Here is a 115,343-nt window from a genome sequence, read left to right as displayed (position 1 = left end):
CAGACCACCCTGCCCCGCCACCGGGTGGAGGCCGGCGCGGGCGGCGGCTGCGGCTCGGTCTGCGGCTCCTCCTCCGCCCCCGCCGAGGCCCACGGCTGCGGCGACGCCTGCGGCGGCTGCGGCGGCCACGAGGAGCTCGCCGCGGCAGCGGCCGCCGTCGACGAGGAGGACGGCGACGAGGCCCGCACCGACCTGGTGAAGGTCCGCCGCCGCGGCGCCGGCACCGAGCTGGCCCCGAACGCCTGATGGACCCGCGCCACCTCCTCGACCTCGACCGGGCCCACGTCTGGCACCCGTACGCGCCGATGCCGGGCACGGTCGACCCGTACGTCGTCGAGTCCGCCTCCGGAGTCCGGCTGCGCCTCGCGCAGCCGGTCGCCGGCCGGGACGAACTCGTCGACGGCATGTCCTCCTGGTGGGCCGCCATCCACGGCTACGGCCACCCGGTCCTGGACGAGGCGGTCCGCTCGCAGCTCGGCCGGATGAGCCACGTGATGTTCGGCGGGCTCACCCACGAGCCCGCCGTCCGGCTCGCCGCCCGGCTGGTCGAGATCACCCCCGAACCCCTGCAGCACGTCTTCCTCGGCGACTCCGGCTCGGTCGCGGTCGAGGTCGCGATGAAGATGTGCCTCCAGTACTGGGTGTCCGTCGGCCGGCCCGCCAAGCGCCGCCTGCTCACCTGGCGCGGCGGCTACCACGGCGACACCTTCCACCCGATGTCCGTCTGCGACCCCGAGGGCGGCATGCATGCCCTGTGGGGCGGTGTCCTCCCGCACCAGGTCTTCGCCGAGGAGCCGCCCGGCGGGTACGACGCCCCGCTCGACGACGCGTACGTCGCGCACCTCACCGAGCTGATCGAACGTCACGCCGACGAGCTCGCCGCCGTGATCGTCGAACCGGTCGTCCAGGGCGCGGGCGGGATGCGCTTCCACTCCCCCGCGTACCTGCGGCTGCTGCGCGAACTCTGCGACCGGCACGACGTCCTGCTGGTCTTCGACGAGATCGCCACCGGCTTCGGCCGCACCGGCGAACTCTTCGCCGCCGACCACGCCCGGGTCTCCCCCGACGTGATGTGCCTCGGCAAGGCGCTGACCGGCGGCTACCTCACCATGGCCGCCACCCTGTGCACCTCGCGGATCGCCGACGGCATCAGCCGCGGCGAGGTCCCCGTGCTCGCGCACGGCCCGACGTTCATGGGCAACCCGCTGGCCGCCGCGGTCGCAGGCGCCTCCATCGACCTGCTGCTCGGCCAGGACTGGCAGGTGGAGGTCAAGCGGATCGAGACCGGCCTGCGCGCCGGGCTCGCCGACGCGGCGTCCGTACCCGGCGTCCGCGACGTCCGGGTGCTCGGCGCGATCGGCGTCGTCCAGCTCGACCACCCGGTCGACATGCGGGCCGCGACCGCCGCGGCAGCGGCCGAGGGCGTGTGGCTGCGGCCGTTCCGCGACCTGATCTACACCATGCCGCCGTACGTCACGGACGACACCGACCTGGCCCGGATCACGGCTGCGGTGCGTTCGGCTGCTGCCAGCGGTTGAGTCGTCAGGGGCTCGGGGAACGGCGAGGCCGGCCCCGTGGTCGGGCAACAGCGCGTGTTCGGCCAACCCCGTGGTCGGCGTCGCCGTTCCCCGAGCCCCCGAATAAACCCGCCGTTCGAAAGGAACCCCCTGTGTCCGTCCTCTTCATCACCGGGACCGGGACCGAGGTCGGGAAGACCGTGGTGACCGCGGCGGTCGCCGCGCTGGCCGGGCCGTCGGTGGCCGTGCTGAAGCCGGGGCAGACCGGCGTCGCGGTCGGCGAGCCGGGCGATGCCGCCGAGGTGGTCCGGCTGGCCGGCCCGCACGTGGCGACCGCCGAACTCGCCCGCTACCCCGAGCCGCTGGCCCCCGACACGGCCGCCCGCCGTTCCGGCCTGCCGACGCTCGGGCCGGACGCGGTCGCGAAGACGGTCGCCGACCTCGCCGCCGAGCACGCGACCGTCCTGGTGGAGGGCGCCGGCGGCCTGCTGGTCCGCTACGACGAACAGGGCCGGGGCATGGCCGAGATGGCGGCGGCGACCGTCGCGCTCGGCGTGGACGTCGAGTTCCTGGTGGTGGTCACCGCGGGCCTCGGCACCCTGAACACGACCGCGCTGACCCTGGAGGCGCTGCGCGCCCGCGGCCTGCGCACCCGCGGCGTGGTGATCGGCAGCTGGCCCGAGGACGCCGATCTGGCGGCCCGCTGCAACCTGGCCGACCTGCCGTCGGTGGCGGGGGTGCCGCTGCTCGGGGCGCTGCCGGCCGGTTCGGCGGCCGAGGGCGGGGCGCCGTTCCACGCGGTGGCCCGGGCCTCGCTCGCGCCCGCGCTCGGCGGCGTATGGGACGCGGCGGCGTTCGCCGCCCGGCACACCCCGGGTGCTACCCCGGTCGGGTGAGTCTGCGGCGGGGCCCGCGTGTGCACCGGCCGTGCCGGCCCGGCGCGGCGGATCCTGGCGGGATGAACTCCCGTCCTCCCGCGGCCCCCTCGACCGCCGGCGCTCCTCCCGCTGCCGCTTCGACGTCCGCCGCCTCGACCGCTGCCGGGCCGACCCGGCGCGGTGTCCTGTTCGGCGCCGGCGGCGCCTTCGCGGCCGCCGTGCTCGCCGCCTGCTCCAGCAGCGAGTCGAACGCTCCGTCCCCGTCGGCCACCCCGGCGACGTCCGCGGCCGGCTCGGCCACACCGACCGCGTCGGGGTCGCCCTCCCCGTCCGGGTCACCGTCCCCGTCGGGGAGCGCCGGCACGGTCGCGATCACCATCAAGGACTTCGCCTTCAGCCCCACCCCGCTGAGCGTCGCCCCAGGCACCAAGATCGTCGTGACCAACCAGGACTCGGCCTCCCACACCCTCACCGCGACCGTCTCCGGGGGCGGCGGCTTCGACACCGGGATCCTGGCCACCGGCAAGTCCGCGGAGATCACCGCGCCGACCCAGCCGGGCACCTACCCGTACACGTGCAGCATCCACCCGACGATGCTGGGCACCCTGACCGTCGCCTGAGCCGGGCCGGGCCGAGCCGAGCCGCCGTCACCGCCGCCCGTCCGGCAGGGCCGTTGACACCCCGCCACCGGCTCTCTAGCGTGGGCCTCCACCCATTACCGGCCAGTAGGGATCGGCATGCCCGCGCAGCGCCCGTACGACCTCGTCCTGTTCGGCGCGACCGGCTTCACCGGCGGGCTGACCGCCGAGTACCTGGCGCGGCACGCGCCGGCCGGCTGTCGCTGGGCGCTGGCGGGCCGCAACCCGGCCAAGCTGGCGGCGGTGCGCGAGCGGCTGACGGCGATCGACCCGGCGTGCGCCGCTCTGCCGCTGCTGACGGCGGACGCGTCCGATCCGGCGTCGCTGCGCGAGGTCGCCGGGCAGGCCCGGGTGGTGATCTCCACGGTCGGCCCGTACATCCGGTACGGCGAGCCGCTGGTCGCCGCGTGCGCGGAGGCCGGCACCGACTACGTGGACCTCACCGGCGAGCCGGAGTTCGTCGACCTGATGTACGTGAAGCACCACGCGCGGGCGGTGGAGTCCGGCGCCCGGCTGGTGCACGCGTGCGGCTTCGACTCGGTGCCGCACGACCTGGGCGCGCTGTTCACCGTCGGGCACCTGCCGAAGGGTTCGCCGATCTCGCTCCAGGGCTTCGTGCGCGCCGGCGGCTCGCCGTCCGGCGGGACGCTCGCCTCGGCCCTGGCCGCGATGTCCCGGCCGCGCGGCATGCTGGAGGCCGCGCGGCGCCGGCGCGCGGTCGAACCGCAGCCGCTGGAGCGCCGGGTGCGGATCGAGTACGGGCTGCCGCGCCGCTCCCGCGACGCCCGGGCGTGGATCGTGCCGATGCCCGCGATCGATCCGCAGGTCGTGGCCCGTTCCGCGGCCGCGCTGCCCGCGTACGGCCCGGACTTCCGCTACGGGCACTTCGCCGCCGTCAAGCACCTGCCGGTCGCGGCGGCCGGCGCCCTCGGTGTGGTCCTGCTCGCCCTGGCCGCCCAACTCCCGGCCCTGCGGCGGGCGGTGAGCGCGCTGCACCGGCCGGGCCAGGGCCCGGACGAGCGGCGGCGGGCCCGTTCCTGGTTCACCGTCCGGTTCGTCGGCGAGAGCGACGGGCAGCGGGTGTGGACCGAGGTGTCCGGCGGCGACCCGGGCTACGGCGAGACGGCGAAGATGCTCGCCGAGTCCGCGCTCTGCCTCGCCTTCGACGAACTCCCGCCCACCGTCGGGCAGGTGACCACCGCCACCGCGATGGGTCCGGCGCTGATCGACCGGCTCACCGCGGCCGGGCTGCGCTTCACCGTGCTCCCCGCCCCGCCGACCCGCGCCCCCGGCCGCTGAGCGCCTCCCCGGGCCCGGTCGGGCCCGGCGGTCAGCGGAAGGACTTCACCCAGCGCCGCCAGCGGGTCTCGCGGACGTAGCCGGCCGAGGTCCAGGCGTGCTGCGCGCGCTCGTTCGACTCCAGCACCATCGCGTCGGCGCGGCGCCCGCCCACCGCCGCGAAGCGGTCCTCCGCCGCCCGCAGCAGCGCGCCCGCGAGGCCCTGCCGCCGGTGCGCGGGCAGGACGGCCAGCCGGTAGAGCGAGCAGCGCCAGCCGTCGTACCCGGCGATCACCGAGCCCACCAGCCGGCCGTCGAGCTCGGCGAGGATCAGCGCCTGCGGGTCGCGCTCGATCAGCCGGGTCACGCCGTCCACGTCGTCGGTGATGGACGTGCCCTCGGCCGCCTCCTTCCAGAAGGCGAGGACGGGGTGCACGTCGTCGAGGGTGGCGGTCCTGATCCGCGGTTCGCTCATGACCGGCAGCCAAGCAGCCGGCCGGCCGGGCCCGCCCGCAATTCCGCTCCGCGAGACACCCGGCCCACGGCCCGCCTACTCGACGGGCTCGACGGGCTGGCGCAGCACGGTCCGCAGCTTCTCGGGCGCGGTGCGGCGGGGGTCGCCGAGGTAGATCTCGTGGTGCCGGCCGCCCGGCCGCAGGCCGTTGGCGGCGAGGTAGCGGTGGTGGAGTTCGTGCAGCACCGGCGCCTCGTCGTCGTACGAGCCGGTGTGCAGCACCTGGGCGCTGGGGCCCTCGTGCAGGGTGAGGTGCCGGACCAGGGCGATCGCGGGGTTCTTCTTCTTGGCCTGCGCGGCCTGCCGGGCGTCCTCGATCATCGGCCCGGTGATCCAGGGCGGCATGGAGATGAGCATGGTCCAGTTCCAGCTGTCCTTGGCGCCGGTGGTGAACGCCTCGTACCGCTCCGCCCACCACAGGCCCTCCAGCGGGGGGACCACGAAGTCGCCGCCCTCGGTGCGCTTCGCCGCGAACTTCACGGTGTACGCGACCGCGTAGAGCGCCTCGACCGCCGCGGTGTACGCGGGTGCGGTGTTCGGGTTGCCGGTGCCGTCGACCGCGAGGAACTGCTGCTCGGGTACGTCGACCACGGCCCAGGCGGTGTTCCTGGGCGCGTAGAGCTCCTTCTGCTCGCGCTTGACGTCGTACGGCGCCATCGGGCGGGACCTCCTCGTGGTCAGCCGGCGAGGCGCCAGACGGTGGTCGTCTTGCGGGCGGTGTCCTCCAGGTCGGCGACCACCGGGACGTCGTAGGCGGCGAGGGCGGTGAAGCGCTCGCGCGGAAGGTAGCGGCGGCCCGGATCGCCGACGACGACCTCGGCGCCGCGGGCGCGGGCCCGCTCCAGGAAGGGCAGGAAGCGGGCGGCCATCGCCCGCTCGTAGAAGACGTCCCCGGCGAGCACCACCTCGGCCGGCCCGCCGTCACCGTCCAGCAGGTCCTCCACGGCGGCCGAGATCCGGACGCCGTTCAACTCCGCGTTGATGCCGATCGCGGTCACCGCGTACGCGTCGATCTCGGCGGCCCGCACCGAGCGCGCCCCGCGCAGCGCCGCCGCGACGCCCACCAGGCCGGAGCCCGCCGCCAGGTCCAGGACCGTACGGCCGGCGACCAGTTCGGGATGGTCCAGCACGTACCGGGCGACCCCGACCCCGCCCGCCCAGGCGAACGCCCAGAACGGCGGCGGCAGGCCGATCTCGCCCCGCGCGGTCTCGGTGGTCTCCCACAGCGCGATGGCGTCCTCGGCCATGTGCAGGCGGACCTCCGGCACGAACGGCACCGGCTGGACCTGGGTGTGGGCCCGGACGAACGCCGCATCCGCGGCGGTGTCGGACGGCTGACGGACCCTCGTCGCGTTCGGCATGCCCGCAGCATAGAGGTAGCGGACACCGCCCGGCGGCCACGACGTCGCGCCTCGCAGCTCACGGTCACGGATCACGTACCGTTTCGATACCGAAGCCGTTATGAGCTGCGGAAATGCTCGCGGCCACGCAGACGCGCGAGTAGCATCCGCCAGGTGTCCCCCCGGCTGCGGCGCGCCACTGCGCCGTGCCGTCGGGCGGCTCACCATTCCCGGGCGGCCGGCGGCGGCGATCCGCCGTACCGGTGGCCCGCGTACTCGGCACCGCGCGCCAGGGCAGTCGCGCGAACGCGGAAGGGCAGCGACTTGGCGGATCGGCTCACCGGAGGGGACTCCTCGCTGCTGCGGCGGATCAACGCGGCGGTCACCCTGCGGGCGCTGCGCGACGGGCAGTCGCTCACCCTCACCCAGCTGGTCGGCGACACCGGGCTGTCCCGCCCCACGGTCGAGGGTGTGATCGAGGGCCTGGTGCAGTCCGGTCTGGTCGCCGAGGTGGACCAGGTGCAGGAGTCGGGCCGTCAGCGCGGACGGCCGGCCCGCTGGTTCCGTTTCCGGGCCGAGGCCGGGCACGTGCTCGGCATCGAAATAGGGGTCCACGACATCCGGGTCATCCTCGCCGACCTGACCGGCGACCTGCTCGGCAGCCACGCCAAGCAGGTCGACGAGACCCTCGACGCCGAGGAGCGGCTCGGCCTGGTCCGCACCACCGTCGCCGAGGTGCTGCGCAAGGCCGGCGTCTCGCGCGACAACCTCTGGTCGGTCGCCGTCGGCACCCCCGGCATCGTCGACCGGGACGGCACCGTCAAGCTCGGCACCGCGATCCCCGGCTGGACCGGCCTGGACCTCGGCGCCCGGCTGCGCCGCTCCTTCCGCTGCCCCGTGGTGATCGAGAACGACGCCAACCTCGCCGCCATCGCCGAACAGTGGAAGGGCGCGGCGGTCGGCAAGGACGACATCGTCTTCGTCATGGCCGGGCTCAGCCCCGGCGCCGGTTCGCTGATCGGCGGCCGGCTGCACCGTGGCTTCGGCGGCGCGGCCGGCGAGATCGGCGCACTGCACCTGCTCGGCCAGGAGGCCACCCCGGAGCGGCTGCTCTCCACCACCGGCAAGCCCCTCGACCCGCTGGACGAGGCCGCCGTCGCCCGGGTGCTGCGGCTCGCCCGCGAGGGCGACGAGGTCGCCCAGGTCGCCACCGACCGCTTCCTGCGCCGCCTGGTGCACGACGTGACCGCGCTGGTCCTCGCCCTCGACCCCGAACTGGTCGTCGTCGGCGGCTGGGCCGCCGGCCTCGACGGCGTCCTCGAACCGCTGCGCGAACAGCTCTCCCTCTACACCCTGCGCGCCCCCGAGGTCGCCCTCGCCGCCCTCGGCTCCGAGGTCGTCGCCATGGGCGCCCTGCGCATCGCCCTCGACCACGTCGAGGAACAGCTCTTCGCCGTCGACCCCCCGCCCGCGCGGTAATTCGGGTGCCCCGGCCGGGAGGCCGGGCCTAGACTCCGGCCCGCGAAGATCGTTCCGAGTGCCGGAGGTTGCGTGCGGGTCACCGAACACCTGGGCTGGGACCGGGGCCTGCCGCTCCGGTACCTGCTGGTCACCGAGGTCGAGGACGAGGACGACTACGAGAGCGTCGACCTGCTGGCCAAGTGCGCCGACGCGGAGGGCCTGTACCTGCCGCCGGTGTCGCCGGACCGGACGACGCTCACCCTGCGGGGCTGCCCGCTCGACAGCGAGCTCGCCGCCCTGGCCACCCGACCCGCCGCCGCGGACCGCCTGCTCGGCGACCTGGTCGCGGTCGCCGTGGATCCCGCTGACCGCGAGCCGCCGGAGGACCTCGACCTGGTCGACGTGTCCGTGGTGACCCACCGCCCGACCCCCGGCCACCCGGACCGGATCGACCTGGTGGTGGGCGCGGGCCTCCGCTTCGACACCCGGTACGGCAGGAAGCCCCACCCGCCGAGCTCCCCGGTCGTCGAGATCTGGTCCGCCGACCCCACACGGACCGAACCGCTCGGCACCTGCCTGACCGTCGGCGGCCTGACCGGCCTGCGCCGCTCCCGCCCCGACCCGATCGACCTGATCGGGTGCGAGCCCACCGAGCGGCTGCTCCACACCATGCGCAACCCCCGTCCGTGGCAGAACGCGTGGGCCAAGCTGGTCGCCCTCGACCGGGACGGGCGCATCCTCACCCACCACGAGGTGGTCCTCGACATCACCTCGGCCCGCCCCTCGGTCCTCGGCGGCACCCTGCTGGACCTCACCCTCGCCGACGGCACCTCCGACCGCCCGGTCCCCGAGACCAGGGCAGTCCACGAACGCTGGTACGACGGTCCGCCGACCGAGCCCAACCTATGGGCGGCGCTCCCCACCCCGGCCCGCTCCGAGTGGCTGTGGATCAGCACGGTCGGCCCCTACGGGAACGACATCGGACGCAGCGGGGGCGAGTACCACCTGGACGGCCGCTTCGCCACCGACCGACCCGGGCTGCTGCTGGCCATCGCCGAAGCCGTCCTCGGGCCAGGCCGCGAGATCGGCCGGAACCTCTTCTGGCTGCGCGACCGCCTCGGCGGCGGGCCCGAGGTGGTGCCGCCCTTCAGCCTGGTCTGGCACGACTCCGAGGTGGCGCTGCGCGCCTTCGCGACCGACTTCCTCGGCCCGGGCCGCACCTACCTGGACGAGGTGCTGGAGATCCTCCGCGAACGCGGGGTCGCCGTCGTCCTCGACTGACCACTGGCCCCGGACCGGGAACGCCGCAGGGCCCGTACGCACCGGGTGCGTACGGGCCCTGCGCTCTGTCTGTCGTCCTTCGACCGCGCTCAGGAGGCGGAGCGGACCGGGACGTCGGACTGGACCGGGGTGACCTCGACCAGGCCGGTCTCACCGAAGGTGAGCTTGCAGGTGTCGGCGCGGTAGGTGGAGACGGCCAGCGCGGCGAGCCTGCCACTCGCGGCGTACTGGGTGGTGACCACCAGCACCGGGGTGCCCGGGGGGCGCTCCAGCAGCGCGGCCGAGTCGGCCTCGGCGACGCCCAGCTCGACCGAGCGGGACTCGCCGTCGATGCCGAGCCGCTCCAGCTGGCGCAGCATCGCGCGGGCCCGGTCGCTCTCGGCGGCGAACTCGGCGAGGTGCGGCAGCGCGGCGGCCGGCACGTGCAGCGACTCGGTGGCCATCGTGACGCCCTGGACCAGGCGCAGCCGGCGCAGGGTGTGGACCTGCGCGCCCTCGGCCACGCCGAGCGCGCGGGCGAGCTGCGCGGAGGCGGGGGAAGTCACGCAGTCGACGATCCGCCAGGACTGGCTGCGCGCCGAGCCCGGCCAGCTCACCTCCCGGCCGTTGACCGGGACGCCGACCCGCGGGGCGGCGATCAGCGTGCCGATGCCGCGGCGGCGGACCAGGCGGCCCTCCAGCTCCAGCTGGTCGAGCGCCTGCCGCAGGGTGGCCCGGGCCACGCCGAAGCGCGCGGAGAGCTCGCGCTCGTTCGGCAGGACCTGACCGGTGGAGAACTCGGAGTCGATGGTGCGCACCAGCACCGTACGCAGGTGCCAGTACTTCGGCTCCGGTACTGCCGTGAGCTGTCCTTGCCCCACCGTGTCCTCCACCCTGAAAGGCGTCCGCCCGGCTCCCCTGTTTCGGCAGGTGGGGAGGGCGGGCTTTATCCGTCCTTCTTTATTAAAGGTCTTTGCAGTAAGTGACCCTAGGGGGTGGCGACGGAGATGGTCAAGACCAATGACGTCAAGACCAATGACCGGGACCGCTGCGCACGCCGGGTACCCTCGCTGGGTGACCAGGGTTACCAGCGTGAACGTGAACGGCATCCGGGCGGCCGCCAAGAAGGGCTTCCTCGAGTGGCTCGCCGCCACCAAGTCCGAGGTGGTGTGCCTCCAGGAGGTGCGCGCGGAGGTCGAGCAGTTCGCCGAGGTGCTGGCCGAGATGGACGGCTGGCACGCGGTCTGGGCGCCCGCCGCCGCGAAGGGGCGGGCCGGCGTGGCCGTGCTCTCCCGGCGCGAGCCGGAGCGCACGCAGATCGGCTTCGGGTCCGCCGAATTCGACAATTCGGGCAGATATGCCGAAATCGACCTTCCCGGCCTGACGGTGGCCAGCCTGTACCTCCCCTCCGGCGAGGTCGGCACCGAGCGCCAGGACGAGAAGGAACGCTTCATGGCGGAGTTCCTCGTCCACCTCACCGAGCTGCACACCCGGTCCGCCGAGGAGGGCCGCGAGGTCGTGGTCTGCGGCGACTGGAACATCGCCCACCGCGAGGCCGACCTCAAGAACTGGAAGGCCAACCAGAAGAAGGCCGGCTTCCTCCCCGAGGAGCGCGCCTGGTTCGGCCGCGTCCTCGACGAGGCCGGCTACGTCGACGTGGTCCGACAGCTCAACCCCGACCAGGAGGGCCCCTACTCCTGGTGGTCCTACCGCGGCCGCGCCTTCGACAACGACGCCGGCTGGCGCATCGACTACCAGCTCGCCACCCCGGGCCTCGCCGCCACCTGCATCGAGGCCTACGTCGAACGCGCCGCCACCCACGACGAGCGCTGGTCCGACCACGCGCCCGTCACCGCCGTATTCGATCGCTGACAACTCCGTTAATGCCGACGGAACTTGAAGCGACCCGGCGAGGGCCCCGGAGGTCGCGCCGTTCGGGCTGGAGAGGCCGGACGCCGGCCCGGGAAACGACTCGATTTGTCAAAGTCGCAGGCACGTCGAGGGCGAGTGCCACACCAAGGCCGTCATCGCACTGGCCCGCCAATGGTGGCATCTGCAGTGGGCCCTGGCCCGTGACGGACAGTCCTGCCACGGCGACCCGCCCGGCCGAATCTGACCGGAGGCACCGGCTATCCAAGAACACGGTCTCCAGGTGGGCCGGTCCGGCACTGGTCAGGGCTGTGGTGGCGGGTTCGGTGGCAACGGTGCGCCGGGAGGGTCTGGCCTTGGCTGCCAGCTCCTCCCCCGCGGCTCGGACAGGACGAACTCGGCTGGCCCCTTGCCGGTGCCGGCCTCCACACCCGGGCAGAGGTCGACGGGGTCACCGGGAAGTCAGAGAGCAGCAGGCAACTGAGATCCAGGCCCTGGCAGGAGCTCAGGGCCTCCGGGCGCGTACCGAAGCGGCCTCCCAGCGGCTGATCGGTCCAGCCGAGACGCTCGGCACCACGGGCCTGAAGCACGTGGTCGCCGTCGGCTCCGGTCAGGCGGGGCGGACGTTCCTGTTGTGGTGAAAGGCGTTGTCGGGATCGTACTTGGCCTTGATCTCGGCCAGTCGCCGGTAGGTGTGCTCGCCGTAGGCTTCTCGAATACGGCCGGTTTCGTCGTCGGAGTCGAGGAAGTTGACGTAGACGCTGCCGGCGCGGTGCGGTTGGAGGGCGTGGAGGAACCGCCGCGCCCACGTGGTCTCGTCGGCGGCGTGCTCGCCGGACTCGTCGGGCAGCCACACGCCGTCGATAACGATGTTGTGGGCCACGTCGCGGCCGGCGTAGGCGGTGGCGTCGCTGGGGACCCGGGCGACGGCGCCTCCCAGGTGGAACATCGCCGCGTACGACCGGGGCGAGCCTGCGCGGTAGGCGTGATCGGCGATGACGGCGATGGCGCCGTCGGAGAGGCCGGCGAGGTCCGTGGCCTTCCAGTAGTAATGCCACCCATGGGGGACGGTGTCGTCGAGTCCGCACTGGAAAGCCGCGTACGGAGTGGGTGCGATCAGGTCCGCGAGCGGCGTCCCGAACCGGCGCAGGGCCCGTACGGCCCGCTCGCCCTCCTCGACGGCGCCGGCGTGGCAGCAGATGATCGCGATGGCCGGCCGCCAGTGCAAGTGCTCGGGGATGACCGGCAGCGGGGGGACGGTGCCGAGCCTGACGACGGTGCCGAGCCCGTCGGGTGCTTCGACGGCGAAGTCGCGGTAGAAGCGCAGCACGTCGGTGGTGTAGTCGGCGGCCCAGAAAACGGGTCCGGCAGTCACGGTCGGGCCGATGGGGTGCAGCGCGAACCGGAACGTGGTGACGACGCCGAAGTTGCCGCCGCCGCCTCGCAGCGCCCAGAACAACTCGGGGTGGTCGTCGGCGGACGCCCGCAGGACGGTGCCCTCGGCGGTGACCACCTCGGCGGCCAGCAGGTTGTCGACGGCGAGCCCGTAGGTGCGCATGAGGAAGCCGATGCCGCCGCCGAGGGTGAGCCCGGCGACACCGGTGTGGCCGACGATGCCGCCGGTGGTGGCCAGACCGTGCACTTGCGTCTCGCGGTCGACGTCGCCCCACAGGGCACCGCCCTGCACCCGGGCGGTGCGGTCGGCGGGGTCGACCGATACGGCCCGCATCGCCGAGAGGTCGATGACGATCCCGTCGTCGCACACCGCGGTGCCGGCCACGTTGTGGCCCCCGCCCCGAACGGCGATCTCCAGGTCGTGGTCGCGGGCGTAGCGCACGGCTGCGGCCGCGTCGGCGGTCCCGCTGCATCGGGCGATCAGCCGGGGGCGCCGGTCGACGGCGCCGTTCCACACGGCACGGGCGGTGTCGTAGTCGGCGTGGTCAACGGTGATCAGCCGGCCCCGGAACCCGTCGATCTCCATGGTGATGGCCTCCTCTCTCAGGTATGGGCGATGTGCCCGGTGGTCGGTGTCGTCACCTACTCGTGTCCCGTACGTCCATCGCACCACTCGGTGTCGCGGCCGTGAAGTCAGGAATCTGGACCTCGCGGCCGGAGGCGGGCGGTGGGACACTGGCCTCGTGCGGACCTACAGGCAGTACTGCCCCATCGCCCGCGGCGCCGAGGTCTTCGCCGAGCGCTGGACGCCGCTGATCATCCGCAACCTGCACCTCGGATGCGGTAGCTTCAGCGAGATCCTGGAAGGCGCCCCGGGGCTCTCCCGCACGCTGCTCTCGCAGCGGCTCAGGCAACTCGAACGGCTGGGCATCGTCGAGTCGGCGGCCAAGCCCGGTGGACGGGGGCGCCACTACGGGCTCACGCCTGCGGGTCACGACCTGTTCGCGGTCTGTGTGTCGCTCGGCGAGTGGGGTGCCCGCTGGCTCGACATCGCCCCCGAGCACCTCGATCCCTTCGTGGCGCTGTGGTCGATGTGCAACATGCTCCGCCGGGAGCGGCTCCCGGACCGGCGCGTCGTCATCCGCTTCGACTTCACCGGCCGCCGGCCCCACGAGCGGTTCTGGCTGCTGATCGAGCACGCGGACACCGAGATCTGCAAGACGTACCCGGGCCTCGACGAGGACCTCTACATCACCGCGGAAGCCGAAGCCTTCGTCAAGTGGCACGCCGGCCAGCTCAGCTGGGCCGAGGCCACCGGCGACCGCCGCATCCAACTCCACGGCCCCTCCTGGCTCATACGAGCCTTCCCCACGTGGAACGCCCGCAGCGCCTTCGCCCACATCAAGCCCGTCTCACGGGCCGCGGCGAGCTCGGCGGCCTCTCCTGCCGGTACAGCCGGTCCCCGCACCGGTCGCAGTGCACCACCCCCAGCCACGGCGCAGCCCCGTTCGAGCGCTCTCTGGTCACCGACCGCTCGTCCATCGCCGCCTGGATCGCCGCCCACTCCTCCTCCGAGAACAGCGGCTTGGCCATCCGAATCGGCAGGCCCTTCGCGTCACGGGCCAACTTTCGGGCCTTGACCAAGCGGCCGACCAGCTTGAACCCCATCGTCGCCGGCGAGCGCAGGATCTTGCCGACGCTGGAGGCATTCCAGTGGTTCGACGGCGCCGTCTTGCGCTTGCTCGAATACGTCTCCCATGGTTCTTCCGCACATGGGTCGCGGGCGTGTCGAAGCCGGCCCCCTCCAGGGCCGTGGCAATCATCCACTGACTCTGCCCCTCCAAAAGCAGCTTGCCCATGTACCGGCCACCCGGGCCTTGATCCGCTTGAGCTCCATCTCCGCGAAGATCGACGCCAGCATCAGGAACACCTTCGCCAGCTCATTCCCGAACGACGACTCACGGCCCTTGCGGTAATCCAGCGTGATCCCGTCGTCGGTGAAGACCAGGACCTTGTGGTTCTCCTCCGCCCAGTGCGCCACATCCGCGCAGTCCTTCGCCGACCGGAACGCCCGGTCCACCTTCGCCCACACCAACGCGTCCCACTCACCCTGCCGATCGGTCAGCCACGGCCCCAGATCCGGCCGCTTCCACGGCGTGACCTCAGCAGAGACGTCCAGGTCCTCGAACGACCCGACGATCTCCCACTCCTTCGACAACGCATGCCGCACAGCCGACTCCGCCTGCACCAGGTGCGACACCTTCCCGTCCTGCCCGTGCGTGTCGGAAACACGCGAACCAACCACCGCCCGAACCGGCACCACAGTCGTCATACCGCCCACGGACAGCACCCTCCCCCCAGGCCGGCAGACGCATCCGAACCACCCCACTCGAACGGGTGGACCCTTCTGGAAAACGGGTCGTTCCGCTGGCGCATCGACTACCAGCTCGCCACCCCGGGCCTCGCCGCCCGCGCCACCGAGGCCTTCGTCGAACGCGCCGCCACCCACGCCGAACGCTGGTCCGACCACGCCCCGGTGACCGTCCACTACGACGACAAGATCTGACTCGGCCCGGACCCACCGGCGCACGCCTGGCCCACCTGCTCGTGTCCCCCGGCAGTACCTGCTTCGACAGCGGAGGCCGGTCGTACGCGCCCCGCTGGGCAGGTCAGCTGCCGTCCGGCGCCGGCCAGGTCAGGCGGTCGAGGTCGCCCAGCCGAAGGTCGTCCGCCGCATACTGATCGCCGCTGAGGATGTCGTGCGGTGCACCGGCGATGGCGTCCAGGACGCTGGCCAGCCGATCAGCGACCGACCTCGCATCGTGGGAGTACTCAGGTTCAGGGAACCAGGCTGTCATGGCGTTCATGGTGCTCCGGATGAGCCCGTGATGCCCGGTGGAGCGGAGCACGGGGGCCGTTCGGGTGATGGTCCCCGGGCCTTCTCGGCGCCGGTGGTGCGGTGGGATTCGGCGGCCCCTGGGCCGTCACCGCGGCGCCGCTTCATGCCCGTCACCCTCCTGGTAACTCCGGCGCGCACGACAGCCCGTCCTCCCCGAGGCTGGCATGGAACGTGACCCCTCGAGAGGCGGAGCCCGATGCGGCTGTCGGTCGATCTCAACCGCTGCCAGGGATACGCGCAGTGCGCGTTCCTGGCCCCGGACGTCTTCACCATGCACGGCGACGAGGCTCTTCTCTACAGCCCGTACGCCGACCCGGAGCAGAGGGAGAGGGTGGAGCGCGCCGCTGCGGCGTGTCCCGTCCAGGCGATCCGCATGGACGACCGGGACGACGCGGCTCCCGCCGGGGCCCGGGAGGGTGAGTCCGGTGCACGGTGACGGATACCTCGACCGGCTCAGGCGCGAGGGCCGGATCGTGATCGTCGGCGCGTCCCTGGCCGGGCTGCGCGGGGCGGAGACCCTGCGGGAGAAGGGCTTCACCGGCTCCCTCACGCTGATCGGCGACGAGCCCCACGAGTCGTACGACCGGCCGCCGCTGTCCAAGCAGGTGCTGCTCGGCAAGGCGGCCGCCGAGGAGACCGAGCTGCCCCGCCGCCGGGATCTGAACGCCGACTGGCGGCTCGGCTGCGCGGCCACCGGCCTGGACATGGCCGGCCGGCGGGTGAAGCTCGCCGACGGCGACGAGGTCGAGTTCGACCGGCTGCTGATCGCGACCGGCGTGCGGGCCCGTCGGTGGCCGCACGAGACCGAGGCCGCGCTCGACGGCGTGTTCGTCCTGCATACCCGTGACGACGCGGCACGACTGCACCGTCGGCTGGAGGCGGGTCCCCGCCGGGTGCTCGTGATCGGCGCCGGCTTCACGGGCTCGGAGATCGCCTCCGCCTGCCGCGAGCGGGGCATCCCCGTGACCGTCGCCGAACGCGGCGCCGCCCCCTTGGTGGGTGCTCTCGGCGGGGTGATCGGCGAGGTGGCCGCGCAGATGCATCGCGACCACGGGGTGGACCTGCGCTGCGGCGTCATGGTGACGGCCCTGGAGGGCGATGCGGCCGGCCGGGTGCGGGCCGCCCACCTGTCCGACGGCGCCGAGATCGAGGCCGACGTGGTGGTCGTCTCGCTCGGCGCCGTCCGCAACACGGAGTGGCTGGCCGGCTCGGGGCTCGGCGCGGGGCCCCGCGGTATCGCCTGCGACGCCGGCTGCCGGGCGTTCGACATCCGCGGCATCGTCACCGACGACGTGTTCGTGGCCGGGGACGTGGCCCGGTCCCCGCACGCGCTGTTCGGCTATCAGTTCCTGTCCCTGGAACACTGGGGCAACGCCGTCGCCCAGGCCGAGGTCGCCGCGCACAACATGATCAGCGCCGGTCCGGACCGCATCCCGCACCTGTGGGTTCCGGCCTTCTGGTCCTCCCAGTTCGGAGTGAACATCAAGTCCGTGGGCGTGCCGTCCATGGGCACGGAGCTCCTCGTGGCCCAGGGGTCGCTCGCCGACCGCCGGTTCAGCGCCGTCTACGGGTACCAGGGGCGGGTCATCGGCGCGGTCACCTTCGACCACGCCCGCTGGCTCGAGTTCTACCAGCGGCTGATCGAGTCGACCGCGCCGTTCCCGCCGGAGTTCCCCACCATGGACCGGCGCCCCGAGGGGCGCAGCCCCGTTCCGGCCGAGTTCCCGGACCCGTCCGTGCCCACACACGGCCCGACGGTCACTGTCAGCGGCTACTCGCCTGCCGACCAGCGGCTCACGTTCACCCCCGCCCGGCCGTGACGAATCGGCGCCCGCGCATCCAAGGACCCGTCATGACACACGCCTCGCTGATGCAGCAGATCACCGACTACGCCAACCGCGCCGACCCGTATCCCCTCTACGCGGAACTGCGCAGGAATCCGGTCCACCGGGACGAGACGGGCACCTACGTGGTCAGCACGTACCACGACATCGTGAACCTCCTCCACGACCCGCGGATCAGCTCCGACCCCCACAACCGGACGGTGCCGGACCCCGGACTGTCCCAGGAGGAGGGCGACGGGGTCCTGCCGCCGACCTTCCTGAAGCTCGACCCGCCCGAGCACGACCGGCTCCGGGCGATCACCAACCGCCCCTTCGGACCTCCCCACACCCCCCGGCGCATCGACGGTATGCAGGGCGAGCTGCGGACCATCGTCACGGACCTCATCAACGGCCTGGACGGCGACAGCATCGACCTGGTGGACCGGTTCTCCTACCCCTTCCCGGTCACCGTGATCTGCCGTCTCCTCGGCATTCCGCGTGAGGACGAGGCCAAGTTCCACGGTTGGGCCGACACCGTCGTCAGCAGTCTCGACCCGCAGCACGGCCAGGACACCACCGAGCGGGACCGCGCGGCCCAGGACGCCCGGATGCAGCTCGGCATGTACCTGAACGGTCTGATCGAGGACCGCCGCAAGTCGCCCGGCGACGACATGCTCTCCCAACTCATCGCCGGCCACGGCACCGAGAACGCCATGACCAGCATGGAGGTGCTCAGCACCGCCGCCCTGCTGCTCGTCGCCGGCCACGAGACGACGGTCAACCTCATCAGCAACGGCATGCTCACCCTGCTGCGCCACCCGGACGTCCTCGATCGGCTCCGCGACGACCCTCGCCTGGCCGTGCCGATCGTCGAGGAACTCCTGCGGTACGAGCCTCCCGTGCAGATGCTGCCGAACCGCACCCCCATCGCCGACATCGAGGTCCACGGCGTTGCCATCCCCAAGGGCGCCACGCTCTGCCTGGCCCTGGCGGCCGGCAACCGCGACCCCCAGCGCTTCGAGGAGCCGGAGCGGTTCGACCCGGACCGCAAGGACGTCCAACACCTCGGGCTCGGCAGCGGAATCCACAGCTGCTTCGGCGCGCCGCTCGCCCGGCTGGAGGCCCAGATCGCCCTCGCCGAACTCGCCCGCCGACTGGAGCGGCCACGGCTCGTGGAGGACCCCCCGCCCTACCGCCAGAACGCCGTACTGCGCGGGCCCCGCCATCTGGCCATCGCGATCGACGGGGTCCGGCCCTGACCCACCACGGATCGGCCGGCTTCCCCCGAGCAGCCGTCAGGCCGCCCCGCGCCGGCCTCCCCGCCCGCGTCACCGGGGCCTTCGTCGAACGCGCCGCCACCTACGCCGAACGCTGGTCCGAGCACGCCCCGGTCACCGCGGTGTACGACAGCAAGTCCTGACCCGACGGCGAGCGGCCCGGCCGCACGGTCACGGCGCTGCCTCCGGGCACGTCGTGGACCGCGCTCATGACGCGGACGCCCCGGTCGGTGGCTCGGGGCCGAACCTGGATCACCCTGGTATACACCGGGTATGCCCAATCCACGGCCTTCGCCGTCCGCCACGCCTTCCGGACCTCGGCGGCTGTCGACGACGGGCGTCGCGCAGGTGCTGTCCCCGCGGGGCGCTCTCGTACTGACCCCGGTGGACGGCGCGCTGGGGTTCGCCGTCCGGGCGGCACTGGCGATGGCCCTGCCTGCCCTGCCGATCGCGCTGGCCGGGCATCCGAAGCTGGCCGTCTACGCCATGCTGGGGGCTTTCACGACGACGTTCGGGCGCAATCTGCCCTACCGGCGGCGCGTGTGGGTGCTGGCCCTGGTGGCCGTGGCCATGACGGCGGCGGTCGGTTGCGGGTCGGCCCTCGCCGTCTGGGCCGCTCCCCGGTCCGGCGGCTGGGGCGCCGTCGTGGTCGTCGCCGCCACGGCGGTCGTCGCGGGGACGGCGAAGTTCGTCTGTGACGCCGCGCGGCTGAGCGGTCTGGGCGCCGTGCTGCTCCTGTTCTCGTTCGCGGTCGCCGCGAACGGCGCCCCCACCGGCACGGACGTCCCCCTGCAGACCGCGGTCGCCGCTGCGGGTGCGGCCTCGGCGTGGGCGCTGTCCCTCACCGGTTGGCTGTGGCACCCCGAGCGGCCGCAGCGCCTGGTGGTCGCCGCCGCCCTGCGCGCGCTCGCCGAGCTGATGGAGACCGGTCCGGGCGCCCCGGCCCACGCCCACGCACGCGCACGACACGGGGCGACTGCCGCGGTACTGCGCGCGTACGGCGCGCTGGGGGTGCACCCGCCGACGGCCGGGGAGCGGGGTGCGCGCGGCGGGGTGTGCCTGCGTCTGACGGACCTGTCCTGGTCGCTGCTGATCCGCTCGGCGCGCCGGCCGCCGGGCGACCCGGCGGCGCTGTCCCGGCGTCTGCGATCGCAGGTCCGTCTGCTGGTCGACGGGCGCCGCAGGTCGCCGGTGCTCCTGGCCGAGCTGTCGGTGGCCTCGACGACGGCCTCGGCGACAGCCGCGACGGGCGGGGCCGGCCGCGGCGTGCGGGTTCCCCCGTCCCCCTTCGAGAGCACCAGCCGTCGCGCGGCGGAACTCCTGGGCGGTCGGGGGTCCGAGCGCACCCGTCGCCTGGCCGTCTTCGCCGTCCCGGCACTGCGGATGACGCTCGGCACCGGTGCGGCCGGCGCGCTGGCCCTGGCACTGGGCCTCGGCCACGGCTACTGGGCGGCGATCTCGGCGGCCGCCGTGCTCCACTCCGTCAGCGTCCGCACCACCACCCAGCGGGCCGTGCAGCGGACGGTGGGCACGCTCGCCGGTCTGCTGATCGCCGTCGCGGTGCTGGCGGCGGGGCCGGGACCGACGGTCCTCGCGGTGGTGATCGTGGTGTTGGAGTTCCTGCTGGAGTACTTCGTCGTGCGCAACTACGCGCTGGGGGTCGTCTTCGTGACGCCGCTGGCGCTGCTGATGAGCGAGCTGACTGCGCCGGTCTCCACCGGGGAACTGGTCCTGGACCGCGCGCTGGGCAGTCTGCTGGGCATCGGCGTCGGTCTGTTGTGCGCGCTGCTGGTGGTCCACGACCGGGCCGCCGTACGAGTGGACCGGGCGCTCGCCGCCTGCACCGGGGCAGCCGACGCGACCGAACGGGTACTGGGGGAACGGGCCGGCCCCGGCCCTGCCCTACAGAACGTCCAAGTACGGCTGGCGGCCGCCGTGGTGGAGCTGCGCGAGGCCGACGACGCGGCGGCGGGCGAGCTGTGGGAGGCGGGCGTCGACCCGGCCGTGCTGGCCGCCGAGGAGGAGCGCGCCTACCTGCTGCTGGACCGTCTCCTCCACGGCGGCTGAGCCGACGCCTTCCCCGCGCAACCGTCCGTCACGCCGACCGGGCGGGCTCCGCACGGTCCGGCAGCACGGAGATCGCCCCGGAGCGGACCACGGTCACCTTGAGGTGCTTCATGATCGGCTGGTCGCTCTGCGTGCTGTAGTCGCCGATCGCGCAGAGCACGTTCATCTCCGGCATGTAGCCCGCCGCGCAGCCGCGCGGGATGTCGTAGGGCACCGCGAGGTAGCCGTGGACGGAGCGGGTGGAGCCGTCGCGGGCGGTGGCGGTGATGTCGACGGGGTCGAACTCGGTGATGCCGCGCTCACGCAGGTCGTCGGGGTTCATGAAGACCAGGGTGCGCAGGTTCTTGATGCCGCGGTAGCGGTCGTTGTCGGAGTAGATCGTGGTGTTCCACTGGTCGTGGCTGCGCATCGTGCCGAGCGCGAGCGTGCCGGGGGCGGGGACGATGTCGGGCAGCGGCGCGGCGGAGAACTCGGCGCGCCCGGACGGGGTGAGGAAGACCAGTTCGCGGGCGGGCTGCTTGATGCGGAAGCCCAGCGGCAGCCGGACCCGCCGGTTGAAGTCCTCGAAGCCGTCGAGCACTTGGGCCATGGTGTCGCGGATCCGGTCGTAGTCCTCCACGTACCACTCCCACGGTGTGTCGCTGTCCGGCAGCGCGGCGCGCGCCAGGCCCGCGATGACGGCCGGCTCGGAGAGCAGGTGCGGGGAGGCGGGCCGCTTCATGCCGCGGGACAGGTGCACCATGCTCATCGAGTCCTCGACCGAGGTGCTCTGCTCGCCCGCGCGCTGCACGTCCTTCTCGGTGCGGCCGAGGCAGGGCAGGATCAGCGCCCGGCGGCCGTGCACGAGGTGACTGCGGTTCAGCTTGGTGCTGACGTGCACGGTCAGCTCGCAGTTGCGCAGACCCGCGTAGGTGTAGGGGGTGTCGGGCGCGGCGAGGGCGAAGTTCCCGCCCATGCCGACGAAGACCTTGATCTCGCCGCGGTGCATGGCCTCGATCGTCGCGACGGTGTCCTTGCCGTGCGCACGCGGCGAGTCGATCCCGCAAGCCTCGTCGAGCCGCGCCAGGAACGCCTCGGTGGGCCGGTGGTCGATGCCGCAGGTGCGGTTGCCCTGGACGTTGCTGTGCCCGCGCACCGGTGAGGGTCCGGCCCCCTCGCGGCCCAGGTTGCCGCGCAGGAGCAGCAGGTTGACGATCTCGCGGACGGTGTCGACGCCGTGCTCGTGCTGGGTGACGCCCAGGCACCAGCTGACGATGCTGCGGTCCGCGTCCCGGTAGACCTGGGCGGCCTTCAGGATCTGTGCGCGGTCCACACCGGACTGGTGCTCGATCTCCTCCCACGGCGTCGCCTCGCACACCGCCCGGTACTCGTCGAAGCCGCTGGTGTACCGGTCGACGAAGAGCTGGTCCAGCGCCTTGGGGTCGTGCCGGGACTGCTCCAGGATCGCCTTGGCCATGCCGCGCAGCAGGGCCATGTCGCCGCCGATCCGTGGCTGGATGTTCAGCGTGCTGGTCCGCGTCGACTTGTTCAGCGCCATGTCGAGGAAGTCGTGCGGGATGATGGTGCGCCGGGCGGCGGCCTCGACCAGCGGGTTGATGTGGACGATCTGTGCGCCGCGCTTGTGGGCCTCGGCGAGCGCGGTGAGCATCCGGGGCGCGTTGGAGGCGGCGTTGACGCCGAGGATGAACAGTGCGTCCGTGGTCTCCCAGTCCTTGAGGTCCACGGTGCCCTTGCCGGTGCCGAGCGAGGCCTGCAGGGCGCGGCCGCTGGCCTCGTGGCACATGTTGGAGCAGTCGGGCAGGTTGTTGGTGCCGAGCTCGCGGGCCATGAGCTGGTAGAGGAAGGTGGCCTCGTTGCCCAGGCGGCCGGAGGTGTAGAAGGCGGCCTGGTTCGGGTCGTCCAGCTCCCGGAGGCTCCGGCCCACGAGCTCGAAGGCGTCCTTCCAGCTGATCGGGACGTAGTGGTCGCTCGCCGGGTCGTAGACCATGGGCTCGGTCAGCCGGCCCTGGTCCTCCAGCGCGAATTCGCTCCACCCGTCCAGCTGCGTCACCGAGTGGGCGGCGAAGAACGCGCGGTCCACGCGTTTGCGGGTCATCTCCCAGGTGACGTGCTTGATGCCGTTCTCGCAGAGGTCGAGCTTGAGCCCCTTGATGTCGTCCGGCCAGGCGCACCCGGGACAGTCGAAGCCGCCGTTCTCGTGGTTCATCTTCATGATCGCGCGCGGCCCGTCGACGTACTCGCCCTCGCGCATCAGGAACCTCGTGACGCTCTTCGCCGCGCCCCAGCCGGCAGCCGGGTGGTGGTAGGCGTGGAACTCCGGTCGCTCCGCGGGAACGGCCCCCACGCTCGGCTCCGGCTCCTGACCGGCGCCGGCACGTGCGGGCTGGGCCTTCGGATTCTCGGAACTGTTCACGACCATCACCTTCCGCCGTTCAGGGCCGGTGCCGGCCCCCGCAGACTGCGTCGTCCTGGCTGCCAGGCTATTCCCGTCGATCACCGGCAGCCACGCGGCGCCGACGGGTCCGGACCCGGCCGGTCAGGCCGGTACCGCCCTGCTGAAGTGGGCGTAGACGACCACGCTTCCCTGGTAGCCGGTGCCCTTGGTGTAGGTGCCGCCGCAGGTGATCAGGCGCAGTTGGGGCCGGTCCGCGTCGCCGTACACCTGGTCGCCGGGCACGGCGTCCTTCGGGTAGACCTCGACGGCGTCGACGGTGAACTCGGCGGTGCTCCGGTCGGCCCGGACGATGGCGACGGTGTCGCCCCGGTGCAGGACGCCCAGGCCGTAGAAGACGGCCGGGCCTCCGGCCGTGTCCACGTGGCCGTCGATGACCGCGTTTCCGACGGTGCCCGGGGCCGCGCTCTGCCGGTACCAGCCGGCGAGGTTCCGGTCGTCCGCCGACGGTGCCGGCAGGTTCCCGGCCGCGTCCACTTCGACCTCGGTGACCGGCGCGTCGACGCCGATGCTCGGGATGCGGATGCGGACGGGCTTCGAGAACCCCATCCCGACCGCGGCGGGTGCCGTCGCGGCCGGCTCCCGGGACGTGCCGGCCGACGCGCTCGGCCAGGCGTCCGCCGCGGCCGGCCGCGGCGGAGCCGAGGTCCGGGTACCGGCGCGGATCAGCCCGGCCCCGCTGCCGACGACGGCGACCGCCACGACGAGCGCGACGTGCGTCCCGAGCCGCCCGCGCCCGGTCCGACCGGCCGACGGCGCTCCCCCGAGCAGCGCACGCCGGCCGGACCGTTGCCCGATCCTTCGCGTCACGCCCTGCTGCCGGCCGAACGGCGGCGCAGCACGACGACGCCGCCCGCCAGTCCGACCGCGACCAGCGCGCCACCGGCCGCGGTGGCCGCGGTGTTCACCCCCGTCACCGAACCGCCGGTGCCGGCCAGCGAGGACTTCGGCACGAAGGCGGTGGTGGTGGGAACCTCGTCCGCGGGGCAGCTGACCACCGCGTGGGCTCCCTGGAAACTCACCTTCACCGACTCGTCGGCCAGGGTCTCGAACTGGGCGCCGGCCGGCGTGGTGAACTTCGTGCCGGGGCCGTCGGTGCTGAGGATCTTGCCGCCCTCGGTGATGGCCACCACGACCTTGCCGACGCCTTCGCAGGCGACGATGTCCCCGCTCTTGACCACGAGACTGCCGCCCTCGGTGCGGCCCGAGAAGGGGGAGGACGAGCCGTCGGCGTACGCGGGGCCCGCGAGCGTGGCCGTCGCGCCGAGCATCCCGGTCGCGATCGCCGCGGCCGCGCAGGCCGCCCTACTGATCCGAGCTGACATTGGTGCTCCTCGTACATGGCAGGACCGGCGGAACCTCCGCCGTCCAGTGCACGACGGTCCCCCAATCCATCGGCTGGTAAGACCGCCAAACGGGCGCTCCCGAGGATGCACCAGGTCAGCGGACCGACCGGTCACCCGACCTGCTCAACCCCACCGGGGCGCGGGCGGCGTCGGCCGCGCCTCGCGGGCGGGCGGGCCGCCGCGGGGTAGCGTGCCGGAAAGCGTCCGCGCGGAAGTGAGTGCCCCGCATGTCGAACCTGCTCGGCCGCCACCGTGCGGTCATGCCGTCGTGGCTGTCGCTCTACTACGAGCAGCCGATCGAGATCGTGAGCGGGCGGGGCCGCCGCGTCACGGACTCCGAGGGCCGCACGTACCTCGACTTCTTCGCCGGGATCCTCACCAGCATGCTCGGCTACGACGTGCCCGAGGTCCGCGAGGCCGTGGAGCGGCAGCTGCGCACCGGGGTGGCGCACACCTCCACGCTGTACCTGATCCGCTCCCAGGTGGAGTTGGCCGAGCGGATCGCCGGGCTGTCGGGCATCGCGGACGCCAAGGTGTTCTTCACCAACTCCGGGACGGAGGCCAACGAGACCGCGCTGCTGCTGGCCACCAACGCGCGCCGCTCCGACCAGGTGCTCGCCCTGCGCAACAGCTACCACGGGCGCTCGTACGGGGCGATGGCCGTCACCGGCAACCGGGGCTGGAAGAACTCCTCGCTGTCGCCCGTCAACGTGCACTACCTGCACGGCACCGACCGCGACCGCTTCCCGCACCTGTCGGACGAGGAGTTCCTGGCCTTCTGCGCGGACGACCTGCGGCAGGTCCTCGCCACGGCCACCGCCACCGACGTGGCGTGTCTGATCGCGGAGCCGGTCCAGGGGGTGGGCGGCTTCACCGCCGCGCCCGACGGGCTCCTCGCGCGGTACCGGGAGATCCTCGACGAGCACGGGATCCTGCTGGTCTCCGACGAGGTGCAGACCGGTTGGGGCCGTACCGGCGAGCACTTCTGGGGCTTCCAGGCGCACGGCGTGACCCCCGACGTCCTCACCTTCGCGAAGGGCCTCGGGAACGGCTTCGCGATCGGCGGCGTCGTCGCGGACGGCGCGCTGATGGACGCCCTCCCGGCCAACGGCATCTCCACCTTCGGCGGCAACCCGATCGCGACGGCCGCCGCGAGGGCGACCCTCGACTACCTGCTCGCGCACGACCTGCAGGCCAACGCGCGCCGGCTCGGCCGCCTGCTGATCGACGGCCTGCGGACCGCCGTCGAGGGGCTCCCGGTGGTGGGCGAGGTCCGCGGCAGGGGGCTGATGTTCGCCGTCGACCTGGTGGACCCGGACGGCGGGGCGCCGAGCCCGGCGCTGGCCGCCCGGGTACTGGAGGAGGCGCGGCAACGCGGCCTGCTCATCGGCAAGGGCGGGCTGCACGGCAACACCCTGCGGATGGCTCCCCCGCTGACCCTCACCGAGGACGAGGCGACGGAGGGGCTCGGCATCCTCGTCGACTCCCTCACGGCCGTCGGCTGAGACTCCCCCGCCGTCTCCCCGGACGCTACGCCCGGCCCACCGTGCCCGGACGGGCCTGGGCAGGGAGCTTGCCCGCCCTGGCCAGCGCCCACTGGAGCAGCACGACGGCCAGGGCCACCCCGACCGCCGCAGCGTTGCCCAGGGCGCCCGCCGACCCGCTGCGCAGCGCCGCCGAGAACGGCACGGCCAGCACCAGCACCGCGACCGCCGGGCCGGCCGCGTACCAGGCGGCGAACACCAGCGGCCCGGTGCTCCCGCCGGCCCCCTGCGAGCGGTACAGCAGGTCGCGGCGGGCCGCCCCGCGGCAGGCGTTCACCAACCCGGCCGCGACCAGGGCCGGCACGGCGAGGGGCGCGACCCAGGCCGCCGCCCCTCCCCCGGACGCGAGCACCACCACCGACCCCGCCGCCGCCAGGACCAGGCCGAGCACGGTGGGCACCACCGCGTGACGCAGCATCAGACCGGCGAACGGGTACGGGGACCAGGACGCGCGGCGCACGTCGTCGGTCTCGATCCGGGCGGGCTCCAGCAGCTGGGCGACGGCCAGATAGCCGAAGATCAGGGCGATCGCCGTGACACCCCAGGAGACCGGGCCCCGGGTGCCGTGCGCCAGCACCGCGCAGAGCACGGCCGGGACGGTCAGCAGCACCGCGCGCCCGAGCCGCGCCGGTGCGCGGAGCAGCGAGAGGGCGTCCCGCCAGTACACGACCAGCCAGGCCTGCCGGGGCACCGGCAGCCGGACCCGCAGTCGGCGGCCGCTGCCGGACGCGCCGGCCACGGCCAGCCGAGCGGCCCGCAGTTCGACCGTCCGCAGCGCGGCCAGCACCCCCGCCGCCGTCCGGGCCCGCTCCCGCAGCAGGGGCAGCGACACCCCGGCGACCGACCGGTCCGCGAACACCAGGCAGACCACCGTCGGCACCACCAGCAGGACGGCCGCAAAAGCACCGCCCGGAACGGCCGCGGGCGTCGGGGCCAGCGCGGCGATCCCCGCCCAACCCCACGGGCCCGACCACAGCTCCACCCGCTCCAGCCAGCGGACCGGGTGCCCCGCGACCGCCAGCGCGCACTGCACCGCGAGCAGCAGGACCAGCACCGTCACGTACGGGGTGACCCTGCGCACCCAGCGGGCAGCCGCCCGGCTGCGCTGCACCAGCAGCCCCGCGCAGACACCCAGCAGCGGCAGGCACGCCCCGCCGGCCAGGCACCAGCCGAGCGCCGCCGGCAGGCCGACCCGCACGGTCAGGCCCAGCGCCACCATGCCGCCGACCGCGATCAGCAGCCCGGGAAAGAGGGCCAGCCCGCAGGACAGCCAGAACCACGGCCGCAGCACCGGGCGGGGCCGGACCGGATGCGCCAGCAGCCAGTCGGTGGTGGCCCGCGGCGGCACCACCGGCCCCCGCCACAGCCCGTCGCGGACGGCCAGCAGCACGGTCGCCAGCCCGACCGCGGCGATGCCGCTGGGCAGGGCGGCCAGCAGCTCCGGGCCGTGCCCGGTGTAGTCGGCGCCCATCGACGCCTGCAGGAACAGGCCGAAACTCGGGATGCCGCCCCAGATCACCAGGATGAGCACGGTGCAGTAGAGCGCGAACGCGACCTGCTTGAACCGGTTGCGCCGGTGCGGTGCGCGCAGGGCGCGCAGCAGCGCGAGAGCCTCGTCGGTCCAGTCGTCGTCCGCCGTCCAGTCGTCCGCGTCCTCGGACACCGCTTCGGCCACCACCTCGACCCGGCTCACCGGGCACCCGCCGACGCGGCGTCGGCGAGGACCTCGGCGGGCGCACCCTGCCTGACGATCCGCCCCTCCTCCAGCACCACCACCCGGTCGGCGACCTCCAGGGCGAGGTCGGTGTGGTGGGTGACCAGCAGCACCGCCACCCCGTCGGCGAGCTCCGCCGTCAGCAACTCGGCGAGCCGCCGGCGCGCCTCCGGGTCGAGCCGCTGCTCGGGCTCGTCCAGCAGCAGCAGATCGCGCGGCCGGACCAGCGCGCACGCCAGCAGCAGGGCCTGCATCTGGCCCGACGAGAGCGCCGACGGCAGCGCGTCGGCCCGCTCGGTGAGCGCCCGCATCTCCAGCACCTGCGCGACCCAGTCCGCGGCATCCGCGACCCCGTGCGCGACGGCCACCAGCAGCAGGTGCTCACGCACCGTCAGGTCCGGGTAGCAGGCGACCGTGTCGCCGACCACCGCGACCCGGGCCCGGATCCGGGGGTCGTTCTCGTTCATCGCCAGACCGTCGAACCGCACCGTCCCCGTGGTCGGCAGGTCGCGGCCCGCCGCGACCCGCAGCAGGGTCGACTTCCCGGAGCCGTTGTGCCCGAGCAGCGCCACGCACTCACCCGCTGCCAGGTCGAGGTCGACGGGGTGCAGCACCTCCCGGTCGCCGTACGAGCGGCTCACCCCGGTCAGCTGCAGCAGGGCCCCGCGGACACGGGCGACGGGTGGAGTGGAGTTCCTGGCCATGCGGACAACGCCTCTCGACAAACACCTCGGCCAAGTCCGGCCCCGGGCGCTACAGTCTGCGCGACCGATCCGCGTTCGATCAAACCCTGCGAGGAACACACGTGAACGTCCGTCTGGCAGTGCACCTGATCGCGTCGATAGCGCTGGCACTGGCACTGGTCTTCACCGGGCTGGCGCTCGGCGGCCCCGGCCTGGGCCTGCTGGGCTTCGTCCTCTGGTTCCTGCTGGAGGCACTGATCAAGGCGCTGCTTCCGCAGTCCTTCCACCCCGGCGTCGAGGGCGCCCAGCCGACCTCGGCCGTGTACCGGGGCTGGGCGGCCAAGCTCGTCGCCGGCACCGCCCTGGGCCGGACCCGAACCGCGGAGGGCGACGCCGCCCGCCTCGCGGCCGGCACCCGGCTGTGCATGCTGTCCTTCGGCGTGCGCAACGGCAGCCAGACCCTCGGCTACCTGCTGCTCCAGCGCACCCCCGACGGCACGACGGCCCTCGCCTGGCGCGGCCGCGGCAAGGACACGGGCATCCACCCGATCGTCCCGCCCACCCCGACCTTCCACGCGGGCCAGAACCAGCAGAACGCCACCCAGGCCCGCCTCGGCTACCGCACGGCCCTGCGGTTCGGCCCGGACACCTACTGGCTCCGCGACCACGACGCCGCCCTCCTGAAGACCGTCCTCACCCCCTCGGCCGAGGCAACGACCTCGACCACCGCCTGAGCAACACCCGCGCGGGCCCCGGCGTCAGGGAGCGTGCTCCGAGTCCCGGCCCTCGGGGCTGTCCCTCGGAGGCCCGATCGCGGGCCGTGGCGGTTCCAGGCGGAGCGGCGTCCAGTCGATTGCGGTGACCTCGGCCACCGCGGCCTCGACCTTGGCCGGGAGCCGTCGAGCGACGAGCGGGCTCCGGACGCGGTGCCACCACCGGAAGTCCGCCACCTGGCGGATCGCGGCCCTGGCCCGCTCGATCAGCGGGTCGAGGGTTTCGGCTTGGCGGGCGATGTCCTCCGCCAGTTCCGCCCGGTACGGCTCGAGCGTGGGATCGTCGACCAGGGCCATCCGCCACAGTCTCAGGGCCGAGAACTGGACCCAGGACCGGGACGACTCCTCGAGCGCTGCCCGGGCGGCGACGATCGCGTCGACCGCGCCGGTCAGACTCCGTTCACGATCACGCAGGGTCTGGTCGCGGGCGACTTCCTCAAGCGCCGAGATGGCGTCCCGGAGTTGTTCGACGTCGTGGAGCCGGTGCTTCCGGAGCAAGATCCCACTCGACTCGATCTGCCGCCAGTTCATGCCTGTGAGGGTTCCGGCGCTCCTCGCCGTCCGGTAGACCTCGGCGAGCTGGAGCTGGGCGGCGCGCGCCTCGGAATGCCACTCGCGGACCTGCTTCCGCTGGACGCTTCCGATCTGCTCGGAGACGGTCGTGAGCTGCTTCTCGATCCGATCGAGCTGAGCTTGGAGCGCCATCGCGGAGAGGGCGTTCGTCATGGCCGCCGCCGAGGCGAGGCTTCCGACCTCTCTGAGCCGCGTGACATGCTCGAACCGACCCTTGCCGTTCCGCACGACGGCGAGCACCTCGCCGGCACGGTCCTTGGCCATGCGGCCCGCGCGGACGGCAGCCGCCGTCTCCGGGTCGACCAGCATGAGGCGCCCAACCATCTGCTGGTACGTCTGCACCCCGTCCACGGCGGCCTTGGCGCGAGTGGCCCATGAGCCGAGCTGCGCCGGCGTCTCGACCACCGTGGTGCCGAACGCATCCAGGTGCTCGGGCGCACCGAACACGTACATCTCGTCGTCGCTGAAGCCCGGCACGACCAGGACCTGCGGGTCGGCAACGGGAGCAAGGGACGTCCGACGGCTCTCGTCGCCGAATGCCTTGACGAGGCCGCGCGGTCGCCGACGGAAGATCAGCAGGGTCGCCACCACGGCGCAGCCCGCGGCCGCCAGCGCGACCAGGGCCAGAGCAACAGCATCCGGCATGGGCAAGTCCTCGAACTCAGTACGGGGTCAGTAGCGGATCTCGACGGCACGCCCGTCGGAGTCCAGCTGGGGGACGACGGGAACGCTATCGCTTGCTCCCGTCGCAATGCGATGAGCGGACCAGGCAGCGGCTGCAGCGTCGAGGACGTCGTCGACCGGAACCGTGTCGGCCTCGCCGAGCGCGCCGGGGAGGTCGATGCCCGCATCGGCGAGCAGGCTCCGGCGGAGCATCTGGCCACGCCAGGTCTTCTTCGGGAAGAGCAGCGGCGTCCTGCCCGCCAGGGCGAGGAACGACACCTCGGGATGGACCTCGAAGACCCTCGCGGGATCGGCGGTCCAGCAGGCGCGGGCCTCCAGCAGCTTGTCCCGCAGGGCCCATGCCTGAGCGCTGAGCCCACTTCCGGTGAGCTGCCGACAGACCTCGGACGCGTCGGCGTGGGTGGCCTCCTTCCACGCGGCCTCCGGCGCCACCATGAACACACTGCTGCGGCGAGCACCGAGCAGGGCCTTCGCACCGTGGTCCGCATCCCGCCACTTCTCGCCCATGAGTCCCAGCGGCATGTCCACCGCGACGACCCGGGCCTGCGGGGTCCGGGCGATCAGGGTTTCCAGCCTGACGTCCACGACACTGCCCGCGTAGCGGCCGTCCACCAGCCGGATGCCCACCCAGCCCAGCTTGCCGCAGGCATCGACGCCGACGATCTCCATCAGGACTCCTCTCGTCAGTACGGCCGGCCGGTGATCACGTCCCGTGCCGGTTGACCGCTCCGTCCACCGTCACCTCGTAGACGGTGATGCCCAGCCTGGCACGGACGGGTTCCGGAACGCGAAGTGCGGCTCGGACAGCGGACGTTGGGACGACGATGGCGTACCGCACGCCCGCATCCGGTGCCGTCATCCGGCGCAGCAGTTGCCCGTAGGCGATGTCGGCGCCGATGCCGGGGTCGCTCGTGTGCCCTTTGGCTTCGGCGATGACGCGTTCGCCGTTGCGTACGGCTTCGAGGTCGGCGTGCGGGTCGGTGGGCGGCACGATCGTCCAGCCGGCTCCGGTGAGCCAGGTGCGGAACACGTCGACCACCCGGTCCTCGTCGCTGTGCCAGACCTGGAGCACGGGCGCGAGAAGCGCGCCGATCGCCGCCAGGTCCGCCGGCCGGTTCCGGCGGTGCAGGCGGCCCCAGTCGTCGGCGTCGAGGTCGTCGGGGCGGATGACCGCCAGCCGGAGCTTGTGGGCCCGGACGGCCGGCTCGTCGTGCTGGCGCTCGCGGTACTCCACCACCAGCTTGTGCTGCCGCCAGTACCCGTCGACCGGCAGGCGGGCCCGGCGTCCGTCGGGGCCCGGGTCGCCGCGCAGCCAGTCGAAGCGGTGTTGCCGCAGCGCGGCTTCACCGAGGTGCTCGTCGCAGAGGTCGAGGACGTACGCCTCGTCGCTGTCGGTTCTCCCGCCCATGGCACGGCATCCTCGCACGCCTCGCTGACTCCGCGTCAGGGGCCGACGCCCCCGGGTCAGGCGGGGTAGCGGATGGAGCCGAGGGGTGGGCAGGGGACGAGGGTGGTGTCGGCGCCGGGGCGGGGGACGTAGGCGCGGGCCTGGGCGGCCTGCCAGTTGCGGGTGTCGAGGTCGTCGGCGTGCCAGGCGTCGTAGCGGGCGCGGGGGTGGTCCCAGCCGCCGTCGATGAGGTGGAGGCTGGTGTTGCCGGCGCTGCGCTGGAACTCCGCCTTCATGACGGCCTGTTGGAGTGCGGTCTGGGTGGCGGCGAGCTCGAGGCGGGTGGCCAGGACGCCGGCGGTGTGGGGTTCGTGGGTGGGGAGGGGGGCCTTCGGGAGGGAGGAGACGCCGCTGTCGAGGCGGCCGATGTTGTCGACGGCCATGTCCTGGGCGGCGCGTGCCATGGTCTGCATCTCGTGGTGCAGCCAGTAGAACTCGTCGAGGTCGGCCTGGGTGATCCGCATGCGCCGGTACAGGGCCTGGAAGCGGGGGTCGTGGTGGAGCGGTTGCACGTGGGCGGTGTGCAGTGCGACGCAGTCGTTGAATCCGGCTGTCACGGCGATGTCGAGGTGCTGGATCGCCAGGTCCGCCTGCCCGCGGACGAGGGCCAGGCCGGCGAGGGTGCCGTGGCTCGCGGCGGCGAGCCAGTCGGCGTCGGGGCCGAGTGCGGCGGCGAGCGGTATGACTTCCTGGATGCCCGCGGCGGCGGCGGTGCCCTGGCGGCCGGCGGGGCCGTGGGTCAGCAGCGTGACCAGCAGCTCGTGGTAGCTGCCGACCAGCGATTCGACGGTGGTGCGGGCCATGGATCTCCTCGGGTGCCGGGCGGGCCGTTTGAGCGGACTGGGCGTCAGTTGTGTGTGATCCCGGTGGAGATGACGGACGGGCGGGGCGGGTGGTTCCTGCTGCCGCGGTGCTACGGCACCAGGACCACGAGCACCGGGCCGGTGGCGAAGGTCATGGCGCTGCCGTCGGGCAGGGTGAAGGCGGTGCCCTCGGCGGGGTCGGGCCGGTTCCAGTGGGTGTTCCAGACCTTGCCGTCGCGCAGCACCTGGGCGTCGCCGGACCCGACGGTGCGGGTGAACACCTCGTTGTCGGGGTGTCCGGCGTTGAAGTCGGTGAACGCCCCGGGGACGATGCTGACGTGCTGGACGACGACGGTCGCGGTGCCGGTCCAGCCGTGGCGGCCGTCGACGGTGACGTCGTACGTGCTGCCGTTGTAGTGGGCTCCGATGGACGCGGCCGGCAGGCGCCAGGTCATGGCGGCGAGCGGGCTGCCGCCGTCCGGCGCGGGGCCGAAGACGAAGCCCGGGGAGCGGGCGGGCACGGACGGGTGTTCGGCGAGGATGCGGTGCGGGTCGACGAAGGTGGGGTCGACCCCGTTGTTGGTGAAGACGCCGGGGTCGGTGGCCGGGGTGATGTTCTGCAGGTCGGCGCGGGCGAGGAGCGGGAGGAGTCCGCTGATGGCGCCGCTGTAGGCGAAGTCGACGCGCCCGTACTGCTGGAGCAGCGGGATGTCGGTCTCCCGGGCGGAGCGGACGGGGCCGATCAGGGCGGGCAGGTGGTTGGCGTCGTACACGGCGAGGAACCGGGACTGGCCGCCCTCCACCTCGATCCAGTAGACGATGTCGGCCTGGGCGAGCCCCTGGTGGAGCGCCTGGACGTGCGCGCCGACGTTGTCGATCTTCACGGCGAGGACGTTGCCGGCCGTGTCGACGTTGTCGAGCGGGTTCCCGGACGGCGCGGACGGCTGCGCGGGCGGTTCGGGCGGGGCACCGGCGCACCCCAGGACGGTGGCGAGTGCGATGGCCGCCGCGAGGGGCAGGGCGATCCTGTGCGGGGTGCGGCGGCGGGCTGCCGATGCGTGGGCCGTGCTGCGGATGTTCACCGGTGCTCCCTCTCCGTCGGCGGAGCGGGGGTGGGTGTACGTCGGGTGGGTCCGGGCCGCCGACATCGCGGTTCTCACCCGTCATTGTCGAACACGACGGGCCGGCCCGGGTCGGTTCCCGATCCCGACGGCGAGGTGCGCGATCAAAGGTGCGATCAGTCGGTGTGCCGGCCGTCGCTGTCCGGGGGTGGCCAGGAGTGGTTGGCCTCGCCCGGGGCGAGGCGGTTCACCACCTCGGCGAGGGCGACGCAGGCCTGCTCGATGGTGCGCAGGGTGTTGTCGCGTTCGGTGGTGACGGCGGCGAGCAGCAGGCCGGTCAGGGCGGCGACGCCGTTGAGCGCCTGCAGGACGACCATGGTGGCGAGGATGCTGTGGCCGGCGAACGGGCCGGTGTGGTGGATGGCGGCGGGGACGGCGAAGACGGACACCACCAGGGCGCAGGGCGCGGCGCCGAGCAGCTGGAAGCGCAGCGCCGCCCACATCACCACCGGGAGGACCAGGAAGAGCAGGGAGAGCGGGCTGTGGGTCGCCACGACGACCACACCCCCGGTGATCACCAGGAGCGCGAGGGCCTCCGCCCAGCGGTGCAGCGGTACGTCGCGGGGCATCCGGGCGGCGTGCAGCGCGAGCAGCAGCGGTGCGACGACCAGCACGCCCATCGCGTCCCCGGTCCACCAGGCCGTCCAGGCCGGCCAGAACTGGTCGACGTCCAGCGCGTCGTCGGCCACCAGGACGAGGCAGGCGACGGTCGCGCTGATCACCGTGGAGGCGAGCGCCCCCAGGAAGACCAGGGCCACGCCGTCCCGCAGCCGGTCGAGCTCGACCCGGAAGTCCACCCGGGCGAGCAGCAGGGCGGCGACGACCGGGGCGAGCGTGCTGCCCGCCGCGATGCCGAAGGAGGCGGGGGTGAGGGCGCCGAATCCGGCGATGACCAGGAGGGCGCCGAGCGTGATCCCGGGCCACACCCGCAGGCCGAACAGCAGCAGGGCGGCCACGGCGACGCCGGTGGGAGGCCACAGCGGGGTGACGCGGATGCCGCCGACCTCGATCTGCGCGAGCAGGCCGAGCTTGCCTCCCGCCCAGTACACGAGCGCGACGCCGAGGATCGACAGGCCGGTGACCGCGACCGTCCGGGCCTTCGCGTTGCGCAGCACAGCAGCCATCAGACCGCACGCCGCCGCCCGGACCCGGCCGTGACACGCCCGCCGGACCCGCCGGACCCGCACGATCACCCTCCGGCGGCGGCGTCACGGTTCGTCGTGGCAGATCACCAGGACGGCGGCGTCGTCGGAGTGCCCGGTGAGGTCGGCGATCTCGATCACCCGGGCGGCCAGCTCGCCCGGCTCGGTGCCGACCCCGGCGCGCACCCGCTGCAGGACCTGGTCCAACCCCTCGTCGAGCGGGAACGAGGGCCCCTCGACCACGCCGTCGGTGACCAGGACGACCGCTTCCGTCCCAGCCAGGCGGCGCCGGGTCACCGGGTACTCCTCGCCGGGCTCGATGCCGAGCGGCAGCCCCACCTCCTCGGCCTCCTCGACGTCCTCCACGCCGGAGCGGCCGTCGGCGGTGGCCCAGATCGCCGGGATGTGGCCGGCCCGGGCGGCCGACAGCTCCCGGGTGGCGGGGTCGAAGCGCAGGTAGCAGCAGGTGGCGAAGAGGCCGTCGGACAGCGACAGCAGCAGTTCGTTGGTCCGGCTCAGCACCTCGCCGGGGTCGCTCGCGGCGGTGGCCAGCGCCCGCAGGCCGATCCGGACCTGGCCCATGAACACGGCCGCCTCGACGTCGTGGCCCTGCACGTCGCCGATGGTCAGCCCGAGCGTCCCGTCCGGGAGCCGGAAGCCGTCGTACCAGTCGCCGCCGATGTCCAGGCCGTGGCGCGCGGGCGCGTACCGGGCGGCGGTCCGCAGCCCGGGCAGGCTCGGCAGCGCGGCGGGGAGCAGCTCGCGCTGCAGCGCCATGGCGAGCTCGACCCGGGCGCGCTGCATCTCGACGTGCTCCAGCGCCTGCGCGGTGAGCTTTCCGAGCCGGCCCAGCAGCTCGTGCGCGCTCGCGGGGTGCGAAGGACGGCGACGGCTCACGGGCGGCTCCAGCACTGCGTCGGCTGACGGACGGCGCGGCCGCTGCCCTCCCGCCGCACGTGTCCCATTGTCGCTTCACCCGATCGGACCCGCCCCCGCAACGCCTCCGCACCCGCACCCGCTCACGGCCCCCGCAACGCCTCCGGCCCGGTCGATGCCGATGTCGCGCGCGGCCGCGCCCTCGACTGACGCGAGCGTCTCCTCGAACAGGTCGTCCAGCTCGGCCCGGAGCCGGTGGAGGCGGATCCGCTGTTCCTCCGGTGACCCTCCGACGGTGTGCCCTCCCGGAGGCCGCGCGCCTCCTCGCCGCAGCGTCCGAGGTGCGTGGAGAGCCGGATCCGCACCCGCTCCCGCAGCGGGGACTGCCGGACCGAGTCGAGGCCGGCGATCGCCGAGGTCGTCTGCCCGAGCAGTGCCGCCGCTCGCGTCCGTAGCAGCGCACTCGCCCCGTTCGGGACTTCCGGTGCGCCCATGAGGGGACCGTCCAGCGGGGGTGGGATGTGCTTCCACCAGCCATTGTGTCTCCGCCGCCGGGTCTTGGCGAGACAGCCGGAGCGGAGCCGGACCGGGCCGCCCCACGGACCGCCACCGGCGGTCAGGTGCGCAGGTGGGAGGCGCCGTTGAGGTCGAGGACGGCGCCGGAGGACCACTCGGCGGCGGGTGAGGCGAGCCACAGCACGGCGGCGGCGATCTCCTCCGCGGTGGCGACCCGGTCGAACGGGCTCTGGGCGCGGATCGCGGCGCCCTCGGGCCCCTCCAGGCGCGGGGCGACCCGCTCGGTGGCGAAGAAGCCGGGTGCAACCGAGGCGACGGCGATGCCGTGCGGGGCGAGGGAGACGGCCAGCGACTGGCCAAGCGCGTGCACCGCCGCCTTGGTGGCGCCGTAGGCGGGGTGGTCGGGTTCGCCGCGGAAGGCGCCGCGGGAGCCGATGTTGACGATCCGTCCGCCGGTGCCCTGGTCGATCATGCGGCGGGCGGCGAGGTGGCTGAGGTTGGCCGTGGCGAGCAGGTTGACGTCGACGTGCTGCCGCCAGAGGGCCACCCACTCCTCGTACGACGTCTCGGGGAGCGGGTGGCGGACGTTCACCGCCGCGTTGTTCACCAGGACGTCGATCCCGCCGAGCGCCTCGGCGGCCGCGTCGGCGACGGCGGCCGCGCCGGCCGGGTCGGCGAGGTCGCCGCCGGTGAGAGCGTGGCCGTCGCCGGGGAGCGAGTCGAGGGTGGCGCGGGCCTCGTCGGCGCGGGTGCCGTAGTGGACGGCGACCCGGTCGCCGTTGGCGGCGAACGCCTGGGCGACGGCGCGGCCGAGACCCCGCGAGGCGCCGCTGACCAGGACGCGCCGGCCGGTTGAGGGCAGTGTCATGGCAGCACCCTAGCGCCGGGGAGAGCAGCTCGAAATATTGCTGTAATTTTCAGCAAGACGTTGCCATGCGGTTGGCCCGTTGCTAGCTTCTGCGGCACCCACCCTCATGACTGGAGCCAACACGTGCGAAGACACCTCGCACTCCTCGCCGGAGCCGTCTGTCTGTCTCTCGGCCTGTCCGCCTGCGGTTCGACCGGCGCCGGCGCGGGCGACGCGGCCGCCAAGAACCGCACCCTGACCATCTGGGCCGACGAAAAGCGCGCCGACGTGCTGCGGCCGTTCGCCGAGGCCTTCGCCGCCAAGAAGGGCGTGCGGGCCGAGGTGGTCGGCATTCCGCAGAACCAGCAGCAGGAGTTCGTCGACGCCTCCAAGGCGGGGAGGGCGCCGGACGTGATGGTCGGCGCCCACGACTGGATCGGCAACCTGGTGCAGAACGACCTGATCGACCCGGTCGAGGTCCTCGACAACCGGCTCGGCGACTACGTCGACGTGGCCCGCCGCGCGGTGACGTACCAGGGCAAGTACTACGCGATCCCGTACGCGGTGGAGAGCCTGGTGCTGTTCCGCAACACCGCCCTCGTGCCGGAGGCGCCGCGCACCTTCGACGACCTGGTCGCCACCGGCGAGGCCCTGCGCAAGGCGGGGAAGGTCTCCCAGGCGCTCGGGTACACCGTCAGCTCCCCGGACGGGCAGGCCGGCGACACGTACCACATGTACCCGCTGTTCAGCTCGGCCGGCGGCTACCTGTTCGGCTCCGACTCCCGGGGCGACTCCGACCCGTCCGACCTGGGCGTGGGCAAGCCCGGCTCGGTCGCGGCCTTCGAGAAGATCGCGGCGCTCGGCGAGAAGGGCTCGGGCGTGCTCCGCAACTCCTACAGCTCCGACAGCTCGGCAGCCGCGTTCCTGTCCGGGAAGACGCCGTTCCTGGTGTCCGGTCCGTGGCGGCTGACCGACGTGCGGTCGGCGGGGATGAAGTACGCGATCTCCCCGGTACCGGGCTTCGCCGGCAAGGATCCCGCGCGCTCCTTCGTCGGCGTCCAGTCCTTCTTCGTCGCCAGCAAGGGCAAGAACAAGGACCTCGGGCAGGAGTTCGTGCTCTCCACCCTCGGCAACCTCGAACTGGCCGACGCCCTGTTCAAGGCCGAGCCGCGGATGCCCGCGCTCAAGGAGGCGCTCGACCACGCCCGGCAGGGCGATCCCGACGTCGGCGCGTTCGAGCAGGCGGCCGCCGCGGGGGTGCCGCTGCCCTCGATCCCGCAGATGTCCGCGATCTGGGGCCCGTTCAACACCCTGATCCACCAGGCGGTGAAGGGCGACCCGGTGCCGCCCGCCGTCGCCGCGGCGAACAAGGCGATCAAGGACCAGCTCGGCGTCAGGTGACGACCGCCCGGGCGGGCCCCCGGGGGGGGGGCCGGGCGGGGGGGGGGTCCCGCGCGGGGGGGGGCCGGCGCCCCGGCCCCGGCGGGCCCCCCCCCCCCCCCCCCGCCCCCCCGCCCGCCCCCCCCCCCGGCCCGCGGGGGCCCCCCCCCCCCGGCCGGGCCGGGGGGGGGGGGCCCCCCCGGGCGGGTGGTACCGGATCGGGCGGTGCCTCAGGCCGTGACGGTCCAGGTCGGTGTGGTGACCTGGTAGGTCTGGCCGCTCGGCTGGTAGTCGAACCAGTAGGTGACCCGGTCACCGGGGCGGGTGGTGAGCGGCTGCTCCCACCGGCCCGTACCGGCGTTCCAGGTGAGGAAGTAGTTGCCCTGGGCGCCGCCGTTCACCGTGTAGTGGACGGTGACGAAGGTGGCGGTGAAGCCGTTCGGCCTGAACCAGAGCTGCGAGGTGCCACCGGTGGCGAGGCCCTGGGTGTACGGGGCCTGGCTCCCGCTGGGCGAGGGCGACGAGGACGGCGACGGCTGGGAGGACGGGGACGCGGACACGGACGGGGACGGGCTGGGCGAGGGGCTGGAGGTGCCGCCGCCGGTGCCGTTGACCCAGGACGAACCGCGCAGCTCGGCCAGGTAGTCGGCGAGGACGGTCGGGTCCGCCTGGACCCGGGAGTCGCCCCAGTAGCCGTTGGAGCAGCCGGGGCCGCCCGCCTGGGCGCCGTCGGCACACTGCCACAGGGTCTGGCTGTCCCAGTTGGTGTTGATGTACGCGGCGGCGCGGATGACGTCGCTGTTGCGGTGGATCCAGGCGAAGTACGGGGCGTACCACTGGTTCCAGATGTCCTGGCCGGTGGCGGCGGACTTGTTCTTCTGGAAGATGCAGCTCCTGGTGTGGGCGCCGGTCTGGTAGCCCTGCGGGGCGGACTCGGCGATCATCACGGGCTTGCCGTGGCCGCGGGCGAAGTTCAGCACCCGGTCCTGGAGCGCGCCGGGGTCGGTGTCGTAGTGGCTGCAGCCCCACTGGGTGGCCAGCGAGCCGGAGGTGTAGAAGGCGGAGAGGGCGACCCAGTCGACGTACTGGTCACCGGGGTACCAGGTGTCGTAGTGGGCGGGGTCGGTGACCACGTAGTTCCACTCGGGGTGGTCGGTGCTCGCGTTGAGCGGCCAGGCGGCGGACTGCCAGACGGTGGCGACGTTGGCCGCGCCGAGGGCGTCGATGCGGCCCTTGATGTACGCGAAGGCCTGCTTGTAGAAGTCCGCGCTGTAGCAGTTCCACGGGCCGTCGAACTCGTAGCCGATCCGCAGGTAGACCGGCCGGTTGTAGCCCTTGAGCGCGGTGACCATCTGGTCGACCTTGGCGCGGTACTGGCTGATCAGGTTGGGGCTGCCCGCGGTGACGTCGCTGTCGTTGCGGCCGATGATGGCGCGCAGCGGCTGGTTGTTGCAGCCGGTGGTGGCGTCGGAGAGGTAGAGGCCGACGGCGAGGGCGGAGCCCGGGTAGGCGGCGAGGGTGGAGGAGAAGTCGACCCGGCCGGCGCCCCAGTCGGCGGGGGCGACGATGCCGGCCAGCGGTTCGGGGCTGCCGCCGAGGACCAGGTTGGTGTAGAGCGTGACGCCGCCGGGGCGGGGGGCGTTCAGGCCGGGCCTGTCGAGGACGTCGGCCTTGTAGGCGGCGAGGGTGTCGCTGTCCTGGCCCATGATCGGCAGGATCCGGCCGTCGGCGGGCAGGTTGCGCGCGGCGACGGCGGCGGTGGCGGGGGCCTGGGTGGCGGGGATGCCGAGGGCGACGGTCGCGGCGGCGAGCGCGGCGACGACGGCCGGTAGGACTCTGCGGACGGTGCGCACGGGAGGTCTTCTCCTGTCCGGTGGGGGTGGGGCCTCGAATGCTGGCGAGCTTCGAACATCGGCGTCAACGCTTGCGCGAACATTCGGACGTTTCAGCAGGTCGATCGGCCACCCGACGAAACGTCACGTCGGCATAACAGGCCATGAGCTGCTGATCTGTACGGCCAGATCTCGAAACTTGCTTCGAAACATTTGACGCAGAGTTTCGCGGAACGGCACTTTGTTTCGCGGCGCCACACCCACCCCCACCTCTTCGCTCCCGCCTCGGAGGCTCGTCATGGGTCCGTCCCGTGCCCGCAGATCCCTCTCGTTCGCCGCCGCCACCGCGGTCGCGGCCTCGCTGGCCGTCACCGGCTGCTCGTCCTCGGGCGGCTCCGGCGACGCGGCCGGCGGGAAGATCACCCTGACCGTCGCCACCTTCAGCGACTTCGGCTACAAGCCGCTGATCGCGGAGTACGAGAAGGCGCACCCGAACGTGACGGTCAAGGAGCGGGTCTCCCAGCTCGACCAGCACCACAACAGCCTCTCCACCCAGCTGTCCTCGGGCAGCGGCGCCGCCGACGTGGTGGCGATCGAGGAGGGCTACCTGCCCAAGTTCCGCGAGGTGAAGGACAAGTTCGTCAACCTCGCCGACTACGGCGCCGCGGCCCGCAAGGACGAGTACCTGCCGTACAAGTGGGCGCAGGGCACCACCGCCGACGGCTTCGTGCTCGGCTACGGCACGGACGTCGGCGGCCTGGCGATCTGCTACCGCAAGGACCTGTTCCAGCAGGCCGGGCTGCCCACCGACCGTGCCGAGGTGGCCAAGCTCTGGCCCACCTGGGACGCCTACTTCAAGACCGGCGACGCGTTCCGCGCCAAGGTGGCGGACCACGCCTGGTTCGACTCCGCGGGCAACGTGTTCAGCGCGATGATGAACCAGACCGAGGTCGGCTTCTTCGACACCTCCGACAGCTACGTCGCCGACACCAACCCCAAGGTGAAGGAGTTCTTCCAGTCCGCCGGCGCGGCCGCCGAGCACGGCCTGTCGGCCAACCTGGCGCCGTTCAGCCAGCAGTGGAACGCCGGCATCAAGCAGGGGAAGATGGCGACGATGACCTGCCCGGCCTGGATGACCGGTCTGATCCAGTCCGCGGCCGGCCCAGAGTCGGCCGGCAAGTGGGACATCGCGGCGGTGCCGGGCGGCGGCGGCAACTGGGGCGGCTCGTTCCTGACCGTCCCGAAGCAGAGCAAGCACGCCAAGGAGGCCGCCGAGCTGGCCGCCTTCCTCACCTCCGCCGCGTCCGAGAAGGCGATCTTCCAGGGCCCGACCGGCTCGCTGCCCTCGCTGCAGGGCCCGCTGCAGGACCCGGCGGTGCAGGGCACCAAGCAGCCGTACTTCAGCGACGCGCCGACCGGCCAGATCTTCGCCGCCTCCGCGACCGGGCTGAAGCCGAGCTTCCGCGGCACCAAGGACCAGGAGGTCCGGATCCCGTTCGGCAACGCCCTGCAGCTGATCGAGCAGCAGAAGGCCACCACCGCCGAGGCGTGGACCAAAGCGCTGGACGAGGCGAAGAAGGGCCTCGCGCACTGACCCGGCCCGGCGGCCCGTCGACCTGACGAGCCATCGACCCGACGGTCCGTCGACCTGACCCTCCGTCGGCCCCGGCGGCGGGCCCGCACCGGCCCGCCGCCCCACCCCGTCCGGGGCGGCGCCTCCCCCGCTTCCGCGCCGCCCCGGATCCAGCCGCCCCACCCCGAGGAGCCCCGATGGCGGCCACCGCCCCCGCCCCGCGCCGCCGCACGGCGCTGCGCCACCTGCCCGCCTACGGCTTCGTCGCGCCGTTCTTCCTGGTCTTCGGCGTCTTCGGCCTCTACCCGCTGCTGTACACCGGCTGGGTCTCGCTGCACCGCTGGGACCGGCTCGGCGGCGACGAGGGCTTCGCGGGCCTGGCCAACTTCCGTGACCTGTTCGCCGATCCGGACTTCTGGACGGCGACCTTCAACACGCTCAGCATCTTCGTCCTGTCCACCGCCCCGCAGCTGCTGCTCGCCCTCGCGGTGGCCTGGCTGCTGGACCGCCGGCTACGGGCCCGCACCACCTGGCGGGCGCTGGTGCTGGTGCCGCAGTACGTGTCGGTGGTGGCGGTCGCGCTGGTCTTCTCGCAGCTGTTCGGCCGCGACTTCGGCATCGTCAACTGGGCGCTGGAGCAGCTCGGCCTGATCACCGACCCGATCGACTGGACGGCCGACAGCTGGAGTTCGCACCTGGCGATCTCCTTCATGGTGATGTGGCGCTGGACGGGCTACAACGCGCTGATCTACCTGGCCGCGATGCAGGCCGTCCCGCGCGAGCTGTACGAGTCGGCGATGGTCGACGGCGCGGGCCGGTTCCTGACACTGCGCCGGATCACCCTGCCGGCGATCCGCCCGACCGTGCTGTTCACCGTGGTGATCTCCACCATCGGCGGCCTGCAGCTCTTCGCCGAGCCGATGCTGTTCGACCAGGGCGGCAACGCGGAGGGCGGCACCGAGCACCAGTTCCAGACCCTGACGCTGATGCTCTACAAGTACGGCTTCATCCACAACGACGCGGGCTACGCCTCGGCGATCTCCTGGGTGCTGTTCCTGCTGATCGCCGTCATCGCCGCCGCCAACGCCCTGCTCGTGCGCCGCTCCGGCCGCTGACCGCTGCTCGTACGCCGCTCCGGCCGCTGACCCCCGCCCGGGAGACCCCCATGGCCACCGCCACCGAGACCCCCGTCCGCCCCGCCGACGCCGCCCCGGCGCGAGCGCGCCGCGAGCGCGCCACCGGCCCGCGCCACCACGACAGCGCCGGGCCGCTCGCCTACGCGCTGCTCGCCGCCGTCGTCCTCGCCTCCGTCTTCCCGCTGTACTGGACCTTCGTGGTCGCCTCGCACGGGGACAACTCGGTGCTCTCCGGCGCCACCCCCTCGCTGGTGCCCGGCGGGCACCTGCTGGAGAACGTCCGGCGGGTCTTCGACACCGTCGACTTCTGGCAGGCGCTGGCCAACTCGGTGACGGTGGCGGCCTGCACCGCCGTCAGCAACGTGCTGCTCTCCTCGCTCGCCGGCTTCGCCTTCGCCAAGCTCCGCTTCCCTGGGCGCAACGTCCTGCTGGTCGCGGTGGTCGCCACCGTGATGGTGCCGACCCAGCTCGGCATCATCCCGCTGTACCTGCTCACCACCGACCTCGGGATGTACGGGAAGCTGTCGGCGCTGATCGTGCCGGCCCTGGTCTCGGCGGTCGGCGTGTTCTGGATGCGGCAGGCAATGGCGGAGAACATCCCCGACGAGCTGATCGAGGCCGCCCGGATGGACGGCGCCGGGGCGCTGCGCTCCTTCTGGTACGTCGCCTGGCCGGGGGTGCGCTCCACCGCCGCGGTGCTCGGCATGTTCACCTTCATGTTCGCCTGGAACGACTACTTCTGGCCGCTGATCGCGCTGCCGCCGGAGAACGGCACCGTGCAGATCGCGCTCAACCAGCTCGCCGCGGGCTACTACACCGACTACACGCTGATGCTGGCCGGCGTGGTGGTGTCGGTGCTGCCGGTGCTGCTGCTGTTCGCCGTGCTGGCCCGCCGGATCGTCGCCGGGGTGATGGCCGGCGCCGTCAAGGGCTGACCTCCGCTCCCCCTCCCCCGACCGCTTCCGAAGGAGCGTCATGACCGCCGCCGCCCGCACCGCCGACCTGCCGCCGACACCGGACGGCGAGGCGCTGCCCGCCCCGGTGATCGGCAACCCGGTGCTGCCGGGCTTCCACCCCGACCCGTCGATCCTGCGGGTCGGCACCGACTACTGGATCGCCACCTCCACCTTCGAATGGCTGCCCGGCGTCACCCTGCACCACTCCACCGACCTGGTGCACTGGGAGCCGGCCGGCGGCGCGCTCGCCGAGCCGCGGCTGCTCGACCTGACCGGCGCCCCCGACTCCGGCGGCGTCTGGGCACCCTGCCTGAGCTGGGCGGACGGCCTGTTCCACCTGGTCTACTCGGACGTCAAGAGCCTCACCGGCGCATACAAGGACGTCCACAACATGGTGGTCACCGCCACCGATCCGCGCGGCCCCTGGTCGGACCCGGTACCGCTGCCCGGGCACGGCTTCGACCCCTCGCTGTTCCACGACGACGGGCCCGGCGGCGACGGCCGCAGCTGGCTGCTGTGGATGGAGTGGGACCACCGGCCCGGCACCGACCCGTTCGCCGGCATCCTGCTCCAGGAGTGGGACCGGGCCCGGCGCCGGGTCACCGGACCGGTCCACCGGATCTTCGACGGCACCGGCCTGGGCTGCACCGAAGGGCCGCACCTGTACCGGCGGGACGGCTGGTACTACCTGGTCACCGCCGAGGGCGGCACCTCCTGGAACCACGCGGTCACCGTCGCCCGCTCCCGCACCCCCGCCGGCCCGTACGACCCCGACCCGGCCGGGCCGCTGCTCACCTCCGCCGGGCGCCCCGAGCTCGACCTGCAGAAGGCCGGCCACGGCAGCCTGGTCGAGACGCCCGAGGGCGAGTGGTACCTGGCGCACCTGACGGCCCGTCCGCTCTCCCCGCTCGGGCCGTGCGTCCTCGGCCGGGAGACCGCGCTGCAGCGGATCGCCTGGACCGCCGACGGCTGGCCCCGGCTCGCCGACGGCGGCAACGCGCCCGCGACCAGCACCCCGGCGCCGAGCGCCGCCGCCCGCCCGCCCGCGCACCGCCCCGCCGATCCCGGACCGGCCTCGGGCTTCGGACCGGCCTCCGGCTCCGGATCCGGCGACGGTTTCGGCGACGGCGACCGGCCCGGGCCCGCCTGGATGACCCTCCGCCGCCACGCCGACCCGTCCTGGCTCACCCTGGACCGGGGCCGGCTGCGGCTGCGCGGCGACGAGTCGCTCTCCTCCCGCCACCGCCAGAGCCTGCTCGCCCGGCGCTGCCAGCACGCCGCCTTCGAGTTCGAGACCACCCTGGACTTCGACCCGGTCTCGCCCCGGCAGGCGGCCGGCCTGGTCCACCTCTACAACACCGGCCTCTGGCACTACCTGCACCTCAGCCACGACGAGCGGCTCGGCCGGGTGCTGCGCCTGGGCGTCTGCGACCTCGGCCGCTACGACGAGGCCGCCGAGCCGGTGCCGGTCGGCCCGGGGCCGCTGCAGCTGCGGCTGGCCGTCGACGGGGACCGGGCCCGTTTCGCGCACCGCGCGCGCGGCACCGCCCGCTGGCGCACCGTCGGGCCGGAGCTGGACGCCGCCCGGCTCTCCGACGAGTACGCCACCGTCGCCGACGCCGACGGCCGGCACTACAGCAGCTGGGGCTTCACCGGCGCCTTCGTCGGCGTCTGCGCCCAGGACCTCACCGGCGCCCGGCTCACCGCCGCCTTCAGCGCGCCCCGCTACCTGTCCGCCGGCGCCGGATGACGGCCGGGACCGGCGCTCCGGGCCGCGGCCGCGGGGCGCACTATCCTGGCGTCTCACCAGCGCCGCCGGTCGGGGCGGCAGCGGCGGGACGGTACCCGAGGGGCGGAGGAACGATGGCCGGCGGACGATCGCGCCAGCGCGTGACCATCGGCGAGATCGCCGCCGAGGCGGGCGTCTCCAGCGCCACGGTCTCCAAGGTGCTCAACGGGCGCAGCGACGTCTCCGCGGCCACCCGGGCCCGGGTGCAGGAGCTCATGGACCTCCACCACTACCAGCGGCGCCGGCCCCGGCGCCGCGGCGGCGTGGTCGACCTGGTGATGAACGAGCTGGACAGCCTCTGGTCGATCGAGATCATCCGGGGCGCGCAGGAGGCGCTGGCCGAGATCGGCGTCGGCATGGTGCTCTCCGCCGTGCACGGCACCAGCGCCGGCACCGGCGAGTGGCTGGAGCAGATCGCCGGCCGTCGCTCCGACGGGGCGATCCTGGTGGTCTCCGACCTGACGCCCCGCCAGCGGGCCCGGCTCGCCGCGCTCAAGGTCCCGTTCGTCCTGGTCGACCCGATCGGCACGGTGGACGCGGGCGTGCCCACCATCGGGGCCACCAACTGGGCGGGGGCGATCTCCGCCGTCGAGCACCTGGTCGCGCTCGGCCACCGGCGGATCGCGCACCTCGCCGGCCCCCGGCAGCTGCTCTGCAGCCGGGCCCGCGCGGACGGCTACCGGGCCGCCATGGAGCGCGCCGACCTGCCGGTGCACGACGGCTGGCTGCGGTTCGGCGAGTTCAACGACCGGTCGGGCCGGGCCGAGCTGGCCGCCCTGCTGGACGAGACCGCCGCACGCGGCGACGCCCCGCCGACCGCCGTGTTCGCCGCCAGCGACCTGCAGGCCTTCGGGGCGTACACGGCGCTGCGCGAGCGCGGGCTGCGCATCCCGGAGGACATCAGCATCGTCGGCTTCGACGACGTCGCGGTGGCCTGCTGGAGCGATCCGCCGCTGACCACCGTCCGCCAGCCGCTCCAGGAGATGGCGGCGATGGCCGCCCGCACCCTGGTCCGGCTGATCGACGGCGAGCAGGTCGACCTCCCGCGCGTCGAGCTCGCCACCCGCCTGCTGCTGCGCTCCAGCACCGCCCCGCCGCCCTCCGCCTGACGGGCACCGCTCGCTCGAAATCCGATGATCGGCTCATCGGCGCGGCCGTCCGGGTTTCCGGTCCGGCGCGCGGCATCATGTGTGCCTGTGCGACGGGAGGAGGCCCATGTCCGCGGATGTCCCCGACCCCTGGTGGCGCCGGGTGGCCCCCGGTCTGCCCGGCCTGGCGGTCCTGCGCCGCTACCGGCGCGCCTGGCTGCGCGGCGACCTGCTGGCAGGCGTCACGGTCGCCGCCTACCTGGTGCCGCAGGTCATGGCGTACGGCAGCGTGGCCGGCCTGCCGCCGGTCACCGGCCTGTGGGCGATCCTGCCCGCCATCGTGCTGTACGCCGTCGTGGGCTCCTCGCGCCGGCTGTCGGTCGGCCCGGAGTCCACCACCGCCCTGATGACGGCGACCGTGGTGGCGCCGATGGCGGGCGGTGACCCCGCCCGGTACGCGGTGCTGGCGGCGAGCCTCGCCGTGGTGGTCGGCATCCTGTGCGTCCTGGCGTGGGTGGCCCGGCTCGGCTTCGTCGCCGACCTGCTCTCCCGGCCGGTGCTGGTCGGCTACCTCGCCGGCGTGGCACTGATCATGATGGTGGACCAGCTCTCCAAACTCACCGGGATCGACGTCGAGGGCGAGGGCTTCTTCCCCCAGCTGGTCTCGTTCGCCTCCAACCTGTCGGACGCGCACGTGGCCACCGTCGTGTTCTCCGCGGCCACCCTGCTCTTCCTCTTCCTCGTCGCCCGCTTCCTGCCGAAGATCCCCGGCCCGCTGCTCGCGGTGGTGCTCGGCACGGCCGTCTCCGCCGCGTTCTCGCTGCAGGACCACGGCCTCTCGGTGATCGGCGACATCCCGGCCGGACTGCCCCACCCGAAGCTGCCGGACCTCGGCGAACTCAACCACCTGCTGCTCCCGGCCCTCGGCATCCTGCTGGTCGGCTACACCGACTTCATCCTCACCGCCCGCGCCTTCGAGGCCAGGGGCGAGGGCGAGAAGCTCGACGCCAACCAGGAGCTGCTGGGCCTCGGCGCGGCCAACCTCGGCGCCGGCTTCTTCCAGGGCTTCCCGGTCAGCAGCAGCGCCAGCCGCACCGCCCTCGCCGAGTCGGCGGGCGGCCGCACCCAGGTCTACGCGCTCGCGGCCGGGGCCGGCGTGGTCGCCGTCCTGCTCTTCCTCAGCCCGCTCCTGCACGACACCCCGGACGCGGTGCTCGGCGCCCTGGTGGTGTACGCCGCGATCCGGATGATCGACGTCGCGGGCTTCCGCCGCCTCGCGTCCTTCCGCAGCCGCGAACTGCTCCTCGCACTCGGCTGCCTGGTCGGCGTGCTCGCCCTGGACATCCTGTACGGCGTGCTGGTGGCCGTGGGCCTCTCGGTGGTGGAGCTGCTCAGCCGGGTCGCCCGCCCGCACGACGCGATCCTCGGCGAGGTCCCGGGCCTCGCCGGCATGCACGACGTGGACGACTACCCCCAGGCCCGCACCATCCCCGGCCTGGTGATCTACCGCTACGACTCGCCGCTGTTCTTCGCCAACGCCGAGGACTTCCACCACCGGGCACTGGCCACCCTGGACGGCCAGCCGGAGCCGGTCCGCTGGTTCGTCCTCAACACCGAGGCCAACGTCGAGGTCGACATCACCGCACTCGATGCCCTGGACTCGCTCCGCCGCGAGCTCGCCGACCGCGGCATCGTCCTCGCCCTCGCCCGGGTCAAGCAGGACCTGCGCGACTCCCTGGACGCCTACGGGCTGAGCGAAGCAGTCGGCGAGGACCGGATCTTCCCGACCCTCGCCACCGCAGTGGCCGCCTTCCACACGGCCGACAACGGCCCGGGCTAGGCCTTCCGGAATAACTTGCATCGCATATTCGCTGAAGCGCATACTGCCGACGTGGCACGGGCCGTCGAGGAGGGCAAGCCATGAAGTCGTGGAAGGACGTACGACCCGACGTCGCCACCGACCCGCAACGCGTGTCCGCACACCGGGAAAGGCTCAACACCGAAATGCGGGCCTACCGCCTCGCCGAGATCCGCCGCGAGCAGGACCTCACCCAGGCCGAGGTCGCCGCGATCATCGGCATCACCCAGCCCAACGTCTCCCGGCTCGAGAGCGGCGCGCTCGACACCGCAGCGCTCTCGACGATCCGCGCCTACGTCGAAGCCCTGGGCGGCCGGCTCCGCATTGTCGCCGACTTCGGCGACCGCACCCTCACCATCGGCTGACAGGCTCGGAATCCCGCACGTCATGAGGCGACCTCCTCATGGCGACCCGTCAGGTGACAGAAAGACCAACAGGAACAGCAGGCAATGAGCGATCGACCACGAGCGGCTGACCCAGTCGGCTCCATCCAGTCCGATCCCGAGGCTCGGATCACGATGATCCCGGCGGCAGACCCCGCGTTCGCCATCGGTGTGGGGCTGTGGCGGGAGAGCAAGCCGCGCGAGACCTTCCGCTCCTTCGCCCAGGACCAACTGTCCCGGCGTCGGAGCAGTGGCCCTGCAGCAGTCGATCGCGGACGGAACGACGACAGCACAGTCCTTCCCGTGGTCGTCCAACTCGTCCCCCGCCCGGACAACACCTACAACCCGGATGCCATCAGCATCGCGGCTCCGCCCGCCTACGGCAGCACTGATCACGACCGGCACATGGCGTACATGTACGACAGGCACCTCGTCTCCCTCGGAGGAGCCCTGCGCAGCCTGGTAGCCCTGTCTCCGTTCCCTGTCGGCTGCCACGCCTTCATCGAGCTGGACGAGGCCGAGCTCGACGAGTTCGACGCGGAGTCCGACCCGGACGAGGAGGACGGCGACGCTCTCGTCATCACCGACGAGCAGCAGGTCGCGTATTGGACCGGCCAACTACGCCTGCTGATGCCCCGCTGGGACAGGCTCCAGGAGTTGACGGTCGGCTACGCCCGAGAGGTCCGCCCCGACCTGATCCTCCCGTTCATCGGCCACTGGACATCCTGGCGGCCCGGCAGCCGTGCGGCGCTGGCGAACGTGACACAGGAAAAGTCGTTCGACGTCACGCTGCGCACCGAAGGCGACACGCTCACGGCCTACTACGGGGATCTGCCACTGTCCGACCTGAACTCCACTTCCCAGGACTACTTCGATCGCACGATGCTGCAGGTGCGGAAAACCGGCGGACAGGCCACGGCCCGCGCGGAAGAGCATCAAGGGTCACTGAAGGTATTCGTGGAGGACAGTCGGCCGCTGACCGAAGGCAGCACAGATCGCTGAAGGCCGAGGCACTGCGAGTACCCCGGCCAGAGCGAACCACAGCCCGGCGACCGGCGGAAGCACGACGGGGATCCGCTCACGGGTCTTCAGGTCGCCTCGGTGACCGGGGGCCGGGCGCGGCGGGCGAGCAGTTTGCCGAGCTCCCAGAGCAGCAGGAAGGCGACGGCGGCCAGCAGCGCCCAGCCGAACTGCCGGGCGTTCAGGTCGGTGGTGCCGAGGATCCGGTGGAAGAGGTCCATCTGGGTGACTGCCACGGCGAGGACGAACTCGCCGAGGGCGGCCAGGTTCATCTGCTTGCTGTCGAAGGTGTCGGTCCGCAGCACCGAGCCGCGCTCGCTGCGGCACTCGTAGGCGGCGACGATCAGGCAGAGCGCGAAGGCGGTGAACGCGATCGAGTTGCCGACGGCGGCGCTGTCGTAGAGGTGTTCGCCGAGCTTGATCAGGCCGAGCAGGGCGACGGTGACGGCGAGGCCGGCGAGTCCGACGGTGACCATCACGGGCGGGGTGAGCACGGTCTCCCCGCGCGGACGGGGCTTGCGCCGCATCAGTCCGGGGCTCTCCTGGTCGAAGCCGAGCGCGAAGCCGAACGGCGCGTTGACCACGAAGTGGATCCACAGCACCTGCGGCGGGGTGAACGGCTCGCCGGCGGCGATGTTGAGGATCGTGGCGCCGAGGAAGGTCAGCACGAAGGTGACCAGCAGCAGCAGGACGAACCGGATGTACTTGGTGAGGTTGTCGTAGAGCTTCCGGCCCTCCCCCACCGCGTAGACGATGGTGGCGAAGTTGTCGTCGGCGAGGACCATCCGGCTGGCGTTCTTGGCGACGTCGGTGCCGCTGCCCATCGCGATGCCGATGTCGGCGGCCTTGATGGCGGGGGCGTCGTTGACGCCGTCGCCGGTCATCGCGACGACGTCGCCCTTCTTCTTGAGGGTGTCGGCGAGCAGCACCTTGTGCTCCGGGGCGACCCGGCCGACCACGCCGATGCCGTCGATCCTCGCCAGCCGCTCCTGCTCGGTCAGCGCGGCGAAGTCGGCGCCGAGCATGGCCTCGCCCTCGATGCCGAGCTGCCGGGCGATCGCCTCGCCGGTGGTGACGTCGTCGCCGGTCACCATCCGGACCCGGATGTGGGCGGACTGCGCGGCGGCGACCGCGGCCTTGGACTCCTCGCGCGGCGGGTCGACCATGCCGACCAGGCTGGTCATCCGCAGGTCGGTGACCAGCCCGAGCAGGTCGCCGTCCGGGTCGAAGTCGGCCGGGTCCAGGTCGCGGACGGCGGCGGCCATCACCCGGCGGCCCTCGCCGCCCATCCGCTCGTTCTGTGCCTCGGCGCGGCCGCTCAGGTCGGCGTCCCACGGGACGGTCCCCCCAGCCGCGAGCGCCGAGCCGGCCCGCGCCATCACGGCGGGCGCGGCGCCCTTGACGAAGCACCGCACCACCGGGCGGCCGTCGGCGTCCTTCGCCTCGTTGAAGGTGGCCATCAGTTTGTAGCCGGGGTCGAACGGCAGGGTGGCCAGCCGCGGGTAGCGGTCCCGGGTGGCCTCGATGTCGAGCCCGGCCTTGTGGCCGAGCACCAGCAGCGCCCCCTCGGTGGGGTCGCCGACCACCTCGCCGTCCACCAGCTTGGCGTCGTTGGCGAGCAGGTACGGCAGCACCGCGTCCTCGATGGTCGGCGCGGAGCCCGCCGCGTGGGTGATCCGGCCCTCCAGCGCGTAGCCGGTGCCGGAGACGGTGTACCGGTCGGTGGGGCTGAGCACCTCGACGACCGTCATCTGGTTCATCGTCAGGGTGCCGGTCTTGTCCGAGTTGATCGCCGAGGTGAAGCCGAGTGTCTCGACCGAGGGCAGCTCCTTGACGATGGCGTTGCGCTTGGCCAGGTTGAGGCTGCCGACCGAGAGGATGACCTGGCTGACCGTGGGCAGCGCCTCCGGGATCGCGGCGATCGCCAGCGACACCGCGCTGACGAACAGGACGTCCCAGGCCTGGTCCCGGCTGCGGCCGAGCGCGAACATCACGATCATCGTCAGGCCGGCCGCCGCGGCGATCCACAGCGTCAGGGTGTTGAGCTCCCGGGTGAGCGGCGACTCCTCCTTCTTGGTCGCCGACAGCATGCCGGAGATCTTGCCGAGCTCGGTGTCGGCGCCGGTCGCGGTGACCACCATCAGGCCGCTGCCGTGGGTCACCGGGGTGTTCATGAACGCCATGTTGGTCTGGTCGCCCGGCGACAGCCGGTCACCGGTGAGGGTGGCGACGTCCTTCAGCGCGGGAACGCTCTCGCCGGTCAGCGCCGACTCGTCGATCTGCAGCGAACTGGCCGTGAAGATCCGCCCGTCGGCGGGCACCTCGTCGCCGGACGCCAGGTGCACGATGTCGCCGACCACCAGCTGCTCCGCCGGGACCTCCGCCTCGCTGCCGTCCCGCCGCACCCGGGCGGTCGCCTCCATCATCTGCTTCAGCGCGTTCATCGCGCTCTCCGCCTTGCCCTCCTGCCGCAGCCCCACCACCGCGTTGAACACGGTCAGCACCAGCAGCAGGATCGCGGTCGACCACTCCTGGATGGCGAGCGAGACCACCGCCGCCGCCACCAGGATGATCTGCATGTAGCTGCGGTACTGGGCGAGCAGCCGCAGCCAGCCGGGCGTCGGCTTCTCCTCGGGCAGCGCGTTCGGCCCGTTCGCGGCGAGCAGTTCCGCCGCCCGCCCCGCGCCGAGCCCCACCGCCGGGTCAACGCCGAACGCGGCCAGGGCCTCCTCGCCCGGCCGCGCGTACCACGGACTCCCCTCCGTACGCTCCGTCATGCCTGCTCCTCCAACCGGCGCCTGGCGTCGCCCAGCTGGGCCTTGGCCTCGTCGTCGAGCTCGGGGTACTGCGGGTCGATCTCCAGCAGGGTGTTGATCAGCACCGCGGCCGCGCAGATCCGCGCGAACCACTTGCGGTCCGCGGGCACCACGTACCAGGGCGCCCAGGGGGTGCTGGTGGCGGAGAGCATCTTGGAGAAGGCCCGCTGGTAGTCGTCCCAGCGTTCGCGTTCGCGGATGTCGGCGGCGGAGAACTTCCAGTTCTTCTCGGGCAGGTCGATCCGCTTGAGGAAGCGCTGCCGCTGCTCCTCCTCGGAGAGGTTGAGGAAGACCTTCACCACCTTGAAGCCGTTGTCGGTGAGGTAGCGCTCCCAGTCGTTGATCTCCTGGTAGCGGCGCTTCCACAGGCCCGGGCCCTGCGCCTCCTCGGGCAGGTGCTGCCGGTCGAGGTTCTCCGGGTGCACCCGCACCACCAGGACCTCCTCGTAGTGCGAGCGGTTGAAGATGGCGATGTCGCCGCGCGCCGGGAGGCGTTGGGCGTACCGCCACAGGTAGTCGTGGTCGAGCTCCTCCGCGGAGGGCACCTTGAAGCTGCTCACGTGGACGCCCTGCGGGTTGACCCCGCTCATCACGTGGCGGATCGTCCCGTCCTTGCCGCCCGCGTCGATCGCCTGCAGGCAGAGCAGGACGCCGTAGCTGTCCTGGGCGGCGAGGCGCCCCTGGAGGTCGGCCAGCATCTCCACCCCGGCGCGGAGCAGCTCCTGCCCGTCGCGCTTCTTCAGCCCGCCCTTGTACCGGGGGTCGAAGTCCCGCCCGAGATCGACTTTCGAGCCCGGCTCCACCCGGAGGGGCTCGATGAACTCCGTGATCCGTTTCTCCGCCCGTCTGTCCACCATCGCCGGCACCAGGTCCTCTCGGGTCCGAAGGCACTTCCTGCCACCGTCGAACCGCCGACCGGGCCCGTCAAACGGGCGGCGGCCGTTCGGGTTGCCGTGCCGTGCGGGCGCACCCGGTCACAGGTGGGCGAGCAGGTCCCGGAGCGGGGCGGGGGTCAGCTCGGGGGTGAGCGCCTCGGCCAGCAGCCGGCCGTACCGGATCTTGCGGCCCTTCCTGGTCCCGAGGAAGCGGCGCAGCTGCCGCTGCACGGGCCGGCCCTGCTGGGCGGGCTGGCGCACGAAGGTCCGCCAGGCCGGCAGGTCGCCCTCGGCCCGCAGGATCTCCTCGACCGCGGGGACGCCCAGTGCGCGGACCAACTCGTCCTCCAGGTCCGCCGCGCAGACGAAGAACCCGTCGCGCGGTGCACCGGCCCGCTCCAGGCCGCGGTGGTAGAAGCCCTGCTCGCCCTCGTCGCACAGCCCGGCGAGGCGCAGGCCCATCCCCGGCGGCCCGAGCAGCTCGGCGTACCGGGCGACGTTGGTGGCGCCGCCCATCGGCAGGACGCACACCCCCTCGGCGGCCAGGTCACGGCCGCGCCCGGCGGCCAGCGCCTCGACGGCCGCCAGGTCGCTCAGCCCCTCCACCAGCACCGCCGTGCGCACGGCTGCCGCGTCCGGCGGGGCCGCTCCGAGCATCACCCAGCCGGTGGCCGCCTCCCGGAACCGCTGCATGTCCGCCATGGCGGCGATTCTGCCCCCGCTCGGGCGGGGGCGGCACCGATTTTCCGTCAGCCGGCCGTTCGCAGCCGCGGCCGGGCGTGCTGCGCCCAGTCGACGATCTGCATGGCGGCACCGGCCGCCTCCTCGCCCCGGCAGTGGGAGTGGTGGCGGCGGGCGATGCCGTCCAGGTCGAGGTGGTGGCCGAAGGCGGGGTGGCCGGCCAGCCGCCCGGCGTAGGACCAGAGGTGCGGGTGGTCGGCGATCCGGTCGACGGCGTCGGCGTCCAGGTGCCAGCGGTGCACGGTGTCCAGCTGCACCAGGGTGGTCCAGAGCTGGACGTCGGCGAGGGTGAGGTCGTCGCCGAGCACGTGGTCGTGGGAGGCGAGCCGGCGCTCGACCGCGTCCAGGCCGTCGAGGAGGGCGCTCAGGCCCTCGGCGCGCTCGGCCGGGTCGGCGTCGACCCGGCCGGCCCGCTGGGCCGGGGCGTCGATGCCGCGCTCGCACAACTGCCGGACCGCCTCGATCGCCGAGGCGGCGCCACGCGGGCGGAGCTCGTCCGGTCCGGGAAAGCGGCCGGCCAGGTCGGTGAGGATCTCCACGGCGTCGGTGCTGACGATGCGTCCGCTCCAGCCGTCGCTGAGCACGGGTGCCTGGGCCGGCCCGGTGTACCGGTGCGAACTGGCCTCGTACAGCGGCCGCAGCGCGGTGTAGCCGTCGGCGCCGGCGTCCGGCAGAGCGGGGAGGACGGTGATCGGGAGGGTGTCGTCGAGCCCGAGCAGGCTGTGCACCACGGCGATCCGCAGGGAGCTCGGACAGGAGAGCGAGAGGTGAAGGCGGTAGCGGTGCGGCACCGGGTAGTACCCGCTGCGGGCGTCGTGGCCGATCCGGCCGCGGAGGGAGGGCAGGGCGGAGGGGAACGAGGCGGACATGGGTCTCCCGAGGTGGAGGCACGCGGAAGCGCGCACGACGAGGGGGTGTGCGGAGAGACGGGAGAACTCACGCCTCTGCCATGCTGCTGCACACCCGCTGCAGGTCGATGTGGCGACGGCTGGTCAGCATCGGGAGCGTCCGGACCGCACAGGCCACGCCCTCGCACACCGACTCCGTACGCCTCACGACACTCCCGCCCAGGTCCGAGGATTTCTCGCTCCGGAGTGTCGCCCCGCGGGCGCGCCCCGTCAAGGGTGCCCGCAGAGCGAGACAAGAGTTGACAGTCAGTCAGCTGACTGGGCGCCACCCCAGCGCGGGGGCGAGTCCGGTGGCGATGTCGGTGAGAATCTGGACGTAATCGTCGTGGCCGAAGCTGAACGGCAGCGCGAAGGCCACCTCGTCCACCTCGCGGTACGCGGCGTGCTCGGACAGCCGTTCGGCGATCTCGGCGGACGTCCCGACCAGGTCCTCGGCGTACATCGTCCGGGCCGGGCCCTGCGGGGCGGTGGTGCGCGCGGTCCGGCCGCGGACGTACTCCACGTACTTGGCGCGCTGCGCCGCCGTGGCACCGTCGGTCGGGACGACCACCAGCCCCTGCGAGACCCGGGCCTTCACGCCCTCCGGGTGTGCGGCCCGGAAAGCGCGGATCTGCGAGCGCTGGATCTCGGCGAAGTCCTCCGACTCCTCCGCCCGGACCACGTTGCTGGTCAGCAGGTTGAGGCCCTGCCCGCCCGCCCAGCGGGCCGAGCCGAGGCTGCCCGCGCCGTACCAGACCCGCTCGGCCAGGCCGGGGGCGACGGGCTGGACCCGGTCGGAGTACACCTCGATGCCCTCGACCCCGCTGAAGTCGGTGGCCGGCTCGCCGCGGAGGAAGGACAGCAGCCGCTCCGCCCGCCGGTGGCCGAACTCCTCGGCCTCCGCGGTGTCCGGGTGGAGCGCCGGCGCGACCCGCTCGTAGTGGTGCGGCCGGCCGACGCTGATACCGGGCTGGAGACGGCCGCCGGAGAGCAGGTCGACGGTCGCCAGGTCCTCGGCCAGCCGCAGCGGGTTCTCCCAGCCCAGCGGGGTGACCGCGGTGCCCAGCCCGATGCGGCTGGTGCGCTGGGTGGCGGCCGCCAGCACGGCGACCGGCGAGGAGATCCCGTACTGCAGGTGGCGGTGGCGCACCCAGGCGCTGTCGAAGCCGAGCTGCTCGCCGAGTTCGATCAGCCGCAGCGTCGACTCGTGGCCCCGGCCCGGGTCGGCCGGGTCGAACAGTCCGATGGTCAGGAACCCGAGGCGGCGCAGCGGCCTCGGGGAGGTGGGCTCGGGCATGGTGGTGCTCCGGGGTGACGAGGGACGACGGGGCCGGGGAGCCGGGGACGACGACGCGCAGGGCCTCGGAGCTCGGAAGCGTCGACGGCGGCCGGTCGCCGGGGAGGCGTTGATCGGGTACGCGGGGTCTGCCGAGGGAGGTCAGCTCGGGCGCGGGCGGGCCGGTCGGTGGGCCCGCTGCCGGATCAGCCGCGACACGCCGCGGACCACACCCGACCGAAGTCGATGTGGTCGCGGGTGACCAGGCGCGGCACGGCGTACATGGCGTCAGTTGAACAGTGGACGTCCCGATCCGTCAACCACGTACCCCTTCGCCCCGCCGTCCCGCCGCGCGGGCCGGTGGCGCGGGACGGGGGCCGGTGGCGCCGTCAGGCCGTGGTGCGCGGGGCCGCGAGGCGGGCGAGGTCGGCGGGGTCGTGGGCGCAGATGAGGTCGAGGCCCGGGTCCGCGGTGCGGTGGAGGTCGCGCAGGCGCTCCAGGTTGTGCACGCGGGCCCGGTTGTCGGCGGCCATGAGCCGCTGGAAGCCGATCAGGGCCGGCGGCCGCCGCACCGTGGAGTCGACGTCGCCGCGGGAGAACCAGGCGTCGCCGCCGTGCAGCAGCCAGCTGCCGTCCTCGCGCCGGACGGCGACGCCGCAGTGCCCGCGGGTGTGGCCGATCAGCGGGACCAGCAGGATCTCCGGGGTGACGCCGGGCAGCGGTCGGGCCGCCTCGAAGCCGTGCCAGCTCTCGCCGCCGGCCTTGTGCTCGACCCAGCGCGGCCCGTGCGCCCACTGCGCGGCGCGGTAGCGGTCGCGCTCGTTGCGGTTGGCCGGGTTCCGCGCGGCGGCCAACTCCTCGGCCAGGACGTGGACTTGGGCCTGCGGGAAGTCACCGAGACCGCCGGCGTGGTCCAGGTCGAGGTGGGTGAGGACGATGTGCCGGACGTCCTCCGGTCGGTGACCGAGCGCCCGGACCTGGTGCAGGGCAGTGCCCGCAAGGTCCAGCCGGGGCCGGACGGCGGCCCGGAACGGGGCGCCGAGCCGCGCGGGGTCGGCGACGTCGCCCGTCCCGAAGCCGGTGTCGACCAGGATCAGTCCGTCACTGCTCTCGATCAGCAGGCAGTGGCCGACCAGCCGCCCGACCAGGGCGCCGCCACTGCCGAGCAGGGCCCGGCCGCCGAAGGGGCACATGGTGGCGCAGTCCAGGTGGTGGATGGTCATGCGGCCTCCCGGCTCGGTGACGGCGGCCCGTTCGGGACCACCGCTCGACATCGCGCGGATGTTACCACCGGGTCACTGCCACGCTCCCCGCGTTCCCGGATACCGGACCTTCACGCATGTGTCCAGCGCGTGAAGTCTGCGTGTCTGACGCCTTGTCATGTCGACCTCCGGAACCTACCGTCGTGTGCCGGACGGGGGCCCACCAGGCCCGCGCCATCCACCACTTGGAGGCGTCACATGCCCGTAGACCTGCTCATCGACGACGACACCCTCGCGTTCGAGGACGACGACCGCAGCGACCGCGAGTGCACGGCGTGCCTCGCCGACCCCTGGGTGACCGCCACCACGCGGTTCGCCTGCGAGAACAACTCCTAGCGGTGGCGGGGTCCATCGCCGGCCGCCGCGGATGGTCGGACGACACCTGGTCGTACCTGAACGATCCACGGATGCCGGCGGTGGACCACGGCTGGAAACTGCACGTCTCGGCCCGCCCCGGGAGCCTCGACCGGGTGACGGAGCTGGTCCTGCCGGTGCTGCTCCGGCACGTCTGCCACGCGAAGTGGGCCGTCGGCCCGGAGACCCTGCGGACGCTCAACTCCGGTACGTCCGGCGCCGGTGCGGTCGGCAAGGCGGTCACGGTCTACCCCGCGCCGGGGACGATCACGGCGGTCGCCGACGAGCTGGTGGCGGCACTGCGCGGCTGCGAGGGTCCGCGGATCGTCAGCGACCGGCGGCTCGACCCCGCCGCACCGGTCTACTACCGGTACGGGCCCTTCACCGGCGACTACCGGACCGGCCGCGGCGGCCGGCTGGAATCGGTGATGACCGGCCCCGACGGCCGCGTCTACGACGGCCTCGCCACCGCCGCGTACCGCTGCCCGCCCTGGGCCCAGGACCCCTTCGCGGACCGGGTTCCGGACACCGGTCGGCCCGGGCCGACCGGAGGGCGCTACCGCGTCACCGGCGGCATCGCCCGCAGGCCGCAGGGCAACCTCTACCGCGCCGTGGACCTGGCCGACGGCGGACCGGTCGTGATCAAGCAGGCCAGGGCCTTCGTCGCCGAGGACGCGTCCGGCGCGGACGCCCGCGACCGGCTGCGCCACGAGCGGGAGGTCCTGACCGCGCTCGACGGCGTCGTCGGCGTGCCGCGCGCGCTGGACTGGTTCCGCCACGAGGCGGACGCGGACACGTACCTGGTGATGACCGACTGCGGCGACCGGGACCTGCGCCGGGAGGTCCAGGAGCGCGGCCCGTACCGCAACGACGACAGCGGATCGGCCCGGACGCTCCCCGCGCTGGCGCGGGGGCTCCTGCGGCTGCTGGACGACATCCACGCGCGGGGCGTGGTGGTCCGCGACCTGAAGCCGGACAACGTGGTCCTCGACACCGAAGGCTGGTGCCACCTGGTCGACTTCGGGATCGGCGCGCTCGACGGCACCGGCCCGGACGGGGCCACCCCCGGCTACAGCGAACCGGTCCGGCGGGCGGACGGGCCTGCCGACCCCGCCGACGACTACTACGCGCTCGGCGCCACCCTGCACTTCGCCGCGACCGGACTGGACCCGGTGGTCGTCGGCGCCGACACCGCGCTCCACCGGGACCGCACTCTCGAATGCCTGGCCTGGGCCCTGCCCGGCGAGCCGCACCGGCAACTCCGCTCCCTGATCGATGACTTGATGAGCCTGGATCCGGCGGTGCGCAGCGCCGGTGCCGCCCCGCTGCGATCCGGCGCCCCGATGACGGTCCCGACCCGGGCGTCCCGGCCGCAGCTCCCGGACGACGTGCTCCTCGCGGAGATCGCCGAGCACACCCTCGCGTACTGCGTCGAGGAGGCCCGGCGGATCGTCGACCCGGCGCGCTCCGCACGCACCGGAACCCCGACCGCCGTGGACGTCTACGGCGGCACGTCCGGCATCGGGCTGGAACTCCTGCACCACACCGGGCAGTCCGGGGTGCGCGAGACCGTCGACGCCCTGGCCCGGTGGAGCGCCGGACAGCGGCGCAACCTGTCGCCCGGCTTCTGGTCCGGCCGCACCGGCGTCGAGCTGTTCCTCACGTCCGCAGACCCCACGACCCACCTCGATGCGGGCCACCCCGCGTTGCCGGAGCGGGGTCCGGACGGCGGGCCGCCGGAGGCGGATCTGATCGAGGGCGTCTCCGGGATCGGGGTCGGCCGTCTGCTGCTCGCCCGGCACGCCCGCACGGCTGGTGACGGCGCGCTCGCCGCCCGGCACCTGGCCGTGGCCGCCGCGTGCGAGCGGATGCTGGCGACCGGCGAGGCCCGGCTGACCCCGGCCGGCGCCACGACGACGGGGAGCGCCGCGCTGGCCGAGGGCATGGCCCACGGACGGGCGGGAGTCGCGTACTTCCTGCTCGAGTACGCGGCCGCCACAGGCGACCCGGCGTCTCTCCGGCGGGCCCGGGAGGCGTGCGCGCAGCTGGCCGGGGTGACGCCGCACGTCCTCGCCGCTGCCGCCCGGCCGGAGGCGACGCGCCGCTACGGCTCGTGGTGCCGCGGCCTGGCCGGGATCGGGACGGTCCTGGTCCGGGCGGCCGACCGGCTGGAGGAGCCCCGGTACCTGGAGCTCGCCCGGGACACCGCCCGCGCCTGCGCGGGCATCGCGCCGCGGATGCCGCTGGTCACCCAGTGCTGCGGGCTGGCGGGCGTCGGCGAGCTGATGGTGGACGTCGCGACGGCCACCGGCGACGAGGAGTTCTGGGACGCGGCCCGGACCGTCGCCGCCCTCGCCCTGAGCCGCAGCGGCGGCACCCGCGCCCGTCCCGTCTTCCCGGACGCCGACCTCGTCCGCGCGAGCGCCGGCTGGGCGGGCGGCTCCGCCGGGGTGCTCGCCTTCTTCCGGCGGCTGCGCGACCGCGGCGGGCCGCGTCTCGGCCTGCTCGACCCGATCGGGTGAGCGGCCCGTCCGGGGGCCGGCCTGCGGTACTGTCGGCGCCATGAGCGAGATCGTGCGTGCACCGTTCGGCGAATTCCAGGTGGTCCGTACGGCGTTGGAGGTCTGCAACGACCTCGCCGCGCCGGTGGCCGACGCGTTGAAGAACTGGGACGACCGCGAGGCGGCGGAGTCCGTCCTGTACGTGGACACCGACCCGACGAACGCCGACACAGCGGTCTTCTGCGAGGTCTACGACGTGCCGCCGGAGCTCTCCGCGAACTGCGTGGTGGTCGCCGCCAAGCGCGGCGGCGAGGTCACCCTCGCCGCCTGCCTGGTCCGCGCCGACCGGCGGCTGGACGTCAACACGGCGGTGCGCAAGCACCTGGGTGCGCGCAAGGCGTCGTTCGCGCCGACGGACGTCGCGGTCAGCGACTCCGGCATGGAGTACGGCGGCATCACCGCGATCGGCCTGCCAGCCGGCTGGCCGCTGCTCGTCGACGAGGCGGTGACCGCGCTGCCGCACGTCCTGATCGGCAGCGGGCGGCGGCGCGGCAAGCTCATCCTCCCCGGCTGGGCGGTCGCCCGGCTCCCCCGCGCAGAGGTCCTCCCCGATCTCGCGATCTGAGGTCCGTCACTGGCCAGGGATGGCGCGGACCGGGTGCTTGCTCAGGATGGACACTCGGTTGAAGGCGTTGATGGCCACGGCCACCCAGACCACCGCCGAGAGCTGGTCGTCCGTCAGCACCTCGCGGGCGGCGGCGTAGGCGTCCTCCTGCAGTGCGGCGTCGGCCGGGCTGGTGGTGGCCTCGGCGAGACCGAGCGCGGCCCGCTCCTGCGGGCTGAACAGCTCGGTGTCGCGCCACGCGGCGAGCACGCCCAGGCGCTGGGTGGTCTCGCCCGCCTGGATCGCGGCGCGGGTGTGCAGGTTGAGGCAGTACGCGCAGCCGTTGATCTGCGAGACCCGCAGGTTGACCAGCTCCACCAGGCGCCGGTCGAGGCCGGCCTCGGCGGCCGTCGCCCGGACCGCCTCGGCGGTCGCCAGCATCGCGCGGTAGGCCTGGGGGCTCTGCTTGTCGACGTAGACGCGGTGGTGCGCGGGGGCGGTGGCGGTGGTCCGGTCGGTCAACCTGGGCTCCTGGGTCGGCGGTGCGCTTCCGGTTCCATGATAGTTTAATCTGAAACCATTCTGTGAGTCTGGGGGCCGCCGTGACCACCGTCGAGACCATCGGGACCGGACCGCAGGTCGAGGTCCTCCCCGCCCGCGACGTCCCGCTCGGCGGACCGCGCGCGATGACCGTCCGCCGTACCCTGCCGCAACGCGACCGCACCCTCATCGGCGCCTGGTGCTTCGTCGACCACTACGGCCCCGACGACGTCGCCGCCACCGGCGGCATGGACGTCGCCCCGCACCCGCACACCGGCCTGCAGACCGTGAGCTGGCTGTTCAGCGGCGAGATCGAACACCGCGACAGCCTCGGCGTCCACGCCTTCGTCCGCCCCGGCGAACTCAACCTGATGACCGGCGGCCACGGCATCTGCCACTCCGAGACCTCCACCGCCGCGACCACCGTCCTGCACGGCGTCCAGCTCTGGGTCGCCCTCCCCGAACAGCACCGCCACACCGCGCGCGACTTCCACCACCACGTGCCCGCGCCCGTTCCGCTCGACGGCGGCGAAGCCCGCGTCTTCCTCGGCACCCTCGCTGGCGACACCTCTCCCGTCCCCACCTTCACCCCGCTGCTCGGCGCCGAACTCACCCTCGATCCCGGCGCCACCGTCACCCTCGCCGTCGACCCCGCCTTCGAACACGGCCTCCTCGTCGACCACGGCACCCTCACCCTCGCCGGCACCCCGCTCCGCCCCGCCGACCTCGGCTACCTCACCCCCGGCGCCGCCACCCTCACCCTCACCAACACCGGCACCACCCCGGCCCGCGCCGTCATCCTCGGCGGCCCGCCGTTCGGCGAGCAGATCGTCATGTGGTGGAACTTCATCGGCCGCACCCACGAGGACATCGCCCAGGCCCGCCTCGACTGGCAGCAGCAGAGCGACCGCTTCGGCGAGGTCCACGGCTACCCGGGCGACCGCCTCCCCGCCCCCGACCTCCCCAACCTCGCCCTCAAGCCCCGCGGCCTGGAGCGCTGACCTGGCCTTTTGTGGCTCCTGAGTCAGGCTGGCTTCGGACTGTCTTCTACAGCCGGGGGTGGGCTCGCCATGGCGGTTTGATCGGCGCGAGAGGTCGATGACCGCCGGCCGGGGGGCGGCTTGCTGTTCTCATCCACGGCAGCGCTCGACAGGTGCTGGGAGGACTGATGCCGACCTTTTGCTGACCCGTCTTACGCGCCTCCGACAGTGAGGTCTAGACCTTTTTGCATGGTTGGCATGCCACAGATTCATCGAGTTGGACGAGTGCGGGAGCTTGTCGGGCCGTAGCTCGCGCGGGGGGCGACAGTTGGCGGCTTGCTGCGGCGCTTCGATCCAGTCGGCTGGGGTGACCTGACGGAGGGGCTCAGCGGGCCTACAGCTGCGACAGTCTGCGTCTACATGATCTCGATGAACACCGCGGCGTACACGGCCGACATGGGCGAGGCTGTCGGTGAATCAGGGGGCGACCGTGTCGGGCCCGAGACGCCAGAAGTCCGCAATCCGGGCCGCAAGTCGATCATGTTCCCGTCGCGGCGAAGGCTCGCGACACTGTCCAAATAGGCATGTGCTCCTGCTCCAGCCACAGGTGCGGTGTGTAGGTGTCCGGACGCAGATCTCGTTTCATTGTGCCGGGGACGTCGGGCAGTGACAGGTAGGTGATTTCGTTTTCGAGCACGAAGATGGCGTGAACGCCTGAGGGCGGCGCGGCGATCTCCGGGATGCGAGTGTAGATGCGGTCGGCGGGCAGGGCGTGGTCAAGGAGTTCACCAAGGATGCCCTTGCTGGTCTGGATGAACTTGGTGTTCACGCCCGCGATATCGACCTCCTCGCCGGCCGGAGGACACCCTTCACCTCATTTTGCTAGCAGTTCGCCGTACAAGTCCCGGAGGCACCTTGAGGCCTCGCCGAGGACGGGCAGCCCTGCCGTGCCGGCGGCCGGTACCGCCGGCACCACGGGCGTGTTCGATCTTCGTACGGCGGCTTTGTCGACGGCTTTGGATACCGGCTCCACGAGCTGAAGGCTCAGCAGGCTGCTGGCGAAGATCCGGGTAACGCACCCAGCTCGACCCGCCAAAACCGGGCCAGTCGGCAACTTCGACCCGGTTGTGACGGACCGGGAGAAGAGACCGTGTTCCATGGATGCGCTATTCCCAGTGGGTCGCTGGGCGGCGAACATTCCGTGCGATCTTTGGTTGGTGACCAAGCCGGGCGGCGTAGTTCAGGGATCTCCGATACCGGTCTGATCGAGTGGGGCGAGCGTCGGCCGGAAGACGGTGATCTCTTTACTCGTCCGGCACGAGCTGCAAGGGCTCGTCTTCGGCCGGTGGAAGGATTTGAAGGATCTCACCGGAAGACGTCATGAGGTAACGAATTTCGGCGTCTTCATCGATTTTGGGCGGGGAGACTTGGGCGCGGAACCGCTTCTGCCGCTCCGCCACTGACTTGTCGGAGTCGCGCCAACGGCGACCCTTGAGTTCAACCTGGGTGAGGCATTCGGTCAGTTCGGCCACGACCGCATCGGCATCCTCCAACTGATGGACCTGCGACCCAATAAACCTCCGCAGTGCGGCGTAAGGATTGGTGGGATCCACGAGCGCTAGCGACGCCGAGTGGGTAACCAGCGCCTTTCGTCGTATCGCTATCGCGGCTCGCGCCAAGTGAAGCTCCCGGATGAACTGGTCGACCTCCTTCTCCTTTCCGCCAATGGTCTCCTCCAGCCGCCGGTAGTCGACCTTGCCATCGTCGTCCACCAACTCATCTATTACGCCGCGGTGCTTATCCAGAAACTGCTGAGAGCGATAGAACTCGTCGTCCGCACTCTTCAGGGCGATTTCAAGATTCGGCTTGCCACCGTCAAGCATCAGGCTGATCGCACGGGACAACTGGGCGTCGGCCGACCGTTGACCCGTGATCCGTTCGACGTAGGCCCGTTCCTCTTGGCGGCTCAGAATGGCTTCAACTCGGCGTTGGTGCGCCCTCTGTTCACGTTGAGCCACCATGTCTACCGCCAGGACGGTTCCGGCGACGGCAAGCATCGGCCAACCTGCCACGAGTGCTCCACCAGCAGCGACAGGCTTCAGAACCGCATGCGTTGTCTCACCGCCGCTGCGAGAGAACCCTCTGAACCCGGAAGTTCCGGCGGCCTTGACCAGCTCCTTGCCCTTTGGCAGCACCACCCGGAACAACGTCGGGCTCTTCGGGTTGAGGGCCTCCACGATCCCGACCATTGCCTGCTGAGCCGTTGCGTTCACGGGCCCAGTCCGGAACTTCGCGACCTCCGCCTCGCTGACCGGGTAGTACTCGACCGCAACTGGCGCTGCTGCGGCTTCCAGCGCGTCCCAGATCGCGCCGGACGTCGAACCGACGGATCGGAGAACGTCCTCGGGGACCAGAAGCCCTTCGGGCGGGAACTCGGTCCGAACTTCGACCTCTGCCGCGGTGCTTGGTGCGGTGTGCCCGCCCAGAGCGGTGGCGGTGCCTCGCGAAAATCTCCAGAGCAGCCACGCGGTGACGAGTGCTGCGATCGTGACGACGGCGACCATCTCAACAGACATTGATATCAAGCCAATTCACTTCCTTCGACAGGCTTTGGTCGGTTCGAACGGCTCCGAGCACAGCGAGGATCGCTGGCATGTCGGGATCGTGCTCGCGTTGAACGGGGGACGGGATCCCCAACCTCTCACCCAGGACAACAGCGGGACCCTGGGTGACCAGGCTGAGCGCCGGAAGGAGATGTGCCGGGAGCGTCGGGCGCACGGGGGCGTCGGCTGGAGCCGGATTCGCATGGGCCGCCGCGCGGCGACCGAGGCTGCCGACGTGAGCAGGATGAAGGCGGCGGCTGTGGCGGCGCGGGCTGGTGCCCGCACCGCCACAGCTCAGGCGTCGGGGGCCAGGAACGAACTGGCCTGGCCCGACCAGGTGATCGCCAGCTGTTCCCGTGCACGGGTCGCTGCCACGAAGAGCAGCGACCGCTCCCGCTGAAGGTCGCGTCGGCTCTGCAGGGGTTCCTCCCCGGCCGGTGTCACGGCGTTCGGCTGCGGCATGTGACCGGCCCCGACCCCGATGATTGCCACGGCGCGGTACTCCAATCCCTTGATCCGGTGCATGGTCATGACGTGGACGCCGGAGCCGGCTGCCGGAGTCTGCCGCGACTGGACACGCACTGTGTCGATGCCTGCCCCAGACAGGGCCTGGGCAGCTGCATCCGCGAGGCTGTTGGTGCGAGCCACCACCACGATCTCGTCGCTCCTGATGCCCTCCTGCTGCCAGCCCTCGATCCGTTCGACCAGGGCCCGGAGCTCGGCCGCCGGGCTCGGATAGCCGATGAGGTCCGGGGTGGCCCCCTTGAGCACCGAGCGGTAGCCGGCCAGATCCTCGGTGCCGTCGTCCAGGTCGTCGAACGAGTCGTCTCCGAGCAGGCGCAACGAGGCACCGAGAATCTGTCGTGTCGTGCGGTAGTTCAGGGTGAGGCGCTTGGATCGCCCACCACGGATCTCGATTCCGTGGCTTCGCAGGGACGTGCGGTTGTCATAGATGCGTTGGTGCGCATCACCCACGATGAAGAGATCGTCACTTCCGGCAGGAGCAAGGGCGCGCAGCAGCTTCCAGTGTGCCGGGTGGAGGTCCTGCGCCTCGTCGACGACGACGTGGCGGTACGGACGCGCCTCGTCGCCCCATCCGGAGGCGATGCGAGCCGCTTGCGCCGCGAGCTGCGTGATACCCACGGCGTTGTCCCGGTCCAGACGGCGTTCGAACTCCTCCACGAGCCCCCAGACCTGAGCACGCTCGATCCGGTTGAGCCGCCGGCCGCGGCCCGCCCTGCTCGCCACGAAGTAGTCGTCACGGCTGCGGATGTCCTGGGCCAGAACGACCTGCTTCCACTCGGCGTCGAGGAACCGGCCGTCCCACCGCGACTGCCGCTCTTCCGCGAGGTCCTCCCAGCGGTTGCGGATCTCGGTGTCGTTCAGTGTGTGGAAGCTCTTGGCGCCGATGGTGTCCTTGACGGTGCTATAGGCGACCTTGTCGATGTTGCGGACGTCGACCCGGGCGGCGAGCTGCGCGCCTCCGAGGTCTTCGAGGAGGGAGCGGAGCAGGTCCGCGAGCGTCGTGGTGTAGGTCGTGAGAAGGATCGCCTGGCCGGGAGGCAGTCGGTCCGCGAGCGCCTTGACCCGGTGCAGTGCAACCACGGTCTTTCCCGTTCCTGGCCCACCGGTGACCCGGACGGCTCCGCTGTAGGGCTTGCTAGGCTCTGCAAGGGCTCGCTGGGCGGGGTGCAGGAAGATCCGCCAGGCGGAGAGCGGCTCCGTCATGATGCGGCTGAGCGCGGCGACGTCGCCGGTGACGACGAAGGATTCCTTCGTCGCCGGTCGTTCGTTGGCCGCCTCGTAGTCGGTGGTGTCGACCTCGTCGCTGGTGGCGGAGGGAGCGCTGATCTCTTCCCAGACCTTTTCGACGCTCCAGCCGTCCGCGAGGCAGAGGACCACGTCGCGGGCGAGCTTCGGAAGGTGCTCGACGAAGCCCAGGATGGCGTCCTCGCTTCGGATTTCGCGCAGCGCGGGAACGATCGCAGGGTTGACTCCGAGCCGGTCGAAGTCCGCGTCGGACACGTTGGCGAAGACGGAAGGCGCGTCGGCCGAGGCGGGTGCAGCCGCCTTGCCACTGAGGGTTCCGGTGAGCCCACCGAGGTTGATGACCTCGATTCCTCCGGTGACCTTGTTGATGTCGAAAATAATGCCGGAAGCGACCTCGTACGCCTCGTCGTGCGGGAGTACGGCAACGAGGTAGTAGATCCGCGCGGAATGGTGCATCAGCACGGCACGGTAGTTGTCGGTGACCCGAGCCGTGCGTACGCGGCCGTCCCGGGCTCCCTTCGGCGGCTTCAGGTTGAGGCCGTTGCTGTCGACGTTGCGCTGCATCTTCATGATGAACTGCAGCACCAGCGGCTGGACCGAGCCGTCTAGCGCGTCGTACGACTTGCCGAAGGTGTCCGCCATGATCACAGTGGCGCCGGACATCAGATGCTCTCCAAAAGCTTGACCAACTCTGCGAGTTCCACAGTCTCCGCGTGCCGCACATGCCAACCGCCTGCGGCGAAGGCGGCGTCACGCTGTTCGTTCTCGTCGACGAACACCACCACGTGGCGATCGGGCCAGGCCAGCTCGGCCTGGAAGGCCCCGTCGTCGGACTCGTAGCCGACTTCGGGCACACCGATGCCGTGCCGGCGGGCGCGCCGCCCGAGGTCGAACAGCAGCTCCTCCAGACGCGAGGAAGCGTATTCGACGGCTTCGGCCCACGCTTCGGGCAGCTGCACGTCCGCACCCGCTGCGGTGGGCAGGGCGCTCACCAGCACCGCGACGCTGTGCGGATCGACCTCGGCCGCTTCCGAGACGGCGACCTGGTGGAACGAGCGCTGAGACACGGCGCTCTCCCCGCCGTCCAGGTGCTGGAGCAGGTTGGACCACCGCAGCCAGTCCGCCCAGCGCTCACGGTGACCGGAGTCCGCAACCGCGACTTCGCCGTCGTCGAGCACCGTGAAGGCCGACCACGCTGTCATGTCGTTCCGACGCCGGTCGAGCAGTCCCAGTATCCGCAGTCCCTTGGACGTGCGGACGTCGATGGCCATCGCTTCGCGGGCAGCAGGGGTGACCGGCACCGGAGTCGAGCCGTCGAGGATCGCCCCGAGGGAGTCACCGATCCGCGTCCGATCGATCGGGCTCGGCGGCCCTGCGGTGCTGAAGCCACCGAGCAGAGCGGCCGAACGCCGCGTCCACTTCGACGCATCAGGGTCGGCGAGGTAGGCGAGCATCGTCTCGATCGGATTGCGCAGGACCGGTTCCAGGGTGTCGTCGGCGTGTGCTGCTCCGCCGATCGCCTGATGGATCTGGCGTGCCTGTTTGAGGGCAGTGGTACCAAGGAGTGGTTCAATCTCGGACCTCGCTTCGCGGCCCTTTGCGGCCTTGCCCACCGCTTCCGTCCAGGCTTTGACGTCTTCCCAGGTGAACTGCCAGACCAGGGTGCCTGCCCGGCGCAGCGCCGTCCGCTTCGCGGCGTCGTCCGCGATTCGGTTGATGCGCGTGCTGGCGTGGAACGCGTAGCCGTCCAGGAAGACAGCGATCCGAATGGGCGGTCCGTCGGTCCGGGTGAGCAGGTAGTCGGGTTCGCTGGGCGCAGTGGTGAGTTGGCGGACGTGGTCCTGGAGCAGCCAGCGGGTGGCCGTCCCGTTCGGCTTGGTAAGGCGAAGCTCGTATTCCAGGCCCCGTTCGCCGGCTCGCGGGGTCACCGATCCGGCTTCCTCTGGACGACTGCCCCATTCGACGAGAGTGCGGACGAACTGTGCTTCCAGCTCGCTGTCGGCGAGTTGGTCGATCCGCACGCCGGAGAGGGTGTCGACCGTCTCGGTTACCCAGTCCTGCAGCAGTTCCTCCAGCAGCTCCTTGGCGACCCGCAGGGAGACGTGCGGGTGTTCACTGCTCGAGACGTGCGGCAGGAGACAGCGGTGGCAGGGGGTACGCTGCCCCTCCTTCTGGCAGGGGCAGTCGCGCAGTGCGGCGTGGGCCAGCTTGAGCACCCGGTGCAGGACCGCGGGGGCGGCGAGGTGTTCGAGGTAGCCGGTGCCCCCAGGCATGGAGTCGTGCAGGACGAGGAAGCGGCGCCGCATCTCCGCGGTACCGGAGGGCATGGAGTCGGCGACGATCCGGATGTGGTCGGGGGCACCGCCGAAGTGCTTGGTGATGCCGAGCAGCAGGGCGGCCTTGAAGGAGGTCAGCCGGGTGTCGAGGTCAAGGGCGGAGAACGGCAGGAGGATGCGGAGCGCCTGCGTGGTCAGCTCGTGGGCCAGCACCAGCCGGACGACCGGTTCTGCGGCGATGCCGTCGTCCCGGTGGCTGCACCAGTGGCTGTGCCGGGTGCCGATGCGCTCGGCATCCGGGTCCCAGGCCTGGGGGTGCGCACCGCGCACCGCCCCGCATTCGGTGCAGGTCTCGAAACCGGGGATCTGTTCCTGGCCGCCGGCGATCGTGTGCTCCGGCCCGGCGCTGCTGGCCGGACCCAGGTTGAGGGTGCGGATGGTGGCGACCCGGGCGAATTCGACACCGAACGGCACGTCGCCGGTGCGCTGCCAGGCTCGCAGGCCCTGCGGCTGGTCCGGATCGATGTCGACGAGGGTGACCACGGTGAAGCGGCGCTGCTCGCGTTCGTCCCGCTCGTCGGTCAGTCGGGCGTCCTCGCGCTTCTCGCGGGCGGTGACCCGTTCGGGCACCAGGACCTGGTGGACGGCGCCGGGGTCGCCGATCTGCGGTGTGCGGCAGCGCGGGCAGGCCGTCAGGTCGAGCCCGGTCTCCTCGGTGGCGACGAAGCCGCATTCGGGGCACAGGCGCCACTGGGCGTACGCGGTGCGGTTCTCGCCCGCGGCGGAGCCGAGGTCGACGCCGTTGACGACGTACTTGTAGCCGTCGGTGTGGAAGGAGTTCCCGGGGGCGAGTTCGGCGAGGGCCAGGCGGGCGCCGCGCCCGTACTCGGTCAGTTCCTCCTGGAACTCCCCGTCGCTGTCCTTCCACCACAGGGTGGCGTCCAGCAGGGTGGCGTCGTCGTGCAGGGTGTAGTTGGGCAGCAGGCCGAGGCGGACCATCGCGTTGAGCGAGTTCTCGGCGATGATCGCGTCGCGTCGGCGCCGGACCGATTTCTGCTCGGCGTAGAGCTGGCGCCGCGTCGCGTCGCGTGCCGGGTCGCCGGTGGCGGTGGCGAGTTCGTCGAAGGCCCGGCCGATCTGACGGAGCCGGGCGGCGAGCGCGTCGATCCGCTTGCGCCAGGCGGTGGCCGCGGTGGCGACGGCTTGCTCCAGACCGAGGGCGGCGAAGGCCTCGACGCCCTGTCGGGCCTCGGCCGCCATGGTGGGGAAGAGCGCAGTGAAGTCGCCGGCCAGCTGGGCGTGCCGGGCCTGCGTGACGTCCAGGAAGCGGCGGAACCAGCCGTCCTCGGCGAGGCCGCGCCGGAACAGCTCGCCGATCCGGGGCGGCATCGGCCGCTCGGGAATCGCGGTGCCCTGCCACAGGGTCCGGTCGGCGGCCCGGTCCAGGAGGAAGGCGAAGTACTGGCGGTGCAGGATCTCCGAGGCGTCCAGGTAGCAGTCGGGCGGGATGATCCGCCCGGCGAGCATCTGCTCGGGGGCGTGCAGGTAGTACTGGTTGCGGGCGCCCCGCGGCACGAAGGTGACAGTGAGCGAGTTGCCGGTGCGGCGGCCGGCCCGGCCGATGCGCTGGGCGTAGTTGGCGGGGGCGGGCGGCAGCGAGGCGAGCAGCACCGCGGAGAGGTCGCCGATGTCGATGCCGAGTTCCAGCGTGGGGGTGCAGGTGAGCACGTTGGGGTCGAAGGGCGAGGCACGGTGCTTGAACGCCTGCTCGACCTCCTCGCGGCGCCGACGGGTGAGTGCGCCGGTGTGCTCGGCCGTGAGCACGTCGCCCGGGCGGTCGACGGAGTACAGGCGCCGGTAGTAGTCGTCGCCGTAGTCGCGGTCGTCCTGGACGAAACGGCCCGGGCACTGGAAGCGGAGGCAGGGGGTGCCGAGCCATTCCGCCTGGCGGCCGGGCGGAACGGTCTGCCGCCAGGTGCAGGTGTCGCAGCGGACACCGCAGTCGTTGACGGTGGTCGCGGCGTCCGCGGCGGCGGAGTCGGAGAGGCTGTGGACCAGGACGTTCCTGGGGCGCAGCGCATAGACCGTGGAACCGCCGTCGGCCGGGTAGGTGGCCAGGACCTCGCGCTGGGCGAGCAGCTTCATCGCGCAGTCGGCCACGGCACGGGCCTCCTTGCGGTCGCACCCGAGTGCCCGGTGGCCCCAGTCGGCGAACCAGGTGCCGTCACGGTGGAGCGAGTCGAACTCGGTCCGGCCCGCCCGGTTGGCGATGGGGAAGGCCGGGGAGGCCAAGCCGCGGGGGAACGCGGGCATGCCGACGGGGCGGCCGCCCCAGATGGGCCAGCGCCGGGCGCCAGCCTGAGCGATGTAGGTGCCGAGCCAGGGATGGAACAGGGCACCGCGGAGCCGCATCCGTTCCAGGAGCCCGCGCAGGAAGACCAGGTACGCGGCGTCGTCGGTGGGCAGGGTGATCTGTCCGGGCAGGCGCTGGTGCATCTCGCGCAGCAGCCCGCAGACGGTCTCCGGCTCCGGCAGCACCACCTCGGCGGCGGCGGTACGGGTCAGCTCCAGAGTGCGGCCGAGCCGGGAACGCAGGCCGAACTCCAGCAGGGTCTGGAACACCATGCGCCCGTGCAGCATGGCCTCCCCCGCCTCACTGAAGCTGTCGGAGCCGTCGAGGAGGGTACGGATGTCCGGGTTGTCGCGGAGGTCGGGCGGGACGATGGACGCCAGCTTGGCGCGGTTCCCCGCCCCGGCCGCCCTGACCACGGCATCGGCAGCATCGGAGGCCAGGTCGTGCACGGCAACGGGCGCACCCGGCCGGAGCTGCTCGGCGAGCAGGCCGCGGAAGGTGAAACCGAAACTGCGGTTGGCGATGAACGCGGCCCGGTGGGTGGCGTCCTGCACCGAGTCGGTGAAGACCAGCAGCTTGCGTTCGCCGTTGTCGAGCCCCCGGTCGGAGAACAGCTGAGTGGTCGTCACCGATGCCAGCGTCGCGGTGCCCGCGCCGAGGAAGCGCATGCCGTCGTCCAGCTCGCAGGACGGGCAGCGGTCACCGTTCCCGGCGGGCAGCGGCCCGGCGGTGGTGATGACAGGCACCGTCTCGTGGGTGGGGACGGTTCGGAGCTCCTGTTCCTCCGCCAGCAGGTGCACCATCACCTGCTCACCCGGGCGGGCACGCAGCATCCAGCGAACGGCCCGGTTCCCCTGGGCGGAGGCCCGGTAGATCTCCAGCGGGCGGGTCTTCAGCTGCTGCCACTGCAGGTCCGTGGAGAGCGCGGCCCAGCCCGACCGGCCGCAGTGACGGCAGTAGACGGCAGGCAGGTGCGCTCGGTACGCCGGGCCGACCGGCCGGTGGGCGGGCAACCCGCCCGGCCGGTCGGCCGGGGACGGCTCGTCCGCGGCCGAGTCGATCTCCGGGGGCGGGTAGACGGCGAGGTTGGCACGGTTCGGCATGGAGTCGCCGGTAGGCCCGTCGTCGTCGAACCAGCGGAAGTGCGGCTCCGGGGTGGCAGCCCGGATGACGCGGCGGACCTCCCGCACCCAGAGCTGCGCCTCCACCCGCAGGAACGGCGCCACCCGATTGGTGACGGGGTCGAGCGTGCGAGCCTCCGAGATCAGGGCGAGGAGGCGGGCCAGGCCGATCGCCACCAGCGGCATGTCGGTCCGAGCCGCCTCGTCCCAGGCTCCGCCGCCACCGCGCTTGGCGAACTCCCGGGCGATGTCCGGGACCGTGACCGGGGTGTCGCCGGCGACGTCGAGCAGGGCCTTGACGAGATTGTGCTGACGCAGCTTCAGCCCGAGAACGACCGGGTCCACGTGGTCCATGCCGACGACCCGGCGGGCGAGTTCACCGAGCGCCGTCGGGTCGTCGAGCGGATCGGGCACTTCGGCCAGGTCGCGGGGACTGGGAAGCGGCAGCAGGAAGTCGGGTTCCGCAACGAACTCGGCCGGCGACTGCCGGTCCTCGCCGATGAGAGCCACATCTGGGAAGGGCGTGCCGAACACCTTCTCGGCGAAGTCGAGGAGGAGTTCCCGGTCGGACTTCTTCGGCCCCTCCGCAGCTGCGGCAGTGTCGTCGGCGGCGCCCGAACCGGAGCCGCCGCCGAGGGTGGCGGAGGTGGCGACCGGGGTGATCGAGCCGAGCGGGCAGCCGTCCTCCGCGGCGCGGGTGGCGGCGCCCAGACGACGCAGCAACATGGCGACGTCGGTGCCCTGGGCGCCGTCGTAGGTGTGGAACTCGTCGAGGACGACGTAGGTGAGGCTGTCCGTCTCCCAGAGCGGGACGTCCGGGATCCGCTGGAGGAGCAGGTCCAGCATCTTGTAGTTGGTGAGCAGGATGTCCGGCCGCTCGGCACGGATGGCCTCGCGGTCGGTGATCAGACGGGTGACGGTCGGGTCGCCCGAGAGGGAGGTGGAACCGGTGTCGCGGCCGAGCGAGTCGGGGACGGCCTCGTCCTCGGTCGTGACGGCCGGCTCGGAGGTGCCGCCGATGTAGATGCCGGCGGTGACGTCCTTCAGGGCCGCATTCTTGCTGAGGAGTTCGTCGATGCGGCGAGCCTGGTCGTCGGCCAGCGCGTTCATCGGGTACAACAGCAGCGCCTTGACGCCCTGTTGGCCTGCGGCGCGAGCGCGGGCGCAGTGGTCGAGGATCGGGATCAGGAACGACTCGGTCTTGCCGGAACCGGTGCCCGTGGTGACGATCGTCGGCTCGGGCGTGTGCCCGTTCTTGCTGGACAGCCGTCGCCAGGCGGCGGCCTGGTGGGTGTACGGCTTGAAGCCGCGGGGCCACCAGTCGAGGGCCCGCTCCCACCCCGGTGCCGCCTCGCGAAAGGGTGTGCGGACGCGGAGGTAGGGTCCGCGGAACAGCCGGCTCTCCGGCCGTTCGAGGAACGCGTCGAGCTCGTCGCGGACGTCGTCGTCAGCGAGCGCGAAACTCGTCGTCAGGTACGCGGCGAGGGCACGACGCAGATCCTCGACGGCCAGGGAGGGAAGCATGGCTGTTCGTTACCTGCTTTCGGTGCGGGTGTCGTCGGCTGCGGTGGCAAGGCCGAGGAGGTCGCCGTGGTCGCCGTGCTCAGCGGCGTACGCGGCGTAGTCGCCGTACTCGCCGGCGAGGAGGCGTGCGGTGAAGTCCGAGTGGGCGCGGGTCATCTCGGCCTCGCGGTTGGGCTTCACCCAGCCCTCGGGGACGGCCGGGGTGGGGTCGCCGGCGCGGGCGGCCTTGGCCCACGCCTTGACGAAGGCAGTCTCCTCATCGGTCTGGCGGATGCCCACGTTGTGGGTGGCCGCGCCGATCTTGTGGCCGTCCGGGGCAAAGAACATCTCCCACTCGTACTTGCGGAGGACGGCGAACTGGGAGCGGTACATGGCGCACAGCTGCTCGGCGGTCAGGCCGAGCATGACGGCGACGAGGGCATCGATCTCAACGAGGGCCATGCGGCGGTCGTATTCGGTGCGGAGGGGGGTCGCCATGGACCAGGTCGGCTCGACGGCCTGGATCGCCGGGCGGGTGGACTCGGGGTCGGTCCATCGGTCGGCAAGCCAGGCGGGCTCGAACAGTTCCTCCCAAAGGGGGGCATAGTCGCGGGTGAGGCAGTTCAGGCGAAGAGTGCGGATGAGGAGTGGGGTCGTAAGGGGGTGTTCGAGCGGGGCAGGGAAGCTGCGTGCCAGCTCAATGTTCACCTTCGACGAACCGGACACCTTGACGAGGTAGTCAAGCGGCAGTGAAGCCCAAAACCCCGCGATAGCAGACGTGTTACGCCTGGAAACGTATGCCAGGGTTTGAACTGCATCAACATGGGTGGGGCCGGGTGGGAAAATCGCAGCCTGCAGGGAACGCTCCGTGTTTGATGTGACCATCCTTCGCCAAGCGACTCGGAAGAATTCGCCGGAAGGAACATCACCCCAGACTCGGCGAGCCCCTTCGAAATCGCCAGGCGAGCAGGCGCGCCCGTAATTTACGCGGGGAAGAATGCGCTCAGGAAGATGCTCCAAATTCCAGGTCGAATAGTCCTTGTTTGACTTACATTCAGGATTTGGCTGCTTCGCGAAAGGTGTCGCGATAGAGAAGTGTGGACCTTGCAGAACTACATCGCCCCACGAAACTGGGAGATGAGTTCGCCATTCAATAATGCCGCCATCCTTTGCTCCGGCCTCGTCCAACTCCCGAGAGTGCCAGGGTTCGCCGCCCATGCGCTCCGGAAAGGTGGAAAGGGTGCGGAGGGCGCGATTATCTGCCGTGGTCACTGGCCGCAGTGTGCGCGCTTGGGTCGCAGGGGTGCCAGGAGGGTCAACCAGCGCGCCCCAGTCGCCCAGAGTGCCCTCTGACACCCGAACAATCCGCTCGCGATGCGGCCGCAGATCCCAGCCGCCTTCCGGGAACTGGATTCCCGGCAACTCCCCATCTCCATCGTGGTCAAATGAACGGTCTACTACCGAGGGGTGTACCACGCGTGCGATCTGGACGAAGTCGATCGGCCGTGGCGAGCCGTAGACGCTTACGCCAAAGTTTTTGTTGTTGTCGACATCCTCAAAGATTAGGGTATTGTTTCCGAACTGAAAGTGCCGCCGCAGGCGAGCGTACGTCACTGCGCGGAACGGCCCACCTGTAGGAACTGTAAAGTGGTTCTCCTCGTGAATAAGGGCCGCCGAGCCATGCTCATTCAGGTTGCGCCACGCCCGCTCCATGAAGCTGATGTACAGGTTCGTCTGCATTCCGGCCAGTAGCGCGTGGTCAACCGAGGAGCCGAGATGCTCGCTGGTGCCGGTCCATGACGAAGCATCGAGAAGATATGACCCCAAAGCTGACGGGTCGGCCAATACCTCCGACTTTCGGCCCGCCTTAAGCGAAGCGGATGCCTTTTCGACAAGCCCGAACCAAGCATCGTGCTCGGCAACCGCGAGAGCGTCATCCCACTCGACCTTCAACCACGGCGGGTTTCCCACCTGTAGGTCGAAGCCACCCTGCACGAACACATGGGCGAACTCCAACTCCCAATGAAAGAAACCCTCGCGGAGACTGATCACACCCACTTCCCCCAGCCAGGGGAAGTTCACGGTCACCGCGAGAAGGTCTGCACACTGGCTCAGAAGTCGGTCGTTTTGGTCATCGAGGGCCAACTGTTTGAAGTCGCCAGTGTCCGCGAAGAGCCCGAACTTGTCATCGTGTCCGGCCGTACTGCCACGCCTGCCGCCGACCTTGGCCTTCGGGATCGGGATACCCAACACGCCCTCGCAGAAGAAAAGCCACTCGTCCATCGTCGGCGGCGCTGGCGTGTCCGGCTGACCAACAGGCCAGAACCAAAGGGCACACCAGGCATCCATGACCAACTTGAGCCGACCGAGCGGCGATCCCGGAGCCCGCAGTTCGCTCTCGACCTGCTCGCGCGTGACCGCATCCGAGGAATGTGTCGGCAGCGGCCGGTCTTCCGGCACCCGCCAGACCTCAATGTCCCGGCGGATCTCCCGCTCGGAGACGATGAGCCGCCGCTGAGTCAGCTCCCACAGCCGCTCAACGCGAGTGGCGAGCGCCAGCAACCGCTTGGCCTGGGTAGCCGTCGGCGTCTTGGTGACCGCCATCCGCCAGGCAGCCAGCGCGTCGCGTTCCTCCTTCGCCAGCTCCTTCGCCTGCTTGGCATCCGCCACCGCGCCCCACCCCTTCGCCGGCAGCAGGAAGTGGTGGATCTCCTTACCTGTCTGGAATTCGCTGTCCTCCGCTCCCTCCCGCAGCGGCCGATCCGTCGGCACCGTCGTCAGCCACGCCTTCTTCTTCAGCGCTGCCGCGTCGTACACCGCCCGCCGCGCCCCGATCAGCGAGTTGCCACGCCGCAGGTGCATGCCGAACCACGGTGCCTTCAACCCCTCGTGCATCGCGTTGAGCCACAGCGACACCTCGGCCAGCTCCACCGCCGTTTGGTTGAGGTCGACGCCGTAGCAGTTGTGCAGCGCCAGGTACGCCTTGACCTTCTGCAGCTCCACCTCGTACCGGTCGGGCGGCAGTTGCTCGTCGACCTCCGCCATCCGCCGCCGCAGGTACTCCGCCGCGAGCTGGTTGATGGCCTCGTTGAGGAACGCGCCCGAACCCAGAGCGGGCTCGCACACCGTCAGGTCGAGGATCTCCCGCGCCGTCGTCGTCCTACCGTTTTGGTCCAGCAGCTCCGCCAGCGCGTGCTTGACCGTGCTCCGGGTGAGCACTTCGGGCGTGTAGTACGACGCCGAGCGCTGCCGTTCCCGACCGGACAGCCGGAAGACAAACGAGCCCTTCTTGTGGAGCACCCGCTTAGGCACACCCGTCAGGTCGTCGGGGCGCTTGACGAAGACCTCTTCCTCGTAGCTGTCGGCGTCCTTGACGGGAACGACCCAGGTGCCGGCCAGCCCGTCCGAGTCCGGCTTGGCGACCTCGTAGAGGTCTTCGGCGGCGAAGAAGCCGGTGTAGGACATCAGCCCCTCGTACACCGCGCCGAGCTGGTTGATGCCGAGCTGCGCGTACGAGATGAAGCCCTTGCCGGTGGCGCCGCCAGCCCTGGCGCCGCTCTTCCTGCCCTGGGTGAGCATGAGAAGATTGAGCACTCGCCACAGCACGCGGTTCCGCAGCCGGGTGTCGATCTTCTCGCCGTCGATGTTGACCGTGCCGATCAGCGGCGTGGCGTCCGCCTTGAACAGGTCGCTGCGCAGCGCCTCGAAGCGGAGCCCGTCCATGTCGAAGACGGCATCACCGGCCGCGGGCTCGTCGCCCAGGGCGCGGTGACCCTGATCCACGAGCCGGAACAGCAGCGCCAGCGACTCGTGGAAGTGGAAGCCGTCCTGCGACTCCTCGGGGAGGTCGTACGAGACGAGCTCGCCGAGCCTCGCCAAACCGTACCCGTCCTGGTAGGCGTCGTCGTTGGACGGGAGGATGCCGAGGTCGGGCCGGGCCTCCGCGTATAGCAGGAAGAGGATCCGGTACAGGTACCGCAGCGACTCCCGCGTCAGCCGAGTGGCGAGTTCGCCACTGTCGCCCAACTCGGCGGGGTCACCCCCCTGTTCGGTGATCCGGGCGAGGATCTCCTCGGCGATGAGCTCGATCGAGCGGCGCAGGCCTTCACGTAGTTCCTTGGAGACGCCGACCGCGTGCTTTCGGCCCTTGTCGACGAGACCGTCGAGGTAGCCGGCCGCGCCGCCCTCGGTCAGCAGCGACTCGGCGCCGAACAAGGCGGAGACCGCCTCCAGTTCGCCGCCATCGGCCGCGAGGTTGCGGTCCAGGGCGGCGTCCACACTGACGGCGAGGAAGCGCCCCTCGTGCCAGGCCGTGCGGTCGGCGAGCAGCACCGCACCGCCGGCGAGCAGCAGCACGAACCGCGGGGCGTATGCGTCCTCGCAGCCGAACAGGAAGCTGACCGCGTCGACGGCGCTGGTGACCGACTGGTGGCCGTCGAGGGCGATCGGGCTGAGGAGTTCGGCGCCGCCGTCCTCGGGATCGGCCACCAGAAGTTCGGCGTCGGTGCCCCAGGTGACGTCGAGCGCGACCAGTTCCGTGCCGCCCGGCCCCCGTACTGCGAAGGCCACCGGCACCTCGCGGGCCTTGTCCGCCTGGATGACCTCGAAGACGGTGCGGTGCAGGCGGCTGTGGCTGTCGCCGTCCCGCGGCTCGGTCTCCTCCCGGCCGGTATACGCCAGCGCAGCGAGCAGCCGGTCGTTGAGCGCGCGGAGCTCGGTGCCGCCTTGGTCGTCCGACTCGGTGATCCGGACCTTGGCCTTGAAGTACTCCCGGCCGAGCCCGCGCACTCCGCTGCGCGAGGACGGCGCCTCGGCCCGCTCGGCCGCAGTCCAGCGCTTGCGCAGGTCGGCGAGGTCCTTGCTGAAGAGCTCGGCAAGGTAGTGGGCGGAGATGTACTCACCGCGGTTGACGATCGCCTCGAATGCCACGGAGTTCACGCGCCCTTCTGCTCGGTGCCAGCGGCCGGGACGAGGACCCCGACGACCCGGACCATGGATTCGCCCTGCGTCGCCAACTGCTCGATGAGCTGCGCGACCTCTATCGCCGTCTTCTGCACGCGCTGCTCCGCATGCTGCCGGCGCACGCCGATCGTCAACTGCTCGTACGTCGACTCGCTGGCCCGGCGCCAGGCCGCCAGCCGCTTCTCGTACTCCTCCAGTTGCTCGACCAGCGGTTCCTCCTGAACCCGCCGCAGCTCGGAAAGATGCTCGCGGGTCGTCGCGACCGCAGCCGGAACGAGCGCCTGCAGAGCCGCGAGGTCACCCGTGAACTGCCGGTTCAGCATTTTCGGCCTGACCCCGGCCCGTTCGAGCACGCCCACCAGGTCGTCGTCGAACCAGGGAGCGCCACTGTCCAGCCCGGTGACGCACGACCAGGCCAGGACGGTCGGGTGCCCCTTGGCGTTGGAGTACATGCCCTGCATGAGGAACACCGGCTCCGCCACCTGCGCCGGGATGACCGGCGCCGTGTTGCGGGCCAGCCGCACCAGCACCTTGTCGGTGAGCCACTCCACCACCGGATGCTGGTCGGTCAGGTAGCTGACGTCGGGCCAGCCGGAGGTCTCCGTCCGCTCCTGCTTGGTGATCGCTCCCTTGCCCCGGGTACCGCTGCGCTCGCGCGCTTGGTCCAACCGCTCCTGGCCGAAGTCCCGGTCGAAGGTGACCCGCAGCTGGTCGAGCACACCCCGCTCGTCGAGGTAGGACTTGGGCAGCACCAGTAGACGCCGCTGGAGTTCCCGATCGGGGGTGAAGACCAGCATCTCGGGGTGGTCCTCGTCCCAGCGCTTGCCGATCTTCTGCTCGGGGTTCTCGTAGACCTCGCTCAGCGCCTCCTCCACGAAGGCGCGGGTGGAGGCGAAGAGCTGCGGTACCCGGTAGTCCTCGTCGGCACCGGTCGGGAGGTGCCCGGCCATGAACAGCTCGAACGGGTCCAGCGGGACGTCCGGCACGATGGCGTCGAAGGACGCGCCGGAGGCCAGCCCCTCCATGATCGCGTTCTTCTCGGCCTCCTCGTCACGCAGACCGAGGATGGACGCGGCCTCGCCGAGGGTGCGGTGGACCTCGTCCTCCCTCTCCAGGAGCCGCTCGGAGACCTTGCGGTCGGCCGACGGGTCGGCCGGGTCCTCGTTCTGCATGAGCAGCAGCAGGGCGCGGATCTCCGGGGAGTGCTGCTGACCGTAGCGGTCGATGCGGCCGTTGCGCTGCTCGATGGTGATCAGCGACCACGGAAGGTCGTAGTGGATCATCTGGTGGCACTGGCGGTGGAGGTTGACGCCCTCGGCCGCGATGTCGCCGGTGAGCAGGACCCGCAGATCGCTGCCGGCCAGCGAGAAGTCCTTGACGACGCGCTGCTGCTCGTCGTCGGAGAGGCCTCCGTGCAGCTGGCGGACGGCTCCGGCCCGCTGCGCTCCCTCGGCGAAACCGAGTGCCGCCGGCAGGTGGTCCTGCAGCATCTCCAGGGTGGCGCGGCGTTCGGAGAAGATGACGACCCGGGTGTCCGAGTGCGGTCCGACCTCGATCTCCTTCAGCTTGTCGACCAGGCGCCGGAGCTTCGCCGCCTGCCCCTTCTCCACCTCGTCGGCCAGCGCGCCGAGCGTCGTCAGCGCCGCCCGCTCAGCAGCCCGTTCCGCCTGCTCAGCCGGGCTCCTGCCGTCGATCCGCGCGATCCGGTTGTGCACCGTCTCGGCGAGGGCCTCGTGGGAGGAGAGGAACGCCTTGAGCAGGGTGTAGGGGAAGAGCCGCGCGCCATTGCCGGTCACCGGCGCCCTGCGGCCGTCGGCTGGCCTGATCCACACGTCGTACAGCTCGTCGAAGATCCGCTGTTCGGCCGCGGAGGCCCTGCACTCGATCGACTCGGGCTTCTTCCGGGTGGCCCATTTGTGGCCGATCTCCGCAGAAACGTCCGGGGACATCTTGTGCCGACGGATGTACAGGTGCTCCAGCTGGGTCTCGTCGTACTCGCTGGTGTCCGGGATCGCTGTGGGGTCGAGCAGGCTCAGCAGTTCGCCGAAGGAGGCGCGGTCACCGTTGTGCGGGGTGGCGCTGGCCAGGATCAGCGCGTCCGTCTTGGGCGCGAGCAGTTGGGCAAGGCGGTTGTTCTTCGTCCCGGTGTTGATCAGCTTGTGGGATTCGTCGATGACCACGGCGTCCCAGTTCACCTGCATCAGGTGGCTGCGCCAGCGGTCGGAGCGCAGCGTGTCGATCGAGATGATCGCGCGCTTGTAGTACGAGAACGGGTTGCGGCCAGCCGGGATCTGCTGACGGATGCGCTCGATGCCGCTGGAGTCCAGCCGGACCAGCGGAATCGCGAAACGCGTCCACAGCTCGTGCTGGAACTGCTCCAGGATGTGCTTCGGCGTGACCACCAGGATCCGCTCGCCGCGGCCACGCCGGATGAGCTCGGACAGCAGAAGCCCCACTTCGAGGGTCTTGCCCAGACCGACCGCGTCCGCGATCAGGAGCCGCGGGCGCAGCCCCTGCAGGGCGGCCCGGGCGGGCTCGCGCTGGTAGGCGAGGTCGTCGACCAGGTGCGTGCCGACCGTGGCAAGGCGCTGCTCGGAGAGCGGGAGCGGGGTCTTGCGGATCAGCGCGTCGATGAACAGGCGGGACCGACGACACTCCGGGGAATCGTCGGGAACGAGCTCGGTGTCCTCCGGGCGGAGCGGGGTGACCTCGTCGAGCCCGGGATGGGCGAAGAACACCGCGCGCTGGTCCCGGACCAGCGGGGAGGTACCGCGCACGTCCAGGCGGGTACCGTCCTTGGCGGTCTCGGTGACCTCGACGACGAGCCAGTCCTCGTCGCGGGCGCGGACCTGCATGCCCGCTGCGAACTTCGCCGTTCCTGGCGCACCCTCTGCGGTGGTGGTCACCGGGTGTCTCCTCGATCGTGTGCTGTGCTGATGTCGTCTGCCTGCCGGCTATCGCGGCTTACGTGGTTACCGGGGCTTCCTGGGCTGCCGTGGTTTCGGCGGTCTCGGTGGCTGCCGTGGGCTTGTGATGCGTGCCTATCGTGGTTCTCATCCTCCGTAGTCGGCGCGGCGATCGCTGATGCGGTCGCGCCACCGTTCGGCCCAGGCGCCTGCGTGAGCACGGTCTGACTGCTCCTGCTGGGGCAGGCCGAACGAATGCACCGCAGGTCTCGAGGCCGGCGCCGTCGGTACGGGAGCCGGCGGGGCGGCCTCGTGCTCGCGGAGGCCGGCCAGAAATGCGGCGGGCAGTGGCGGATACGCCTGGCTCCCGATCGGGAGTCCCTGATCCACCAGCCGTTCCATCGCCTCCTCAAGCACACTCTGTGCCGTGGGCCGGTCCTCTGCCTCGAAGGCCAGCGTGTGCGCGACGAGGTCGTGCAGCTCTGCCGGCAGGCCCTCGAGATCTGGTTCCACATCAAGCGTGCGCTGGGCCACCGACTGCGCATGGAACGGGACATGACCGGTGACGGCATGGACCAGCGTCGCACCGAGGCTGTACACGTCCGCGGCCTCGCTCGCCCTGCGGGAGTCCGCGGCCTGTTCCGGCGCCATGTAGGCAAGCGTGCCGAGCGCTGCATCGACCGTGGTCAGCCCGGTGAGACCGCTCACGTGCGAGATGCCGAAGTCGATGACCCTGACGCCGTCGGACGCCACCAGCACGTTGGCGGGCTTGAGGTCCCGGTGGAGCAGCCGGACGGAGTGAATGTGCATCAGAGCGTCCGCGAGCCCGGCCGCGAGCCACCAGGCCCCGACCGCGCTCACCGCTCCGTGCTGTTCGATCAGGGCGAGCAGGGAGGGCGCATGGACGTACTCGGTCGCGATCCACGGCTGCGCAGCCTCCGGGTCTGCGTCGACGAGGGCCGCCGTGTGGAAGCCGCCCACCCGCCGGATGGCTTCGAGCTCCTGCGCGAAGCGCCGCCGGAAGTACGGGTCGTCGGCGAGCGCGGGCTTGATGACCTTGACGGCCACCGGGCGTGCCGATCGATAGCCGAGATAGACCACACCCATGGCGCCCCGGCCCAGCCTGCCGACCAGCCGAAATCCGGCGATCTGCTGCGGGTCCGTTGCACCGAGCGGCTGCAGCACCTGTACCCCTGTCCCCGGCCGACGGGTCGAAGCCCCCGTGCCGGTGGTCATGATCCGTCCCCGATCGATCTTGGGAGACTACCAACGGTGCGTGTCACTTTCCGCTGGTCTCCTGGTCTCGTTCCGTGATCGTTGCCGAATCGCGGCGGGCGGGCAGCAGGGCGCCGTTGGTCAGGCCGTCGAAGGCGAGACCAGCTGCGCGGGCTCCGAGATCGGCAGCCTCGCGGAGCAGTTGCTCGAAAGCTGCGAGGCGGCGGAAGGAGTCGGCGTAGTCCCGCTGGCGCTCGATGTCCATCTGTGGCAACTGCGCACTGCGGACGTCGGATCGGAAGGTGCCGGTGGCACTCGTGCTGCGTCGGGTGTTGGCAGCGCTTCGAAGAAAGCCTCGAAGATAATCACTGTCGAGTTGGGGCGTGCTGGAGAGAGCGGAGGCGCCGTCGAGTTCGACCAGACCCCCTCGGATCAGAGCGCCCACACCGATTGTGGCGGTCTCGAAACGTCCGGGCCCGGCAGGAAGCTCCGGCAGCAGGAGGGACATTTCCTGGACGAGCGCGAGCAGCCGGGCACGCTTTTCGGTGTACTCGGCCAGGACGTCGACGCCGACGGCTGCGATGTACCGGCCGGGGCTCAGGTCCACCTCCTCGTCGAGGAGATCCACCACCGGAACGTCCAGGGTGTGCTCGCCAGCAGGCCGGCCCACGCGATCGGGATCCTCCCCGGAGAGGTCGATCATACGAACGCATTGGACTCCGCTCTCGTCCTCCGCGGGCCGACGCAGGATCCAGAGATGGAGCGGCAGTGCGTGGGCCGCGGCGAGACCGGCCGGCAGGGCGACGACGGAGATGAGACTGCCCCGGCGGAGCAGTTCGGCACGAATGCGGCGGCCTGCCTTGCGGTAGGCGACGGAAGCGGGCATCACGATCAACGCCCGCCCGCCGGGTGCCGTGTGCGCGTAACAGTGCTGGAGCCAGGCGAGCTCGCCCTCCGAGCGCGGCGGCACGCCCAACTCCCAACGCGAGTCGAGCAGAAGGTCGTCCCTTCCCCAGTCCGACACGGCCACTGGTGGCTCGCAGACGACCAGATCGGCGCGGAGGTCGGGGAAGCGGTCCTCTCGCAGCGAGTCACCGACGGCCGCCTCGACCTCCTTGCCGCTCACGAGCTGTGCCCGCAGAGCTGCCAGTTCCACGGAGCCGGCGTCAAGGTCCTGGCCGATGCCGATGGCGGAATCCCCGACCGCGCCGACTGCGAGAAGAAGGCTCCCCTTGCCGCAGGCCGGGTCGAAAATCGTCCCGCCGACCGGTGCCGCGAATTCGGCAACGATCCGGGCAAGCCGCGGTGTCGACATCGCCTCACCGCTGCTTCGGGCAGTGGAGGCGATATGGCGGTCAACGAGGTTCGAAAAGAACTCACCGGGAGAGCGCTCCGCGGCCATTTCATCAACAGCGGCCAGGAGCGCGTCGTCCAGTGGTTCGGACGACGAATCCGACCCCTGATCCGCCAAATAACGCCCGACGGCACCCAGCGCGGACGCCGTGTCGTCGCCGAAGCGCATGCGGAGGAGATGCCAGAGACCGACCTCCCCGGAGCTCTCTTGGCCTTTGCCCTGCTCGTCCAACCACTGCTGGACCTCCGCCAGGGAGAACAGCGGACTAGTGGCCGTACCGGCGGCAGGTGCGGGGAAGTCTGTATGCCGCCGACGCCAGTTGGACACGGCAGCCCTGGTCACACCTGCCAGACGCGCGATGTCGGCGGCCGTTACAACTGCGGGGGCGGCATCGTCCGGAGACGTCATGACTCATACTGTACACGCCGTTCACAGTCGCAATCAAGTATCGTGTTGATACTGCTAACGCGACCCCGTAAGGGTCCCGTCGGGTGCCCCGCGAGGCACCCCCGGCCAACCGGCTCGGGCCTTGGCGCAGTTCCTTCACCTCGGGTGACCAAGATCCACCTGCATGTCGAGTTCATGATGCTCCGCGGACGAGCAATATGTCGGACCATCGTGTCTGGATATGTCCGAGAGCAGCTGTCGGCGCCCTAGCATCCGATACGCAGAACACCTCGCGCCGCTCACGTCGGATTCAGTAACCTGCCCGCGTGGAAATCGCCGCTGACCCAGTCCTTGCCGAACAGCATGCCAATGCCGCAGAGGTTCGGCGCCTCGCCGCACAGGAGGAACGGCGGCGCCAGAAAGCCGGTAACCGTGCAAGCGGGTTCGCACTACGCCGATGGCGCCTGGCAGGCATCAACGGCCAGGGCGCCGTCGATGCCATCACCACCGTTCTCCAGGCCGTCCTCAAATCATCCGACGCGGCCGCACCGCACCTGATCCTCCACCGCGCGGCGGCCGTGAAGGCGCTCGGTGGCGAACCTGACGACGCCTTGGTGCCGGCACTTCCCCAGTTGCTGCGCACCTGCGTCCCCGAAGACGTCCTCCGGCACCTTCGCGCTCTGCGCGAGGCCGGGATCGAGTGGCTGACGCCCGAGGCGGCAATCCGTCTCGGCATCCTCTGCTCGACCGCTCCGGACCGTAGGCTGGCCCACACTCCGCATCCGGGCGGAGCAGGTCCCGCCTACGAGCTCTTCGTGTCCCTCGTGACCCGGCGGACCAGCCGCGGTCTTCGCGGGCACATTCCCAGCCTGATTCCGACGCTCTCGCCCACTGCCTTGGACACGCTGATCGACAGTGGTGCAGTCACACACTCCGACCACCCCTGGGACCTGCGGCCCTCGGACGAGGCCGCTTATCTGCGGGCCAGGACAGCACCGGAACTCCTCACGGCGGCCGAAGCCGAGGAACTGGGCTGGCTTGCCTACGAACGCCGTGAAGCCTTCCGCTCCGGCTGGGTGCTACCCGTCGACGAATCCACGGCCGACGACGCCCCGGACCTCTACGACTATCTCGAACAGCTCACGGTCGGTGAGACCCATCACCTCAATGACCTCGACCAACTGCTGCCGGATGCCCAGCGGGTGGCACTCCGTGATCTCAGGTCCTACTGCACTCTGGGCAGTTGGCCACCCCACTTGCTGGCCGATCGTGGCCTGTGGCTGCTCATGGAAACCCTCTGGCGCCCCGGCGGAGTCATCCACGGCCGCCTCAGTGAGTTCCATGCGTGGGCGGGCCTGCGCAGGGCCAGGGCATTGATCAGCATCGGTGACCTCGAAGCAGCCCAGGCTCAGGTGACCCGCTTGCTCCAGGTTGGTGCTGCGCCCCCTCAGTACCGCGCCGAGGTGGAAAATCTGAATGCCTACCTGGCGTTCTGCGACGACCGGTTGCAGGAGGCCGAACGCATCCTCACCAGGGCCCTGGAACTGTATGCGTCGGAGGGCAGTCTCCTGTCGGAACAGGCCGAAGCCGGCCGGCACCGGTTGGAGTCGAACCTGATGGTGGTCGAGCGCCGCCGGGCCACCAAGAAGAACGACCGCGTCCCGGCTGCCAATCCCTTCCTGGAGCTCGGTGTCCCGCACGGCATGCTCAGCTGGGAGGATCTCTACCGCGAGCTCACGGCCGAGGCGGTCGAGCAGCGCGACACCGAGGAACGGGCCCGGCTCAACGACATCCGAACCCGGATCGAGTCGGTGTTGCGGAATGGTGAGACCGAAGCTGGCGTCTTCTTCGTCCCTCATGACGAAGCCCCCTACCAGGACCCCGACGAGCGATCGGATCTCCTCGTACCGCCATTGGCCCCGTTGGGACGGCGTACTGCGGAGCTCACCACGGAGGAGACGGAGGGCATCAGGGCGGACGCGGCGGTCGAGCTTCTCGATGGGTTTCTGACGTCTCCGCCCCGCGTCCATCGTCAGCGAACCTGACAGGATGTTCGTTCCAAGCACCGTCCCTCCGAGCCTTGTCGAGTTCTCGGGATCGTCCCCCGCACCTGCTCCCCATCAAGGACCGCACCCATGTACATCCCTCGCCGGCACAAGCCCGGAAAGCAGAACCAGAGGGTTCCGAAAGACCTTCGCCCGCACCGGCCTTGTCCGCACTGCGGACAGGTGCGAGCAGATCCCCAACCTCCTTCGACCAAAGCGACCGGGAGGCGTCGGCGGAAGACTGTCACCAACCCCTTGATGTCGACGGCCGTACCCGGCGGACAGCCGACCTCGGGGGCCGGTCCGGAGTCGGCCTGGCGCAAGGAGACCGAGCCGCTGGAGGCTGGCACGCTCGTGCGCCGCCTGGCCGAAGCAATTCCGGCAGCGTTGGCGTCCCAGGATGCGGAGCAGCAGGCCGCGGGCGCCTCCGCCGCTGTTGCCTCCGCCGTCCGCTCGGCCGTTCTGGCGGAATTCCGTACCCGGGCACAGTTCGCCGGTCGTATCTGCGAGATCGACGCCCGTATATGGGGGCAGGAAGGCATCCCGGACGTCATGCGGAGCACCGCCGACGAGCACCTCTCCCAGCTCGGTCTGCGCCGCGTCACCGACCCGGTGGACGGCGCTGAACTCTTCGTCATCACGGAGGGCAAGGGCGATGTGCTGGAGGTCATCCGTCCGGCCTATCTCGACGAGGTCACGGGGCAGACCGTCCTCGGCGGCCAGCTGCGCCGCCGACCGGCAGCCCCCGCCGGGCACAACAACGCGCCGGGAAATGACGAGTCAGCGCGAGGTGAAGAGCAGTGACGACGACCGGCATCGACTTCGGCACCACCAACTCGGTGGTGGCCCAGTGGAACGGCGAGTACGTCGAGCCATTGGAGCTCGGCGCCTACGGGCTGGACGCGGACTGGCGGCGGCCCGGCTTCGAGTTGCTCTTCCCCTCAGTGGTCGGCACCAGCTCACTTCGTGAAGGCACGCTCTTCGGCTGGGAGGCCAAACTCCGCTCGGAGGAGGCCGTGGAGGCGTGCAAGCGGCTGCTGCGTGCCGAGGAGTTCGTCACGGTCGCCGGTCGGCGGTTCGCCGCCACCACGGTGGCAGCGGGAGTGTTCCGCAAGATGGCCGAGCTTGCCGAGCGGGAGGCCGCGACCACCATCGACAGTGCCGTGGTCACCGTGCCCGCCAACGCAACGGGTGCTGCCCGGTTCAGAACCCGGGAGGCTGCCAAGTTCGCCGGAATCAAGGTGAAGGCGCTCCTCAACGAGCCCACCGCGGCAGCAATCTCCTACGTGCACGGCCTACCTGAAGGGGCCGCGGACGGCCAGTTCCTCGTCTTCGACTGGGGCGGAGGCACCATGGACGCCACTGTCCTCGTCCACGACAGCAGGCTCCGCTTCCTCGACGAGAAGGCCTCCCGCGGCGTCAACCGGCTTGGCGGCATCGAGCTCGACGAGCGACTGAAGCGGATGGTCCTGGAACGAGCGCCGCGGCAGCGCCGCTGGTCACCGTCGCAGCAGCGGCAGTTCGCGCTGGACATCGAACGATCGAAGATCCTGCTTTCCAAGCAGCCCTCGGTCCTCGTGCCCACCCCGGACGGCGAGATGGTGGAGATCCATCAGGGCGACTTCGAGAATGAGATCGATGATTTGATCACGCGGGCTCTGGATCCGGTGGAGGAGTGCCTCGCGGATCTCCGAATGGAGCCCGACGAGATCACTGCCGTACTCATGATCGGTGGCAGCAGTCAGATCCCCGCCGTACGCGAGGCGGTGGCCGATGCTCTCGACTGCGATCTGGTGGACTCTGCCAAGTGCGACCCCCTCACCGCAGTGGCCCGCGGTGCCGCCATCGCGGCCGCCACCTTGGACGGAGAGCTCAAGGGCGTTGTCCAGGTGGTGAACAGCCACGCGCTGGGTACACGGGTGAAGGACTCCAACGGCCGGGAGAAGTTCAGCACGGTGATTCCCCGGCGCAACCCACTGCCCCGCGAGCTGGAGAGGTCCTACAGCCCGCACAGTGCGCGTGACACCAGCTTGAAGATCGAGGTCTGGGAAGGAGATCCTGACCTGCCGCTCACGGACCAGGACAACGTCAAGCTGGACACGCTGACGCTGACCTACCCTCCGGGCAGCGGCAGCCAGGGCCGCGACTTCCGTCTCCGCTATACCTACGACGCCGATGGCTTGCTGCAGGTGAAAGCATGGGTGGAGGGCATCGACCGACCGGTGCTCGACCAGACCGTGGACAGCTTCGGCGGCACCGGCGTGCCGTCGGAAGTGGCCCGCGAACTCGATGCCCTGACGACGGTCAAGTCCCGAGGGCCCGCCGAGCCCCCCAAGCCCACACACCAGCCGCTGGTCCCCAAGCCGACACCCCCGACGCGCCGACAGTCCGTCTCCGGTGCTGCTTCGCCAACCACGCCACGGGAGGAGAATCCTCCACTGGTGGTGGACGGTTCGAATATGGCCTGGGTATCCGCGCCGAGCCGTCAGGCAGGCGGACGCCCCAGCATGGCCCGTCTGCAGCAAGGCATCCTCGAACTGAGGCGTCAGTACCCGGGAAGGTCCGTTCACGTGGTGGTCGATGCCACGCTCCGCCATGACGTGGCACCCGAGGAACGGGAGGCCGTCGACCAGGCAATCAACGCCGGTAGCGTGGTCCAGCCTCCGGCGGGCACGGAGGGCCGCGGCGATGCCCTGGTCCTGGACATTGCAGCGCAGGTGAATGGCATCGTCGTGTCGAACGACAACTTCGCACCGTTCCAGCACAACCATCCCTGGCTCCGCACCCAGGGCAGGGTGCTCGGCGCGACCGTGTCGCAAGGGGTCTGGGTCTTCAGCGCACGGACACCTCCTCAGCCCAGGCAGCAGCATCGCGTGTAACGCGCCGAGGCGGGGCTGCCGTTGCGCTCGGCAGCCCCGCCCGATCGCGTCCCGCTGAGTGGCGCAGCAGATCTTGGTGTAACCCCTGATCCGCCTTCGCCTTCTCCTGGGTGGCGAAGCCCGATTCCTCGGCCTGCCGCCCGGCGGCGTTGCGGTAGCGGATCTTGCACTCGTGCGGGCAGCGCGGCCACCGGCTCTCGGGGTGCTCACAGTCCTTGAAGAAGCTGCCCATGCCGCGGACGAGGTTGATGGTGGCGATGGTTGTCGATCCCCCGGGTACCTTGCTGAGCTTTTGCTGACCCCGGATGGTCGGCCATACCCCTGAGCTGGGAAGAAGCGCCAACCACGTGATATGTGGTGGAACTTCATCGGCCGCACCCACGAGGACATCGCCCGCGCCCGCGACGACTGGCAGCAGCAGAGCGACCGCTACGGCCAGGTCCACGGCTACCCGGGCGACCGCCTCCCCGCTCCTGAACTCCCCAACCTCGCGCTCAAGCCCCGAGGCAACCGCCACTGACCTGCGCGGGGCTCGGCGTCGCACTGGCTGCTCGCCGACTGGGCACACCGTCTCCGACTCCGTGCGGCCGAGCTCGGCGGTCCGTGCCGCGCCAGCGTCGGGCCCTGGCTTCCCGGCGCTGGGGCATCACGGGAAGAGCCCGTACAGGTTCCTGGTGGGGGGTGTATCAGCGGGACCGTGCGAGCGGGGGCCCCGGTGGGCCGCGAGCAGGATCGGGTGGCCGAGGAGCAGGTTGCCGGCAAAGTCGGCGAGGGCGGCGGTGTTGGCGCGCAGAACCGCGGTCAGCTCGGGCGCCCGGACTCCGGGGTCGGGCCAGAGTTCGAGAAGTGCGTCGGCAGTCGCCCGGACGATCGCGGGAAGGTCCGCGGCCGCGGTGCTCTCCCGGGCGGCACGCGCGGTCAGGACGTGCAGTCGCACCTCACGGTCGGTGTCGCGGGTCGCGTGGGTGAGCAGGGCGTGGCGGTGGAGCAGGCGCAGCGCGTCCCGCGCATCCTGGGAGGTGACCGGGTCCGGGCGGTGAACGCGGGGCCGCGACGGGGTGCGGTGGGCAGTGAGGTAGTCGGTCACGGCGCTGGTGGCCCACAGTGCCTGGGGATGGCCCGCGGGGTCGAGGTGGGCGGCGAGGCGAAGGGCAGGCACCGCCAGGCCCACGGGTCCGTACCGGTCGGCGGCGTCCAGGGTGAGCAGCAGGGAAGCGGTGATTCTCCGGCCGTAACCCTCGGTGTCGGCGCTTCGCGGGAGCAGGCGATCCAGACGTCCTGCGCGGCCCGTGAGGTGACGGAGGTAGTCGCGACAGGCAATGTCCTCGTTGATCATGAAGGCGGCAGCCCGGGAGAGGGCCAGGGGCAGTCCGCCGAGGGCACCGACCAGATCAGCCGCCTGCGTGTCGAGAAGATGGGTGGCTTCGGCGGAGGACATTCGCTCGTGCAGGTAGGCGAACGCTTCGGCGGGAGTGTAGGTGCCGACATCGATGACTGTTCGGCCAGCGCCCGAGAGGCGCGCATCGCGAAGTCGGGTCGTGGCCAGCACGCGTCCTCGGGGTCCGGACCCCGCCCGGGTGGGCGGCCACCACGGCATTGCGGCTCCGAGATCGGTCAGGTCGTCAAGGACGACCAACCAGGTCGAGTCCGTCACCGCGAGCCAGTTCAGGAACGCGCGCGCGTCGTGCTCCGGGTCCTCCCCGGTCGCGTCGGGCACCCAGACCTGCCGTGCAGCTCGAGCGAACGTCGTGACGATCTGTGAGGTCTCGGTGGCGTCCGCCCACACCACCACGTCCACGTCCCGCCCGCGAGCCTGGTGGGCAAGGGCAGCCGCGAGTTGGGACTTGCCCACTCCTCCGGGGCCGGACAGCACCTGGGTGCCGGTGGCGTGCTGCCCGCCGGACCGGTCGATCTCGTGGCGAATGCTCTCACGGGGCTGGAAGGCCGAGGCCAGCAGCGGTACCACGCCGACCAGCAGCGGACGACTGGGCGCAGTGGAGGTCGATACGTGGATGTGATGGGCGGCGACCGTTCCGTTCGACGTGACGATCGTGGTGGTGACGGGGTCAGAAGCCGGTTCCTCCTCGCTCGGGGACCGCGACCCGGCCGGGTCCCGATCGTCGGTGGGATGCGAGGCCAGGTCCACCAGCTCCTGCAGGGCGGCGATCAGCGCACTCCGATCGGCGCCGACGGTCTCCTCCAGCAGTTCCAGGAAGCGGAGCGCCCATGCCGCCGCTGCCCGTTCCTGCGCCGCTCCGGCGCGGCCCGGTCCGGCATCGAACAGGTCACCGGCCGTGCGGTCGAGCTGTGTCAGTGCTGCCGCACGGTCGCCGGGACGCCTCCCCGGTCGTCCGAACTGCCGGGCAACGCGGTCGCGGAAGACGTCCCAGACCCCCGTACCGGCAGCCTGCGACACAGCCCTCCCGGCCGCTGTCGCCAACGTGATCAACTCGACACCCACGCGTCCCCCCAGCCCGCCACGGCGGCCCCGCACACCGCTGGCGCCGTGTCACCGAAGCGTAGTGTCGCGGCGTTCCGCGTGTGGCGGATCCTGCGTCTGTCCCGCGGGCCGGCCGACCACGGGGCCTCGGGCTGCCAGGGCCTCCGGTCACCGCTTGACGACACCCTTCCTACGCGCTGTAACGTGGCGCGACGTCAGGTGCCGCCACGGAGCGGCCTGCAGTACTGGGGGCGGGAATGGCGGACATCGGGCTGGCTGCGGCGCTCGAGGAGTTGCGACAGGAGCTGTACGAGGCTCAGGACCAGGGCGCCCGGCAGCAGTTCGGTTTCATCGTCAACGAGGCCCAGCTGGAACTCCTGCTGGAGCTGCGGGACAGCGGCAAGGCCGACGGCAAGATGACCTTCGGTGTCGCTGCCGTGGGGGCGGCCGGCGAGCACACCACGGTCCGGACCCACAAGCTGACGCTCAAGCTCGCGATCCGCGACCGTGCCGCCGGCAATTCCGACCCGGAGATCAGCGACAACGAGGTCAGGAACTGGGACGAGGAGTGAGATGGATCCGCGCAGACTGGCGCTGATCCGCTCCGGATCGACCGGGAAGCAACGGAGCACCGGGTCCGGCTACCTGATCGCCCCGCGGCTGGTACTGACCGCGAGTCACATCCTGATGGACGACGAGAGCCGGTCGCGCTGGCCGGAGATCCGCGTACGGCTGGGCCACCCGAACAGCGGCACGACACTGGACGCCGAGGTGGAGAAGGTCTGGGACCACCCGACCCTGGACATGGCCCTGCTGTTGCTCGGCGCGGACACGGGCATCGAGGGACCCGTCCGCTGGGGTCGGCCCGTGGGGCGGGCGCCGCTTCGGTACGAAGGGCTCGGCTTCCCGCTGGCCGGCGTCGTCGGTGAGCGCGAGGTGGAGCACCTGCGCGGTGAACTCCCGCCGTTGTCGTCCGGCTCTGCGCACCGCTACGTGCTGGACCAGGACCCGGTGCCCGACGCCAGGCCCGACGGGAGGACGCCCTGGGCGGGAGCCTCCGGGGCCGCGGTCTTCTGCGACGACCACCTGGTCGGCGTGGTGATCCGGGCGGGCCAAGGGTTCGGCCCCGGGCGGCTCCGGGCGGCGCCGGCCCACGCTCTCACGGCGGACAGCTGCTTCGCGCAGGTCCTCGCCGAGCACGGCGCCGGGCTGCCGTGTCCGGTCGACATCGGGGCCGCGCTGCCCGCGGAGCGTCCGGCGTCCGAGTACAGCGACTGGGAGCGCGAGATCGAGGCCGCCCTGTGGAGATGGCTTCCCGCACCGGACGCCCTTGCCGCCCAGTACCGTTCGCTGGCTTCCACGTTGGGCTACAAGATACCCGGCAACGCGCAGCCGTCGATCGGACACCTGACCGCCATGGTCGCCGCGCATCCGCGTGGACTCGCCTCGCTCAGCGGCACCCTGGTAGGGGCCGTCGGCGAGGCCCACCGCGCAGGGGTCGCCCGCCTGCTGGTCCGCGCCCGGGCCCTGCTGGGATCCCCGCTGCTGTCGGTCGACGAGTACGACCGCCTGCTGGACCTGCTGGGTCGGATCCTGAAGGAGCGCCCCACGCTGCTCCCGCACGCGTCGCGAGAAGCCCTGCGCTATGCCGTCCTCCCGGAGGCGCTGACCCGGCCGGGGTTCTCAGTCGACGACCTGGACTCCGCCGTCGGGGGGTTGGAGGCGATGCCCGACGGTGAACAGGTCCCGGCGGGCAGCCCGTCGGTGCCGGCCCTGGTGAAGGTGGTCGAGTACGTCGCGGCCGCCGTGGACGCGGCCGCCGGAGACCAACTGCGTTCCTGGTCCGACACGGTGGCGCACCGGACCGGAATCCACCGGACCGCGATCGGCGAGCGACGTGCCGACGCCCACCGATGGGCGTCCAGGCCGCTGTCGCCGGTGAGCCGCGTGGTCATGGAGCTGACCGGCGTCCCGGGGGCCGCCGACGAGCGTTACACCTGCCGGATCCTGCTGGTGAGAACGGACGGAACGCACGCCTTCCTGCACGAGCCGGAGACGGTGCCTCGGACCCCCGAGGAGATCGCCCGCTGCCTTCAGGACGCGGTGGAGTCCATGGTCGTCGAACCCAGCTGGGGGCGTGACGGGAATGACGTGCCGTGGGTGACCGTCCTCGTCGACCGCCAGGGGCTCCACTTGGCCGTCGACGAGTGGAACCCGGGCGCGCCCAACGAGCTCCTCCCGGGCCAGCCCATCGGTGCGGACTACCACGTCACGCTGAGCTGCCCGGAGATCAGCGAGATCGTGCCCAAGCGAGAGGCCGACCAGCAGCGCCGTTGGGCCGCAGGTTCGTCGGCGACGTTGACCGCCGACCGTACCACCGCGTCCGCGGTGCAGCTTCGCCACCGGCTGCAGACGGACCACCGGGACACCGCCCGGGTGGTCCTGCACGGACCACCGGATCAGCGGGCGACCCTTCTGACGTGCTGTCTTGCGCTGGGGGTGCCGGTCATCCTGTGGGACCGTCAAGCCGTCAACTTCGAGGACGCCGACAGGCTGGGCCCGCTCGAACCGGTCGGCCCGCTGCCCGACCTCGTGGAACGGCTCCGGGTCTTCCGGAGCGCGACCTTCGCCCAGGCCGGAGCCAGACCGGCGCGCCCGTCCCTCGTGTGGGAGGACGGCAGCAGCCATCCCGTGCCCGAGCCGCTGCACCTGATGGACCCCGGAAGGAAGAACACGCCATCATGACCACGACTGAGCTCGGCGCCGCCGGCGAGTCCGATCGACCCGAGGACGCCTGGAGGCTGTTCCGGGGCGACGGGACGACCAGGGCGACGGCCTTCCCCCCGGCCCCGCCGTGGCGGCGGTTCGGAACCACGGAGCCGGCCGGTCATGCTCCCCGGCCCTACCTCATCGGCCCCGACGAGGCGGACATCGTCAACGCGGCCCTGCACCTGCGGCGACCTCTGCTGGTGACCGGGCATCCCGGCACCGGCAAGTCCTCGTTGGCGTACGCCGTCGCGCACGAGCTGGCACTCGGCCGCGTCCTCCACTGGCCCGTCAACAGCCGCTCCACCCTGCAGGACGCCCTCTACCGGTACGACGCCGTCGGCCGCCTGCGCGAGGCCAACCTCCGCCGCGACAGCCAGGGCCGGGAACCCGATGTCGGCCAGTACCTCCGACTCGGGCCGCTGGGCAACGCCCTGGTGCCGCGGGACCGCCCTCGGGTCCTGCTGATCGACGAGTTGGACAAGGGAGACGTCGACCTTCCCAACGACCTGCTCACGGTGTTCGAGGAGGGCGAGTTCGCCATTCCGGAACTCGTCCGCCTGGCCGACGGGGACCACCCCGTCGAGGTCCAGACCGACGACATCGACCGTCCGGTCGCGGTCAGCCGCGGACGGATCCGCTGTGAGGCCTTCCCTGTGGTGGTGATCACCAGCAACGGGGAACGCGACTTCCCGCCGGCATTCCTGCGGCGCTGTGTCCGACTGGACCTGCCCGAGCCGGACGAGGACCGTCTGCGCGACATCGTCGCCGCCCACCTCGGCCGGGACGGGTTGGGCGACATCGACGACCTGGTCGGCCACTTCCTCGGCCGCCGGGCGCCCGGCGAACTCGCCACGGACCAACTGCTCAACGCCGTCTTCCTTCGGCAGAGCGGCGTCAACCTCGACGCTGGACGGCTGCTGGAAGCTGTACTCCACCAACTGGGCGGAGCGGTCTGAGAGATGCTCGGACGGCTGCGGGAGGTACTGGCGAACGCCGGGGTCGAGCTCTCCGAAGAGGAGCTCCTCGACGCGCTGTGGCTCGCCGGAACACTACCTTGCGGCACCGGCCCGGTGGCCCGGGCCGCCGTCGGCGCTGAGCCCGGACCGTCCCCTGAAGCCCCCGATCCGACCGCCTCCGCGCGCCCCGACAATTCGGACACAGAACAGCAGCTATCCCAGGAAACCGCGGCCGACCCGACCGAGCGGCCCCTGCACGTGCGTGCGGAACAGCCGGCAGGGCACGCGGCGGAGGCCAGGGCGCACGGCGCCCGCGTGCCGGACACACGTGTGATGGAGGCCAGCGACCTCCGCTCTGGCAGGTCGCTGCGCCCTTTGCGGCAACGCTTCCCGGACCTCCGCCGTCCCGAACTCGACGTCGCCCGGACGGTGGCCGCCATGGCCGAGACCGGGCTGCCCGTCACGGTCACCCGGCCGCAGCGGACCCGTTGGCTCTCGCTGGCCCTGGTCGTCGACGACGGTGTCTCGATGGTGCTGTGGCAGCGACTCGCCTCCGAGATCCGCAAGCTGATGGAGCGGGCGGGTGCGTTCCGTGACGTCAGGGTCTACGGGCTCGACACCCGAACCGCCGGGGCGCCCTCGGTGAGCGCCAGGCCCTACCTCGAGGGCGGGCCCCGCCGACCGCCCGTGAGCCTGAGCGACCCCACGGGCGAGACCCTGGTCCTGGTGGTCAGCGACGGTGTGGGTGAGGCATGGCGTGACGGCCGCATGCGCCAGGCGGTGGACCAGTGGGCCCGCTGCGGCCCGACCGCCGTCGTGCACACGCTGCCCACCCGGCTCTGGCGCGGGTCGGGCATCGCTGCCCGAACGTGGCACGTCAGGTCGCATCGCCGTGGCGGTCCGACCGCCGACTGGCGGGTCTCCGACCCCGTGCTCCCCTCGGGACTGGCCGACTTCGCATCCGTCCCGGTGCCGGTGCTCGAACCGACTCCCTCCGCCGTCGCCGCCTGGGCACGGCTCCTCGCCGCGCCGGGCGCCGGGGCGCTGCTCCCGCTCTGGAGCGACGGGCGGGCGCCGAGTCCGCCCGCGCCGGCCGAGCAGGAGGCGGACACCGTCCTGCGGTTCCGGGCGGCCGCGACGCCGGAGGCCTACCGGCTAGCCGCGCACCTCGCGGCCGTCGCGCCGGTGACCCCACCGGTGATGCGGCTGGTCGGCGGCGCGCTGGGCAAGCAGATCGACAGCGGGCACCTGGCGGAAGTGTTCCTGGGCGGACTGATGCACCAGATCGGCCCGCCCCCCGCGGATCTGCCGCCGCACCAGCGGCAGTTCGACTTCGCGCCAGAGATCCGGAGCGGCCTGCTCGGGGCGCTCGCGCCGCACGAACTGCTACGGACGACGCGGGAGGTCGCGGAACGCCTGGAAGCGGCGGTCGGCCGGTCCCCCGACTTTCCCGCGTGGGTCGGCCACCCCGGCGGCTCCGCTCTGATCACGGACGGCGAGCCGTCCTTCGGCTGGATGACCGACCGCCTGCTGGGACGCCTCGGGGTGCCTCCCGCCGGTCCCACGTCGGACGACCGGTCGGCTGCCGCCGAAGCCGACTCGTCGGCCGCCACGGCCGGGGCCACGTCCTCGGCCGCGGCCCCGGCCGTCGAACCGATCGCGTTGTCCCCTGACTGGACGCCGATCGACCCGCCGGCACGCCTCGGCGGGTTCACCCTGATCGCACAGAACCGTCGTGGCTGGAACGCGCTGTCGCTCTACCTGGCCTGGGGGCCGAACGGCGAACTGGCCACCGTGCGCACCACGGAGCGCCTGTACGAGGCCGACCCCGACATGGCCCGGGCGATCATCCACACCGAGGCGGAATGCCTGCGGCGCATGCAGGGGGAATCGGCCCCCGCCCTGCTCGACTGGCAGGCGGCTCCCGGGTCGGGTGCCCCCTGGCTGGCGGCCGCCTGCGCCCGGAGTGGTACTGCTGCGGACGCGGCACCCGCCGCGAACCTGCAGGACCTGTACGAGGGAGACGGTGCCCAGGTCCCGGCCGAGCGGTTCCTGCAGATCGGCCGCGGCCTGGCTGCGGCGGTCAGCCGGGCGCACCGGCTGGGCCTGGTGCACGGCGCCATGACACCGCGGTCGGTCCTGGCGACCGACGACGGCGTCCAGCTGATCGGATGGATCACGGCCTCGATCGACGGCAGGCACAGCCGCTACCGGGCAGGATTCCAGCGCAACCGTCTCTACGTGGCGGAGTCGTCCCCCGCGCGGGCCCTGCGGCGCGAAGGCGACCCGACAGTGGCACCGGAGCTGGTCGGGGTGCCGGGGCCGACCGTCGAGGGCGACATGTACTCCGTCGGGGCGGTGCTGATCGCCCTCGCCACCGGTCGGTGGCACGAGGTTCGCCCCGACACCGCGACGATGGCGGCAGCCGCCAGCGCAGGGCCCGACCCCGACGTCACCGCGCTGCTGTGGAGGTGCCTCAGCCCCGAACCCGCGGGCCGGCCGACCGCCGACGAGCTTCTCGAAGCCTTCGACCTCATTTCGCCGGCCCCGCCGGAGTCGATCCACCTCCGATCGGAGGACCTCGCAGTCGTCCGACGGGAGGTGGATCGACTCCGAACACTGGCGAGCCAGGACCCCAACCGCTTCAGCGTGCCGCTTGCCCGAGCACTTGTCGCGCTGGCCGATCGGTCGGCCGAGACGGGCCTGGCGGAGGCGGCCTGCGAAGCAGGCAACGAAGCTGTCCAGGTGCTCCGTGGACTCGCCGAGGGCGACCCGCCGGCCTTCCTCCCCGAACTAGGCAGGTCGCTGAACAACGTGGCTGTGCGTCTTCGCGAAGCGGGCCGACCGGTAGAGGCCCTGGCGGCCGCCGTCGAGGCGGTCGCCCTCCTGCGGGCTGCGCAGTGGGAGGATCCTGCCTTGCGTGCCACCGATGTCGCACTCGCGCTGACAAACCTCTCCAACCTGCTCGCCGAAGCAGGCCGACCGGCAGAGGCCCTCGAACCGGCCGGCCAAGCCGTGGAGATTTACCAGTCGAAGTCGGTCCCGGTCCTGCAGCGGAGCCGACCGGAGCGGGCCAGGGCCTTGAACAACCTCGCGAATCGGCTGGGTGACGTGGGGCGGACGGCAGAGGCCCTCGACGCCGCCACCGACGCCGTGAAGCTGTACCGGGAGGCAGCACGCCGCCAGCCCGACACTGCCGTGCACGAGCTCGCCACCGCGCTGGACAACCTCGCCGTACGCCTCGGGGCCCTCGGCCGGTACGACGACGCCCGGTCGGCGCACGCGGAGGGGCTGTCGATCTGGCACACGCTGACCGGGACACCGCACCATCGGCACGCGGACTCACTTCGCTCGTCCGAGCTGATCGGGGTGTGGCTCGAGGAGGCGGCCGCGGCCGACGAGTGACTCCGGGCCAACACCCGGGGCTGCCTAGCCGACGAGGTGGCCGCCGCAGGCCGTGCACTGGGTTCCGTCGACGTCCAGGCACTGGTACCGCAGGCAGCCGAGGCAGATGCGGATGTTCTCCATCCGCCACCTCTCACCGTGGCAGCGGCAGCGCACCCGGGTGCGGAGCAGGGCGTCCCAGCCGTGGCTGCCGCCGATGGACGCGTGGCAGGCGTCCACGTACGCGCGGGTGAGGTCGTCGCCTCCCCGGGCGTGGTGCCGGGTGTCGTGCCACCAGAGGTAGAGGGCGAAGAACGCGGTTCCGGACACCAGCCAGTCTCGGCCCCGTCCGCGGCTTGCCCAGGCCGCCACGACAGCGTCCACGCGCTCCTCGAACGGGGTGTCCGCGTCGAGGAGCGGCGTGTTCCCGCTGATCGTCGGCTCGGTGCGGGCGGGTGCGGGGGCCGCGTTGCGGGCGAGGACGACCGCGCCCGCGGTGTCGGTGCCGCGCTGGTTCGGGAGGGGCAGGCCCTTCTCCTGCAGTCTGGCCCGCAGGACGGGATAGATGTCGTTGAGGGTCAGCCAGGCGGGTTTGCCGGGGATGCCGGTGCGCAGCAGGTCGCAGAGTTCCCCGGTGAAGGAGGTGGGGCGGCTGCCCTGTTCCTCCGGCGGCGGGACGTGCGCGGTGCGATTGCGGGTGGTCGCGGTCAAGGTGTAGACGCCCTGGACGTCCGCGAGGTGGGCCAGTGCCTGGCCGCCGGTGGTGAGGAACTCGATGGCCCGGCCCGCGAAGCAGCAGTCCAGGATGGTGATCCTGGTCTTGGCGGGGCTCAGCCTCAGCGCCTCGGCGACGTGGGTCCACGCCAGGCCGGTGATCATCGGGCGGTCCGGGCGCGTCCTGGGCATCACCAGGCACAGGTCGCCGGCCGGTGAGAGCATCCCGTGGCCGACGTAGTAGAGGAGCAGGGTGCCGGTGGTCGCCTCGGCCACGTCGGCGACCCGCAGGGCGAGGTCGGCGGGCGAGGAGACCCGGTCGACCACGGTGACCTGGTGCTCGCCCCAGCCGCAGAGCGCACCGTCGAGCAGGAGGTCCCTCATCGCCCGCACACTGGTACGTGCCGCCGGGACCTGCGGGAACTCCGGGTGCTCGTACTCCGGGACGCCGATCAGCAGCGCGTGCGACCCCGGCGGCGGACCCGCCTCAGGCATTGCGGCCGGCGTTGTCCCCGACGGCGTCGTGGCGGCCAGTGGCGTCGTCCCGGTCGGCCCGCAGGACCTGCTCCAGCAGTGCCGTGGCGTCGCGGACCGTGTCGATCTCGAAGGTGACCGACCGGTCGCCGACCTCGACGGTGACCTTGGCCGAGGTACGACGGGCGCTCAGCCAGGTGGTCAGCGCCGAGCTCAGCACCGAGCCCGCCCCTCCCGCGCCCAGAGCCACGGTGATCAGGTCCACGGCCGAGCCGAGCTCGGTCTCACCGATCGGCCGCCGGCCGAGCCTGACCAGTCCGCGCAGCTCGTCCTCGCCGAGCAGCCACTCATACAGCGAGGACAGGTCCTCGCCGTGTCCGTCGGCGACGAAGATCTGCACGTCCAATGTCCCACCCCTGTCGACCGGTCCAGCTGACCGTGCCCACTGTAGTCACAACACGCCTGCCGACCGGGCGAGTTCGCGCGACGTCGGGGTGGGGCGCGCAGCACGCACGGCGGTTCAGCTTATGTTGCGCTCCTGAGGCCATCCCAGCGGCGGCAGACCGGTATACGGTCCCCGGAAACCTCCCGTTAACGGACGGCACGCGCGCCGCGCGGGCCCTCCGGACGTTTCCCGCCCTTCCGTGCAGGCCACCTCCTGCCTCCATCGTTAGAGGTCATCATGTCGGCAACGGCTTCTTCTGCCTCGTCGCAGTCCTCGCCCGGGTCGAGAACTGCCCGCCAGACCAACCTCACCATCCTGCTGGCCTGTCTCGGTGTGTTCACCGCGTACCTGCCCGTGGTCGGTGTCTCCACCTCGCTGCCGGTGATCCAGCGGGCCTTCGACGCGTCCACCGTCGAGCTCCAGTGGGTCACCGACGCGTTCATCCTGCCGACCGCCGCGCTGCTGCTGACCTGCGGCGTGCTCGGCGAACGGTACGGGCGCAAGAAGGTGTACCTGGCCGGCCTCGGCCTGTTCTGCGCCGGGTCGCTGCTGTGTCTGGCCGCGACGAACGTGGTGCTGGTCTGCGTAGGCCAGGCCCTCGCCGGGGTCGGTGCGGCGGCGCTGCTGCCGTCGACGCTGGCTCTGATCAGCCACGTCTGCCCGGACCATGGCCGCCGGGCCCGGGCGATCGCCCTGTGGACCGCCTCGCTGGGCCTCGGCCTGACCCTCGGCCCGATCATCAACGGACTGATCGCCGAGCACCTGAGCTGGCGGTGGATCTTCCTGCCCGCGGTGGCCATCGGCCTGGTGGTCCTCGTCGCCGGCGCGTTCCTGCTGGAGGAGACCCGGGCGTCGCGCACCCCGCACCTGGACGTGCCGGGCCAACTGCTGGCGATCGTCGCGATCACCGGCCTGGTGTACGGCGTGATCGAGGGCGGCAGCACCAGCTGGACCGCCCCGAAGGCGCTCGCCGGATTCGCCGTGGCCGCGGTCGGGTTCCTCGCGTTCGTGGCGGTGGAGCTGCGGTCCTCGGGCCCGATGCTGGACCTGCGGATGTTCCGGTCGCGGGCGTTCTCGGGCGCCGCGTTCGTCATGGCGGTGACCCTGTTCGCGCAGGTCGGCCTGGTCTTCGCGGTCAGCGAGTACTTCGGCCTGGTGCACCACGCCTCGACCCTCGACATCGGCATCCGTCTGCTCGCCCTCAACGGCGTCACCGTGGTCCTCGCCCCGTTCGTCGGACGGCTGATGAACCGCGTCGGCCCGGGCCTGGTCCTGGTCGCCGGCCTCGTCATCGGCGGCATCGGCGCGCTCGGCGTCAGCCTCTTCCACGCCACGACGGACACCACCACCGCCGCCCTGATCATCGCCGTCCTCGGCCTCGGCATCGCCCTCGCCATCGCGCCGATCACCACCATCGCGATCAACAGCCTCCCCCGCGAGCACGCCGGCACCGCCGGCGCCGCCAACAGCACCCTCCGCCAGATCGGCAGCGCGCTCGGCCCCGCCGTCTTCGGCGCCGTCCTCACCGGCCGTACGCTCGCCGCCCTGCCCGGGCACCTCGCTGCGTCGGGCCTCAACCCCGCCGACCAGGGCCACGTCAGCGGCCTCGTCTCGCACGTCGGCATCCAGGCCGGGGCGTTCCTCCACCTCGACTCGCCCGCATCGACCGGCAAGGCGATGTCGGCGTACGGCGCCAGCTTCACGGACGCCCTGCACGTGTGCGCCCTGATCAGCGGCATCGGCATGCTGGTCGCCGCGGCGGTCGCCGCCGTCCTGATCGGCGTCCGCAACCGCGCGCCGCAGCCCGCCGCGACCATCCCCGTCCCGGCCCAGGTCCCCGCCGGCGCCGCCCTCGCCGAAGAGCGCTGAGTCGCCTCCGAGCTTCCCGAAAGCCGCCACACGCCCCAGGTCCCAGGGTGTGTGGCGGCTTCCGCATGCCTGCCGACCGTTCGTCAGGCGGTGGTCCGGCCTCTGACGTGCACGACGCGGGTGGGTCGGGCACGAGAACGGGAGCCGTTTGTTGACGACCTTGGGAGTCGCTGCCCGTGCCGCCGCCGTGATCGATGGCCATGAGTTCGGGAGTCACGCAGAGCGGCCGGACGCCTCCCCGCGACTTGTCATACTTCTCGCGTGATAACGCAAGCCGTGGAGGACGCCCGGAGGTGGCTCGCCGAGTGGGGCATCGTCGAGACCGGTGACGGATGGGTCGACGCCGAGGTGCCGGGCCGACCGCTCACTGCCAACGAGGTCGCGCACTCCTGGGCCGGGGAGGTGTTCACCGACGAGCGCCTGGACGTGGCCGAGCAGGTACGGCTGGCCTTCGGGATGTTGGACCTTCTCGACGATTACTGGGTGACGTGCGAGATCCGGTTCGCGGACCGGGGTTCGGACGGGCCCTTGCCCGCCGACGTGCTGTGGGACGGCTATCGCCGACGGTTGGAGGCGGCCCGGGATGCCGAGGCCGTCACCTACTCGCTCTGGGTCGACTGGTTCGAGGATCGCGACACCGCCGCAACGGCCTTCGCCGAGGTGCTCGGGAACGACATCGACCAGGTCGTGGAGGAGGGACAGGACGCCGTGATCCGCCGTGCCGGCAGGGTTCTGGCCTGCTCGGGCCCCGTGCCCTGGCCCGTGAAGCAGAAGACATACGACACCGCCGTGCGGCTCCCCGCACTGCACGTGCCGCTGTTCAAGGGCCTGCTGGCCGGCTACCACGACGTCTACGGCGACCTGGAGCCGACGGCCGCACTGGCTCTCCTCGCGCGACTGCATCTCCCCGCGGACACCCCGCATCTCCCGGAACTCCGGTCCGTCCTCGTTGCGGGACACAGGCACCACTACCGCAGCCCCCATGCCTGGGACGACGCGGTGCGGGCCTCGACGCGCTGAACACGGCCGTCCCCGGACGTGGACGAATCGCGAAGGACTCCCACCCGGAGGGCATCACGCCTCGTCACCCTGGAAACAGAACGACGCCGCTGCTCGCGTACAGAGCCACCTGCCCGTCATGCTCCCACTCGTGTCGCTCGACGGGCTTCCGCAGGACGGAGCGACGAGTCGTCCGCGGGGCGTCCCACCCGGCTGTGGGCGAGCGGGACGTTCCAGGTACCGGCGCGCTCACGGAGCTCGGTAGCGAAGGCGAGCTCGGCAGCGGTGAACGCGGACTCGTCGTAGGAGCTGTCCGTCCGGAACCAGGTTCTCTGGCACGGCGGCCGCCGTGGAACACCTGACGGGCCGACGCCTGAACGATGTCGGCCCGACGCAGCGGGAGGCTGGGCCGGGCCGGTGAACGGGATGGGGGTCAGTCGACGGCGGTGAGGACGGCGGTTTCGGTGCGGGCGGCGGCGGTGCGTTCGGTCGGGGTGGGTGGGCGGAGGCGGCTGCCGGCCCAGCCGAGGAGGAAGCCGGCGGGGACGGTGACCAGGGCGATGTTCTGCAGGGGGAACCAGTGGAAGTCGGTGCCGGGGAGGAGCGAGTAGGGCTGGCCGGACACGGTCGGGCTGAAGGTCTGCAGGAGGAGGCAGCAGGCGAGCGAGCCGTAGAGGGTCCAGAGCATTCCGGTGCGGGAGAAGCCCGGCCAGAACAGCGCGTACACCAGGGCGGGGAGGATCGCGGAGGCGGCGACGGCGGTGGCGAACGCGGCCAGGAAGAGGATGCTCCAGCCGCGCAGCAGGACGGCCGTGAGGATGCCGAGCAGCCCGAGCAGGACGACGGCGCCCTGGGCGACGGGGAGTTCGCGGGGTGCGCGGACCCGTGCGGTACCGGCGTACAGGTCGTGGGAGAGCGCGGCGGCGCCGGCGAGGACGAGTCCGGCCACCGAGGCGAGCGAGGTGACGAAGACCGCGCAGGCCACCGCGGTGAACAGGAAGCCGCTGCCGGCCCGCGGGGAGAGCGCGTCGGTGAGCAGGAGCAGCGCGGAGTTGCCTCGGGGGTCGTCGGCGGTGATGGCGTCGACGCCGACGATGCCGCCGGCGGCGAGGCCGAGCAGGACGACGACGCCGTAGTAGAGGGTGGTCAGGACGGTCGCGTGGCGGACCGCGCGGCGGGCGGCGCGGCCGTGCGCGGAGGCGCCGACCCGCATGAGGAGCGGGGGCAGGACGGATGCTCCCAGCGACAGGGTCAGGCAGAGCGAGAACTGGTCGAGCCGGCCGGTGGTGCCGGTTCCGAAGTGCAGGCCGGGGGCGAGGAAGCTGCCGGTGCCGCCGCGGTCGGCGGAGGCCCGGGTGAGCAGGGCGGCGAGGTCCCAGTGCAGGGCCGACGCGGCGACTGCGGCGACGGCGACGACCACGCCGAGGACCAGCAGCGCCTTGCCGGCCTGGATGGTGCTGGTGCCGCGCATGCCGCCGAACACCGCGAAGGTGGTGATCAGCAGCCCGCTGAGCACGGTGCAGACGAGGGCGGCGCCCGGGGTCCGGTAGCCCACGACGTACGCGATGGCGTCGCCGGCGACGACGAGTTGGACGACGGTCAGCGGGAGGCAGACCGCGACGGTCACCACGGCACCGGCGATCCGCGCTGCCCGGCCGGCGGTTCGGGCGGCCAGGACCGAGCCGAGGGTGAGGCGTCCGGTGTTGCGCAGCGGTTGGGCGAGGGCGAGCAGGACGACCGTGGCGACGCTGGCGCTCACGGTGGTGGCCATGCCGTCGTAGCCGCTGAGCGCGACCGAGCCGATCGGGGTGAGCAGGGCGGTCGCGGGGATGAAGTCGCCGCACAGCGCGAGGGCGTTGCGGGTCGCGGACAGCGAGCGCTCGGCGGCGTAGTAGTCGGCGACGGTCTCGTTGCCCATGCCGGCGGCGAGGCAGAGCAGGAAGCCGATGCAGATGACGACGAGGAAGGAGGTGAGCGGGGTGACGAGCGCGGAGCCGCCGTCGGCGAGCAGGAGGGTGTCGGTCACGGCCGGGCCCGCCCGGTCGCCTCGCGGTGGAGGGCGTTCGCCTCGCGGTGGAGGGCGGCGGCGAGGGCGGCGGCCCGGGGGTCGAGCTGGGCGGTGCAGGCGCGGTCGTACCGGACGGCGGAGACCACCGCGGTGGCCGCCTGGGCGGCGAGGAGCAGCATCCCGACGGTCCAGCCGCCCCAGACGGTGGTGGCCGTGGTGCCGCCGAGGGCCGGGCCGAGCAGCAGCGCGGTGAGGCCGACGGCGGCATTGACGGCGAGCAGGCGGTGGCGCAGGCGGCGCGCGGTGCGGCGGAGCTGGATGCGGTCCGGGCCGCGGTGGGGGTCGACGACGGGGTCGAAGGCGGGGTCGGGAACGGGGTCGGGGCCGGCCGGTGGCGGCGGGTACCCGGGCTCGAAGAGGGACATCGGGCGACTCCGGTTCTGGGTGGGGTGACCGCGAGTCGGGCCGCCGGGCTCGGTGGGAGCCTCTCGGCGCCGGGCCCGCGGGGGCAGGAGTGGCAGGAAGCGGCAGCGGAGGTCAGCCGGCGGCGTCGCAGCGTTCGGCCGTGGTCTCGGCGAACCAGGCCGAGAGGAACTCCAGGAAGACGCTGACCTTGCGCGGGACGGTGTCGCCGGGGCCGTAGATGGCGTTCAACGGCCGTTCGGGGACGCCGATCTGCGGGAGGACGGGCCGCAGGTCGCCGGAGAGCAGGTCGTCGCCCACGACCATCTGCGGGAGCAGGGCGAGACCGCGGCCGTGGGTGACGGCTTTCTGCAGGGCGAGGTAGGAGTTGGAGGAGTAGACGACGTTGCGGACCCGGACGGGCAGGGCGGTGCGGCCCCGGCCGAGCCGCCACTGCGGTTCGTCGGTGTGCACGAGGCAGCCGTGGTCGGCGAGTTCGTCAAGGGTGGTGGGGGTTCCGTGCCGGGCGAGGTAGTCCTCGGAGGCGCACAGGACGAAGGGCAGTGCGGCGACGCGCTTCATCCGGACGCTGGAGTCGCGCAGGTCGCGCGGGTGCAGTGCGACGTCGAAGCCGTCGTCGAGGAAGTCGTGGATCCGGTCGGACAGGCCGCCGAGTTCGAAGCGTACGGAGATCCTGGGGTGGGCGATGGCGAAGGCCGCCATCGCGTCACCGAGGGCGAGGCTGCCGAGCCACTGCGGGGCGATGACGCTGAGCGTGCCTTCGGCCCGGTCGTGGAGGTGCGAGATGCTGGCCCATTCGGTCTCGATCTCCTTGAGGATGCGGGCGGCGAACTCGGCGTACCGGATGCCGGCCTCGGTGAGGCTGATGGAGCGGGCGGTGCGGTTGACCAGGCGGACGCCGAGTTGGCGTTCCAGTTCGGCGACGTGCCGGGACACCAGGGAGCCGGAGAAGTTGAGGGCCCTCGCGGCGCCGCTGAAGCTGCCGCTGCGCGCCACGGTCACGAAGCTCTGCATGAGGGACATGCGGTCCATGGGATTCTCCTCCCGTCGGTCACGGCGGATCGGTGCTGCCCGGGGAAGGGCGGTCAGGGGCGGAAGCGGGCGCCGACGGCTTCGGAGGCGCGGGCGAGGACGGTGACGTCGGCGGCCACCAGGACGAACGAGGCACCGGCCGCGACGTAGGCGTCCGCCACGGCCGGGTCGAAGGCGTTGACGCCGGCGGGGACTCCGGCGGCGGTGGCGGCGGCGATCGCGCCGCGCACGGCGGCGGTGACGGCGGGGTGGGTCTGCTGTCCGAGCAGGCCCATCGAGGCGGCCAGGTCGGAGGGGCCGACGAGGATCCCGTCGACGCCGTCGACCGCGGCGATGGCGGCGGCCTGGGCAGCGGCCTCGGCGGTCTCGATCTGCACCAGGACGGACACCCGGTCGGCGGCGGTGGTCAGGTAGTCGTCGATGCGGTTCCAGAACGCGGAACGGGACAGCGCCGAGCCCACGCCGCGCCGTCCGAGCGGCGGGTAGTGCGCGGCGGCGACCGCCTCGCGGGCCTGGGCCGCCGAGTTGACCATCGGGACCAGGATCGTCCGCGCCCCGAGGTCGAGGACCTGCTTGATGGTCACCGGGTCGTCGCTGGGCACCCGGACGACGGCGTCGACGGGGTACGCGGCGACCGCCTGCAGCTGGGCGAGGACGGATTCGAGTCCGTTGGGGGCGTGCTCCATGTCGATGAGCAGCCAGTCGGGCCCGCCGCCGGCGCAGATCTCGGCGACCAGCGGGCTGCCGCTGCACACCCACATGCCGGCGAGCGGCCGGTCGGCGGACGCCAGGCGGTGACGCAGGGTCGAGGTGCCGGGAGGGGTCACTGGAAGCGGCATGAGACGGTTCCCATCGGTCCGTAGTCGCACAGGACGGTGTCGCCGCGCGAGACCCACATGGGCCTGGTGAAGGAGCCGGCGAGGATCAGTTCGCCGGCTTCGAGGCGGCCGCCGTGCTGGTGCAGCTTGTCGGCGAGCCAGGCGACGCCGCGCGCGGGGTGGCCGAGGACGGCGGCGGCGACGCCGCTCTCCTCGACGGTCTCGTTGCGGTGCAGCAGGGCGGATATCCACCGCAGGTCGACGGCATCCGGGCGGACCGGGTTGCCGCCGAGCACCACGGCGCCGTACGCGGCGTTGTCGGCGATGGTGTCGACGATCGTGCGGCCCTCCAGCTCCAGGTGGGAGTCGAGGACCTCGAGTGCGGGCACCACGTACCGGGTCGCGTCGAGCACGTCGAAGAGCGTGCAGTGCGGGCCCTCCAGCGGGCGGTCGAGCAGGAAGGCGAGCTCGACCTCGATCCGGACGTTGGCGAAGGCGTCGAAGTCGAGGACCGCGCCGGTCTGGTGGACGGTGTCGGCGAGGATGACGCCGTAGTCGGGTTCGGTGATGCCGGTGGCGGCCTGCATGGCCTTCGAGGTCAGCCCGATCTTCCGGCCGACCAGTCGGCGGCCCGCGGCCAGCTGCTGGTCTCGCCAGACCTGCTGGACGGCGTAGGAGTCCTCGACGGTGGCCTCGGGGTGGCGGGCGGTGATCCGGGGCAGCACGGAGCGCTGCCGGTGGGCCTCGGTCAGTTCGGCGGCCAGGGCGTCGATGGTCCGGGAGGTCAGCATTCACGCTCCTTCGGGGAGGGTCAGGTCGCAGCGGTCCAGGCCGGGGTGGCGGACCGTCAGGTCGGCGGTGAGCGAGCCGGCGCGGTGGTGGCGGGCGGCGCGTTCGATGTCCTCGGCGGGGGCGCCGCGCTCGATCAGGTCGATCAGCGCCTCGTGTTCGAGGACGGCCTCGGCGGCGCGGCCGGGCGCGATGCCGGAGGCGGAGCCGCGCAGGTGGCCGAGCCGGACCCACTCGCCCCGGATGATCTCCAGCAGCCGGGGGTTCGGGCAGTTGGCGTACAGGGTGCTGTGCAGGGACTGGTTGACCTCCCGGAAGACCCGCGGGTCCAGGTCGGGCAGGCCGTGGCGGACGACGGCGTTGAGCCGGCGGGCCCGGTCGATGTCCTCGGGGGTCACGAAGGGCGCGGCCAGGGCGGTCGCGGCGCTCTCCAGCATGCTGATGGCCTGCAGGATGAAGCGGTACTGGGCGCCGTCGACGTGGGCGACCCGGGCGCCGACGTTGCGTTCGAAGGTGACCAGGCCCTCGGCGGTGAGCGCGCGGACGGCCTCGCGGACCGGGACGACGCTCATCTCCAGCTCGCCCGCCAGCGCGCTGAGCACCAGGCGGTAGCCGGGGCCGTAGACGCCGGAGGCGATGCGTTCGCGGATCCACCGGTGGGCCAGCTGGGACTTGCCCTCCGCCGCGGGCGCGCTCACTGCGCGGTCTCCCGCTGCGCGTACCGGGCCCGCCAGTGGGTGTCCATCGGGAACAGGCCGTCGATGCCGTGGCCGGCCCTGACCTGCTCGGCGACCCAGCCGTCCTCGTCCTCCTGGGCGAGGGCCGCGTCGGCGACCTCCTCGGCGAGGGCGGGCGGGATCACCACGATGCCGTCCGCGTCGGCCACGATCACGTCGCCGGGCCGGACGGTGGCGCCGCCGCAGGCGACGGCCAGGTCCAGGTCCCAGGGGACGTGCCGGCGGCCGAGCACGGCGGGGTGCCGGCCCAGCGCGAACACCGGGATGCCGACGGCGGCGACCGCCTCCGCGTCGCGCACCCCACCGTCGGTGACGATGCCGGCGGCCCCGCGGACCTGCGCGCGGATCGCCAGGATGTCGCCGAGGGTCGCGGCGCCGGCCTCGCCGCGGGCCTCGATCACCAGCACCTCGCCCTCGGAGACGGCGTCGAAGGCCCGCTTCTGGGCGTTGTGGCCGCTGGCGTGGGCCGCGAACAGGTCCTCCCGGTTGGGGAGGAAGCGCAGCGTGCGGGCGGTGCCGACGATCCGGCTGCCGGGGGTGAGCGGCCGCGGGCCGTCGATGTGCACGTTGTCCAGGCCGCGCTTGCGCAGCTGCGCCGAGAGGCCGGCCACCGGGGTACGGGCCAGCTTCTCCCGCAGCTCGGCACTGAGCGCGTCGGGGCGGGCGGCCGGGGCGGGCAGCGCGCCGAGCGCGGGGTCGAAGGGGACACGGCCTTCGACGACGGTGGTCCGCAGCCGCCCGGAGCTCGGTGCCTCGGACGCGCTCGGGGCGTCGACCTCGACCTCGACGACGTCGCCCGGGGCGAGGACGCGGGAGCCGGCCGGGGTGCCGGTGAGGACGACGTCGCCGGGTTCGAGGGTGAGGTGCTGGGACAGGTCGGCGACGATCCGTGCCGGCGGGAACAGCAGGCCGGCGGTGGTGTCCTCCTGGACGAGCCGGCCGTTGACCCAGGTGCGCACCCGCAGGGCGCCGGGGTCGACGGCGGCCGCGTCGATCAGGTCGGGGCCGAACGGGGTGAAGCCGTCGCGGCCCTTGGAGCGCAGCAGGGAGCCGTGGTCCTGGGCCCGCAGCTCGCCGACGCCGAGGTCGTTGGCCGCGGTCACCCAGCCGACGTGGGCCCAGGCCTCCTCGAGGCCGATCCGGCGGGCCGTCCGGCCGATGACCAGGGCGATCTCGCCCTCGCAGGTCAGCTGCTGGGTGCCGACCGGCCGCTCGACCTCGCCGCCGGAGGGGGCCAGTGAGCTGGTCGGCTTCAGGAAGTACGAGGGGTGCGCGGGCCGGTTCCCGGACTCGGCGGCGCGCGAGGCGTAGCCGGCGTGAACGGCGATGATCTTCCCCGACCGCGGTGGAACGGGGCTCTCGGCCCTCCCGGGTTCAGTCACCGTGTGTTCCTTTCAGTAGAGTCTGCGACATGACGACCAAAGCCGAGCAGGCCTTCCAGATCCTCAAGGAGCGGATCATGGACGGCACGTACGGGCCCGGCCACCGCCTGGTCATCGACCAGCTCGTGCGCGAGTACGGCATCAGCTCCGTACCGTGGCGCGAGTCGCTGCGCCGGCTGGAGGCCGAGGGCTGGGTGGAGATCGTCCCGAACGTCGGCGCGCTGGTGCGGACGTTCGACACGGACGCCTGGCAGAAGGGGCTCAGCCTGCTGGCCCGGATCGGCGGGTACGCGACGGCGCTGTCCGCGCCGCACCTGACCGCCGAGGACCTGGAGACCGCGCACGCGTTGAACCGCGGGATGGGCGAGGCGCTGGCCGCCTTCGACCCGGCCCGGTTCGGGCGGCTGAACCGGGAGTTCCACGAGCTGCTCGCCTCGCGGGCCGGCGACGAGCGCCTGGTCACGATGGTCTGCAACGAGTGGGCGCGGCTGGAGGTGATCCGCAAGTCGGCGTTCTGGTACGCGCCGGGCCGGGCGGAGGCGTCACTGGCCGAGCACGCCGCGATCCTCGAACTGATCGAGTCCGCGGCCGACGCCGAGACCATCGAGACCGCCGCCCGCCGGCACGAGCTGCGCACCGTCGAAGCGGTGACCCGGTACGAGGCCGAGCTCTCCCGCGAGTCGGGCGGGCGCTGAGTCACCGCTCCCGCTCCTGCCACCGGGTGATCAGCGCCCGGCCGTAGTCGTTGCCGTTCGGGTGGCGCAGCGTGGTGTGCACGTGGAAGCGGGCCGGCAGCCGGTTGTTCAGCCAGACGCCCGCGTGGTGGTCGAGCTCGGCGACGATCACCGGGCTCTGGACGCGCAGGTAGAAGGGCTGTGAGCCGTCGGTCGCGCCGTACCAGGCGAACCAGGTGTCGTCCGCGTGGGCGTCGACCAGGTCGAGGGTGGCCTCCCGCTGGGGTTCCTTCAGCAGGACCAGGCAGTCGGCGATCAGCGCGCGCAGCATCGCGCGCTGGCCGTCCGTCAGCTCGTCGGCCCTGATGCCCTCGTAGGGGACCACCCGGTTGTCGCGGAAGGCGCCGGCGACGTGCCGCTCGTCGGCGGGGTGGACCCGGCCCTCGGGCATCGCCGGGTCGAGGACGGACGGGTAGACGACCGCGCTCTCCCGCTGCCGGGCGTCGAGCGAGCCGGCCAGGGCGAGCGCCGCGGACTCGCGGTCGGCGAACAGCGGCGGGTGGTCGTCGGTGAGGGCGGGTTCGCCGCCGAGGAAGACCGGCGCGATGACGTGCCGGCCGCCGACGGAGACGAAGTTGACGGCCGCGTGGTGGCCGAACAGCTGCCAGCCCCAGGGCTCCCGCGGGTCGGGGGTGCCGAACAGCGAGAACCAGTAGCTGCGGTCGTTCATCACCTGCGGCAGGTCGACGAGTTCGCCGAGGGCGCCGTTGAGCGCCATCGCCCCGGTGACCAGGGCGTAGCCCTCGGGGCTGAGCGAGGCCCGGACCACGGCGAGCGCCGCCTGCACCTGCTCCTCGGCGAGCTCCTCCAGGCGCAGGCCGACCCGGTGGATCACGAACTCGGGGTTGCTCCACGCCCGCCACTCGGGTGCCGTGACGGGGTGGAGCAGCCGCCGCCGCTGCTGCTCGCTGAGGGAGGCGAGCAGCCGCTCGGCCGCCCGGTGGGGTTCCGGGTCGGCGTCCGGGTGCGGCGGCAGGTCGTACAGCCCGGGACGGAGGGTTCCGTCCGAGGTGAGGCCGGTGAACGGCTCGTCGTACAGGGCGCGCCAGGAGCTCAGCAGCTCCTGGAGGAAGGGCGCCCGGTACCGGTCCTGGGTGAACTCCTCCCAGGTCATGCCACGGACGTCGGCGAGCATCGGGTCGTCGTGGTCGATGAGGTACGCGGTCCAGCTGTCGGCCGGCAGCTCGACCGCCTCCGGCCGGGCGGCGACCCGGGCGGTGGAGAAGTAGCCGTCGATGTCCCGGTCGCTCGCGGCGTCGTGGCTCATGGTGGGGCCTCCGTTGGGTGGGCAGCGGGTCAGATCGGCAGGCGGAAGAGGCGCTTGGCGTTGCCGGAGAGCACCTGCTCGCGGGCCTCGTCGCTGATCTCGACGGTGTTCTTGAGGAAGTCGACGCCCTGGCTCATCCAGCCGTAGAAGACCGGGAAGGAGGAGCCGAACATGTAGTGGTCGGCGCCGTTGACCTTGAGGGCGCACTCGACCTGGTCCTTGCCCCAGGAGTGCGGGTGGGTCAGGTCGAAGAAGATGTTGTTCTGCAGGTAGCTCTGGATCTTCTCGCCGCCGCTCGGGTCGAGCCGGTCGAGGGCTTCCTTCTTGTTGGACTTGTGCGGCGTGAGCAGCGCGGTGTTGGCGAACCAGTTGCCGCCGAGCATGGTGTGGACGAAGCGCAGGCCGGGCATCCGGTCGAACATGCCGCTGAACAGCTCGCGGCCGACCGCGGTGGCCTGGTCGGTGATCCGGCCGAACTCGCGGCGCAGGTTGGTGTAGTCGATGATCGAGCGCCACTCCACCGGCAGCGGGGTGTGGTGGACGATGACCGGGATGTCGAGCTTCTCGATGACCTTCAGGTAGGGCTCGAAGACCGGGTCGTCCAGGTAGATCTGCCCGTAGTGGCAGGCGAGTTGGACGCCGACCACGCCGAGTTCCTTGACGCAGCGCTCCAGCTCGTAGATGTTCTCCTTGCCGCCCCACGGGGGCACGCAGGCGGTGGCGAACAGCCGGCCGCCGGAGCGCTCGACGATCTGGTGGGCGTTGTCGTTGACCTCCCGGCAGGTCTCCAGGCCGAGCCATTCCTGCCAGACCGGGACGCGCATGATGCCGTAGTCGACGCCGGCCTCGTCCATGGCTTTGAGCTTGGCCTCGGCGCTGTAGTCGCCGTCGACGTAGTTGAGGTTCTGGTAGCCGGCGGGCTTCTCCAGGATCAACTGCTTGCGGCCGTCCTCCAGGTCGGCGACCCGGGCGATCTCCCCGAAGCCGCGCGGGGCGCTGTCGAGGAAGCCGTTGAGGATCTTCGGGTTGGAGAACAGGTCCTCCGGCAGGTGGTGGATGTTGATGTCTACAACGGTCACGGGAGGGATCCCTCTCATCGCGGGTCGGACAACCGACCGAATCGTGTGCGATATCGAATACGGACACTAGCCGGGCCGGTCGCCGGGCACAACAGATTTCGTGATTGAAATCGTACATGATCTCGTTTATGTTCTCGTGCAGGGCGGCGCCGAGCCGTCGAGAGAGGACGTCTGCGTTGATGAGCGACGTGATCGCACGCGACATCGAGTACTGGGACGAGGGGACCCGCCTGCTGGGGCACCTGTGCGCACCGGCCGGCGGCCGCACCGGGGCGGCCGTGCTGCTGCTGCCCGACGCGTACGGAGTGACCAAGCACATGATCGGCACCGCTCAGCGGTTGGCCGAGCAGGGCCACCCGGTGTTCGTGGCGGACCTGTGGGGCGAGGGGCTGCTGCCCGCCGACCAGCGCGAGTTCGGCCCGCTGATCGCCGCCATGGCGGCCGACCGGCCGCGCTGGATGCGCCGGGTGCGGGCCGCGCACCGGGCGCTGCTGGAGCAGCCCGAGACCGGGGCCGCGCCGGTGGCCGTGCTCGGGTACTGCTTCGGCGGCTCCTCCGCCCTCGAGTACACCCGCACCGGCCACGAGGTGGCCGGCGTGATCGGCATCCACCCGGGCCTGGACACCGTCGCCCCCGACTGGTCCGCGGCCGGCCCGGCACCCGTCCTGCTCTGCGTGGGCGACGGCGACCCGATGGGCACCGCCGCGATGCGCTCCGCCCTCACCACGGCGATGACCGGCGCCGGCACCGACTGGCAGCTGCACCTCTACGGCGACACCGTCCACGCCTTCACCTCGCCGCACGCCAAGGACTCCCCACGCCCCGACGTCGTCGCGTACAGCGCCCGCAGCACCGCGCGCGCCTGGGACACCACCCTGCGGTTCCTGCACGGGACCGACCCCGCCCGGACCCCCACCCACTGAGCCCCGAGGACCCCCATGACCAGCAACCCGCTCGACATCGCGATCATCGGCGCCGGCCCGGCCGGCCTGGCCGCCGCCCTGCGCCTGCACCAGCGCGGCTTCCGTCCCCGCATCTACGAGACCGTCCCCGAGCTCAAGC

The 115,343-nt window shown here is 71.9% G+C and carries 89 protein-coding genes and 3 pseudogenes (2 of these 92 cut by a window edge); 42 read left to right on the top strand and 50 right to left on the bottom strand.

Features of this window, described 5'->3' with window-relative positions:
* From bioB to ACGFX4_RS19485, 5 genes are all read left to right on the top strand, one after another.
* Positions 1-246: the 3' portion of a biotin synthase BioB gene (bioB, locus tag ACGFX4_RS19505; RefSeq protein WP_393075672.1), read on the top strand. It extends 978 nt beyond the left edge of the window; 246 of the gene's 1,224 nt are visible here — the last part of the coding sequence; its start codon lies beyond the left edge, outside the window; it ends in the stop codon at positions 244-246.
* Positions 246-1,538 carry an adenosylmethionine--8-amino-7-oxononanoate transaminase gene (locus tag ACGFX4_RS19500; protein WP_393075670.1) on the top strand — a complete coding sequence of 431 codons (1,293 nt, stop codon included), beginning with the start codon at positions 246-248 and terminating at the stop codon, positions 1,536-1,538. Before bioB ends, ACGFX4_RS19500 begins: the two co-directional genes overlap by 1 nt.
* A 131-nt stretch (positions 1,539-1,669) precedes the next feature.
* A complete protein-coding gene (bioD, locus tag ACGFX4_RS19495; RefSeq protein WP_393075668.1) occupies positions 1,670-2,413 on the top strand; it encodes a dethiobiotin synthase in 744 nt (247 codons plus the stop codon).
* 62 nt (positions 2,414-2,475) lie between these two features.
* Positions 2,476-3,015 (top strand): cupredoxin domain-containing protein, encoded by a 540-nt coding sequence (locus tag ACGFX4_RS19490; protein ID WP_393075665.1) that lies wholly within the window; start codon positions 2,476-2,478, stop codon positions 3,013-3,015.
* Positions 3,016-3,132: 117 nt separating this feature from the next.
* Positions 3,133-4,332: a saccharopine dehydrogenase family protein gene (locus ACGFX4_RS19485; protein ID WP_393075663.1), complete on the top strand. Its 1,200-nt coding sequence runs from the start codon at positions 3,133-3,135 to the stop codon at positions 4,330-4,332.
* A gap of 31 nt (positions 4,333-4,363) precedes the next feature.
* Here the strand turns inward: ACGFX4_RS19485 and ACGFX4_RS19480 are convergent, their stop codons facing one another.
* The 3 genes from ACGFX4_RS19480 to ACGFX4_RS19470 all read right to left on the bottom strand — a co-directional run bounded on the left by ACGFX4_RS19480 (position 4,364) and on the right by ACGFX4_RS19470 (position 6,186).
* A complete protein-coding gene (locus tag ACGFX4_RS19480) occupies positions 4,364-4,786 on the bottom strand; it encodes a GNAT family N-acetyltransferase (RefSeq protein ID WP_393075660.1) in 423 nt (140 codons plus the stop codon).
* A 75-nt stretch (positions 4,787-4,861) separates the two neighbouring features.
* Positions 4,862-5,482 (bottom strand): GyrI-like domain-containing protein, encoded by a 621-nt coding sequence (locus ACGFX4_RS19475; protein WP_393075658.1) that lies wholly within the window; start codon positions 5,480-5,482, stop codon positions 4,862-4,864.
* A 20-nt stretch (positions 5,483-5,502) separates the two neighbouring features.
* A complete protein-coding gene (locus ACGFX4_RS19470) occupies positions 5,503-6,186 on the bottom strand; it encodes a class I SAM-dependent methyltransferase (protein ID WP_393075656.1) in 684 nt (227 codons plus the stop codon).
* A 303-nt stretch (positions 6,187-6,489) separates the two neighbouring features.
* On the opposite strand from ACGFX4_RS19470, the gene ACGFX4_RS19465 reads away from it, so the two are divergent.
* Both ACGFX4_RS19465 and ACGFX4_RS19460 read left to right on the top strand, forming a co-directional pair.
* Entirely contained in the window at positions 6,490-7,644 is a 1,155-nt protein-coding gene (locus ACGFX4_RS19465; protein WP_393075653.1) for an ROK family protein, read from the top strand.
* A gap of 72 nt (positions 7,645-7,716) precedes the next feature.
* Positions 7,717-8,907 (top strand): hypothetical protein, encoded by a 1,191-nt coding sequence (locus ACGFX4_RS19460; protein WP_393075651.1) that lies wholly within the window; start codon positions 7,717-7,719, stop codon positions 8,905-8,907.
* Between the two features lie 89 nt (positions 8,908-8,996).
* Here ACGFX4_RS19460 and ACGFX4_RS19455 read toward each other — a convergent pair whose 3' ends face one another.
* Positions 8,997-9,767, bottom strand: coding sequence for a GntR family transcriptional regulator (locus ACGFX4_RS19455; RefSeq protein ID WP_393075649.1), 771 nt, complete (start codon positions 9,765-9,767; stop codon positions 8,997-8,999).
* 193 nt (positions 9,768-9,960) lie between these two features.
* Here ACGFX4_RS19455 and ACGFX4_RS19450 point away from each other — a divergent pair, with 193 nt between their 5' ends.
* Positions 9,961-10,758, top strand: a complete 798-nt coding sequence (locus ACGFX4_RS19450; protein WP_393075647.1) for an exodeoxyribonuclease III — start codon at positions 9,961-9,963, stop codon at positions 10,756-10,758.
* A gap of 607 nt (positions 10,759-11,365) precedes the next feature.
* Here ACGFX4_RS19450 and ACGFX4_RS19445 read toward each other — a convergent pair.
* On the bottom strand, positions 11,366-12,736 hold the full coding sequence (locus tag ACGFX4_RS19445; protein WP_393075644.1) for an FAD-binding oxidoreductase: 1,371 nt from the start codon (positions 12,734-12,736) through the stop codon (positions 11,366-11,368).
* Here ACGFX4_RS19445 and ACGFX4_RS19440 point away from each other — a divergent pair.
* Positions 12,735-13,187 (top strand): annotated as a pseudogene (locus ACGFX4_RS19440) (winged helix-turn-helix transcriptional regulator); the annotation flags it as partial. The gene ACGFX4_RS19445 and the pseudogene ACGFX4_RS19440 sit on opposite strands and share 2 nt — an antisense overlap.
* A gap of 364 nt (positions 13,188-13,551) precedes the next feature.
* Here the strand turns inward: ACGFX4_RS19440 and ACGFX4_RS19435 are convergent.
* Both ACGFX4_RS19435 and ACGFX4_RS19430 read right to left on the bottom strand, forming a co-directional pair.
* Entirely contained in the window at positions 13,552-13,977 is a 426-nt protein-coding gene (locus ACGFX4_RS19435; RefSeq protein WP_393075641.1) for a recombinase family protein, read from the bottom strand.
* Positions 13,970-14,482 carry a recombinase family protein gene (locus tag ACGFX4_RS19430; RefSeq protein ID WP_393075639.1) on the bottom strand — a complete coding sequence of 171 codons (513 nt, stop codon included), beginning with the start codon at positions 14,480-14,482 and terminating at the stop codon, positions 13,970-13,972. The genes ACGFX4_RS19435 and ACGFX4_RS19430 overlap by 8 nt, the downstream gene beginning before the upstream one ends.
* 96 nt (positions 14,483-14,578) lie before the next feature.
* Here ACGFX4_RS19430 and ACGFX4_RS19425 point away from each other — a divergent pair.
* Positions 14,579-14,716, top strand: a pseudogene (locus ACGFX4_RS19425) (exodeoxyribonuclease III); the annotation flags it as partial.
* 103 nt (positions 14,717-14,819) lie between these two features.
* Here the strand turns inward: ACGFX4_RS19425 and ACGFX4_RS19420 are convergent.
* A complete protein-coding gene (locus ACGFX4_RS19420) occupies positions 14,820-15,008 on the bottom strand; it encodes a hypothetical protein (protein ID WP_393075637.1) in 189 nt (62 codons plus the stop codon).
* A 237-nt stretch (positions 15,009-15,245) separates the two neighbouring features.
* Here ACGFX4_RS19420 and ACGFX4_RS19415 point away from each other — a divergent pair, with 237 nt between their 5' ends.
* The 4 genes from ACGFX4_RS19415 (at position 15,246) to ACGFX4_RS19400 (ending at position 20,216) form a co-directional block, all read left to right on the top strand.
* Complete coding sequence (locus ACGFX4_RS19415; protein WP_393075634.1) at positions 15,246-15,485, top strand: ferredoxin; 240 nt, start codon at positions 15,246-15,248, stop codon at positions 15,483-15,485.
* Positions 15,475-16,869, top strand: coding sequence for an NAD(P)/FAD-dependent oxidoreductase (locus tag ACGFX4_RS19410; RefSeq protein ID WP_393075631.1), 1,395 nt, complete (start codon positions 15,475-15,477; stop codon positions 16,867-16,869). The genes ACGFX4_RS19415 and ACGFX4_RS19410 overlap by 11 nt, the downstream gene beginning before the upstream one ends.
* 32 nt (positions 16,870-16,901) lie before the next feature.
* Positions 16,902-18,131 (top strand): cytochrome P450, encoded by a 1,230-nt coding sequence (locus ACGFX4_RS19405; RefSeq protein WP_393075629.1) that lies wholly within the window; start codon positions 16,902-16,904, stop codon positions 18,129-18,131.
* A 291-nt stretch (positions 18,132-18,422) separates the two neighbouring features.
* Positions 18,423-20,216, top strand: coding sequence for an FUSC family protein (locus ACGFX4_RS19400; RefSeq protein ID WP_393075626.1), 1,794 nt, complete (start codon positions 18,423-18,425; stop codon positions 20,214-20,216).
* A gap of 28 nt (positions 20,217-20,244) precedes the next feature.
* Here ACGFX4_RS19400 and ACGFX4_RS19395 read toward each other — a convergent pair whose 3' ends face one another.
* The 3 genes from ACGFX4_RS19395 to ACGFX4_RS19385 form a co-directional block, all read right to left on the bottom strand.
* Entirely contained in the window at positions 20,245-22,560 is a 2,316-nt protein-coding gene (locus ACGFX4_RS19395; protein WP_393075699.1) for an FdhF/YdeP family oxidoreductase, read from the bottom strand.
* 192 nt (positions 22,561-22,752) lie between these two features.
* Entirely contained in the window at positions 22,753-23,370 is a 618-nt protein-coding gene (locus ACGFX4_RS19390) for a class F sortase (RefSeq protein ID WP_393075624.1), read from the bottom strand.
* Between the two features lie 104 nt (positions 23,371-23,474).
* Positions 23,475-23,993, bottom strand: coding sequence for a hypothetical protein (locus ACGFX4_RS19385; RefSeq protein WP_393075621.1), 519 nt, complete (start codon positions 23,991-23,993; stop codon positions 23,475-23,477).
* A gap of 281 nt (positions 23,994-24,274) precedes the next feature.
* Here ACGFX4_RS19385 and ACGFX4_RS19380 point away from each other — a divergent pair, with 281 nt between their 5' ends.
* Positions 24,275-25,519, top strand: a complete 1,245-nt coding sequence (locus ACGFX4_RS19380) for an aspartate aminotransferase family protein (RefSeq protein ID WP_393075618.1) — start codon at positions 24,275-24,277, stop codon at positions 25,517-25,519.
* Positions 25,520-25,544: 25 nt separating this feature from the next.
* On the opposite strand, the gene ACGFX4_RS19375 is transcribed toward ACGFX4_RS19380, so the two are convergent.
* Together ACGFX4_RS19375 and ACGFX4_RS19370 are read right to left on the bottom strand one after the other, a co-directional pair.
* Positions 25,545-27,251: a hypothetical protein gene (locus ACGFX4_RS19375; RefSeq protein ID WP_393075615.1), complete on the bottom strand. Its 1,707-nt coding sequence runs from the start codon at positions 27,249-27,251 to the stop codon at positions 25,545-25,547.
* Positions 27,248-27,976: an ABC transporter ATP-binding protein gene (locus ACGFX4_RS19370; RefSeq protein WP_393075612.1), complete on the bottom strand. Its 729-nt coding sequence runs from the start codon at positions 27,974-27,976 to the stop codon at positions 27,248-27,250. Before ACGFX4_RS19370 ends, ACGFX4_RS19375 begins: the two co-directional genes overlap by 4 nt.
* 101 nt (positions 27,977-28,077) lie before the next feature.
* Between ACGFX4_RS19370 and ACGFX4_RS19365 the strand changes: the two genes are divergently transcribed.
* Positions 28,078-28,689, top strand: a complete 612-nt coding sequence (locus ACGFX4_RS19365) for a hypothetical protein (RefSeq protein WP_393075610.1) — start codon at positions 28,078-28,080, stop codon at positions 28,687-28,689.
* A 24-nt stretch (positions 28,690-28,713) separates the two neighbouring features.
* On the opposite strand, the gene ACGFX4_RS19360 is transcribed toward ACGFX4_RS19365, so the two are convergent.
* The 8 genes from ACGFX4_RS19360 to ACGFX4_RS19325 form a co-directional block, all read right to left on the bottom strand.
* Positions 28,714-29,946, bottom strand: a complete 1,233-nt coding sequence (locus ACGFX4_RS19360; RefSeq protein ID WP_393075607.1) for a hypothetical protein — start codon at positions 29,944-29,946, stop codon at positions 28,714-28,716.
* Positions 29,947-29,973: 27 nt separating this feature from the next.
* Positions 29,974-30,654 (bottom strand): DUF429 domain-containing protein, encoded by a 681-nt coding sequence (locus ACGFX4_RS19355; RefSeq protein WP_393075604.1) that lies wholly within the window; start codon positions 30,652-30,654, stop codon positions 29,974-29,976.
* Positions 30,655-30,688: 34 nt separating this feature from the next.
* Positions 30,689-31,393 carry a hypothetical protein gene (locus ACGFX4_RS19350; RefSeq protein ID WP_393075601.1) on the bottom strand — a complete coding sequence of 235 codons (705 nt, stop codon included), beginning with the start codon at positions 31,391-31,393 and terminating at the stop codon, positions 30,689-30,691.
* 56 nt (positions 31,394-31,449) lie between these two features.
* On the bottom strand, positions 31,450-32,235 hold the full coding sequence (locus ACGFX4_RS19345) for a hypothetical protein (protein WP_393075598.1): 786 nt from the start codon (positions 32,233-32,235) through the stop codon (positions 31,450-31,452).
* A 110-nt stretch (positions 32,236-32,345) separates the two neighbouring features.
* On the bottom strand, positions 32,346-33,317 hold the full coding sequence (locus tag ACGFX4_RS19340) for a DUF3048 domain-containing protein (RefSeq protein ID WP_393075595.1): 972 nt from the start codon (positions 33,315-33,317) through the stop codon (positions 32,346-32,348).
* 155 nt (positions 33,318-33,472) lie between these two features.
* Entirely contained in the window at positions 33,473-34,480 is a 1,008-nt protein-coding gene (locus tag ACGFX4_RS19335) for an MASE1 domain-containing protein (RefSeq protein WP_393075593.1), read from the bottom strand.
* A gap of 84 nt (positions 34,481-34,564) precedes the next feature.
* Positions 34,565-35,395: a PP2C family protein-serine/threonine phosphatase gene (locus ACGFX4_RS19330; RefSeq protein WP_393075590.1), complete on the bottom strand. Its 831-nt coding sequence runs from the start codon at positions 35,393-35,395 to the stop codon at positions 34,565-34,567.
* A gap of 595 nt (positions 35,396-35,990) precedes the next feature.
* On the bottom strand, positions 35,991-36,758 hold the full coding sequence (locus ACGFX4_RS19325; RefSeq protein ID WP_393075587.1) for an SDR family NAD(P)-dependent oxidoreductase: 768 nt from the start codon (positions 36,756-36,758) through the stop codon (positions 35,991-35,993).
* Between the two features lie 123 nt (positions 36,759-36,881).
* Between ACGFX4_RS19325 and ACGFX4_RS19320 the strand changes: the two genes are divergently transcribed.
* A complete protein-coding gene (locus tag ACGFX4_RS19320; RefSeq protein WP_393075584.1) occupies positions 36,882-38,138 on the top strand; it encodes an extracellular solute-binding protein in 1,257 nt (418 codons plus the stop codon).
* A gap of 209 nt (positions 38,139-38,347) precedes the next feature.
* Here the strand turns inward: ACGFX4_RS19320 and ACGFX4_RS19315 are convergent, their stop codons facing one another.
* Positions 38,348-39,970, bottom strand: a complete 1,623-nt coding sequence (locus ACGFX4_RS19315) for an endo-1,3-beta-xylanase (RefSeq protein WP_393075581.1) — start codon at positions 39,968-39,970, stop codon at positions 38,348-38,350.
* A gap of 277 nt (positions 39,971-40,247) precedes the next feature.
* On the opposite strand from ACGFX4_RS19315, the gene ACGFX4_RS19310 reads away from it, so the two are divergent.
* The 8 genes from ACGFX4_RS19310 to ACGFX4_RS19275 all read left to right on the top strand — a co-directional run bounded on the left by ACGFX4_RS19310 (position 40,248) and on the right by ACGFX4_RS19275 (position 49,734).
* The gene (locus ACGFX4_RS19310; protein WP_393075578.1) at positions 40,248-41,543 is read left to right on the top strand and encodes an extracellular solute-binding protein; all 1,296 of its coding nucleotides are present in this window, start codon (positions 40,248-40,250) and stop codon (positions 41,541-41,543) included.
* Between the two features lie 176 nt (positions 41,544-41,719).
* Complete coding sequence (locus ACGFX4_RS19305; protein WP_393075575.1) at positions 41,720-42,637, top strand: carbohydrate ABC transporter permease; 918 nt, start codon at positions 41,720-41,722, stop codon at positions 42,635-42,637.
* Between the two features lie 50 nt (positions 42,638-42,687).
* Positions 42,688-43,593, top strand: a complete 906-nt coding sequence (locus ACGFX4_RS19300) for a carbohydrate ABC transporter permease (RefSeq protein ID WP_393075572.1) — start codon at positions 42,688-42,690, stop codon at positions 43,591-43,593.
* A gap of 40 nt (positions 43,594-43,633) precedes the next feature.
* Positions 43,634-45,364 carry a glycoside hydrolase family 43 protein gene (locus ACGFX4_RS19295; protein ID WP_393075569.1) on the top strand — a complete coding sequence of 577 codons (1,731 nt, stop codon included), beginning with the start codon at positions 43,634-43,636 and terminating at the stop codon, positions 45,362-45,364.
* Between the two features lie 113 nt (positions 45,365-45,477).
* Positions 45,478-46,512 carry a LacI family DNA-binding transcriptional regulator gene (locus ACGFX4_RS19290; protein ID WP_393075566.1) on the top strand — a complete coding sequence of 345 codons (1,035 nt, stop codon included), beginning with the start codon at positions 45,478-45,480 and terminating at the stop codon, positions 46,510-46,512.
* A gap of 106 nt (positions 46,513-46,618) precedes the next feature.
* Positions 46,619-48,331 carry a SulP family inorganic anion transporter gene (locus ACGFX4_RS19285; RefSeq protein ID WP_393075564.1) on the top strand — a complete coding sequence of 571 codons (1,713 nt, stop codon included), beginning with the start codon at positions 46,619-46,621 and terminating at the stop codon, positions 48,329-48,331.
* Between the two features lie 80 nt (positions 48,332-48,411).
* On the top strand, positions 48,412-48,714 hold the full coding sequence (locus ACGFX4_RS19280) for an XRE family transcriptional regulator (RefSeq protein WP_393075562.1): 303 nt from the start codon (positions 48,412-48,414) through the stop codon (positions 48,712-48,714).
* An 84-nt stretch (positions 48,715-48,798) separates the two neighbouring features.
* Complete coding sequence (locus ACGFX4_RS19275; protein WP_393075560.1) at positions 48,799-49,734, top strand: hypothetical protein; 936 nt, start codon at positions 48,799-48,801, stop codon at positions 49,732-49,734.
* Between the two features lie 86 nt (positions 49,735-49,820).
* Here the strand turns inward: ACGFX4_RS19275 and ACGFX4_RS19270 are convergent, their stop codons facing one another.
* The 7 genes from ACGFX4_RS19270 to ACGFX4_RS19240 all read right to left on the bottom strand — a co-directional run bounded on the left by ACGFX4_RS19270 (position 49,821) and on the right by ACGFX4_RS19240 (position 57,621).
* On the bottom strand, positions 49,821-52,529 hold the full coding sequence (locus tag ACGFX4_RS19270) for a cation-translocating P-type ATPase (RefSeq protein ID WP_393075558.1): 2,709 nt from the start codon (positions 52,527-52,529) through the stop codon (positions 49,821-49,823).
* Positions 52,526-53,425, bottom strand: coding sequence for a polyphosphate kinase 2 family protein (locus ACGFX4_RS19265; protein ID WP_393075555.1), 900 nt, complete (start codon positions 53,423-53,425; stop codon positions 52,526-52,528). The genes ACGFX4_RS19270 and ACGFX4_RS19265 overlap by 4 nt, the downstream gene beginning before the upstream one ends.
* 117 nt (positions 53,426-53,542) lie before the next feature.
* A complete protein-coding gene (locus ACGFX4_RS19260; RefSeq protein ID WP_393075553.1) occupies positions 53,543-54,145 on the bottom strand; it encodes a TOPRIM nucleotidyl transferase/hydrolase domain-containing protein in 603 nt (200 codons plus the stop codon).
* A gap of 47 nt (positions 54,146-54,192) precedes the next feature.
* Entirely contained in the window at positions 54,193-55,053 is an 861-nt protein-coding gene (locus ACGFX4_RS19255) for a glutathione S-transferase C-terminal domain-containing protein (RefSeq protein ID WP_393075550.1), read from the bottom strand.
* A 67-nt stretch (positions 55,054-55,120) separates the two neighbouring features.
* On the bottom strand, positions 55,121-55,210 hold the full coding sequence (locus tag ACGFX4_RS19250; RefSeq protein ID WP_393075696.1) for a putative leader peptide: 90 nt from the start codon (positions 55,208-55,210) through the stop codon (positions 55,121-55,123).
* Positions 55,211-55,342: 132 nt separating this feature from the next.
* The gene (locus tag ACGFX4_RS19245) at positions 55,343-56,368 is read right to left on the bottom strand and encodes an LLM class flavin-dependent oxidoreductase (protein WP_393075547.1); all 1,026 of its coding nucleotides are present in this window, start codon (positions 56,366-56,368) and stop codon (positions 55,343-55,345) included.
* A 368-nt stretch (positions 56,369-56,736) separates the two neighbouring features.
* The gene (locus ACGFX4_RS19240) at positions 56,737-57,621 is read right to left on the bottom strand and encodes an MBL fold metallo-hydrolase (protein ID WP_393075544.1); all 885 of its coding nucleotides are present in this window, start codon (positions 57,619-57,621) and stop codon (positions 56,737-56,739) included.
* Positions 57,622-57,807: 186 nt separating this feature from the next.
* Between ACGFX4_RS19240 and ACGFX4_RS19235 the strand changes: the two genes are divergently transcribed.
* Genes ACGFX4_RS19235 through ACGFX4_RS19225 form a run of 3 tightly spaced genes read left to right on the top strand, consistent with a single transcriptional unit; the run spans position 57,808 to position 61,089 of the window.
* Positions 57,808-57,945 carry an SflA family class IV lanthipeptide gene (locus ACGFX4_RS19235; protein ID WP_393075542.1) on the top strand — a complete coding sequence of 46 codons (138 nt, stop codon included), beginning with the start codon at positions 57,808-57,810 and terminating at the stop codon, positions 57,943-57,945.
* A gap of 2 nt (positions 57,946-57,947) precedes the next feature.
* Positions 57,948-60,485, top strand: coding sequence for a class IV lanthionine synthetase LanL (lanL, locus tag ACGFX4_RS19230; RefSeq protein WP_393075539.1), 2,538 nt, complete (start codon positions 57,948-57,950; stop codon positions 60,483-60,485).
* A gap of 40 nt (positions 60,486-60,525) precedes the next feature.
* Positions 60,526-61,089 carry a YbaK/EbsC family protein gene (locus ACGFX4_RS19225; protein ID WP_393075536.1) on the top strand — a complete coding sequence of 188 codons (564 nt, stop codon included), beginning with the start codon at positions 60,526-60,528 and terminating at the stop codon, positions 61,087-61,089.
* A gap of 6 nt (positions 61,090-61,095) precedes the next feature.
* On the opposite strand, the gene ACGFX4_RS19220 is transcribed toward ACGFX4_RS19225, so the two are convergent.
* Positions 61,096-61,590 (bottom strand): carboxymuconolactone decarboxylase family protein, encoded by a 495-nt coding sequence (locus ACGFX4_RS19220; RefSeq protein ID WP_393075533.1) that lies wholly within the window; start codon positions 61,588-61,590, stop codon positions 61,096-61,098.
* Positions 61,591-61,670: 80 nt separating this feature from the next.
* Between ACGFX4_RS19220 and ACGFX4_RS19215 the strand changes: the two genes are divergently transcribed.
* Positions 61,671-62,609: a pirin family protein gene (locus tag ACGFX4_RS19215; protein ID WP_393075531.1), complete on the top strand. Its 939-nt coding sequence runs from the start codon at positions 61,671-61,673 to the stop codon at positions 62,607-62,609.
* Between the two features lie 517 nt (positions 62,610-63,126).
* Here ACGFX4_RS19215 and ACGFX4_RS19210 read toward each other — a convergent pair.
* The 8 genes from ACGFX4_RS19210 to ACGFX4_RS19175 all read right to left on the bottom strand — a co-directional run bounded on the left by ACGFX4_RS19210 (position 63,127) and on the right by ACGFX4_RS19175 (position 85,059).
* A complete protein-coding gene (locus tag ACGFX4_RS19210) occupies positions 63,127-63,417 on the bottom strand; it encodes a hypothetical protein (RefSeq protein ID WP_393075528.1) in 291 nt (96 codons plus the stop codon).
* A 475-nt stretch (positions 63,418-63,892) separates the two neighbouring features.
* Positions 63,893-65,152, bottom strand: a complete 1,260-nt coding sequence (locus ACGFX4_RS19205) for a hypothetical protein (RefSeq protein ID WP_393075525.1) — start codon at positions 65,150-65,152, stop codon at positions 63,893-63,895.
* 333 nt (positions 65,153-65,485) lie between these two features.
* Positions 65,486-67,624, bottom strand: coding sequence for a UvrD-helicase domain-containing protein (locus ACGFX4_RS19200; protein ID WP_393075523.1), 2,139 nt, complete (start codon positions 67,622-67,624; stop codon positions 65,486-65,488).
* Positions 67,624-74,235: a DEAD/DEAH box helicase gene (locus ACGFX4_RS19195; protein WP_393075521.1), complete on the bottom strand. Its 6,612-nt coding sequence runs from the start codon at positions 74,233-74,235 to the stop codon at positions 67,624-67,626. The genes ACGFX4_RS19200 and ACGFX4_RS19195 overlap by 1 nt, the downstream gene beginning before the upstream one ends.
* A 9-nt stretch (positions 74,236-74,244) precedes the next feature.
* The gene (locus tag ACGFX4_RS19190; protein WP_393075519.1) at positions 74,245-79,152 is read right to left on the bottom strand and encodes a type II restriction endonuclease subunit M; all 4,908 of its coding nucleotides are present in this window, start codon (positions 79,150-79,152) and stop codon (positions 74,245-74,247) included.
* Positions 79,149-82,082 carry a DEAD/DEAH box helicase gene (locus ACGFX4_RS19185; RefSeq protein WP_393075518.1) on the bottom strand — a complete coding sequence of 978 codons (2,934 nt, stop codon included), beginning with the start codon at positions 82,080-82,082 and terminating at the stop codon, positions 79,149-79,151. The genes ACGFX4_RS19190 and ACGFX4_RS19185 overlap by 4 nt, the downstream gene beginning before the upstream one ends.
* A 147-nt stretch (positions 82,083-82,229) precedes the next feature.
* Positions 82,230-83,318: a serine/threonine-protein kinase gene (locus tag ACGFX4_RS19180; protein WP_393075516.1), complete on the bottom strand. Its 1,089-nt coding sequence runs from the start codon at positions 83,316-83,318 to the stop codon at positions 82,230-82,232.
* Between the two features lie 43 nt (positions 83,319-83,361).
* Entirely contained in the window at positions 83,362-85,059 is a 1,698-nt protein-coding gene (locus ACGFX4_RS19175; protein ID WP_393075512.1) for an N-6 DNA methylase, read from the bottom strand.
* Positions 85,060-85,364: 305 nt separating this feature from the next.
* On the opposite strand from ACGFX4_RS19175, the gene ACGFX4_RS19170 reads away from it, so the two are divergent.
* From ACGFX4_RS19170 to ACGFX4_RS19155, 4 genes and pseudogenes are all read left to right on the top strand, one after another.
* A complete protein-coding gene (locus ACGFX4_RS19170) occupies positions 85,365-87,083 on the top strand; it encodes a hypothetical protein (protein ID WP_393075510.1) in 1,719 nt (572 codons plus the stop codon).
* A 258-nt stretch (positions 87,084-87,341) separates the two neighbouring features.
* Positions 87,342-87,887 (top strand): hypothetical protein, encoded by a 546-nt coding sequence (locus tag ACGFX4_RS19165; RefSeq protein WP_393075508.1) that lies wholly within the window; start codon positions 87,342-87,344, stop codon positions 87,885-87,887.
* Positions 87,884-89,962 (top strand): Hsp70 family protein, encoded by a 2,079-nt coding sequence (locus tag ACGFX4_RS19160; RefSeq protein WP_393075506.1) that lies wholly within the window; start codon positions 87,884-87,886, stop codon positions 89,960-89,962. Before ACGFX4_RS19165 ends, ACGFX4_RS19160 begins: the two co-directional genes overlap by 4 nt.
* Before the next feature lie 352 nt (positions 89,963-90,314).
* Positions 90,315-90,482, top strand: a pseudogene (locus ACGFX4_RS19155) (pirin family protein); the annotation flags it as partial.
* Positions 90,483-90,608: 126 nt separating this feature from the next.
* Here ACGFX4_RS19155 and ACGFX4_RS19150 read toward each other — a convergent pair.
* On the bottom strand, positions 90,609-92,423 hold the full coding sequence (locus ACGFX4_RS19150) for an NB-ARC domain-containing protein (RefSeq protein ID WP_393075504.1): 1,815 nt from the start codon (positions 92,421-92,423) through the stop codon (positions 90,609-90,611).
* Between the two features lie 236 nt (positions 92,424-92,659).
* Here ACGFX4_RS19150 and ACGFX4_RS19145 point away from each other — a divergent pair, with 236 nt between their 5' ends.
* From ACGFX4_RS19145 to ACGFX4_RS19130, 4 genes are read left to right on the top strand one after another with little or no spacing between them, the layout of a single operon-like run.
* Entirely contained in the window at positions 92,660-92,974 is a 315-nt protein-coding gene (locus ACGFX4_RS19145; RefSeq protein ID WP_393075502.1) for a trypco2 family protein, read from the top strand.
* 1 nt (position 92,975) lies between these two features.
* Complete coding sequence (locus ACGFX4_RS19140) at positions 92,976-95,147, top strand: hypothetical protein (RefSeq protein WP_393075500.1); 2,172 nt, start codon at positions 92,976-92,978, stop codon at positions 95,145-95,147.
* Positions 95,144-96,127 carry an AAA family ATPase gene (locus tag ACGFX4_RS19135; protein WP_393075497.1) on the top strand — a complete coding sequence of 328 codons (984 nt, stop codon included), beginning with the start codon at positions 95,144-95,146 and terminating at the stop codon, positions 96,125-96,127. Before ACGFX4_RS19140 ends, ACGFX4_RS19135 begins: the two co-directional genes overlap by 4 nt.
* Positions 96,128-96,130: 3 nt before the next feature.
* Entirely contained in the window at positions 96,131-99,532 is a 3,402-nt protein-coding gene (locus tag ACGFX4_RS19130) for an SAV_2336 N-terminal domain-related protein (protein WP_393075494.1), read from the top strand.
* A 24-nt stretch (positions 99,533-99,556) separates the two neighbouring features.
* On the opposite strand, the gene ACGFX4_RS19125 is transcribed toward ACGFX4_RS19130, so the two are convergent.
* Both ACGFX4_RS19125 and ACGFX4_RS19120 read right to left on the bottom strand, forming a co-directional pair.
* Complete coding sequence (locus ACGFX4_RS19125) at positions 99,557-100,720, bottom strand: caspase domain-containing protein (protein WP_393075491.1); 1,164 nt, start codon at positions 100,718-100,720, stop codon at positions 99,557-99,559.
* Positions 100,713-101,099, bottom strand: coding sequence for a hypothetical protein (locus tag ACGFX4_RS19120; RefSeq protein WP_393075694.1), 387 nt, complete (start codon positions 101,097-101,099; stop codon positions 100,713-100,715). The genes ACGFX4_RS19125 and ACGFX4_RS19120 overlap by 8 nt, the downstream gene beginning before the upstream one ends.
* Before the next feature lie 282 nt (positions 101,100-101,381).
* On the opposite strand from ACGFX4_RS19120, the gene ACGFX4_RS19115 reads away from it, so the two are divergent.
* Together ACGFX4_RS19115 and ACGFX4_RS19110 are read left to right on the top strand one after the other, a co-directional pair.
* Positions 101,382-103,013: an MFS transporter gene (locus ACGFX4_RS19115; RefSeq protein WP_393075489.1), complete on the top strand. Its 1,632-nt coding sequence runs from the start codon at positions 101,382-101,384 to the stop codon at positions 103,011-103,013.
* Positions 103,014-103,274: 261 nt separating this feature from the next.
* A complete protein-coding gene (locus ACGFX4_RS19110; RefSeq protein WP_393075486.1) occupies positions 103,275-104,033 on the top strand; it encodes a hypothetical protein in 759 nt (252 codons plus the stop codon).
* A 412-nt stretch (positions 104,034-104,445) separates the two neighbouring features.
* On the opposite strand, the gene ACGFX4_RS19105 is transcribed toward ACGFX4_RS19110, so the two are convergent.
* The 7 genes from ACGFX4_RS19105 to ACGFX4_RS19075 form a co-directional block, all read right to left on the bottom strand.
* Positions 104,446-106,038: a cation acetate symporter gene (locus tag ACGFX4_RS19105; protein ID WP_393075484.1), complete on the bottom strand. Its 1,593-nt coding sequence runs from the start codon at positions 106,036-106,038 to the stop codon at positions 104,446-104,448.
* Positions 106,035-106,445 carry a hypothetical protein gene (locus ACGFX4_RS19100; RefSeq protein WP_393075481.1) on the bottom strand — a complete coding sequence of 137 codons (411 nt, stop codon included), beginning with the start codon at positions 106,443-106,445 and terminating at the stop codon, positions 106,035-106,037. The genes ACGFX4_RS19105 and ACGFX4_RS19100 overlap by 4 nt, the downstream gene beginning before the upstream one ends.
* A gap of 112 nt (positions 106,446-106,557) precedes the next feature.
* Entirely contained in the window at positions 106,558-107,475 is a 918-nt protein-coding gene (locus tag ACGFX4_RS19095; RefSeq protein ID WP_393075479.1) for a LysR family transcriptional regulator, read from the bottom strand.
* Between the two features lie 53 nt (positions 107,476-107,528).
* Complete coding sequence (locus tag ACGFX4_RS19090) at positions 107,529-108,314, bottom strand: HpcH/HpaI aldolase/citrate lyase family protein (protein WP_393075477.1); 786 nt, start codon at positions 108,312-108,314, stop codon at positions 107,529-107,531.
* The gene (gene hpaH, locus ACGFX4_RS19085) at positions 108,299-109,084 is read right to left on the bottom strand and encodes a 2-oxo-hept-4-ene-1,7-dioate hydratase (RefSeq protein ID WP_393075475.1); all 786 of its coding nucleotides are present in this window, start codon (positions 109,082-109,084) and stop codon (positions 108,299-108,301) included. The genes ACGFX4_RS19090 and hpaH overlap by 16 nt, the downstream gene beginning before the upstream one ends.
* Positions 109,085-109,780 (bottom strand): GntR family transcriptional regulator, encoded by a 696-nt coding sequence (locus ACGFX4_RS19080; RefSeq protein ID WP_393075473.1) that lies wholly within the window; start codon positions 109,778-109,780, stop codon positions 109,085-109,087.
* Positions 109,777-111,201: a fumarylacetoacetate hydrolase family protein gene (locus tag ACGFX4_RS19075; protein WP_393075471.1), complete on the bottom strand. Its 1,425-nt coding sequence runs from the start codon at positions 111,199-111,201 to the stop codon at positions 109,777-109,779. Before ACGFX4_RS19075 ends, ACGFX4_RS19080 begins: the two co-directional genes overlap by 4 nt.
* Before the next feature lie 29 nt (positions 111,202-111,230).
* Here ACGFX4_RS19075 and ACGFX4_RS19070 point away from each other — a divergent pair, with 29 nt between their 5' ends.
* Positions 111,231-111,896: a GntR family transcriptional regulator gene (locus ACGFX4_RS19070; protein ID WP_393075469.1), complete on the top strand. Its 666-nt coding sequence runs from the start codon at positions 111,231-111,233 to the stop codon at positions 111,894-111,896.
* A gap of 1 nt (position 111,897) precedes the next feature.
* On the opposite strand, the gene ACGFX4_RS19065 is transcribed toward ACGFX4_RS19070, so the two are convergent.
* Positions 111,898-113,202: a DUF3500 domain-containing protein gene (locus ACGFX4_RS19065; protein WP_393075466.1), complete on the bottom strand. Its 1,305-nt coding sequence runs from the start codon at positions 113,200-113,202 to the stop codon at positions 111,898-111,900.
* A 29-nt stretch (positions 113,203-113,231) separates the two neighbouring features.
* Positions 113,232-114,281 carry an amidohydrolase family protein gene (locus tag ACGFX4_RS19060; protein ID WP_393075464.1) on the bottom strand — a complete coding sequence of 350 codons (1,050 nt, stop codon included), beginning with the start codon at positions 114,279-114,281 and terminating at the stop codon, positions 113,232-113,234.
* A gap of 179 nt (positions 114,282-114,460) precedes the next feature.
* On the opposite strand from ACGFX4_RS19060, the gene ACGFX4_RS19055 reads away from it, so the two are divergent.
* Positions 114,461-115,204, top strand: coding sequence for a dienelactone hydrolase family protein (locus ACGFX4_RS19055; RefSeq protein ID WP_393075462.1), 744 nt, complete (start codon positions 114,461-114,463; stop codon positions 115,202-115,204).
* Between the two features lie 15 nt (positions 115,205-115,219).
* Positions 115,220-115,343, top strand: partial view of an FAD-dependent monooxygenase gene (locus ACGFX4_RS19050; RefSeq protein WP_393075460.1) — the beginning only. Its footprint extends 1,157 nt past the window's final position; the window shows 124 of its 1,281 coding nt (coding positions 1-124); the start codon lies at positions 115,220-115,222; its stop codon lies beyond the right edge, outside the window.

This window comes from Kitasatospora sp. NPDC048365, assembly GCF_043200835.1.
In the GTDB taxonomy this organism is placed as follows: domain Bacteria; phylum Actinomycetota; class Actinomycetes; order Streptomycetales; family Streptomycetaceae; genus Kitasatospora; species Kitasatospora terrestris.
Note: the sequence above shows the minus strand (reverse complement) of the source record. Positions and strands in the feature narration are given on the sequence as shown.

Coding starts and splice junctions, on each gene's coding strand:
- ACGFX4_RS19500 (WP_393075670.1), top strand. CDS start 246: ATGGACCCGCGCCACCTCCTCGACCTCGACCGGGCCCACGTCTGGCAC.
- ACGFX4_RS19490 (WP_393075665.1), top strand. CDS start 2,476: ATGAACTCCCGTCCTCCCGCGGCCCCCTCGACCGCCGGCGCTCCTCCC.
- ACGFX4_RS19485 (WP_393075663.1), top strand. CDS start 3,133: ATGCCCGCGCAGCGCCCGTACGACCTCGTCCTGTTCGGCGCGACCGGC.
- ACGFX4_RS19480 (WP_393075660.1), bottom strand. CDS start 4,786: ATGAGCGAACCGCGGATCAGGACCGCCACCCTCGACGACGTGCACCCC.
- ACGFX4_RS19475 (WP_393075658.1), bottom strand. CDS start 5,482: ATGGCGCCGTACGACGTCAAGCGCGAGCAGAAGGAGCTCTACGCGCCC.
- ACGFX4_RS19470 (WP_393075656.1), bottom strand. CDS start 6,186: ATGCCGAACGCGACGAGGGTCCGTCAGCCGTCCGACACCGCCGCGGAT.
- ACGFX4_RS19445 (WP_393075644.1), bottom strand. CDS start 12,736: ATGGAGATCGACGGGTTCCGGGGCCGGCTGATCACCGTTGACCACGCC.
- ACGFX4_RS19430 (WP_393075639.1), bottom strand. CDS start 14,482: ATGACGACTGTGGTGCCGGTTCGGGCGGTGGTTGGTTCGCGTGTTTCC.
- ACGFX4_RS19420 (WP_393075637.1), bottom strand. CDS start 15,008: ATGACAGCCTGGTTCCCTGAACCTGAGTACTCCCACGATGCGAGGTCG.
- ACGFX4_RS19415 (WP_393075634.1), top strand. CDS start 15,246: ATGCGGCTGTCGGTCGATCTCAACCGCTGCCAGGGATACGCGCAGTGC.
- ACGFX4_RS19405 (WP_393075629.1), top strand. CDS start 16,902: ATGACACACGCCTCGCTGATGCAGCAGATCACCGACTACGCCAACCGC.
- ACGFX4_RS19400 (WP_393075626.1), top strand. CDS start 18,423: ATGCCCAATCCACGGCCTTCGCCGTCCGCCACGCCTTCCGGACCTCGG.
- ACGFX4_RS19385 (WP_393075621.1), bottom strand. CDS start 23,993: ATGTCAGCTCGGATCAGTAGGGCGGCCTGCGCGGCCGCGGCGATCGCG.
- ACGFX4_RS19380 (WP_393075618.1), top strand. CDS start 24,275: ATGCCGTCGTGGCTGTCGCTCTACTACGAGCAGCCGATCGAGATCGTG.
- ACGFX4_RS19370 (WP_393075612.1), bottom strand. CDS start 27,976: ATGGCCAGGAACTCCACTCCACCCGTCGCCCGTGTCCGCGGGGCCCTG.
- ACGFX4_RS19360 (WP_393075607.1), bottom strand. CDS start 29,946: ATGCCGGATGCTGTTGCTCTGGCCCTGGTCGCGCTGGCGGCCGCGGGC.
- ACGFX4_RS19355 (WP_393075604.1), bottom strand. CDS start 30,654: ATGGAGATCGTCGGCGTCGATGCCTGCGGCAAGCTGGGCTGGGTGGGC.
- ACGFX4_RS19350 (WP_393075601.1), bottom strand. CDS start 31,393: ATGGGCGGGAGAACCGACAGCGACGAGGCGTACGTCCTCGACCTCTGC.
- ACGFX4_RS19345 (WP_393075598.1), bottom strand. CDS start 32,235: ATGGCCCGCACCACCGTCGAATCGCTGGTCGGCAGCTACCACGAGCTG.
- ACGFX4_RS19335 (WP_393075593.1), bottom strand. CDS start 34,480: ATGGCTGCTGTGCTGCGCAACGCGAAGGCCCGGACGGTCGCGGTCACC.
- ACGFX4_RS19325 (WP_393075587.1), bottom strand. CDS start 36,758: ATGACACTGCCCTCAACCGGCCGGCGCGTCCTGGTCAGCGGCGCCTCG.
- ACGFX4_RS19310 (WP_393075578.1), top strand. CDS start 40,248: ATGGGTCCGTCCCGTGCCCGCAGATCCCTCTCGTTCGCCGCCGCCACC.
- ACGFX4_RS19305 (WP_393075575.1), top strand. CDS start 41,720: ATGGCGGCCACCGCCCCCGCCCCGCGCCGCCGCACGGCGCTGCGCCAC.
- ACGFX4_RS19300 (WP_393075572.1), top strand. CDS start 42,688: ATGGCCACCGCCACCGAGACCCCCGTCCGCCCCGCCGACGCCGCCCCG.
- ACGFX4_RS19295 (WP_393075569.1), top strand. CDS start 43,634: ATGACCGCCGCCGCCCGCACCGCCGACCTGCCGCCGACACCGGACGGC.
- ACGFX4_RS19290 (WP_393075566.1), top strand. CDS start 45,478: ATGGCCGGCGGACGATCGCGCCAGCGCGTGACCATCGGCGAGATCGCC.
- ACGFX4_RS19285 (WP_393075564.1), top strand. CDS start 46,619: ATGTCCGCGGATGTCCCCGACCCCTGGTGGCGCCGGGTGGCCCCCGGT.
- ACGFX4_RS19280 (WP_393075562.1), top strand. CDS start 48,412: ATGAAGTCGTGGAAGGACGTACGACCCGACGTCGCCACCGACCCGCAA.
- ACGFX4_RS19275 (WP_393075560.1), top strand. CDS start 48,799: ATGAGCGATCGACCACGAGCGGCTGACCCAGTCGGCTCCATCCAGTCC.
- ACGFX4_RS19270 (WP_393075558.1), bottom strand. CDS start 52,529: ATGACGGAGCGTACGGAGGGGAGTCCGTGGTACGCGCGGCCGGGCGAG.
- ACGFX4_RS19265 (WP_393075555.1), bottom strand. CDS start 53,425: ATGGTGGACAGACGGGCGGAGAAACGGATCACGGAGTTCATCGAGCCC.
- ACGFX4_RS19260 (WP_393075553.1), bottom strand. CDS start 54,145: ATGGCGGACATGCAGCGGTTCCGGGAGGCGGCCACCGGCTGGGTGATG.
- ACGFX4_RS19255 (WP_393075550.1), bottom strand. CDS start 55,053: ATGTCCGCCTCGTTCCCCTCCGCCCTGCCCTCCCTCCGCGGCCGGATC.
- ACGFX4_RS19245 (WP_393075547.1), bottom strand. CDS start 56,368: ATGCCCGAGCCCACCTCCCCGAGGCCGCTGCGCCGCCTCGGGTTCCTG.
- ACGFX4_RS19240 (WP_393075544.1), bottom strand. CDS start 57,621: ATGTCGAGCGGTGGTCCCGAACGGGCCGCCGTCACCGAGCCGGGAGGC.
- ACGFX4_RS19235 (WP_393075542.1), top strand. CDS start 57,808: ATGCCCGTAGACCTGCTCATCGACGACGACACCCTCGCGTTCGAGGAC.
- ACGFX4_RS19225 (WP_393075536.1), top strand. CDS start 60,526: ATGAGCGAGATCGTGCGTGCACCGTTCGGCGAATTCCAGGTGGTCCGT.
- ACGFX4_RS19205 (WP_393075525.1), bottom strand. CDS start 65,152: ATGGTCGCCGTCGTCACGATCGCAGCACTCGTCACCGCGTGGCTGCTC.
- ACGFX4_RS19200 (WP_393075523.1), bottom strand. CDS start 67,624: ATGTCCGGCGCCACTGTGATCATGGCGGACACCTTCGGCAAGTCGTAC.
- ACGFX4_RS19195 (WP_393075521.1), bottom strand. CDS start 74,235: ATGCTTCCCTCCCTGGCCGTCGAGGATCTGCGTCGTGCCCTCGCCGCG.
- ACGFX4_RS19180 (WP_393075516.1), bottom strand. CDS start 83,318: ATGACCACCGGCACGGGGGCTTCGACCCGTCGGCCGGGGACAGGGGTA.
- ACGFX4_RS19175 (WP_393075512.1), bottom strand. CDS start 85,059: ATGACGTCTCCGGACGATGCCGCCCCCGCAGTTGTAACGGCCGCCGAC.
- ACGFX4_RS19165 (WP_393075508.1), top strand. CDS start 87,342: ATGTCGACGGCCGTACCCGGCGGACAGCCGACCTCGGGGGCCGGTCCG.
- ACGFX4_RS19145 (WP_393075502.1), top strand. CDS start 92,660: ATGGCGGACATCGGGCTGGCTGCGGCGCTCGAGGAGTTGCGACAGGAG.
- ACGFX4_RS19140 (WP_393075500.1), top strand. CDS start 92,976: ATGGATCCGCGCAGACTGGCGCTGATCCGCTCCGGATCGACCGGGAAG.
- ACGFX4_RS19135 (WP_393075497.1), top strand. CDS start 95,144: ATGACCACGACTGAGCTCGGCGCCGCCGGCGAGTCCGATCGACCCGAG.
- ACGFX4_RS19130 (WP_393075494.1), top strand. CDS start 96,131: ATGCTCGGACGGCTGCGGGAGGTACTGGCGAACGCCGGGGTCGAGCTC.
- ACGFX4_RS19125 (WP_393075491.1), bottom strand. CDS start 100,720: ATGCCTGAGGCGGGTCCGCCGCCGGGGTCGCACGCGCTGCTGATCGGC.
- ACGFX4_RS19115 (WP_393075489.1), top strand. CDS start 101,382: ATGTCGGCAACGGCTTCTTCTGCCTCGTCGCAGTCCTCGCCCGGGTCG.
- ACGFX4_RS19100 (WP_393075481.1), bottom strand. CDS start 106,445: ATGTCCCTCTTCGAGCCCGGGTACCCGCCGCCACCGGCCGGCCCCGAC.
- ACGFX4_RS19095 (WP_393075479.1), bottom strand. CDS start 107,475: ATGGACCGCATGTCCCTCATGCAGAGCTTCGTGACCGTGGCGCGCAGC.
- ACGFX4_RS19090 (WP_393075477.1), bottom strand. CDS start 108,314: ATGCCGCTTCCAGTGACCCCTCCCGGCACCTCGACCCTGCGTCACCGC.
- hpaH (WP_393075475.1), bottom strand. CDS start 109,084: ATGCTGACCTCCCGGACCATCGACGCCCTGGCCGCCGAACTGACCGAG.
- ACGFX4_RS19070 (WP_393075469.1), top strand. CDS start 111,231: ATGACGACCAAAGCCGAGCAGGCCTTCCAGATCCTCAAGGAGCGGATC.
- ACGFX4_RS19065 (WP_393075466.1), bottom strand. CDS start 113,202: ATGAGCCACGACGCCGCGAGCGACCGGGACATCGACGGCTACTTCTCC.
- ACGFX4_RS19055 (WP_393075462.1), top strand. CDS start 114,461: ATGAGCGACGTGATCGCACGCGACATCGAGTACTGGGACGAGGGGACC.